Source organism: Agaribacter marinus (assembly GCF_030160655.1).
GTDB classification, from domain to species: Bacteria; Pseudomonadota; Gammaproteobacteria; order Enterobacterales; family Alteromonadaceae; genus Glaciecola; species Glaciecola marina.
The window spans coordinates 1-115,343 of sequence record NZ_BSOT01000012.1 but is presented as its reverse complement, the minus strand read 5'-3'; the positions used below and the strand labels follow the sequence as shown (position 1 = coordinate 115,343).

Below are 115,343 nucleotides of genomic sequence, written 5' to 3'. Positions count from 1 at the left end.
TCTTGATAATTCACATGCCAAATGATCTTGCCCGGACCAACAGGTTCTAAGAAATGTACATGTGTACCGACTAAGCCAGCAGGATGAGGCCCAGAAAACTCAGTGTTAACAACCTTTTCTCCAGTAGCATCTATTGACGCGCCCGACGCTTTGTTAACATAGATTTTGCCCTCAGTTAGCAAACTGATCGCTGTCAAACCATTGTTAAAATCATCTTTTCGCTCAGCGATGACAATTTCAGGGTCAACCGCCAATGGATTAGTATCCATCACCGATACAAAAATTGCTTTTGGCGCGCTATCAATTGCAGGCACCTTGCTGTAAGGCCTCGTGCGGATAGTCGTCCACAAGCCAGAATCAATCAACACATCAACAATCGCTTGACGATCTGCACTTTTGAGTTGCTCAGGACTAAACTTAGCAAATTCTACAAAGTCGTTACCCTTTATACCGATAACTACAGATTGCAAAACACGCTTAGCACCGCGGTTAACTTCAACCACTTCACCTGATGCGGGCGCAGTATATTTGACACCTGGATTTTTTTTATCCTCAAATATCATTTGCCCTTTTTTAACCACATCACCCACCTGCACATGCATGGTTGGGCGCATACCATTATATTCCTCACCTAGAATTGCCGCTTTAGAAACCGGGACACTGTCCTGAATTTTCTGCTCTGGCGCGCCTAGGATAGGAAGGTCTAAACCTTTCTTTATCTTTATCATACGCAATTGACTACTCTTAAAATAGAAACCAATTTAAACGTGCCTGTTCATTAATCAAGCAAGTTTAAATTAGTCCCTAATCCCTCAGGTATTATTCACAACACATAGATATAAATTCGTTGATCCTTAAATACTCATCAACAAATCCTTTAACGCTTTGTTTTTATTGTTATTTGTTCAGCAGAACGTCGTTTTTGTAAGCGATACCGCGTACATGATAGCGGCGTTCGACGTTTGACTGGCGCGATTTTAGCATTAACCATGCATAAAAGGCTATCGGAATTATACCAATAGCCCTTTTAGTCTTCGAAAGTTGTTAACTTAAAATTCCACCTAACTTATCGTTCCTAAAGGAATTAATAAGTATATATGCATTAACCGTGTAAAAACTTAGGTATCAAATTTAATCAAACTTACCAAGTGACCAATAGATCCACATCGGCCTCATAATCAACATCTTTAATTTCAAATCCAAATAGATTTAAAAATTCACGATTATATCCAGCATAGTCGCTTAACTGATGAAAATTCTCTTGTGTTACCTGGTCCCAAAGAGACTTAATTTTAGCTTGCGTTGCATCGTTAGTTTCAACACCATCCATGCGATAGCGATTTGCTTCATCTACAGGCGGATTTTCAGCAAATAACCTTTCAGCAAATAAACCTGCAATCTGTTCGATACACCCTTGATGAGTGCCTTCTTCTTTCATTACTTTGTATATCAACGAAATATAGAGTGGCATTACTGGTATCGCTGAACTCGCTTGCGTAACAAGTGCCTTGAGCGAACTCACGTGAGCAGAAACCGATTTATCGCTCAATGAAGATATGATAGTTGATGCCGCACGATCCAAGTCTTCTTTTGCTTTGCCGATCGTCGCCTGACCATAAATTGGCCAAGTCAATTCCTTTCCAATGTATGTGTAAGCGGTAGTTTTACAACCATCAGCCAATACATCTGCTTCAGATAACTGTAGCATCCAACGTTCCCAATCTTCACCGCCCATAACTTTCACGGTGTGCTCAATTTCTTCTTGGTTTGCTGGCTCTAGTGACACTTCATGTACTTTGTCTTTGTCTGTGTCATACGTTTTTGTAGTATATGCCTGCCCAACTGGCTTCAATGTTGACTTAAACGTTTCGCCGGTATCTGGGTCAGTTCTTCTGGGTGACGCAAGTGAATAAATAACAAGATCTATTTTTCCTAAATCTTGCTTAATTTTATCAATCGTTTGCGCCTTTATTTCGTCAGAAAAAGCATCGCCGTTAATTGTATCAGCATACAGGCCATCAGCTTTTGCAAAATTATGAAATGCAGCCGTATTGTAAAACCCTGCGGTTGCAGAACGCTTTTCAGTAGGTGGTTTTTCAAAACAAATACCTAAGGTTTTAGCACCGTAACCAAAAGCAGACGTAATTCGTGACGCCAAGCCGTACCCAGTTGAGCAACCTATCACCAAGACGTTTTTAGGACCCGATTCTCCGAAGCCTTGTCCTTGTATGTACTTTATTTGATTTTCAACACTTTTTGCACATCCAACTGGGTGAGCGTTGGTACAAATGAAGCCTCTAACTTTTGGTTTTATTACCATGGTATCTCCTATCGCCTTTGCACGATATTTTGTATTAATGTTGGTCCTTCTAATGCATACACCAATGCTGATTGATGCCCGTTTACACTAGTTAAACCTTAATTTTATTTTTGCAGCGCATTCTACTGATGGAAAAATAAAAAACAAATCTGTCCAGCAGCATTTGCTTTCCTTTACTCATTCATCTGTTCAAGTAATAGGCACGTTCAGATTTTGCATGGTACTGCCTAACACCTTGATAAAAGTCATCGTATTCAGCATATATTTTGTCAAAAGCGGCGTTCTCAGCCCTTTTTTCAGCAATAACCTCATTGGTCGCGGTTTTCAGCGCACTAATAACATCATCAGGTAAGGTCCGCAATTTAACACTATGTTCGTCTACTAATTGTGTCATTGCTTTATGGTTTTCTGATGTGTACTCATCAAGCATATCTTGATTGATCGCGCGGGTAGCGACCTCAACGATTTTTTGTAAATCTTTTGGCAAACCCTTAAGTGCCTTTTCATTGACAATGAACTCTAATAAAGTACCCGGCTCATGCCATCCACTTGTATAGTAATATTCTGCCACTTTATGTAATCCAAAGGTTTGGTCGTTATATGGACCAACCCATTCAGTGGCATCAATTGCACCTGTTTGTAACGATGTAAAAATTTCTCCTCCGGTAAGCGTAAGAGGAAGCCCACCGACCTTTTTTAACACTTCGCCGCCGAGCCCAGGTATTCTCATTTTTAGGCCTTGAAGGTCATTAAGTGTATTGATTTCCTTTTTAAACCAACCAGCCATTTGTACACCAGTGCTGCCTCCAGCAAACGGCACAACGCCAAACGGTTGATATAGCTCTTGCCACAACTTCATGCCGCCGCCATAATGCAACCAAGCATTCATTTCGGTGACATTCATACCAAATGGGATAGCTGAAAAAATAGGTGCTGCAGGTATTTTTCCCTTCCAGTAATAAGCCCCCGAATGTCCCATTTGCGCACTGCCACTGGAAACCGCATTAAAAACTTCAAACCCCGGCACCAACTCACCTGCGCCATAAACCGTTACCTGCAATCGACCGGCAGACATTTCGTTCACATAATCTGCGAACCTTTCAGGCGCACTACCAAGACCTGGAAAATTCTTGGGCCAAGAAGTAACGAGTTTCCACTTATGTACCTCCGTTGATTGCGCATTTGAAACGCCAGCATCACTGGTATTTTCATTTGCGCCGCCACAAGCGTTCAATAATACAAGGGAAAAGATTAGCCCAAATAATTTAAGAAATTTCATCATAATTTTCCATGTTGCCTTTTATATGCGTTACGGATAAACGAAACGCACGTTGCTAGGAGTTATCCATATACAATATTGGGTAGCCAAGTCACTATCGAAGGCACTATTGCAATAATAATTAATAATATTAACTGAATAATTATAAAGGGGATAACCCCTTTGTATATTTGTTCGGTCTTAACTATGTCACTTGCTACGCCACGCAAGTAGAATAGCGCGAAACCAAAGGGAGGTGTCAGAAAAGACGTTTGCAAGTTCACTGCTATCATAATACCCAGCCAGATTGGGTCAGCCCCCATAACAATTAAAATCGGTGCGACTATCGGTACAACAACAAAGGTTATTTCGATAAAATCGAGAATAAAACCGAGTAAAAATATCACAAACATGACTAGTAACATTGCTGTAAACAAGCCACCGGGTAATGACGTAAATATCGATTTCAATAAATCTTCCCCACCAAATCCTCTAAAAACTAAAGAGAATAGGCTCGCCCCGATTAAAATTAGAAACACCATAGACGTCACTTTCGTTGTTTCGGTAGTGACGTATTTAAAGGTTGATAAGGTGAGCGTTTTTTTGATCGCCGCTAAAATAAGCGCTCCAACCGCGCCGACACTCGCCGCTTCAGTGGGTGTTGCATATCCCAATAAAATAGAGCCAAGTACACATACAATTAACACTAAAGGTGGAATCAATGCGCCAAGCAAGGGCCAAATCGAAGTGTGTTCATTTGATTGACCTTCTTTGGGCACCTGATCGGGAGAAAACCGACTGACCGCCCACAAGTACAGTAAATACATTACAACCAATAACAAACCAGGCATTAACGCCCCGACAAACAAATCTCCCACAGAGACACTGTCTGGCGAAAAAATTCCCATATCTAATTGGGCTTTTTGATACGCACTACTAAGTACATCACCCAATAACACTAACGCAATAGACGGCGGAATTATCTGCCCTAATGTACCTGTTGCACAGATAGTACCAGCGGCTAACGAAGGAGAATATCCACGTTTCAACATGGTTGGTAGAGACATTAAGCCCATCGTCACTACGGTTGCACCCACAATACCAGTGCTTGCAGCAAGTAACATTCCGACAAGAATTACAGATACGCCAAGTCCAGTTCTATATCGTCCCAACACAGCAGACATAGACGTCAATAGATCTTCTGCTATTTTGGCTCGTTCAAGGATCACACCCATCAATACAAACAACGGTACAGCAATCAACGTAGTATTGCTGATAATACCAAATAGACGAGACGGGATTGTGAGTAAGTAACTTGTGTCAAATACACCGAACAACGCACCAATACCAGCAAACATTAGCGATACGCCTGCAAGTGTTAACGCGACAGGATAACCAAGCAACAAAGCACCGCAAACTGCAAAAAATAAGAGTAAAGACAACCATTCCATTATGACGAAACCAACTGCTTGTCAAAAATTTTGTTGCCTTGATTGAGTAGTTCAGTGATTGCTTGCAAGGCCATAGAACCGGCAAATATCAACAAAAATGATTTTAATATGTAAACAAAAGGCAAACCACCTGGCTCCCTGCTTCCTTCCAATAGTTGCCATGATTCAACAACATAACCATAACAAACAACAAATAAATAAATACTCACGGGTAACATGAAGAGTAATGCACCAAAGAAATCAACTATCGCGCGTTTTCTGACAGAAAAGCGCCGATAAAAAACATCTACTCGGACATGCCCATCATGTTGAAACGTAAAAGCTGCGCCAAGTAAAAATACAGCGGCATGTAAATAGGTTATCGATTCTTGTAAGCCTATCCAACCGAGATTAAAACCATAACGAAGCAATACAACTGAAAACATCAAAACGGCCATAATCATAGTGGCGTAACTGACAAACACGCCAAGTGTACGATTAATGTAAACGATAACATTCTTAAAAAGTAACATATAGAAAATAAAAACTAAAACTACGCTGGTACGCACATTGTGACACAAGTACATGTACAAGCAAATTATTGATTTACAAAAAATTAACGTCTAAGAATTTAAACGATTGGAAATACGATATAATAATTATTGGGCGCAGGAGTGGTGAACACCACTCCGAACTCACTACTTTGCTACGCAACGATGTCAAGCAACTCAACGTCAAACACTAGCGTGCTGAATGGGCCAATGGCCGCACCTGCACCTTGCTCTCCGTAAGCTAAATCATATGGTACGTGCAAACGCCACTTATCACCTACAGACATCAATTGTAATGCTTCAGTCCAACCTTTGATTACACCATTTACTGGGAATTCAGCTGGTTCACCACGGTCATAACTACTATCAAATACTGTTCCGTCTATCAACGTTCCATGGTAATGCGTTCTAACAGTAGATGCAGCACTCGGCTTATCACCGTCACCAGTATTCAGTACTTCATACTGTAAGCCAGTATCAGTTACTGTGATTTCGTCACGCTTGGCGTTTTCTTCAAGATAAGTTTTACCCTTTGCCATTACTTCTGCAAACTGCGTTTGTTTAGCTGCTTGCATACGCTGATGAATCTCATTGAATGCAGTTCTTAAGGCCTCATTACTTACTTCAGGTGCTTGACCAGAAAAACCTTGCTTCACTCCCTCAAGCACAATATTAATATCCAACCCGTCAAAAGGGTTTGATGTCAATTGCTGTCCCATTTGAAAACCAATACCATAACTGGCTTGTTCTTCTATACTTGTATATTTATCGCTCACAATATTTCCGCTAATATTAAAAAGCGCAAGGATACCATGGCCGAATCTTCAATCCTAATTGCGTTATTTTCGTATTTATAACCATCACAAGCATTTTCAGTATAAAAAAACATCAACATTTAATATCTCTTTAACAAGATTGATAATTGCATTATTTAATAGATGGGATCTATATAGACTCTGCCTAGACATAGTAGTGCTATCGAAGTATGGTTAAATCAGAATAGTAATATAGGAATCACTTTACGTATGAAGCAAGATCTGGTCACTCAGTTGAAAGACACTATTAAGTACCTAGGCGCTACCTTAGGCGAAACAATTGAAACGGAGTTAGGTTCTGAATGGTTGCATCGCATTGAACAGATCCGTCATGATGGCCGAGCGTCGGCAAATGGGGATGAAGCATCTACACAAAAATTAGCAGAAACACTCGCTTCACTTGATAACAAATCCTTATTGACCATTGGTAGAGCATTTGCGCAGTTCTTAAATCTCGCCAATATTGCTGAGCAAGAGTTTAATACCGCAGCAACCTCTGCTGATACCTTGTCTTTGCAACTAACTAATTTACTCGACAACTCTGGCAAAGAAGTAAGTGAAGACGACATCAAGAAGGCCATTGAAAACCTTAACGTCGATCTAGTTCTTACAGCTCACCCAACCGAGGTGACTCGCCGCACAAACATTCATAAGCACCGGGAATTAGCAAGCCAATTATTAACACTCCATTCAACAGAAATGAGTGAATCTGAACGCGCTAGGAGTAAAACACGTGTTGCTGACTTAATTGCGCAAGCATGGCACACAGAAGAAATACGTTCAATAAGACCCACGCCAGTGGATGAAGCCCGTTGGGGATATTCCGTCATCGAAAATTCATTATGGGAAGCAATTCCTGAGTTTATGCGTGAACTTGACGAATTCTTACAAACTCGCTTCTCGCAGCGCCTCCCATTGACCGCAAAACCAGTGCAATTTAGCTCATGGATGGGCGGTGATCGCGATGGTAACCCATTTGTTACCGCTTCAGTGACACAAGAAGTACTACACAGAGCTAGGCGGCGCGCGGCCAAGCTATTTTTAGAAGATTTACATCGTTTATACACTGAGTTGTCAATGAACAAATGTAACGATGAACTGCGCGAGAAAATCGGAGATAAAAAAGAACCTTATCGCGCGATTTTAAAACCACTTATTCAAAAGTTAGAACTGACTAGAGAAGGCAAAGTAGATAGCAAGCATTGGATTCAAAGCACAGATGAATTGTTAGCACCACTCAATACATGTTATGAATCATTGTGCGAGTGCAATATGCGTGTTATTGCCGATGGCGCCTTGTTAGATACACTGAGGCGCGCACATGCTTTTGGCGCGCAATTGTTGAAACTAGATATTAGGCAAGACTCTCAACGCCATGCAGATGTGTTTAGCGAAATCACCCAATATCTTGATATGGGCGACTATAACGAGTGGAGCGAAGAAGAGAAACAAGCGTTCTTACTTAAAGAACTATCCTCCAAACGCCCGCTTGTACCCAAAAACTGGTCGCCTTCTGACGACGTACAAGAAGTGTTAGATACGTGTGAGGTTATTGCCAATAACGATAAGGCGGGCTTTGGTATTTATATCATTTCAATGGCCCGTGAGCCGTCAGATGTATTGGCCGTTCAATTGCTATTGCAAGAAGCAGGTGTCAACTGGCCAATGCCAGTGGCGCCGCTGTTTGAAACGTTAGATGATTTAAATCACTCACCACAAGCAATGAAGGCCTTACTTGGCATTGAATGGTATCGACATTATATCAATGGCCGGCAGTACGTAATGATTGGCTACTCGGACTCTGCGAAGGATGCCGGCTCACTGGCGGCAGGTTGGGCACAATATGAATCTCAAGAAGCCCTTGTAAATTTAGCCAGTGAAAACAACATTCAGCTCACATTGTTCCACGGACGTGGCGGCACCATTGGGCGAGGTGGCTTGCCAGCTAAAGCTGCTATTCATTCGCAACCACCAGGTTCACTTGAAGGTGGCTTTAGAGTTACTGAACAAGGTGAAACCATCCGTTATAAGTTTGGTATGCCACAATTGGCAAAACGTAGCTTGTCCTTATACGCCTCAGCAGTAGTTGAAGCCGTTACATCTCCGCCACCCGCACCAAAAGCTGAATGGCGAAACATCATTACACAAATGGCCAACAAAGGCAGGGACAACTACCGGCAAACTGTGCGCCATGACAAAGATTTTGTTCCTTATTTCCGTGTTGCCACGCCTGAGCAAGAACTCGGCAAATTACCATTAGGTAGCCGCCCAGCTAAGCGAAAACCGCAAGGTGGGATCGAGAGCTTACGAGCAATACCTTGGATTTTTGCTTGGGCACAAACTCGTTTAGTATTACCCAGTTGGTTGGGGGTAATGCGTGCAATTGACAGCATAAATACGACAGAAAACAATCCACTTGTCCAAGAAATGATTGAACAATGGCCATTTTTCGCTTCACGTATTTCCATGCTTGATATGGTATTTAAGAAGGCCGATCCTAAAATCAGCGCCGCTTATGACAAGCGCTTAGTACCGAATGAGCTTTCTCACTTCGGCGAAGCTTTGCGTAAGGAATTGACTGACAGTATTGATTCATTGTTGTCAATTACGGGGCATGAACACATGATGGAAGATGACCCTCATGGCCGCACATCAATGAATATACGCGCCACTTATCTTCAACCGCTGCACTACTTGCAAATAGAGCTACTCGACAGAATCAGAAAAGCAGAGGCTTCTGAATTTAGTGATAACGATGTGGAAACACTTGAACGTGCAATGATGGTAGCAATTACTGGTATTGCTGTTGGTATGAGAAACACCGGCTAACTATGCCTTTTAGTATTGGCTTAGTAAATCCAAAAGCCGCTACCAATGTAGCGGCTATTTTGCGTTCGGCAGGATGTTTTGGCGCATCATCCATTTTTTATACGGGGCAACGGTTTGGTTATGCCAAAGACAACAATAAAGACTTTGCCCAAGACACTCAGAATTTTAGAAAACAAATACCTACGGTTGGCGTAGACGACTTACTCGCTTACAAACCCGATGGCGCCATTAGTGTAGTGATTGAGCTGGTAGAAAATGCGATTGCACTCCCAGAATTTAAACACCCAGAGAATGCATACTATATTTTTGGTCCAGAAGACGGGAGTGTATCTCAAACACTCGTAGATGAGGCTGATCATGTGGTGTTTATACCGTGCAGAAGCAACCTAAATCTTGCAGCAACAGCCAGTGTATTGTTTTATGACCGCTTGTGTAAACTTGGCTATGACAAGACGAACAACGCGGTACGTCAAGCAAGAGATAAGAATAATACCCTCGCAATAAACTCTCCCTAAAACGAGGTATTCAAAAATGCATATAAAAACAAAGATTAATAAAGTTAAAAGCAAAAATGTAAACGTTTACTTTTAATCATTTAGCCGTATGATAATAATATCAATTGATAAAAATTTTAATAATATGTACAAATTTAGTCACTTTAAATCAATTCACAGCAAATCAATATTTCTAATTTGCTTCTTAAGTCTTGTATTTGGCGCACAAGCAAAAGTCATCGACGTGTCTGCGCACGGGATATCGCCAGGAAAAGACATTACCTTTGAACTACAACAACTGATCAAATCGGTATCTAATGAAGAAAATGTCACACTTGTTTTTCCGAAAGGCCAATATGACTTCTACCCTGATAACGCCATAGAAAAATACCGTTATGTCGCAAATCATGACAACGGACTGAAGCGAATGGGCTTTGGTCTTTTCAATTCTCGAAAACTCACAATTGATGGCTCTGGTTCAACCTTCATGTTCCACGGCAGAATGGTACCGTTTACCGTAGAAAGTGGGCAGAATATCACGCTCAAAAATTTCACCATTGACTTTATACGCCCTTTTCATGCCGAATTGACCGTTGTCAAAAGCAACAAGGTAAATAAAACCTTTCAAGTGAAGGTGGATAAACAAAATGCACCTTATAAAATTCAAGACAATCGACTTTTCTTCGACCGATTCGGACAGCTTGACCCAACCGGTAGCAATATTGTTTTTAACCCTAAAACACGCTCGCCAATATTTAACACTTACGACTACGGATTACCTTGGTTAACGCTCCATGCAAAGTTGGTCGGTGATGATATCGTAGAATTAAGTAATATTGGCAATCGCCTCCCGCCGCCAAAAGACAGTGTGCTTATAGTATATGGCAATAACCCAACAAGCAGATTGGTGCCAGGCATTCATATAACAAATTCGAAAGACGTAAAAATAGACAATGTAAGCGTGCTTGCTGCAGGTGGCATGGCACTCATAGTAGAGCGCACCGAAAACATTCATGTAAATAAATTTACCGTTAGCTCTGCAGATGGACGGCTAGTTGCCACCCGAGCGGATGCCACGCACTTTATCGGTTGTAAAGGTGAGATTATTGTCGAAAACAGTTTAATGGAACATATGTTAGATGACGGTATTAATGTGCATGGCGCATACGTGAATATTGACGCTTACTTAGGCGACAACAAATTTATTGCGTCTATTAGTCACTTTCAACAAATGGGTCTAATATTTGGCGAAGTGGGCGATCGCATTGCAATTTTGTCGCGAGAAACCGTACTACCATTCTTTGAATCTAGTATTACGGCGATTGAAGTGTTAAATGACAAGCGGTTCGTAGTGACCTTAGCAGATACACCAGACAATTTGCCCAATGTCCCAATGTCGCTAGAAAATTTAACGTGGCAGCCCAACCTAACCTTTCGTAACAATATGGTGATGGAAAACCGCGCCCGTGGCGCATTGGTCACTACCAAAGGAAAAGTGCTCATCGAAAACAACTACTTTAATAATCAAATGCATGGCATTTTGATTGAAGGTGACAATAAGAGTTGGTACGAATCCGGCGCTGTAGAAGATGTAATAATTAGGAATAATACTTTTGTAAATACTGGGTTTAGTGGCAAACCGCATTACCCACTATTTGTATCCCCCATGCTAACATCTGAGCAACGAATTGGTGAAGGGTATTACCATAAAAACGTGCAATTCATTGATAACAACATTCGTTCATTTAACGGCTTGCTCGTACATAGCAAATCAGTAGACGGCCTTATTGTTTCAGGTAATACGCTAACATTTAGCGACGATTACCCAACGATAAAAGATTATCCATCCGTTGATATTAACTATTCTAACAACGTACAACTTATCGGAAACACTGCCAAGCGTTTTAACTGGACCTTAGCGACTAAAATGTCGAATGACTCTAAGGCCATACAAATAAAAGGCAATGATGGCTTTAAGCAATAAATCTGGCTTAAGCCTTAGCCTAATTATTTGAAAGCTTATTTACGCACTTCATGATCCATTGTTTTAGCTGAGATTCATTTAGTGCGCCCGACATTCGGTCAACTTCTGCACCTTTATGAAAGAAGATTAGGGTAGGAATTGATCGAATACCTGCTTCGGCAGCAATCTGCTGCGCTTCTTGTGTATCCACTTTAGCAAATAATAAACCGTCAGATTGCATGGCAACTGATTCAAATACTGGCGCCATTGCTTTACAAGGCCCACACCAAGACGCCCAAAAATCAACAATGATGGGGAGGTCGTTTTGCTCTACATAACGAAAAAAACTGTGATCTGTTAAGGCAACAGGTTTTCCTTCGTAAATAGCAGATTTACATTTGCCACAACCTGCGTTTGTATGACTTTTGCTTTCAGGCACTCTATTTATCGCGCCACACTTTGCACATACTACATGCATAAATACCTCGTATACATAAACACCTCAAGACCATTGTAATTGTTTTAAAGACCTAATACTGTGAGGTTTACTTTCATTTGATCATAACAAATAGTCTCGCGAGAGAATATGCATGAAAACGATAGATATGAAAACAATTGGTTTACTAGGCGGTATGAGTTGGGAATCGACCGCAAGCTACTACAAAGCACTCAATATTGGTGTCAAACAGGCGCTAGGTGGCTTGCACTCTGCCAAAGTGAGTCTTATCAGTGTTGATTTCCATGACATTGCCTTACTGCAGCAACAAGGCGATTGGCAATCAGCTAGCACCATACTCTCATCAGAAGCACAACGTGTCGAAGCGTCTGGTGCCGAGTGCTTACTTATTTGTACGAACACTATGCACAAAATAGCGGAAGACATTCAGGCAAATATCAACATACCACTATTACATATCGCCGACGCGACTGGCGCAAAACTCAAAAAAGACAAGATTAAAAAAGTAGGCTTACTCGGCACAAAATTTACGATGACGGAAGAATTCTATAAGGGGAGAATAAAAGAAAAATTTAACATACATGCCATTGTACCCAACGATGCTAATCAAACTATTGTGCATAACATTATTTACGATGAACTTTGCCAGGGCGTAATTAAAGCAGAATCAAAACAGGCATATTTGTCCATTATTGAGAAACTCGTTGAACATGGTGCGGAAGGCATTATATTGGGTTGCACAGAAATCGGCTTGTTAGTTCAGCAGACCGATACAGAAGCCCCACTTTATGATACGACGCAAATTCATGTAGATGCGGCTATTGATTGGGCGCTCAACACGAATGATATCACTCAATTTCGATAAAGCGTTTTAATCAGATGATACCCAAACTTCGTTTTTACCGGGCCGTGCACGGTAAGGATGTCCTTTTTAAATACGACGTCTTCAAAGGGTTTAACCATTTGACCTCGTCTAAATTCGCCTAAGTCACCGCCTTTTTTACCCGACGGGCATATGGAGTGGCGCTTCGCAAGCGTACCAAAATCTTTGCCTTTTTTGAGCTGTATGAGCAACTCTTTTGCTTGTTTCTCAGTTTTTACCAATATGTGTAACGCGCAGGCGGTCGCCATATGAAATCCTATTTACTTACGAATTTTTTTAAAAAAAAAGGCGCATAATGCGCCTTTCATGAAACATAAAAGCAAGGCTTAGCCGTTTACAAAATCAACGCCTAGCTTGATATCGCCACGTAAGCCTTCAAGCATATCTTCTTTGGCTTTTTGCTCAAATGCGCTCAATTCACCATATGGTAAGATTTCTTCAACACCATTTTTACCTAATTTTACTGGGTGAGCAAAAAATGCAGCGTCTTCAGAGCCGTCTACTTGAACGTAAGTATATTCAATAACATCACCACCTTGCATCGCTTTCACAAGTGACAAACAAAAACGTGCTGCTGCTTGCCCCATAGAAAGCGTCGCAGATCCGCCACCGGCCTTTGCTTCAACCACTTCAGTACCCGCGTTTTGGATGCGCGGCGTAAGCGCAGCTACTTCTTCGTCTGTAAAGCTAACGCCTTCAACTTGTGATAATAATGGTAGGATAGTAGTACCAGAGTGACCACCTATAACAGGTACATGAATCTCTGACGTACTCTTACCTTTTAACTCTGCAATAAATGTTTCTGAACGAATAACATCAAGCGTGGTAACACCAAACAATTTATTCTTATCGTACACACCTTTCGCTTTTAATGCTTCTGCAGCAATGGCTACAGTGGTATTCACCGGATTAGTAATAATACCGATACAAGCATTTGGGCAATTGTCAGCACAAGCATCTACTAAGTTTTTGACAATCCCAGCGTTAATGTTAAATAAATCTGAACGATCCATACCCGGTTTGCGAGGTACGCCAGCAGGAATTAACACGATGTCACAACCACTTAATGCATCAGCAAGATCGTCTTTTCCGAATCCTGCTACTGCAACATCAGTTGGTATGTGGCTCAAATCAACCGCAACTCCAGGAACAACTGGTGCAACGTCATATAAAGACAATTCTGAACCAGCGGGAAGTTGAGTTTTTAGCAATAATGATAATGCTTGACCGATACCACCGGCCGCGCCTAAAACGGCTACTTTCATGTTATTTCTCCTGATAAAAGGGCAAAAATTTCGAGCCAGAGAGTAATACAATTAGGCGTAGATCTCAATTATTCTATAGCTTCGAGCACTATATCCTTTAGATTCATTGTACATATAGAATAAGCCTAGCTAGTTAGCGAGCCGCATCACTCATATATAAATACCCAAATCACGTCCATGCTAATTGCCAAGTTCATATCTATAGTGCAAAATGTGGAATTGCTTCCAAATTGTAAATAACGCACTAAAATCTATGTCCGTATCAAAACAAGACGAACTCGTTAAGGCCTTTAAAGAACTGTTAAATTCCGAACGCTATGGCTCTCAGGGAGAGATAGTCAATGCGCTGAAAGGTTTAGGGTTTGGCAACATCAGTCAATCTAAAGTATCAAGGATGCTAAGCAAGTTTGGCGCAGTTCGCACGAGGGATGCTAGAGGCGACATGGTCTACTGCTTGCCACCAGAATTAGGCATGCCAACGGCCAAAAGTCCGTTAAAACAACTTGTGCTTGATGTCGTGCATAACAACGTTATGGTCATTATTAGAACCAGTCCCGGCGCAGCGCAACTTATCGCTAGGCTATTAGATTCACTCAGTCAGGCAGACGGTGTATTAGGGACCATTGCAGGAGACGATACTATTTTTATCGCCCCTGCCAATATCCAAGAAATTGAAGACTTACGTCAGCGCGTACAAAACTTATTTGATAATGTGTAATGCACTCGTCAGACAGGTTTGTTAAAACGTCAATTACAGCCCAATACTAAACTGATAAACCTCTTTTTTATTTAAAGAAAATTGCTCTGCTACCACTGCTGCCGCTTTCTTCGGCGGCAATAGCGGCAGTAACAACTTCAACAACCTTATCGCGTCGTTTGGCATTTCATTTGTCGCTTTCTGTTTCACCTTATATAACATCAATACAAATTCACCTTTCTGGCGTGCGCCGTCATCCATAAGCCAATGAATGGCATCGTTCGCATGCCCAGTCACATATGCCTCAAAGGCTTTTGTCAGCTCTTTAGCAATAACGACTTGTGCACTCGGATTTACCGTATCAATCATAGTCAGTGTGTCTAATATTCGCTTGGGAGACTCATAGAAAATATGCGTATGGCCACTGTCCAAAGCGTTTTGCAAGGCACTTTCCTTTGCTTGCTGCTTTACCGGTAAAAAACCAGAAAAAGTAAATTTATCCGTAGGAAGACCTGACGCGGATAGTGCTGTCGTCAATGCTGATGCACCAGGCAACGCAACAACAGTAATAGCGTGTTGACGACACAAGTTAACTAATTCATAGCCTGGGTCACTTATTAGAGGTGTCCCAGCATCTGAAATAAGTGCGATATTCACGCCATCTAGCAATTTGCTAACAATATACTCGCTACGTTGTCCTTCGTTATGCGCGTGCAGGCTTATGGCGTTGGTTGTAATATTAAAATGTTGTAATAACTTGCCAGAATGTCGAGTATCTTCAGCTGCGATTAGATCTACCGCTTCCAATACGTCGATTGCCCTAGGCGTCATATCAGACAAATTTCCTATGGGTGTTGGCACAATGTATAAACTTCCGGATGACATAAGCTTCCTGATTATATGGTCGTCGCTAAGCGATTATCTGCCGCTATTTTACACCGTCTTTAGGACAGTTTCTGTAGCACTAACTAGTATTTTTTTTGAGTAGCGGTAAACTAAGGCACATTCAGGGTCACAAAGGATATATTGTGAATTTACCAAAGGCATTGTTGTTAGCTTGTACATTAGTGGTCATTGCCGCGTGCGGCGGGACGCCAGTGAAAGAAACGTCACCAATCGTTAAAAAAGAAACGCCGGTAAGCCAAATCATTGAACAAGATCCTATCGACACAATTATTGCGGATTACCGCACAACCCAAAACGCCCAATTAACTGTCGATAACTTATTAGACTACGCACAAATGTTGCAGTCCGAAGGTAACTGCTCTGATAGTAACCTAATCGTTTATCATTTACTTAATACATCCCTCAATTCACAACAACGCGCGCATAGTGAATTGCTGCGCAGCGAGTGCAGTTTAAAAGCCATATTGGACAACGGTAAGCGCTCAGATACCGAACTAGCCCTGGCAAAAATTGATGTTTGGTTATCCAACGCCAGTGATCTCAGTATTCACGACAACAAGCAAAAAACGCGCATACAATTTGCTCTTGCAGTTTATCAGGTGCTGACCGAATCATATAAAGAAAGTATCGAAGCGCTTGCGCGTGCAGGCGTAACAAAAAACATGAGCATTGCGAACGAAGCTGCAGCGGCATCTATTCTTCACCCTTACCGAATTAACTTGCTATGGCAAGCTCTCAGCCAACAAACACACGAGTATCGACACAGTTTACTTAACGAAGTGTCTAGCCTTGCGCCTTTCGTTACACTGTTAGCAATTGTTGAAGACGAAACACTCTCCGATAAAAGCCGCCAACAGTCATTAAAAACGTGGTTAGACGATAATACTGAACTGGCACAACATGAGCAAATGCCACAAACAATTACTCACTTCTCTAGCATTCAACTTTCCGAAAGCAGTGACATTTTAGTACTCCTGCCTTTATCTGGGCGGTTGCAAACTCAAGGTAATGCAATAAAACAAGGGATACTAAGTGCATATTATGATCGCGCTAAACGTTTAAGAGAATTAAACCTCGAAGAAACCTATACGATTTCGTTTGTTGATAGCGGTTCAGATGAACAACTAAGCCAAGAGGCTCTTTCGCTGGACTATTCACAGCATGCGCTGTTGCTTGGCCCTTTATTGAAAGGACACATCCGTCAACTTTCAAATATACTGCCACCTAATTTAGCGCGTGTTCACTTAAATTCAAAGCCAAAAGGCGCAGTTGATTCGTTCGAAAATGCAGATATACAAACCACTTATTTTGCCTTGTCTCCTGAACAAGAAGCTGAAGAACTCGCAAGGCTTATGCTGTCAAAAGGTATAAAAAACCCCATTGTTATTTTTGAAGACAACAATGTTTCTGAGCGAATGAAAAATGCGTTTACACAACATTGGTATAGCGAGCTTTCGAGCAATGAGAATCCGGCATCAACTAAATTAAGTGAAGTTTCCTTTACCGATAATAAATCAATGCGAGTCGGTATAACCTCTGCGTTAGATGTGCTCCAAAGTGAAAAACGCATTAAACAGTTGTCTGGGCTTACCACAGGTGTTGTGCATAGCGTGACACGCAATCGACGAGACGTAGACGGCTTCGTCGTATTTGCAAAGCCACAAGACCTCGAGTTACTCAATCCAATTATTGAAAGTAGTATTAGTCTTTTTAGTGATAAAGCGGTACCAGTGTTTGCAACGTCCTATAGCTACAATCACAAGTACAATAAAAACAGCGTCCGAGACTTACGAAACTTAGTGTTTATTGACATGCCTTTTGTTCAACCTGAAGCGCGGCAGTCTGACTTAGCCCTAACGGTAGAAGCCTTATACAATCAGCCATCAAGTACATTTTTACGTCTATTCGCATTTGGTTATGACGCCCTGTCAATTGCGAACAATTCTTTGCAATTAAGGCTATTTGAACAAGTCACGCAACACGGGCTTAGTGGCGAACTATCTGTACTAAAAAATGGGCTGGTTAACCGCCGCCTTTCCGCATTGAGCATTGAAGATACACAAGCAAACAGCGCCAATTAATGGCGATTAAGCAATGGGTTGCGAGTGAAGTAGGTAAAGAAGCAGAACTTCGCGCAAAAACCTTTTTGGCATCTGAAGGGCTACAATTTGTAGAAGCGAATTTTAAGGTAAAGCCCGGCGAGATCGATCTAATTTTTACAGATAAGCAACTTTGGGTATTTGTTGAGGTCAAATATAGAAGTAGTGATTCTCATGGAAGCGCTGCAGAGTTTTTCACAGCATCGAAAAGACGTAAAGTAGTCAATGCAATAATGTGTTACTTTAAACAAAAACAACGTAATATTCATCATGAAGCAATTCGAATCGACTTAATAGCGATCGATGGAGACCAATTAGAGTGGATAAAAAACGTATAAAATCCATTTATCCAAAGGACAACTGAGCAAAGAAGTGCATGCTAGACAATATTAAGAAAAATTTTACAGAAAGTATTCAAACTAAAATTGCGGCGGCGGAGGCAATCCCAGAATCTATCGAAAAAGCGTCGAAGATGATGATTCAAGCACTCATTATGGGCAATAAAATACTCACCTGTGGTAATGGTGGTTCTGCTGGCGATGCTCAGCACTTTTCATCTGAGTTACTCAATAGATACGAGCGTGACAGACCGCCCTTACCTGCCATCGCATTAACGACCGATAGTTCAACGATTACATCGATTGCTAACGATTTTTCATATGATGAAGTGTTTTCCAAACAAGTCAAAGCCTTAGGGCAACAAGGCGATATTTTATTGGCAATATCGACTAGCGGCAACTCCGCAAACGTCATCAACGCGATGCAAGCAGCCCTTGCTCGTGATATGACCATCGTGGCATTAACAGGCAAAGATGGTGGCGAAATGGCCGGTTTTATCGGTGAAAACGATGTCGAAATAAGAGTGCCATCATCTCGTACCGCTAGAATTCAAGAAGTGCACTTATTGGCTATTCACTGCTTATGTGAATCAATAGATAACGCGCTATTCCCAATCGCGTCTGCGTAAACAGAAGAGAAGTTAGTATGTTTAAACGCAAATCTCATAAAAGCTTACGACTAAAGCATCTAGCTATTGCAGCTATATGTTCTCAGTTAATTTTATCAGGATGTGCCTCTGTCGTTGCTGTTGGCGCGGCCAGCACCGCCGCTAGCTCGGCCTCAGATAGGCGAACAGTCGGCACACAAATAGACGATAAAACGATGGAAGCTAGAGTCAGCTCTGCTATTGACACTATTCCTAACATCGACGACAACTCAGCGATTAGTATTCATGTATACAATGGCCAAGTGTTGCTTACAGGACAAGCAAATCAAGCATTTCTAATTGACGAAGCTGAAAGAAAAGCGACTAGCATCATGAATGTTAAACGTGTCCACAATCAAATACGCTTAGGTAGCCCAATTCCTGCGTCGTCGACAATGCACGATATATGGCTCGGTACTAAAATCCGTACACTGATGGGGACAAATGAACGCGTGCCACTGTTAAAACTCGACTTAATAGTGGAAGACAGTGAGGTATTTATCATGGGCAAACTAACGCGTAAGGAAGCGTTAGCGGCGGTAGATGTAGCCCGAAATGTTAAAGGCGTCACAAAGGTAGTGAGAGTATTGGAGCTAACTGACTAATGCGTAAATATAAGATTAATCAGTTAGTGAATTAATTTTACTCTCGAAAACCCTATTTAACCACGCGTAAAGTGGCCTTACTGCGAGGTTTATCGGCTTTTGGCTTATCAGCGCTTTGTGAAGGAACATCAGACAGGGCAGGCTTTTCGCTTTCATTAGCATCAGACGATGTTGACGTTGCGGGCAATTCTTGTGTAAACACGGTGCCTGCGCCGTTTTCTTTAGCATAAATAGCACCAACCGCTTCACAAGGAAACATTACATTTGTTGGTTGTCCACCAAACCTCGCCTGAAATGAAATAGCGTCAACATCCATCATAAAGTTAACGCAGGCATTCGGCGATATATTCAACACAATTTGCTCGTCTTTGACAAACTGCATTGGTACATCTACATCAGGCCACTGTGTGCTTACAACAACATATGGCGTCAAACCATTATCGACGATCCACTCGTAGAACGCTTTTAATAGATAGGGTTGATTTGATGTCATTCCTTGCTGCATAACACTGTCCGTCTATAGTGGATTATGAATTTCTCGTTCTTGGTCAGTTAACGATGCTTTAAATGAACCACGTTCAAAAATTCGCTTCATATAAGCGTTAACTTCACGACTACCTGTGCCGCTCAACGTAATATCTAATGCAGGTAATCTCCATAGTAATGGCGCAAGATAGCAATCAACTAAGCTAAACTCTTCACTCATGAAGTAAGGCGTTTCTGAGAATACAGGCGCTAAAGATAATATAGCTTCTCTTAGCTCATTACGCGCTTGCTCTGCACCGTCTTCGTTACGGAAAATTCTTGCAGCAAGGCTATACCAGTCTTGCTCAATACGGTGCATCATTAAACGGCTCTTACCGCGTGATACTGGGTATACAGGCATTAACGGCGGGTGAGGAAAGCGCTCATCCAAATACTCCATCACAATGTGTGACTTATAAAGCACTAATTCACGATCAACTAGGGTTGGAACAGTGCCGTAGGGATTTAGCTCTAACAATTCTTCATTCATTTGAGTTGGATCGGTAAAAATTATCTCAACGCCAACACCTTTTTCTGCAAGTACAATGCGCACTTGATGACTATAGATATCTATATTGTCAGAAAAAAGAGTCATAATTGAACGTTTGTTAGTGGCCACTGCCATTAAAACCTCCGCAAGCTGATGCTATGTATTGTTTTCGAATAAAGGTAAACCAATAAAAAAGGGCAATAAAGCCCCTTTTCAAAATGGTCGTGAATTGTAAACTATTACTTTACGTCTCGCCAGTATTCTTTCTTAAGAAGTAAGGCGAAAACAAAGAATATTACGATAAAAATCAGTGCGCCACGGCCGATGCTTTCAGATTCTAAGCGAGACGGTTCACCTGAGTATTCCAGATAATTTACTAGATCACGCATCGCATCATCATATTCTTCAGGAGACAAAGCACCGTTACCATCTGATTCAACAGTAAATACTTCAGACTTTGTCATCTTGCCATCTACCATGATTTCTTTATATACCTTGCGCGGGGTTCCTTGCAAAGGCTCCAACACATGCGGCATACCAACATCAGGGAAAACAAGGTTATTTACACCGAACTTTTTGTCTTCGTCAACATAAAAAGTACGTAAGTACGTATACAGCCATTCAGGACCGCGCACACGAGCAACAAGCGTTAAATCGGGTGGCGGGCCACCAAACCATTTTGCAGCATCTTCGCCAGGCATTGGTGTGGTGATATAGTCTGATACTTTTTCACCCGTAAACTGCAAATATTCTTCGCCTAACTCTTCAGGAATCCCCAAATCGTTAAAAGTACGTTGATAACGTTGATACTGCATTTGGTGACAACCAAGGCAGTAGTTCATGAATATCTTCGCGCCATTTTGCAATGAAGGCTTGTCTTTTAGGTCGATATCTACGCTATCGAGAGGATAATTAGAACCTGCTGCAAACGTTACGCTCGGAACAAATAGTAATAATGCTAACCACTTCTTCATTTCGAAATCCTCGCAGGTACTGGTTTAGTTCGCTCACTCTTAGAATACAAGAACAAGGCAACGAAGAATGCAAAATACATTATGGTTGCGATTTGTGATGAGATGATTTTCCAGTTCTCTTGAGGCGTTCCACCTAAGTAACCAAGGAAAACAAATACAATGGCAAACACAATCAAGTTCACTTTATGCAGGCCGCTTCTGTATCTCCACGAACGTACGTTACTACGATCAACCCAAGGCAGCGCAAATAACACGCCAATAGCGGCAAACATCGTTAATACACCGAATAGTTTATCTGGGACGGCTTTCAAAATCGCATAAAACGGCGTGAAATACCAAACAGGGAATATATGCTCAGGGGTTTTGAGCGGGTTAGCAATTTCAAAATTAGGGTGTTCAAGGAACTTACCGCCCATTTCCGGCGCAAAGAAAAGAATGTAACAAAACACAAAGAGGAAGATGCTAAACGCTACAAGATCTTTAAGCACAATATGAGGGAAGAAAGGCACGATATCATCGGCAATATCATACTTACTAGTATAGTATTCGTGGATTTCATACTTAGTCTTGTCTTCTTCTGCAAGGCTACCTTTTTTATGCTTAATGTTTACACCATCCGGGTTATTTGACCCCACTTCATGTAAAGCGATGATATGCAAGAATACTAAGATAACAATGACTAACGGCAAGGCAATAACGTGCAGTGCAAAAAATCTGTTTAAGGTAGCGCCCGAAATAACGTAATCACCTTGAATCCAAATAACTAAATCCGGGCCAATGACTGGAATCGCACCAAACAATGACACGATTACTTGCGCTCCCCAATACGACATTTGTCCCCATGGAAGAACATAGCCCATGAAGGCCTCTGCCATAAGGGCAAGATAAATCAGCATACCGAATATCCACAGTAACTCACGCGGCTTTTGGTAAGAACCGTAAATCATCCCTCTGAACATATGCATATAGACAACTACAAAAAACGCAGATGCGCCTGTGCTGTGCATGTAACGTATTAACCAACCATAATCAACTTCACGCATGATGTATTCTACTGAGGCAAATGCTCGCTCAGCGGATGGTTCAAAGTTCATCGTTAACCAAATGCCAGTCACAATTTGGTTAACTAGTACTATCGTCGCTAAAAAGCCAAATACGTACCAGAAGTTCATGTTCTTTGGCGCAGGATATTGAATAGCGTGCATGTTTGCGACACGCATCATGGGTATACGCGCTTCAATCCAATTCAGAAATGCGTTCATTATGCATTCTCCCCATCAGAACCAATCAACAAAGTATTGTCATCAATAAAGTTATATGGAGGCACTTGCAAGTTTAATCCTGCTGGTACGTTTTGAAAAACACGACCAGCCATATCAAATTTTGAACCATGACAAGGACAGAAGAAGCCATCTTGAACGCCTTCAGCATATTGAGAAAATGCACCATTAGATAAGTGTTGAGGAGAACACCCTAAATGCGTACATATACCAACTAAAACCAAATACTCTTCTTTAATAGAGCGATACTGATTTTTGGCGTATTCGGGTTGTTGAGGGTTTTCTGAGCTTGGATCCTTAAGTTGGTCTTCATGTTTACCAAGCGCTTCAAGCATCGCAGCAGGGCGACGAACAATCCATACTGGCTTGCTTCGCCACATTACGCGAATAAGCTGACCGACTTGGATACCACTTATGTCGACTTCAACATCAGCACCAGCCGCTTTTGCTCTGGCACTTGGGTTCCAAGACGCAATGAAAGGTACTGCAGCATAACCAGCTCCAACGGCGCCTACAACTGACGTTGCAACAGTCAAAAACTTACGTCTATTACTGTTTTCTGGCACAGAAGGATCTTGGGCTGACTTATTCGCATCTACTGATACTTCACTCATCAACTGTTCTCCGAGAGTTGGGAAGGTATTTCAACCTGTAAAAATTTGGTAGTCATTAGGCGTTATCGGCAATTATTCGTAAATTCGAACTTTTAGCTGATCGGAACCAAAATCTACTAAATAAAAATTGTCGTGTATGGTAAAAGAAAACACCCAGTGAACACAAGGTTTTACTGTCAAAAACACAAGCTAGTTGTTGTTTTAAGTCAAGAAATCTGCACAGTGCGGATTTTTTATTCTTTATTTGAGCTTCTCACTCAAAAAATTTACGCAAATCAACCTCATTTTAGCCTGCGCATCTTTTCGAACAGCGATGGCTCCCATGGTCGCATCGCCAATAGCATACCGGTATGTTGCCTCTGTGCTAAAGGAAGTGATTGATCGTCGATGTTTAGCTGTGCGGCTTCTTTTGTCACCCGATTCAACTTGCGTTGGATAATCTCGATAGAATTTTGCGAATATCGCCCACGCAGGTAAAACCTAAATATCCAAGGTTCATTTTGTCGAGGAGCCATAAACTTTACCATGACTTCTTGTTCCATAAAGCGCTCTAGCCTGCCGCCTGGAATCCAACGAAAGTCCTGCGCAATTAAGGACCGATATCTGTTGTTGGGGAGTAAATCGATAATTCGCAGTTTATCGAGTTTAGCCATCAAGCGGATACACGCAAATTCATCAATATCGTAGTAATCAATAATTTCTTCAAACTTCCAACCATCCCGCACACATACCGCAACGAGCAGTAATTTGGGATTGTCGAGTAACTCTTGCTCTTGTGCGTCGGTCAGTTGACTCAGCTTTTCGAGACGCTCTTGCGCCATGATAAATAAATCGGATATTGCAATGTTTAAGTGCTCGCATATTGCTTCAAGCCTTGTCAGTGCGAAGTTTTGTGAAGCAAACATACGCTTTACATTGGCTTCGCTCATATCAAGCGCGTTGGCAAGCATTTTATAGGTAATACCTTCCGATTTAAGTAGTTGCTTTAAGGTAGTGATCAGGTTGTTGATTTGGCTCATGGGAGTATACAACGCTACAAAGTATATTATATATATACTTTAAAGCTAATATATTAATACATAATTTGCAATGGTTTACCTATTAAGTACTCAAGGATATTGTAGATCTCGAATACAAACCTAAGGAATCTACAATGAAATCATTCAAATCCATTGTTTTAGTAAGCAGCCTAGTATGTTCGATGAATACATTTGCTGATAGCGCAGCCTCTGAGCACAGTGTATTGGCAAGTAAACACTCAGCGCTTGCGAGTTCTCACGCTACTGCATCAACCCTAAAGGTTGCTAGTGCTGCCGTCGCGGTGCCACTAGTAATAGCAGGCTCAGCAAGTATTGCGGTTGGCAGTGCGATTAATGCGTCGGGAGACAAAGTATCAAAAACAATTGAAACCTTCGATAAACCGTTGGTCGTCACGCATACAGTGATAACAGCAGGGCCTCCACCCAATCAAGCGGTTAAGCATAAAAAATCGGTAGAAATCGTGACCAAAAAAACCGTGATTGAAAGCACGCAATAGCCTTTTAAACATACCGAGGATATAACCATGCAACCACGTATTCTACAATGCTTTGTCATTTGTATATTGCTTGCTAAGTTAGTTGTTATGCCTGTTTACGCGGGCAGCCAACAAACGTCTCAAAGCAGTTTTAGTGTAGAAGAAATAAAAACGCTCGCAAAAGGTAGCGAGCAATATGCCGCCATGCACGGCGCAAGAGCGTTTATTATTGCCAGAACAGGTCGCCCGGTCAAAGACTTACCCAAAGGGATTAAATTTACACATACGGCTATCGCTATTTACTCTGAAATAATAACAGATGACGGCAGCCGCGAATTTGGTTACGCCATTCACAACCTGTACCAAGAACCCAAAAATAAAACCCGTAGCTTTTTATTTGTTGACTACCCTATTGATTTTTTTTGGGGAGCCAAAGCGCTGCAAGCGGGGATTATCATTCCTAGTGACGAGATCCAGAGAGGATTAATAGCGATGGTTAGTCAAAACGAACATCTTCAGCTCCACAACCCACAGTATTCGGTGATTGCTAACCCGTACAATAACGTGTTTCAAAATTGCACAGAGTTTACGTTAAACATGCTAAACGCAGCGATTTACAACACGCTAGACATGCAGCAAATTAAGACAAATACACGTGCATATTTTGCGGCGCAAAAAGTAAATGTTAGCCCACTTAAACTCATGCTTGGGAGTATGTTTGCTGAGGATGTAAGCCGAAAAGATCATAGCGTCAGACCCAAAACAGCGACATTCATGAGCATATCAAACTACCTTGAACGTTTTGGCTTAATCAAGCACGCCGTCATTTTAGATAAACACCTAACTCCAAACAGTTTGCATTAATTAGCACGCAGACAAAACCTAACTTTTATTGAAAGGAAACCAGCATGACAACAAACAATAATATTCCAGCACCAACATTAGCGTTTAAATTATCATCTATCATTGCTTTGCTCGCAGGTACAGTTGCATATTGTATAGGGTTGTATAATGCAGAAATGGCGTTAAATGAAAAGGGTTACTACTTTGCTATTTTGTTTTACGGCTTGTTTGCCGCGGTGTCGGTTCAAAAGTCTGTAAGAGACAAGCAAGACAACATCGAAATATCACAGGTCTACTATTTAATTTCATGGATAAGTGTTGCCATTGCGCTCTCGCTACTCATCATCGGCTTGTACAATGCTGACTTACTATTAAGTGAAAAGGGATTTTACGGTATGGCATATACACTAAGCCTGTTTAGCAGCATCACTATTCAGAAAAATATTCGAGATAGCCAACTTGTCCAAAAAGATCTGTCAGAACTCAATAGTACGGACAATGAAGCCACAACTCTAGAATCATAATATGTAGTTGAATGCACACCGAGTTAACTATTCTCTCGTAATATTTAGTAACATTTATACCGCTGTTTTCATTGCAATAATTGGAAGTGTGTCAAAATGTGCATGTGTATTTGGTGGTCAATTTAGCTGATGTTTAATCTCAACTAAAACTGGACAAAAAAATGACAAATACACTGATAAAAAACACTAACTGGTATTACATGGGTTTAGCTTGCTGGTATTTAATAGGCGGCACTTATGGGCATGGTGTTCTTGGGCAAGATTTATTCACCGATGAAATATTGAATAATTCGCAGATAAACGTATTTATATCAAACTTTTCTGTGTGGCATATGCATACACTGCAAAATGCATTTTTCGGATTCTACTTTATTTATGCTGCACGCACGTCTAAGCTATTATTCACAATACATGCAGTTTGGTTAGCTGCTGGAATATCAGTCACTCGCCCGCTTGCCATTATTATTGGTATTCTTATCTACGCTCCACAAGATCTAATTTACGTGTCAGCACCGCTTGTTGCGAATGTTTTAACCTTAGTATTAATGTGGTTTGGCGTGCGTAAAGTAAAAAAAGATTTAGCCGCTAACTAAATCTCAATTGCAAATACCCAATGGTTTTTAGCATGTCCCTGTATTGTCCAATATAGTCAAGGATGATCAGGAGTCGAAATAAAAAAGCATAAAAAAACCCAGCAAATGCTGGGTTTTTGACATATAACTTGTAACGAACGTGAGTGCTTAACGTTTTGAGAACTGAGGACGCTTACGTGCTTTATGTAGACCAACTTTCTTACGTTCAACGCGACGTGCATCACGTGTAACAAAGCCTGCTTTACGAAGTGCAGGACGAAGACCTTCATCATATTCCATTAACGCTCTAGTGATACCGTGACGGATAGCACCAGCTTGACCAGAAATACCACCACCTTTAACAGTGACGTATAGGTCAAATTTTTCTAACATTTCAACAAGCTCTAGTGGCTGCTTCACGATCATTCGTGCAGTTTCGCGACCAAAAAACTCATCCAATGGACGTTTGTTTACAACAATGTTACCACTACCTGGACGTAAGAATACGCGAGCAGTAGAACTTTTGCGACGACCTGTGCCGTAATACTGAGATTCTGCCATGTTACTCGCTCCTTATATATCCAATACTTGTGGTTGTTGCGCTTGATGCGTGTGCTCTGGACCAGCAAAAACTTTCATTTTGCGGAACATTTCACGACCTAAAGGACCTTTAGGCAGCATACCTTTAACCGCTTTTTCAAGTACCATTTCTGGCTTCTTCTCGATAAGCTTTTCAAACGTTGCTTCTTTCAAGCCACCTGGGTAACCAGAGTGAGCGTAATAAATTTTACCTTTCGCTTTATTACCCGTTACTTGAATTTTTTCAGCATTAACAACAACAATGTAATCCCCAGTATCAACATGAGGAGTGTACTCTGGCTTATGCTTTCCACGTAGTCTGCTTGCAATTTCTGCAGCCAAACGACCTAAAGTTTTGTTCGCAGCGTCAACTACGTACCAGTCGCGTTCTACGCTTTCTGGTTTTGCAACAAAAGTTTTCATTAAATAATCACCCGAAAATTAAAATTTCACCAATAATATCAACAACCTAGCCCCTTCGAGCCTGTTGATAAACCACCGTTCCCAACGATGGTCGTAACTGGGCAGGTCGCGAATTATACAGAAAACCTCGGAAAATCAAAGTTTTTTGTGATTTAGTTTTGTACAAATACGCATATCACTCTAGCAAATAACACTATTCGTCAAAGCTTTTTGCTTGCTCCCAAAATGCATCTAGTGCTGCAAGGTTCTCGGTCGCTAATTTTACACCTTCAATTGCTGCTGTTTTACACACGTATTCAAAACGCTTTTCAAACTTTTTGTTGGTTAAGGCTAATGCTTGTTCTGGGTCTATATTTAAATGCCTTGCAATATTAAGTATGGCAAAAAATAAATCACCGAATTCTTGCTTAGAATGCATTTTGTCACCAGAGGCAAGTGCTTCTTTTAGCTCATCTAATTCTTCGGTTACTTTTTCAAAGACTGGCGTTACATCAGGCCAGTCGAAGCCCAATTGCGCAGCCTTGGATTGTTGCGTTAATGCGCGAGATATTTCAGTTGATTTATTCATGCTTACTTACTTTAATCAGTTCTTCAATATATTAGCGTTAAAACTGATTGATGCATATTGTGATTTTTTTATTAACTGGTTAATTGTGGCGAAAGTAAGCTGTATGAAAACGAGCAGCATCTAAGCAATATCGCCCGCGCGCTATCAGCGTTTATTTTCTAAGCTACCTGTACGGCAGTGAACATATGAGAAGATTTATCTCTCTTCTTGTGACATTTCTAAGCTGCCTGTACGGCAGTGAACACCACGGTTTGACCGCCCGATGCGGTGCTAGCTTTCTAAGCTGCCTGTACGGCAGTGAACCCTTCAATGTTAGCACTGGTGAGCAGTATAGATTTCTAAGCTGCCTGTACGGCAGTGAACGGCGGCGCACACATCCGTTTTTTACAGTTAACTTTCTAAGCTGCCTGTACGGCAGTGAACCCTCGAAGGTTCCGCGTTCGGTAAATCCATTCTTTCTAAGCTGCCTGTACGGCAGTGAACCTGTTAGTGATTTTAGTTTGGCGACTTCAACATTTCTAAGCTGCCTTTACGGCAGTGAACAAGTCTCGCATTGCTGACCACAAAGCTGAAGATTTCTAAGCTGCCTTTACGGCAGTGAACAACCACGGCCACCCGAGCCGCCGCCTCCTGTCTTTCTAAGCTGCCTTTACGGCAGTGAACAACGTAGCGAGAGGCATGGCGGACATAGTGACTTTCTAAGCTGCCTTTACGGCAGTGAACTATTTATTTACTTTAAAAATCAAAAGCCTGAATTTCTAAGCTGCCTTTACGGCAGTGAACTGGAAGTCTCCAAGCAGTTGACGCTACATGGTTTTCTAAGCTGCCTTTACGGCAGTGAACAACTTGGCAGTATTGGTTTTATGATTATAGCTTTTCTAAGCTGCCTTTACGGCAGTGAACCGCCCAACAATGTTCCAAGTGCGTCAGCGATATTTCTAAGCTGCCTTTACGGCAGTGAACAGGTTCACTTATCACCCTATGGGTCAACGATATTTCTAAGCTGCCTTTACGGCAGTGAACGAGTGGATTGACTTCACTATATCAAACTGGAATTTCTAAGCTGCCTTTACGGCAGTGAACAAACCCTGACTATTCAAAAGTATTTATACAAATTTCTAAGCTGCCTTTACGGCAGTGAACCGATATAGTGCAGATATTAGCGAGAGTGGCGCTTTCTAAGCTGCCTTTACGGCAGTGAACAGCGCTGGGTTTAGATATATTTTACAACTCAGTTTCTAAGCTGCCTTTACGGCAGTGAACTAGAGAGCTTGCAAATGTTTATAAATTCCTAGGTTTCTAAGCTGCCTTTACGGCAGTGAACGTATTCTGCACATGCAAGTTAAGTTCGCCTTCTTTCTAAGCTGCCTTTACGGCAGTGAACGATACGCTGTTAGAGTATCCGTTTTCTGGCAATTTCTAAGCTGCCTTTACGGCAGTGAACATCGCGTTTTTCATACTCCAGATTGTACTGAATTTCTAAGCTGCCTTTACGGCAGTGAACTTTATCCAGTAGCCATATTACTTGCATATGTATTTCTAAGCTGCCTTTACGGCAGTGAACTCATATGCGCACTGCGCCAGCGGCAAGTTACATTTCTAAGCTGCCTTTACGGCAGTGAACAGGACGACCTAGACACGCTGTTTCACTTGAACTTTCTAAGCTGCCTTTACGGCAGTGAACAATAGAATATTATCAAAAAAATAAGCTACAACAACCCTTTAAGACAAATTATTGGATTTTACCCAAATTTTTAGACGCTTCGTAAGTTGTTGTATTTAAATATATATTTTTAAAGAGCAAATTTTGGGTATTTACTATAAGGTTCGCGCAAATAGCAGTTTAGCCATATCTAAATCAAAACTATTATATAAATAACAAAGTACAGTTTTTGTCTGATGGACTTGATATTAATAGGTAGCTACGTAGCAAAACTACCAATATATAAAACAACACCACTATTACGCACTTAAATAAAGAACCAAATTAAATCTTAACTCGACTCTTTTTACCTAAGACGAAGTTTAAAACCAAGGGATGGTAGCTGTTTTACTTAAACCAAAACTATCAAATATACCTTGTGTCGGTTTAGTCAGAATTTCAGAAAACTCAATAAAAATTCTTCTGTTTTGCTGAGTTGAGCCACTAAACATATCAAGATAAGGATTATCAAAACCTTGACTTAACATTTTTATCTTGTAATTTTTAATACCTGCTTCATCAATGTTTCCCCTAGCAATCAAACGCTTTAGCTTAGCGTTACTCATATTGCTGCGCTTTTGGCTTACGATTCGGTAATTTACTTTTTCAGGTATTTTTAAGATTTCACTCATCTTGCAGTATTCGGATAAACCGCCTAGCCAAGCTTGTCCTTGCAAATCGTTTAATAAACTTTGTTCGCCATGAATACGAAAGAGATTACCGAGCTTGAGATTAACCAAAGGAAAACTGATCCCGATTTGATTGGTATTTAAATTAACCAAGGCTTTGTGAAATTTGGTGAATACTTTACTGCTAAGTTCCGCCTCACGCATTTCAGCATCAGGTTTTAAAATGAGATCAATGTAATAGTCCATTTACCCTCCTACACTCTAATTTTAGAAACGTAAGCTAAACCTTTTTTACCTAGGTAAAAGCTTGAAACACCAGCGCAATCAATTAAATGGGCAATCTCGTTGGCCTTTTCTCTATCAACGTTAATCTCGATTTCCAACACCCCACTGGCCTTTGTCATTAGATGTTTTGTTTTACCTTCACCTTTCACAAATTCTTCAAAAATATAAGGGTTACCCCATATTTTCTTCTTTTCACCTGTTGTAAAGCGTCCCATAAAATCTTTTTTTGTAAAACCGTTATTAGATATGCCACTGATTCCACCCGCTTTTGTTTTGGCCGATGCAATATCATATTTGCTACTCAATCTGTCCAACTGTAAATATAAAGCAGAGCAATAGAGGCTACTTTGCAACAGTAAGCCTTTAGCGTTTAAGCCCTTATATTTTTCAAATTTTTGAGACAAATGCTGGTATACCTTATTAGCTTCACCAGCGTTTTCAATCGGTTTTAGCTTGTTAATTTCCTCTAACCTGTCAGAAATTAACAATGGTTCCCACTTTGCAGTAGGAAACTCCACTTTTTTCCTTAGAACAAATGAAAACAAACTGGGTAAATCTAACCCCAAAACTCCCCAAAACTCTTGCGTATAATCCGAGCTAAAAATCGCGTCATTAGTTTTTATGGCGCCTGTATAAGAGTTTTGATCGGTACTACCAGAAACATTTCTTATATATGTCATTTCATGATTAATTGCTTTTGGCTTGTCATTAAAAGAAACGACCTGCTCTATCTCTCGAAAGTAATATTCTTCCTCTAGTCTTGATTGATATAACTTACGTTGATCACCTATTAGTCGATTCAAAACCCCCATTACCGTATTAAGTGTTATTTCTCTTTTGATAAAGTTTTCTGGCTTACCCAGACTTCTCATTGAGCCAATAAATTTTCTACCACCTTTGGGCAGTTGTTCATTATTAGTACCATCCATAAACGAGTTTCGCCACGATGCTTCGTATTCAATTTCGATACGCATAGCGCCTCCTTATTTAGCGTAAAAATAAGCTGCAAATTCAGATTGTGGTTCTTCAGAAATTTCACTCTCGTCTCGCTTAATACGCATCATTTTTGAGCTGTCGTTAAAGTCAACGATAACTTCATCAACATACATATAGGATTTAGCTTGACGAATAGTTAACTCTTTAATTAGGTTTAAGGCATGTTCGACAAGGATCGCCATTGCATCGTTATTTAACAAAATGCCGTTTTCACCTTCCTCAAAAATTGTTCCTTTACGCACATAATTTGAATGGAAAACCGCTTGTGGGTTTAAGTTAGGGTTTAAAGATTTGATATAGTTTTGGATTGATAGGGCTACCTGTTCACCTTCTCCTTCCGTAATCTCCATCGCTTGACGGTCAAATTTTTTGTCTAGTGATATAAATTGTAATTGTTCAATACTGATCGAGCCGTAAGAGATATATTGAGTATCACCAAAAGTAGTTTTAGAGAAAAATGAAGAACTATCACGTTCGCCCGCCTGACCAAATTGTTCAAAATTGCCATTACCAAGTTGGTCAACAAAATCTTCCAAAAGCAAAGGGCTAGTACGTTTATTTTGGCTAGATGGCACTACATATCCGCGAATTAGCCCTGTTTCAGAAGCCAGAACTTGTCCAACATTTGTTTTCTTGGCGTAGTGCAAATCAAATGCTTGAGCACGAAATAGGTGATGTCGAATGCAATTTTGACTGATATAAAGTGGGTTCTCTTTAAAATTGATATCTGTAGGTTCCTTACGATATTTATATCCCGATCCCTCCTTAACTCTGCCTGTCAGGTTTGTATACCCACGTAATTTAGGCAACGTATGGTTATCAACAGTAGTACCCGTCTCTTGTGCTAAATTGGTTGGCCCATTCCAATTCACTACGCCATGCCCTAACGCCGTGATTTTAAAATCTACACTTTTAATTCCCGTTACTTTTTCCATGATTCATTCCTCATCTTCTGCCGTTGTATTAATTTGTTTTAGCGACATTGCGCCTATGGGTTGTTTATCACACACCATGTAATAAATGGCATGAGAATGTCTCGCTGACTCGCCGCCTACGGTGACTAAGTCTGGGGAGGTATAACTTAAATAAATAGGTAATTCAGGATCACGAGCTTGGTTTAGAAGTAAATTATCGTTGTATGGTTTAACGCCGCCCATTACGTTGTGATGTTTCTTAAACATATGGTTCAGTAGATTTTGGTCGCTCTTACCATAACCAGTTACTGCTGAAACCGATAAGGTTAGGTTATCAACGTCGGTACTATCGTCCAACGGCATAGTGTAAGCGTATTGGTCGATAAATTCTGGTTGGTTTACAGCTGTTAAATCACAAACCGCGAGTTGCACAAAGCGATTATCACCACGTAATGAATTTTTGCTCACTTTAGCGCGGGTTTTATCGGCTGCTTTAATGCGGGGTATTACAATAGGGTCTAATACTTTGGCATTGATGGTTTGCACGCTTTGGTTAAGCGCAGCCAACAAATCACTCTCAATTAATTTTTTGTAGGTGTCATTTCTTTGAAATTGCTTCTCATATAACTCATAAATTTCAGGCAAGGTAAATTCATTATCACCCATATGTTCAATTAAGCATTGATACCAAGCTCGGGTTGAACTTAACGAATACATTTTAGATAAAAAGCGAGATGCTGGGCTGCTTCCCTTAGGCTTAGAAATCATTTCAGGAATTGCTAAGCAGTAAATATTAGTTTGAGTGTTTTTGCCAAAACGGTCTAAGCGCCCTAACCTCTGTAAAGTATTTTCTGCACTGCTGATTTCAGCCACCATATAATTGCAACTGATGTTCAATGATGCCTGAACAATCGGGCCACTGCGCAGCACGTCATACTTGTTTGTACCGTGTTGTCTAAAGCTCTCAAAAACCTCATCAAAGTATTTTTGTTTGTCGCTTTTAATAAATTTAGAGTGAAGCAATACTGAATTTTCTTGCTGATTATTGATAAAACTATTTTGCGCAGTCAATGCCATATTGCTGATGACAAAGGTATTGCCTTTTTGTGTCGCAAATAGTGGGTTTTCTGCTGTCAAAACCGACTCATCAAAAAGTTTAAATTCAAACTGATATTTGCTTGGGTTAAATGACGACATCGCAATAATGTCTTCTCTGTCGATATCCAGAAGTTGTTGGCAATATACGTAATGCGGGGTGGCGGAGACTAACAATATATTGGAGTTTAGCTCTTGTAGTTTTTTACATTCCACCAATTCGGCAAACAACAAGTTGAATGCTGGCATATTGATGTATTCGTGAAACTCATCAAACACCACATGAGCATTTAAATAATCAATTAGTGTATTTGCTTTGGTGTGGCTAATCACTGCGCCAAGTAGTTGATCGATAGTGGTAATAACAATATCGCCAGAAAAATATTGCTCTTCAGTGATGGCACTGCCCCATTGATCGTGAAATTTAAATTCACCCGTGTTTATTTCAATGGTTGAATTAGGCAAATATTGCTCTGAGGTTAATTCGGTAAATATTCCTTGGCACACCTGCACTCTAGGACACACCCAAATAATTTGTTTAGCTTCTTTGATTAACGCCCACTCAAGCGCGATTTTGGTTTTACCGCAACCAGCAGCACCAGCTAATACAGCAACATTAGGTGTTTTTGATAGTTTATTGGCGATTTCAGATTGTTTAGTTGTACGATCACTTGGAGGAAAATTTTTAACATTTTTAAGGCATTGAGTGATTTCGCTAACCAGAGCTGAATCAACTTGAAGGACGTCCTCAACCACTTGGTTGAGTGTTTTATCCACTATTGCTTGATGCAATTCGTTGGCTGACATTCCCGAAACTAAACGATCAGCTGTGATCACGCACGAGCGCGTGATGTTGTTGAACGCATTGATAGCAATAGCTTTTCTGTAGCCTTCAATCTGATTTTCTGTTTCATAAAATTTATAGTCTGGTAATTTCGGCGCATCAGGTAATTTATCTGCATTCTGCTCAATCTCACCATCCAAATAGCTTTGTGAAATAACCGATTTATCAATTTCGCGATATTTATAATCAATTCCTATTACTTGCTTAAGTAACTTTTGAGCTTGCAATGCCAATTCGTCTAAGCTTTCTGCTTTAATATTTGCCGTTAGCTTTTTAGCGATTAAATGGTAGGTGTCAAAATCGCTCTGTTTTTTGCGATAGGGCTTAGCATGGTGCCAATAGATTGCATGGCGAATTGTTCGTTTATTGTATTCATTTACAAATTTTAACGACGGTGAATCTAGTAAATAGTAAAGCAGTAAAGAAACCTCGTTATGCCGAGGGTGCTTATCAAAACTAAATTTATTATTAATATGTTGCCCGTCATCCGCTTGGTAATTTTGTTGTTTAGGGTTGGTTACCCATTTCTGAAATTCCGGTTCTAACTTACCAAGGTCGTGCATAACGCCAGCAACGAATTGAACGGCGCCAAAATTTGCTTCTTTGTTAGGAAACAAAGCTTTATATAGTGCTTCTGCGACATACCCTACCGCGAATAAATGCTCAGACAATAGCTGTAAATGCGTATTTGCGTATAAAACATCTTTTTTCGGTTTACCAGTTGTTACATCCATAATGACCTCGTTATTTGTATAATTCACCGCCACAACCCCTTCACTATTGAACTTCCGTTTATTCCCCACCACCCACAAAAACTGACTTCTGCTACGAGAACGAATCCAATGGCAACTCACTGCAGTGCTTTTACTCGCGGTTTGCCTAAGCATCTTTTTTACGGTGATCAAACCGTCTTCAGTAATAAGGGTTTGCCATGTGTTGTCACCAATACGATTAGCAAATGCATCAAGTACTCTGCGGGTTTTCTTGAGGGCATTTTTTTCGCATTGAGATACAAAGGTCACCATCATAGTGAACGGCCTTCTAATGCAATTTTCTTCACGTGCTCAAACATAAAATCCAACGACTTGTGATCAGTAAAGGCTTGTAATATTTGTTGCCTAAACTCTTGTTCCGTTGCATTTTCTTTTGCACAAACAAATGCCCATGGGAGTACCACTGCATCTTTTATGAGATCTGCAACGTCAAATACTAGTGCGCCGCGCCGAGTTTTCCCGTGCATCACGGCAAAGCCATGAGGAATACCCAGTACCCATAAGGTACAGGCAGCTAAGCCATAGGCTAAGTAATTGCCATGATTTAAAAAATCATTTGCTTTGTCGTCTACTTGTTTTGTCGAACCTTGATGTTGGCGTTTAAAATCATCTGTGCCGGTATTATTTGCAGCAAACTTATACAAGGTCTTGGTGAGTTGAGCTTCAGTCAGTAACAAATCAGATGGCTTTTTAGCAGCTTCAGTGCGCGCATTAAACCGTGTTAAGGCAGTCTGAATCGCCTTATCTTCAACAATGAACCCCTCGCCTTTAAGGTTTTTATCTTTACTCCAAACCGACGTTAAGTATTCGATCCGCGCTTTTTGGAACCTTTTGCCTGCTGCTAGTCTTTTGTCATCATCAAACCAAAACTGCATCCACCCATGTAAATATTCAGTAGGGCGGTATTCACTTTGCGGTGAAAACCATTCTATTGCGTGTTCAACGTCATTTGCCATATACAGAGGCGTACCGCCACCGCCGCAAAAACCCACCAGTACACCTGCTTGGCTTAACATCCGCATAGCCGCTTGTGTAATTGAGGTGCCGTTACCTAAAAGTATCACTGTGGTATTTGCAATGGGGATGTTGTAGTAGAGGTTCTCCTTATCAGCATCAGACAAGTACAATACTCTGCCGTCCTTTTGCATAACGCGGCAATATTCAAGATAAAACATATTCGCTCGTTTTGAGTGAAGTATCGATTTAAGATCTGATGGTGAAAAGTCTTTCAAGGCACTCACTTCCTTTTGCCAATTACTAAATTGTTATGGTTACAATATGTATAATTTTTGAGCTTGCCTATACCTGAAATTTAACCAGTAAACTTTATTTACTGGTTTGCTTGCCCAGCGCTGTTTACGTATTGAATAACCAATGTTGTACGTCCTTTTTGTTGGCTAGCACGAGTTGTTGCGCCTCAGGAAATGCATCATGAAATTTGATATTGACTTGCATTTCCTGCAATACATACTGTGCTAAAGCGGCTCGACTAGTTACTCGCAATTTTCCGTCATTCATTTGATATTCACGTTCGATAACTGCTTTTTGCTGCTTGCTTAGTCTACTGTCAGCTTGCAATATCAAATCAATATCAGTGTTCCACGCGCGATCTTGATCTATGCTATATGTTGCGCTTGTTAATAATTCGGGAACACCAACAAACCTGCTTAAAACAAAATCTCTAAATGATTTGTTTTTCTCGTCATAAGCGCGTAGATGCCATCGCAAGTCGGTTCGAACAAAAATAAAAGGCTGAATAACTCTTCCCTCATTATTGGGGTTTGCTAGCGATATATAGTCGACTTCTACTCGTAGTTTGCGTCTAATCGCTTGTACCAATGCTCTTATAACATCAGGCGAAACCCACCTTTCAGGAATGTTTAATCCAGTATGGGTCATTGAGGAATTCTTTTTACTGGTTGAGAGAGTGTATTCTATGTCTAACCAAGACAGATACTCACTCACTTCTGCGCTTATGTAATTGGCGGTGAAGTGAGTGGATGTTCGATAAGCTTTCGCGCTTTTGTCATATATTAAACAATCAGGATGTAATGCTTGATAGTTGCTAAGGTACTTTTTTGCCTGCGTTCGACTTATATTGAAATAATCGGCAACATGAGAGCTGTTTACTTCTCCCTGCCAATAAGCGAGCATCTCAATGAAAAAAAAACGTCTATCCATAACGCATTAATCTAATTCTATACTTTAGTTTATAGTTACACGTTTTATTGATTAAAACTAGACAATTCCCTTATATTCAACTTATCGATGTACTTAATCTATCTTAACAACAATCCGTCTTTATCCTTAATTCTAAGATATAATATGCAGCTCTCGCCGCAGCGTTAAGTGTATCTCGTCGAGTGATAACTTTTAGAGTAATTAAATGCAATACCAAATTAACGACTATTTGTTCAATGACGAAACCTTAATGCTTTTTAAGGATGGCGACGTTCTTCGCTTTCGCGCAAATGAAGCCAAACTATTGGTTTTTTTCTTAAAAAACTCCGACAAGGTTGTCAGTAAAGAAGTCATATTAGATGAGGTTTGGGCTGGCAAAGTAGTCTCTGAACAAGTCGTATTTCAAAACATTAGTCATTTACGGTCACTGTTTGGCAACTCAGCAATTAAAACATACTCTAAAAAGGGCTATCAGTGGCAGTTAGCATTTAAAGAAACCTTGGACGCTGCGCCAACTCCTCCACCTGTAAATAGCCCAAACGAAACTGGACAACGCCCCTCATACGCAAAACGAAACAAGATTAAATTAGGACTTAGTCGGTGGTTGTTTGGTGGATTAGTACTAGGGACAGTGTTAGTTGTTTCCAGCATCTTATTTTTCAATAAAGCGCAAGATACAGGGCATCAAGCCGCTCCAAGTGTTTCGGTGTTACCAATCTCAATAGCGACAGAAAGCAAAAATGGGAATAAAAACCAGCTTAGCAAAAAAGCACATAGTGCTATTTGGCAGCAGCTCATAGACCAAGGTAATTATCACGCTGTCAGTCTCCCAGCAGACAATGGATACGCTGATATATTTTCGGTTCCGCGAAAGTATTACCAAGACATTACCGAAGCAGAACAAAGTGATTATTTACTAGCGATGTCGGTAGGCAATCGCGGCAGCATATATTTCGTGCGCTATATGCTTATTGGCAAACAGTCTTTTTGGCATGAAGAGTTAGAAGCCGTATCGACAGAAAGGCTCAATGAAAAGCTGATAAGTCACCTAAATCAAGTTGTTCAGTCGAAGATACTCGACATTGAGGTTAGCGATCACATAAAAATCACCGAAAAACTCACAGCACTCTATAAGAAATCCCCTGATGATCTTATTGTTTTATATCGACTTATCCGCAATCACAGTGAAAACGGTGAACCAAACAAGGCCCTACTGTTAGCTGAGGAGCTACTCAGCAAGTCGCTAAACATTAACAACAAAACATCTGAAGCTATCGCTTATCTTCAACAGGCGTTGTCATATATTCAACTAAAACAAACCTCAAAAGCACAAACTCTGCTAGAAAAAGCGAAGTTAATCTTTATCGACCAAGGCAATTACCACAGTTTAGTTGCCGTTGATCACGCATATGTAGGCATTGCTTTTACAAACAACTTTGATTACCAAGAGATAAAGGCCGCATATTTGTCTGCTATTGAAAACTCACGAAAAGCACAAAATCCCATTCAGGAGTTTAAAGACACAATTCTCTTATCTCATATTGCTGGCAATTTGCACTATAAAGACGACCAACAACTTTACTTACGCCAAGCTAAGCATGTACTTATTCAATCTCAAATGCCTAGAGAATACTCCGCAGTCTACTTCCTTTATGCAGGAAAGCATGCCGACGACTCCGTGTTAGCCGAGCAACATTTCCGTCGCACCTTGGACATACTGCCAGAAGGGCATGCATGGCCTGAACGCGAAGAAGCGCGAGAAGCACTTGTTAAGCTATTTATCACACAACAACGCTTTCCTGACGCCGTTGTTCTATTTGAGCACATATCCGGTAAAACGCCAGCGCAAGAGCTGAGCTTGGCCTCCATTTATGCAGCAAGTCAATATTGGTTCAAAGCAGAAGAACAAGGTTTGCTAGCGTTCAAAGCATCTTCACTAAATAACCAATATCGAATAGCGCTTAACAGTGCTCTTCTCTTAGCCGAAATCTATCATCAGCAAAACAAACTTGAGAATAAGTTCTACTATATTGAATTTATCAAGAACAACCATAAATCGGAGCCTTTCTGGGTAAATTATAACGCAGAAAGACTAAGCAAATTAGGCATTGAGTTGGAAAGACAAAATGAACTGTAAACAAAGCTAGCAAAAATACAACGAAAGCTCAGTGTTTTATGTGTTGTTAAATAGGACTAATTTTATAAAGCACATGCTCTTTTAAGTGCGCTAACTCCACTTTGGGATGTATAAAGTTTTTCATTGTGTTCGTCATGCCTATCCGCTCCATTACTTTAATAGACTTAATATTAGTCTTTACTGCAAACGAAACAATTTCGTTAAGAGCTAGCTGTTTAAATCCATAAGCCAGACAACCTTTTGCAGCTTCGCTTGCGTAGCCTTGCCCCCAATAATCCTTTTTAAAGCGCCACCCAATTTCTACGCTGGGCGCAAACGGTAATTCACTGTCGATCTTGTTTAAGCCGGCTAATCCAATAAACTTTTTACTTTGTTTTTCTTCACATGACCAAAAGCAAAAACCGTTTTTTTCGTTGAGGCTTTTTATCCGTTGAATTACCCTGTCGCACTCAATTGTTGATAGCGTACTTGGGAAGAATTTCATAACATCCGCGTCAGCAGACAGCTGATAAAAATCAAGTTTATCTTTGTCTAGCCATTCCCTAACAACTAATCTATCTGTTTCAAAAATTACCATGCTAATCCTGTGTAGCAACTTAAAATATAATCTGGGCATACAAGCTATTTAGAACGACGCGTACAAGATTACAAGTCCAATAAAGCACGATGAGCTTCTTTGTAAGCTTGCCTTTTACGTAAACGCTCAACATACGCTATCACTTTAGCAGAAGCATCGAGTGTTCCAAACCTTACTAATGAATCCAATAATCCACCAAATACAATATCAGCGGCAGAGAACCTCTCACCCAATGCCCAAGCGGCTTCTGGGGTCATTGATTCTATCGTTGAAATTACGCGAGAAGTATCACCCCACCCAGCGGTAGCTGGATTTGGGTGTTCAAATCCCGACACAGCTAACGTTAGTGCTGGCTCAAGTGTATTTCCGGTAACAAACATATAGCGATAGTAGATTCCTCTAACGCTAGATTGCATGTCAGGGGCAAGTTTTTTTTCTGGGTATTTGTCTGCAAGGTATGCACAAATAGCAGCAACTTCAGTAATAACATTTGTATCATCCACTAGTGCAGGTACTTTCCCCATCGGATTAATTTCCCGTAGCGCTATTAGTTCGGGGGTGACGCGCGTTAAATCTATAGAAATTTGCTCATATTTGATATCGAGTTCTTTCAACATCCAATCTGTTAGTGCGGCTCTGCTCATAGGGTTGTAATAGTGCTTCATGACTTATTGCTCCTTGTTTTCATGTAAAAATTTAAATTGTGCAATTGCGGTTTAATCGCATCAATGAACCTCGAAGGCAGAAGTGTATGGATAATCATGCCAAGTAATGGCATATTAAAATTATGCTAAAAACAAACTATAAAGATCGCACTGAACGGCGAAATCGCCTTATTGGATTACTCCGCTCTGAAGGGCATTGGAAAACGTCCGACTTACGGGAGCATTTGGGTATTAGTCAAAGGACATTAATGCGAGAGCTTGCTGAATTAAAAGATGCGGGGTATCCAATTGAGTCTGACAGAGGTCGCGGAGGGGGTATCCGTTTAGATGGAAGATGGGGAATTGAGCGTTTGGCGCTAAACCACAAGGAAGTCATAGAATTAATACTTTCGCTCGCAATAATGGAGTCGCTAAAGCTACCGATGTTGAGCAGCAACCTTACATCCATTAGGCAAAAGCTATTTCAAGCATTCCCATTTAACCAGCGTAATCATGTAAGCAACATTCGCAAGCGTATTCTGATAAACAAGCAGGCGCAGAATACTGGCATGTATTGCTCAAATAACCGCGTGCAAAACATCTCCGAAAGTTTTGCAGAGTCTTTTTTTCGCCAGCGTTGTTTGAACATTACATATCGCTCTGACTCTGGTAACGTTACTAAACGAAAAATAGAAGCACACTTTTTAATGCTCAGTTGGCCGATATGGTACATTGTCGCCTGGGATCATCTAAAAGCATCACCCAGAATATTCCGCATGGACAGAATCGAAAGCGCTTTCGTCAACGACGCTCACTTTACGCTGCGCCCAGAGCTACTCGCCAACGACCGTTATGCGTCTTTTTTTGCAACTATTTAAATAGTGTTACTGTAAACTGTTTAAGAGCTCGCCGTATTTATAAGCTTACTTAGTTTTGAACCCCGAAATTAATCGACAAAGTTCGTCTACTAATTCCAGTAATTTATCACTTGCTTCAGCCGATTTTGTTGCCTCGCTACCCGCTTTTTCGGAAGATTCCTCGATAACCGCTACATTTTGATTAATGGCCTTGGTAGCACTTGCTTGCTGTTGAACGGCATTGGCAACCTGGCCGTTCGTTGCGTTTATATCATTGATGACTGCTAAGATTGAATCGAGTACTTCACCTGTTGCGACTGATTTACTGACCGTTTCCTCTGCTTCTGAGCCACTTTCCTCCATTACCAAAACAGCCTGTTTTGTGCCGGATTGAAGTGCACTGATCATTTCATTAATTTCATTTGTAGATTCTTGCGTTCTTTGAGCTAAGCCCCGCACTTCATCAGCTACCACGGCAAACCCTCTACCTTGATCTCCTGCTCTAGCGGCTTCTATTGCTGCATTTAACGCCAATAGATTAGTTTGCTCAGAGATATTTTTTATCACCTCGACAACCGATCCTATCTCTTGACTGTTCTTCTCAAGAGACTTAATCACGTCGACTGAATTACTGACTCTTTTAGCTAAGCTTTCGATAGAAGCAAGCGTACTATCTACAGTGGTTTTACCTTGTAGTACTTGATTTTGAGCTTCACTAGCAGCCCTTGCTGATTCATTAGACATGTTGACAACTTCATTGATACTTTGCGACATGTCATTCACGGCAATAACAACTAACCCCGTACACTTACGTTGTTCATCGATCGCCTGATTAGTCAATTTAGCAACTTCAGCAGAGTGATGGGCATTTTCAGTAAGCCTAGAAGATGTTTCGACTACGCCGCCTATTAATCGCCTTAAAGATTGAGTCATCTCTATGACGTATTTATAGATACCTGTCGCACTTTCAGCATGCTTAAAATTAGCGGTTAAATCTCCTTTCGCGATACCTTTTACTACATTTGCAATTTCATAAGACTCGCCACCAATAGGCCTACGAATCGTTTTAGGTAAAGAATAAACCGCCGCAACACCAAGCAACACACAAAACGCAACGGCCATTTTTAACCAATCCACTGAGTCCTGAGAGGACTTCTCAGCTTTTGGTCCCAAGTCATCTTGCTCACGCTTAACAGAGAGTTTGGTATTTTCAAGTAACGTAGCGATATTAGCACCATTTGTGTCTAGCACGTTTTTAATGATGTTATTCCGCTTGTTAATGGTGGAGTAGACTGAGTTCAATGCTTGAATGTATGTAGAGTACTGCTGTTTAAATTGTTTGAACAAATTGGAACTTTGCTCAGTATTTAAAAATTCCTCTAAACTTAGCAAGTCATCGGCAATTTCTATTTCAAGTTCCTTTTTTGCCCGTTGATAATCGTCATCACTATTTGTCACCAAGAACTTAATTACGTAGAGACGCCCCAATAGCAAGGCCTCTTGCGCTTTGGAAGCGCTATATAACGCATCAGTTCTGTTTGTACTTTTCAACATCTCGATAATTTGAGTCATTCTTTGCCGCATTGCTAGTCCAGAAGGATTCAGCTCATCATTGACCGTTGAATGACGTTGCTCTATCAATGATACGACTTCGTCAAAACCTTTTTCATACTTCTCAATGCCTTGCATTGAAGATGCAATATCTTTGGCACGTATAGGATCGGTTATTTGCTTATTAGCTTCTTGAAACAATTCTTTTAGATTGTCAAAACGCGTCTGATAGTGTTCGAGGTGCAAAGGAGAATCATTTTGAATATATTTTATTGCATTTAGTCGAACCATAAGTAGGTTCGCTTGCAATCTACCAGCTAAATTGGTGTCTCGCGCCAAAGAGCGATATTTTACAAAATTTACATGACCTCTATCCAATCCTAGATAACTTATCCCGGCGACAACCAACATTAGGCACATAATTGAAGCAATCGAAATGGAGATTTGAGTACTAAGGTTTAATTTTGAAAACATGACAAACTAGCTCGTAAATTTAGGTTTGTAAAACCAACAAAAAGACGACTTAATAGATTTGCTGATGAATTGTACTGCCTGACCACTGATAGTCTCGGCCAATTGATAGAATCGACCAATTAACAGTATCGACCAATCAGCGGGATAGTTAAGATTCTGATCGTCTACAACCCAAATAGGATGTCAACCTTTCTTGCCTCTAATAAAGTCCCGACCACACTTAAAACTAATGGGCGTATCTCAATTCCTCAATAGCTAGTTTACAGATTTGCAATCACCCCTTTTATCATTCGGTTTTGCATTTTTGATAGTTAAATACGTATCTGTTCTAAAAACACCCAAGCAAATATCTTTGTCCATAAGCTGACTATAAATGGCAGTTTGCGATTTTTAACTTAAGAGTTAATACGTTTTAACAACAGTGTGTGTAACCGGCTATTTATGTCCGTTGTGCATTACTTTACTACGATATTTGAAGGATAAATAATGAATAACATGCGTCAAATAATAGGCAAACAATTCCTTTTTAAGACTACACTACTTGCGCTTGGTGTCAGCTTTCTAACAGCCTGTGGTGGGGGCAGCAATGATGGTTCTGAACCCGATCCAATAGTGCCTCCACCCAATACGGAAGAAAATACCGCGCCGAGTATATCTTCTTCGCCAAGCTTAACAGCAATAGAAGATATGGCCTACACCTATCAGGTAGACGCTAGTGACGTTCAAAGTGCGACGAATGAGCTAGTGTTTAGTATCGAAAACGCCCCAAACAGCATGACAATGGATGCAAGCGGTCTGATAACGTGGACGCCGATTGAAGGAGAATTAAGCTCGGGGGAAATTACAGTAGTCGTTGCTGAAAACAATAGTACGGATGCCTTAACAACAAGGCAAAGCTTTACCGTTGCTGTCACGCCGGTCAACGACCAATTAACCGTGAGTGAAATAGCAGAACGCTTCACAATCGACAACAACAGTGCATTTAGTCAACAATTAGTGGTCAGTGACGTTGATGATGAAAACAATGGCACAGATTTTAGCTTTACTATCAATAATGGCCCCACCGGTATGACAATATCGTCTACGGGTTTAATACAATGGGTGCCTGAACTTGAGCAATCCACTGAGTATGACGTCACCATTAATGTGGCTGACGGCGGAGAAGATGACACAAATCCTGTCGCGGTAAGCTTTGTAATAGACGCATTGGTATACAGAGAAATATCCGGAACCATTGCAAATTACTTCACCGGCGAACTTTTACCCGATGTTGAAGTAGCGCTAAGCAACGGTTCTGACACCACACAGTCAGTGCTTAGTGATGAACAAGGAGCATACGAGGTGAGTGTAGTAGACCGTTTTCTCTCAAGCAGAATGACCCTTACAGCAAGATTGAACACCTTTGCTAGCTATTCGCTTGTATTTGACGATGAAGCCACCTTAGAAAATCGCTTCATTGCACTAGTCCCGAGCAATGTGACTTCCCGCTTTGATCCTAACCAAGACGCGGTGGTTAGTTTTGATGGCATGGATTTACTCAGTTTTAACGCGAATACCCTAAGCAGGGAAGATGGCGGCGATATAGTAGGAGAGGTTATTGCTCAAGTTACTGTTATCGATCCAAGCAGTGACATTAGTATTATGCCCGGTGAGATGATTGCTCTTGAGGGTGACAACATTGTACCAATCGAGTCTTTTGGCGCAATTGACGTGATTTTAATAGATGAATCAGGGGCAGCAGTTAATCTGCAAGCAGGACAGACAAGCGATATTAGGATCCCCTTAAGTTCAAACGCAAACTTAGCCCCGAGCATTATTCCGTTGTATTACTTCGATACTATGCAGGGTGTTTGGATAGAATCGGGCGAAGCCGTATTGAATACTGAAAATGGTGAGTCATTTTATGCAGGTACTGTTGCGCAGTTCGCGACTTGGAATGCCGACCAGCGCTACACTACGGTATTTATTGAGGGCTGTGTAGTCGACACTAATGGTGAGCCTCTTAGCAATGCAACTGTGCGTTCAATTGGAAGCTCTTACAATGGCTCCTCATCCGCTCGTACTAATGTCGATGGCATATTTAGCATTCCAGTGCGCCAAAACAGCACCGTATTGCTATCCAGTGAGAATGGCAATCAAAGTAGAACGTTGACAGTTGAAGCGGGTAACGAAAACTTATCTCTTACGGATTGTTTAGAACTATCTGCAGCCACCGCCTCAATCACACTTATATGGGGACAAAACCCACGCGATCTTGATTCACATTTTTATGGACCGACAAATGCAGAGGGCAGCTCAGAATTCCATGTTTATTACGCAAACAGACAAGTAATAGTTGATGATACAACTGTGTTTTTAGACGTAGATAACGTGTCTAGCTTTGGACCTGAAGTAATAACGGTGCCTAACTTCCCATTTGCAGGACGATATCAATACCTTGTTTATCAATTTAGTGGCAGTGAAAACATTTTAGCCTCACCAACACGCGTTAGACTAAGAGTAAACAATCAAACTCGCATATTTGCGCCAGAAGAAGGTGACGTGACTCGCTATTGGCATGTGTTTGACTTTGTTGTAGACAGCGCAGGAAATGTAGCCATCGAAGAAGTTAATCAGTGGATAAATGGCTTCGACGACCGCAGCGCTAACGCTCAAAATGACGGGCAACAGATACTGCGACACGCAAATAGTATTAAGCAAAATGCGATTGACCAAAAATATTACATTAAATATAAAAACTAATGGATAGAACCGACTCTGTGACACTGTTAACACCAATGCCGCAGAGTCGGTCAAGATACACAAACATCACTAGCCTCTGCTGACTGACGTAATATCTGGTACTGATAACAGGCGCTGCATGGCTTGCTTGAGCTTGTCGGTATTGGGTACTTCAACGGTAATATTAATTAAGGCCGTGCCTTTTTTGGTATCACTGTGGCTACTAACACCTAAAATATTGACCTTTAAGTTAGCGAGCTCGGTAGTTAAATCTCGCAACAAACCATCCCGGTCTGTACTAAAGACTTTAATGTTAGTTTGAAAACTGCCTTCGTCTTCTGACTCCCAGTTGACTTCTATTTCGCGCTCTGGGTGTTGCTTAAGCATATTATCCAATTGTGTACAGACAGCCTTATGTACACTAATCCCTTTCCCAATGGTGATAAAACCGACGATGGGGTCTCCTGCCACCGGCTGACAGCACTTAGCTACATTACTCAATAAGTTGCCCACACCTTCAGCAACAATCCCATGCCCTTTGGTTTTTCTGCGTGGCTTAATGAGTTTTTCAGGTATTTCAGTTTCGTTTTCGACCGGCTCGTGCAATTGGCTGAGATAATGGACAACAGTCATCACTCGAATATCGCCCGCCCCAATGGCAGCATGTAGGTCGTCGAGCGACTTCATGTTGTATTTATCAATCGTGCCCTCAGGTATTTTAAGCGGTACATGTACTTTTGTTAATTCGCGTTCAAGTAACTCTTTACCTGCTTCACGATTTTTATCTTTATCCTGCCTTTTAAAATAAGAGTGTATTGTTGCTCGCGCTCTAGCGGTATGCGCATAACCCAGGCCTGGGTGCATCCAGTCTCTCGATGGCGTACCACTTTTGCTTGTAAGCACACTGACTTGATCACCCGTCTGCAAACGATAAGTGAAAGGGACTATTCTTTCATTCACCTTAGCCCCCGTACATCGATGCCCCACATTGCTATGAATATAGTACGCAAAATCGAGCGGTGTTGCGCCCGCAGGCATATCTATCACATCGCCCTTAGGCGTGAAAACATATACCCGGTCATCAAATACCTGATTTTTAAATTCTTCCAGTAAATTGCCCGATTCGGCCATTTCTTCTTGCCACTGAAGAATTTTACGCAGCCACATAACGCGCTCATCCATATCCGCACTTTTACCGGCACTGCCCTCTTTATATCGCCAATGAGCAGCAACGCCTAATTCTGCGTCTTGATGCATTTGTTCAGTACGTATTTGGATTTCTATCGACTTACCCGCAGGTCCAACGACTACGGTATGGATACTCTGATAACCATTGGGTTTTGGTGTCGCGATGTAATCATCAAACTCAGACGGCAAATGCCGAAAGTGCGCATGCACAGTACCAAGAGCGGCATAGCAATCTTGCAGTCTATTTGCAATGATTCGCAACGCCCTGATATCAAATAATTGCTCAAAGCTGAGTTGCTTCTTATGCATTTTTTTATAAATGCTATAAATATGTTTTGGTCGGCCAATGACCTCGGCTTGTATATTTTCTTTATCCAGCAACAACTGCAAATCTTCAACAAAGTCAGTAATATACTGTTCTCGGTCTTTGCGCTTTTCTTTTAGTTGCTTGGCAATTTTCTTGTAAATATCGGGGTGTAAGTAACGAAAAGAAAGATCTTCCAACTCCCACTTTAATTGACCAATCCCTAAACGATTTGCCAGTGGTGCATATATATTGGCACATTCTCGCGCAACCAATACTCGGGTTTCCTCTTCTTCATCCTTGATCCGGTGCAACGTACAGATGCGCTCAGCCATTTTAATGACGACAGCACGCACGTCTTCAGCCATTGCCAGCATCATATTGCGAAGTTTTTCGACTTGTTCGTTGTTTTGCTCTAAGGTTGACTGAATGGTCTTTATTGCATCCATCTTGCGCACTTTAAGCACCAGACCCGCAATGTTTTCGCCAAAACTATCAATAATATCGTTAGGGCTTAAGGCATGAATTTGGCAGTAGGGAAATATGAGTGCTGCTTGAAGTGTTTCGTCATCCATGTGTAATTCGTGCAGAATTTCCACCATTTCCTGACCGATGAGCAGAATATCAGGCGATTCTGCAATGCTGCGAAGTTTCTCTTTTGTACTTGCAGACAGGGGTAACTGTGCCAGCAAATCAGAAAACTGGGGCCTGTCGTCTTGGTGCACTCGCCTAATGGATACCATTGGCTGACTTCCTTTTTATCTTTTCAGCAAGCTACTTTTAGCTGCGTTACAAGCTTCACGGTATGAGTTGTGAGCGGAATAATTACTCTCGTCTCACCAGCAAAGCCATTACTTCGATATGCTCTGTAAATGGAAACATATCTAGAGTACAAATTTTTTCAATTCGAAAAGTACTTTCCATCAAACCAACATCACGAATGAAGGTATTTGGATTGCAGGATACATATAATATCCTGTTAGCTTTTGATTTTGCTAACTTTTCCACCAATTTTTTAGCGCCACTACGCGCAGGGTCAAGCACAATGACAGCCTCATCGCTAAGCTCAATGTCATTTAGAGCTTGTTCTGCATCCAAGTTAGCTTTCGTAGCGACAACATTGCTAATTTTATTTATTCGTGCGTTGTGATTACATCGAAGTACCATATTGTCAGAGACTTCGTAAGCAAATACTTTGTTTGCCCTTGTGGCCATCGCTAACGAAAAATTACCGGCACCTGAAAAAAAATCAAATACAGTCTCTGACGGCTTTGGTGCTAGCCATTCAAGGGCTCGACTTAACATTTGCTGGTTAACGTTATCGTTAACTTGAACAAAATCAGTCATGGTGACATCCAGATTTTGCTGCAAATTTTGTTCCTGATACCCGCTCACGCGAAGAGTATGTTGGTATTCGTCGTCAATACCTTTGTCTTTCAAGGCAATAAAAAGCGTAGTATTTAGTTTTGTTGCGATTGATTGCAATACTTTTGCATCATTTTCGCGCAGGGCCTTCATACAATGCACCGATAATGAAACTTCGTCATTGCTCTCAAAAAACACCAAATGTCCGATGTTACGAACGCTCTTCAGTGATCTAAGCGTCGGCAGTATACCAAACACTGCGACGTGCAACTTGTCGCTTAAAATTGGACACTCAGTAATATCTACAATCTTCTTACTGCTAGATTCGCGATACCCAATGCGAATATCATTTAGGTTTCTGGCATCAATGGACAAACGCACTTTTCGGCGATACTTTGCCAAAGATTCAATACTCTCTACCCATGTCTCTTCACCAAGGTTTGCGTGATGACGTAAACTGGTTTGCAATGCCTTAGTTTTTTCGCGCAGCCCTTGCGCTTGATCAAGGTGCTGTAAACTGCAACCACCACAGCGCGCATAATGGCAACAAAACGGTGCAGCCCGATTGTCACTTTTATTGACAACCTTCAAGAGCTTTGCCGTGTTTACTTTAGCATTGGTGTCCATGACAGATACTTGGACGGTTTCATTCGCTAGTGCACCTGGAATCTTAGTAATGGGTTTTGTCGATAAACATAAACCAACGCCGTGATAGTCGAGTTTATCCACGAATAATTGCTGCGGTTTATTGTTATTCACCCGAGTATCTTTTTTCCGCGGTGTTGCCTTAAATATCTTTACCATGTTGAGACCAAGTTAGTCCTAGGCTGAAGTAAGTTTCGTTAAATTGGCTACCAAGCGCGCTTCCTGCATTAACGCTCGCATGTCAGCCACCGCTTTTTCCAAACCATCAAATGTTGCTCTCGCAATAATTGCATGGCCAATGTTCAACTCAATTAACTGCGGGATAGCAGCAATTGGTTTTACATTGTGGTAATGCAAGCCATGCCCTGCATTCACTTTTAAGCCCAAACGGTCAGCATATTCTATGCCCTGTATTAGCTTCGCTAATTCTTGCGCGGCAATGTCTTCATTTTTCGCTTCTGCATATTGGCCAGTGTGAATTTCAATATACGGCGCACCAGCATCTACCGATGCTTCAATTTGTTTTTCGTCAGCGTCGATAAACAATGAAGCCATGGTGCCTTGTTCACGTAGCTGAGTGCAGGCTTGTTTAATACGGTCAAAATTTCCGACGACATCTAAACCGCCTTCAGTCGTCAATTCTTCTCGCTTTTCAGGCACTAAACAACAGAACTCTGGCAGCACGCTCGCAGCAATGCCTAGCATTTCATCTGTCACCGCCATTTCAAGGTTCAAGCGGGTATTAATAGTTTCTTTTAATAGATACACATCCGCGTCTTTTATATGTCTGCGGTCTTCACGCAAATGAACGGTAATACCATCGGCACCAGCACGCTCAGCAATATCGGCGGCATGCGTCGGATTTGGGTAATTCGTGCCACGCGCGTTTCGCAAGGTGGCAATGTGATCAATATTTACGCCAAGAAGAATGTCATGCATGTATAGTCTCGTTGTTCGCTTTAAAATCAAATGTGCTTTATAGCAAATAAATCGCTACGTTTTTATGGCGTAAAGTCTAGCAGAAGCCAGATAAAATTGCGGTAGGAATTGCGACAAGAATCACCAAATATGTGATTGAGATCAGTAAACAAAGTTACAGCGTCTTAAACAATTCTCTGCTTTTGAGTGCTTTGTCACCTATTACTAATGGTAGCGTTTTTCTGACAATGAATTTGGCGGCGTTTAATGCATCTTTTGACAGTCGTCCATTTGCTAAATCAAGCAATAATTTCCCACTTATGGCTAACTTTCTTTTCGCATCGCATAACATAAAGCCCGACTCTACTTCATAGTGATAAAATGCAGATGCGTCTATTTCAGCGCCATCTGAACAATCATAGCCAAAGTCGGGCAAATATCCCAATGCTGCTAACAACGAAAACTCAAACTCTCTAAGAATTGGCTCAACAGCCTGATTTGTGGTCTCCGTCATATCAGACAAAGACTGTAAACTCGCTTGATACTTCTCAAATAGCGGCGCTATTGCTTCACCCTCAGGTAAAGCGCGCTGTAAAATTTCATTGATATAAAAGACACAATAAAGTGCTTTGCCTTGCGGATTTAAGGCGTTTGACTTCTGCTCAACTCTTCCCAAATTTTTAAGGTTTGTGCGACCTGCGCATTCAAATTCGAGGTATTGTAAGGCTTGCAATAGGCTCTTTCGGTCTGACTTGGTATTGCCTCTTGCACCCTTAGCCACGACGGTAATCTTGCCATATTCCCGTGTAAAAAAATCGACCAACAAGCTGGTTTCCCTGTATGGGCGACGATGAATAACATAACCACTTGCCACTAGTTTTTGCATATACACCGACGTCTCATATTATTCATGTGCCCATGCGTTACCTATGATGCGACAACCAAATCATTAATTAATAATTGCACATTCACTCTATTTTTAAACTCGTTCAAATCAAGTTGATAAGCAATGTGCACGCGACTTGCCGATTCATTGGGCCACTGCTCTACATCCACATTAAATGCAATACCATCAAATACTTGCCTATCTTTTGACAACACGAGTTTTAAGTGTTTTTGACCAACAAGACGCTGCTGTACTACATTAAAAACGCCATCGAACACCGGCGCTTCGAAGCCTTGCCCCCATGGCAGATGGCATTTGAGTATTTGCGCATTGTCTAAACTCATTTCAATGGCCGAAAGCTCACCATCGGACAACATTTGTTGATGCTCGGGTAAGCCTTTCATTGCGTCATGTACTGATTCTGCAAACATAGACGAAAATTCAGCGTAGGCGTCAATTGGTAATGACAAACCTGCCGCCATGGCATGGCCACCAAACTTAGTAATTAACGACGGGTTGCGAGAATGAATAGACTCCAATACATCTCTTATATGCACGCCCGCAATGCTGCGCGCAGAGCCCTTTAAGGTAGTTTCGTTCTCTTTCGCAAACACGATGGTTGGTCGATAGTACTGTTCTTTAAGTTTACCCGCGACAATACCAACAACGCCAGCATGAAAACTCTCATCATACACACACAAACCTGCTGGTAATGTTTGACCAGACAACGCTAGCGAAGACAACGCTTTTTCAGCTTCAATTTGCATGTCTTGCTGTATTTCTTGACGCGAGCGGTTTAGACCATCTAATTCACTGGCCAGCTTTCGTGCTTTAAACTGATCTTCAGTAAGCAAACACTCAATCCCCACCGACATATCTTCTAAGCGCCCAGCTGCGTTTAATCGAGGGCCTAAGGCAAAACCCAAGTCTGCAGAAGCCAAGCGAGTTGCATTTCTTCCCGCAACATCTAGCAGTGCTTGAATGCCATGGCGCGTGCGTCCAGACCGAATCCGTTGTAGACCTTGATGTACTAAAATTCGATTGTTTTTATCAAGCGGCACTACATCGGCAACCGTTCCTAGTGCAACAATATCTAAGTAACTAGCGATATTTGGCGGCGGCATCGATTTTTCTTCAAAATAGCCAGATTGTATTAGCTTTGCTCGGACCGACAACATTAAATAGAAGGCGACACCAACACCGGCTAAATTTTTAGAAGGGAATTCACACCCAGGTTGATTTGGATTAACAATGGCGTCAGCTATGGGTAAGTTTTCTGGTGCTAAGTGATGGTCTGTAACAATGACTTTAATACCAAGCGATTTAGCATATTTAACCCCCTCAATACTCGATATGCCATTGTCAACGGTCACGAGTAAATCAGTTTTCATCTCATGCGCAATATCCACTACGGGAGGAGACAAGCCATAACCATAGTCAAAACGATTCGGCACAATATACGTAGTTTTATGATGACCAAAATCTCTTAAACACAACATACAAAGTGCAGTACTTGTCGCGCCATCGGCATCAAAGTCTCCCACAATTGTAATCAGTGACTGCTGTTTAATTGCCTCAACCATAAGGCTAGAGGCAATATCAATGTCTTTCAACAACTTATAATGCAAAAGAGATTTTGTCTGCATATCAATCTCGTCGATAGACTGAATACCACGATGGCGCAATACCCTATCTAAAATATTGGGTAGTGAAGCATCAAGGGGTGTCGAAATAAGCGCTTGTCGTTTAACTATTTGCACAAAAAATCAAATATGTTCTATTTATGGTTTAGCTAAATGGTAACGTGACTCGGATATAAAGGCTACGGCTTAATTTTTTAACTGCAAACATTTAGCCCGAAGGAAACGCCAACATAGCGCCCATTCCTAATGTATATAGCCAAACGCCATACAAAATGTGCTCCACAGACACAATCCAGAACGACCGCGTTTGTTGATAAGTATAGGCAAAAATAAGCCCGCCACAAAACGTAAGTATCAACACAAGCTGATTAAAGAACATTACATGCGCCAGACAAAAGATAATAGCGTTTACTAATATAAACGCCATTTTGTTGGGTATTAAGCATTGGTACCGCTTAAAGAAAAAACTACGATACAAAAACTCCTGCGGAAGTACCGAAAATACACTGTAAAAAATAGAAATTGCCAGCCACAGCAATGTGTTATTGAGCATGACATGAAAAAACTCATTTGGCATTGTTAGGTAAACAAAAATACTCGTACTGAGCATAAAAACGCCAATCATTGCGGCAATACGCAATAATGCATGCAAGCGTTTTTCTTTTATTCGCCCTTGTTCGGCACGGTTATTCGCCACCGCTGCTAAGTCTCGTTTGAACAAGCGTCTTAATGTTGTTAGTACTTTCTTGCGAAAAAATACCCGCCACGACCCATCACCCCAAAGATGTTTGCTCACCACTAAAACGTATATAAGCGCGGCTAACGCCAGTAATAAACTAAGAGGGATTATTGGATTAAAAGCCAATATAAGTGGCAAAGCAACAAAGAGTAAAACCAGCTCTGTCGCCCGATACATCGTATTATTTAAGGTTGTTTCCATACTGCGAGTGCTTACGTCCGAATAATAAGAAGACAAGCATGTTCAATATAAAATTTCGAAACTTTTAATTTATTTTTCATTTTTTGTCCCTTTTTGAAACACTCACTCGTTATCCTATTACATCGAGTGATGTGAAATACTGTCCGAAAATGAATAAAGCAATCTAATTTCATCGCAGGGCTAAACGAATAACATTAAAACAAGGAAAAAATAAGATGCAAGATTACATGTTAATTTATCAAGGTGGAGACCCTGAATGGCACTTGAACACTTCCCCTGAAGAGATGCAAGCAATAATGGGAGAATGGGACAAATGGATGGCCGCACTTAGCGAAAAAGGGAAGCTTGTTTCTGGCGGTAATCCGCTGCATTATTCAGGTAAACGTATTGATGGTAAAAGAGCAGTAACAGATATTGCGGCAGCCGAATACAAAGAACTGGTCAGCGGATATTCAATTATAAAAGCAAGTTCGATAGACGAAGCAACAGAGCTTGCCATGTCATGCCCAGTATTATTTAGTCCAGACTGCAGCGTTGAAGTGCGCGAAATAATGAATATGGAATAACCCCGTATTCTGTGACATTACGCAGGTTGCGCTGCGTTAATCTGGCGGATAAGGCAAGCGTAGTCCCTATCCGCTAGGCCTTCTTTTTTAGCCAGCGCTGCAAATTTGTTTGCCAGAATTACCTTGCCGGTTAGCATATACAAATACGCTTTTGTTGCGAGTATCCTCTGCGTAATATGCGTATTCTTTTTATTGTCGATGGCCTCTAATAGGGTAAACGCTTGTGTATACTTTTTTGTATGCCCAACTGAAATCACATGATTAAGCCGAACGAGTGGCGACGGGTTTATCTCAGACAACAACGCATAGTGCTGCTCGATAACAGACCAATCGGTTTTTTCAAAGCTTGATGCTCTTGAATGTTCAAACGAAATTAGCGCTTCTAATAAGTATTCACTTGCCTTATCTCTATTCATATTCAATGCACGCCCCAAGCAAAAAGCCCCATGCTTAACTTCTCGAATGTCCCATAAATGGCGATCCTGTAGGTTAAGCTCAATTGCTAAGCCATTTTCATCAAAGCGCGCGGGCAATCTTGCTAAATGCAAATGCATTAACGCCAATAACGCATAAGTGTCAGCATTAAAAAGAGACGGTGTTTTTCTCTTTGCTACGTCCTCTTTTGGTAAATCGCAATGATAAGACGCGCCAAAATACGTCGATGACGTAAGTGTTAATTGTAAAAAACGCATAGCACTCAAACAAATGTCTCGCCGATTCTGATGATTTGGATGATGTGCACTTAGTCCTTCATTAAACATTAAGTACAAACATTGATGCACCTTAGATATAGCTGCATGAAGTGCGTTGTTCGCTGGAATTTCATATGCCGCAGTCGACAAGAGTGTTTTGCTCCGAGAAAGGCGCTTTTTAATTGTTTCGGGATTTACGAGCAATGCCCTAGCAATGGCTTCAACCGACATCCCCCCCAACGATTTCAGTACTAAAGGCAAGCGGATATTGTCAGGTAAATCTGTACTACTTACCCAAAATAACAACCGTAGCTGGTCATCTTCAATAGCTTCCTCTGAAAACACTTGTTCCACTGCATAGACTCTGCTCCACTCACTTTGTAAATTAGGCGCTAGCGAATATTCGGTAATTCGTTGTCGAGTGTTTGATTGTCGCAAATAGTCAATAGCGGCTCTTTTTGCAGTTAACATTAACCAAGCTTCAGGTTTGCTAGGTAAACCTGAAGCTTGCCAATGTGTCATTGCTCTTTGAAAAGTATCTTGCGTTAAATCTTCTGCCAACGCTGTATTTGCTGTCCCGACTAGTCTTATTAACGTCGCAAGGATCTTAGGCGAATTTTCAATATACAATGTTGAAAATGTGTTTGAATTCAAATTCATATTCATCGATGGCGCAGGACAATGTCTATGCACTTAATCTTACACTATGGTTTTATATAACTCACTAACACCTAATGTTTATTTTTTATACTTATTATTTCTTTGAATTCTAGTTAAACAAGCTTATAACTTAGTAGTAAGTAATTTGGGATTGGCACCATGGGTAAAGATTTAAGATTTTCGAGAGACGAACTGTTAGATAGTGCTGACGAAGTACATTATTCAGGAAAACACAGCAAAGATAACGCTAATTTAAGTGAATCTAAGCGCAAGAAGGAAAAACGTTTGGCGCACTCACTTCAAAACAAAAGGCAGCATCGACACGACGCCCAATGACGCCAAGGGATAATTGACTTTACATAATAGTCATAAAATTTATATATAAATTTTACTTTCAACAGTATAATCCAGCCTGATAAAAAACTAACATTACAGGTAATGGAAAGGTATATGTTGAAGAAAATATTGTTATGGAAAATGTTATCTCGACAACAGCTATTGTGGAAAATAACATCGCCAAAAAACGCCTTGCGGGTAGTTGTCAGTGTGATTACTTTATTAGTAGTCAGCAGTTGTTCCTCTACGCAACTTAACAATAGTTCTGCGGTAGCAAACAAACATCAGGCGTACCAAAGTAAAGATTGGGAATCACCAGAAGTTATTTCAAGAAATCGCTTACCTACCCGCAGCGTGCCATACTCTTATGTCAATATTGATGACGCACTTAGCTTAGACAGAGAGCGCAGCCAATACATCAACCTAAATGGCGACTGGGCATTTAAATTTCAGTATGACGATGAGGATATTGATCAAGGTTTTGTTACTGAAACGTTTGATCATTCGAGTTGGCAAACCTTACCAGTGCCTTCTAATGTTGAATTACATGGTTTCGATATCCCTTTTTATACAAATACTGACCTCCCGTTTTATTCCAATAAAACAGGTAACCCGCTGCCCGACACATCGCCGTTGATCAGCCGGGCAAACCCCGTAAGTAAATACATTCACGACTTCGAATTGCCCAAAGGTTGGCAGGAGCAAGAAATAATATTGCATTTCGGCGGAATTTCGTCGGCATATTATGTATGGGTTAATGGCCACAAAGTCGGTTATAGCCAAGGCAGTATGCTACCAGCAGAATTTGACGTAACAGCCTATGTTAAGCCGGGTAAAAATAAAATTGCGTTGCAAGTAATGCGTTGGAGCGACGGTAGTTATCTTGAAGGTCAAGATATGTGGAAGCTAAGTGGAATCCACAGAGAAGTACTCTTGTTAGCACGCCCTAAGGTGGCAATTAAAGACTTTTTTGCTCGCCCAACATTATCTGAAGACTACACAAAAGGGCACCTTCGAATTCGTCCCTTTTTAACTAGCTCTAACAACGACATGCTAAAAGGCTGGCGTGTTGAAAGTCAGCTATATCTGAATGATAAAGCGGTACTCGCTAATTCGCAGTCGGTGCCTGCTGATGCCATCATGCAGCAATATCCTCAACGTGAAAATATTCAATTCGACATTTTTAGTTTAGAGGTAGATAAGCCATTGCTGTGGAGTGCTGAACAACCCAATTTATACACATTAGTCATGTCACTCTATGATGATCAAAACAACTTAATTGAAGCTAAAAGCGCACGTGTTGGGTTTAGAGACGTAAAATTAAACAAAGACACTGGGCAATTACTCATTAATGGTAAAAGCATTAAGTTGATTGGTGTTAATCGTCATGACCACCATGCAGTCCGCGGAAAAGCGCTGACAAGAGAAGACCTTGAACGCGACCTACGCATGATGAAGCAAAACAACTTTAATGCTGTGCGCACAGCGCATTATCCTAACGACGCCTATTTACTCGAACTTGCCGACCAATATGGCTTATACGTCATGGATGAAGCCAATGTTGAAAGTCATATGTTTGGCGGACAGTTTTCAAATGATCCGATGTGGGTACCCGCAATCATGGATAGAATCACTCGTATGGTTCACCGTGATAAAAATCACCCGTCTATCATTTCTTGGTCTTTAGGGAATGAGTCAGGCATGGGACCGGCGCATGCCGCCGCGGCAAGCTGGATAAAAGACTATGACCCAAGTCGTTTTGTGCATTATGAAGGTGCGCAGAGTTTACAAGAGCACCCTGAATTTATAGAGCCACCGAAGACATGGTACTGGGTACCAGAGACACTTGAAAAACTTGGTCGTCATACCCCTCTAGCAAACCCGACGGATCCGCCATATGTAGACGTAATTAGTCGTATGTACCCTAGTTTAGACTACTTGAAAGGCTTGTCTGATAGCCCGTATATAAAACGTCCTATTGTGATGTGTGAATACTCTCATGCCATGGGGAATTCATTGGGTAACTTGGACGAGTTTTGGGTGCTTATTTGGGAGCGCGACAATCTGATTGGTGGGTTTATCTGGGATTGGATGGATCAAGGCTTAGAACATACTAACGAAGACGGTGTTAAATTTCTTGCATATGGTGGCGATTTTGGCGATGTACCAAATAGCAATGCGTTTAACCAAAATGGTATTGTTGATTCATATGGCAATCCAACACCGGAGTTACACCATGCAAAATATGTATTTCAACCGTTTTGGTTTACCGCTGACGACATTGCTAGTGGAAAAATTACGATAAAAAATCGTCAGTTCCATTCTGACGCGTCAGATTACACTTTTAATTGGCAGCTGATGGCAGATGACACCGCTCTAACAGGCGGCAGTATAGAGGTAGAAGACTTTGCTCCTCAAAGTACTAAAACTGTTAACGTTGATTTACCGTCTACACAAGCCGTTGCTGGAGTTCGCTATTGGCTGCGCATCTCTGCCCATGTAAAAAATACTACTCAATGGAGTGACGCTGGCGCAGAGATGGCAAAAGAAAAATTTGAGCTGCCATGGTTTATCGCGAAAGATAAAAACCAAGAAAATGTAAGTGATACAATCATTGTAGAGAACACAAATAGCGCGTTGCGCCTTGGCAATACTGAGTTTTCAGCGGTATTTGATAAAAAGACGGGTTGGCTATCTTCGTTAACCTACAAGGGTGAAAATGTATTGGTTGCCCCATTAAAAGCGAATTTTTGGCGCCCTCAAACAGACAATGATGCACGTGCTTGGAAATCCCATAATACCCTAGCATTTTGGAAAACAGCGCAGCGTCAATTAAGCTTGTCTAATTTTGAATACAAACGTGATAACGACACTCACCTTGTTTCGATAACACATACCATTGATGACAAAGTCACCTTTTCTCACGAATACAAGTTATTCGGCAATGGGCATATTGAGGTTAACGTTGATTTTGTTGGTGCGCCAAACTTGCCTTCGTTAAAACGCATCGGTATGCAAACAGGCGTCAATGCTTCATTAGACAATGTTCGTTATTACGGCAGAGGCCCTTACGAAAACTATATTGACAGAAATAGCAGTGCCGAAATCAATATCTATGACGATAAAGCTTCAAATATGTTTTACCACTATATGGTGCCGCAAGAGAATGGCAATAGGACCGACATCGATTGGTGGAAAATGAGCAACTCAAAAGGCTCTGCGTTATTCATTGACGGTAAAACGGCCTTGAGCATGTCGGTGTGGCCTTATTCCCAGGTAAATATAGACAGTGCTGATCATCCATATGATCTAGAAGCACAAGGATTTAATACGCTAAATATCGACTTCATACAATCTGGTGTTGGTGGCACAGACTCATGGACGGCACTTGGTGCGCCATTAGAGAAGTATCAAGTAAGATCTGGGAAGTATAAATACTCGTTTAGTTTATCGCCTAAACCATAGTATAGGTATAGAAAGTATAGATCGCAGTTATCGTATTTTCAGGTAACTGTGCACAGCCTGGAAGTATATAAAAAAGGTCTCAATTTACATTGAGACCTTTTAAACCGTTTTTGCTTTCAATTAACAGCGTATGAATAAACGCTTATTTGACGTGCTTTGAGCGACCATAAACAAATAGGCCAAAGACGGTCATCAACAAAAAGGTCGCAGGCGCATTGACCGGCTGCGTAGGATCGATACCACCAACAGTTGCGGTTGTCGCACCTAAATTCCCAACAAATAAACCACTATCAAATATTGTATCTGAGGTATCAGCAATAGCGATTTTTAAGGTGTGAGTTGTTCTTGTTTCATCAACCAAACCAACAACACTAAGTACATCAGACAAGCCGTTATACTCCACATCAAATGGTACAGCTGTACCAAATGCGTTGTTATTAAAATTTGCCGGATTTCCATTATTGTTAACTAATGAACCATCGGCAAAAAACGCAAAATTAACACCATCTACAAACACACCCAAGATGTCAGTCACTGACTGCGTCGGGAACTCTTCAGTGCCGAATAGGAAATCTAACGTGATTGCATTCAACCCGGCAGAAAGCGTAAAGTCGAAAGAGAAAAAGTTCACGTTACTAATATTTGAATTTAATCCGTTAGCTGTCGCTAACGCTTCTAAATCTGCGTCGCCACTCGCACCAAGGTTGACTGAAACATTATTCGCAGTGTTTGTTGTTCCAACCGAAGCGGCTGAGCCCGTGGTAAGCAAAAATCCTTCATTCAGTTGTAGACTCGTCGTGCCATCGGTAATATCTACACCCGAAAAAATAGCAGACTGCGCGCCAATGTCAGTGCCTTGCGCGCCAGAAAACACCTCAGAGCCAGATACAACCATTATGTCCGTTGAGTTAAAAACACTGCTAATATCTGCAACAGCGTCATCGCCCGTCTCAATTAGGTCCAATCCAAGTATTGCTGCTTGCGACATTGTTGTAGCAAACAGGCAAGATGTAAGTAGACCTGTCCTTATTAGTTTTTTCATAAGTTCCTCTTTTTAATTGTTAGTCTATAGAAGGTATTCCTAACCTCCGAGGCCAGACATGCAATTAAGAAACCAATTGTAACTATATGATAAATATATGAAATAATAATCACCCGACAAAAAATGTAAAATATACTGACAGTACTTCATGCGCTGAAAATGAATACTAAGTGTACAATCGATAATTGCTCAATACACATTGGTACTTTGAACTGTTAGTACACCAAACTTTAGATGAACTCGTGTTTTGCGCTGAAGTCTAATCAAGCGATAACGTATTTTTTGATACGTAAATGAATAAGTGCCACAGTTCAAGGAAATTGTTAATAGAGGAAATAACATGAGCAACGAAATAAATAGAGGCAACACAAACGAGAGTAAACGTACTTTTATCAAGAAAGCATCACTTGCTGCTGGCCTTGCCACGCTAGCTTCAGCTACTGCAGTTGACGCTAGCAGCTCATCAAACATTGTGACAACACTGGATGTCGACAATCTAGATGATGTTTATGATATAGCTGCAAGTATCGGAAATCAAATTAGAGTTATCGATGTAAATGCCACTTTTCGGGTAAGAGACGGAGCTGTTACCGCACAAGAAGGCGACATAGAGTTAGCCAATGGCAACGTCGCAGAGTTAGTACCATATTTAGGGAATGTTTGGCGAGTAGAGTGGTTTGGTGCTGTTGGGGATAATAGCACAGACAACACAAATGCCTTCCATTATGCACTCTCAAGAGCGGGTGAACGTTCTCAAGTCTTAGTTGGAAGAGGTGTGTTTATTGTTTCAGACACAATAGAACTGAGAGAATTAAACCAGGCGCTAATTGGAATAGGTAGAAACGCAAGTATTATTAAAACGGTAGAACAAAACAACGTGCATGATTTGATTCGTGTCACCACTAGTTACACTAGAATAGAAGACTTGGGTTTAGTAGGAGCAAATAACCTAGCTCAAAATAACTCAGGTATTTATTACTCTGGTGCACAACCAAATAACACCGCTGCCCGGCTTTCAATTCAGAAATTTCGATATGGCTTAAGAACGAACAACGCGGTATTTAGCTTACATTTTGATTCAATATTTTGTGCCGCGAATGATGTCAATTATTATTTAGAAAATTTACTAAGTGCAACTTTCAATAATTGTTACGATTCGCAAGCAGTAACCTCCGGCGTTAGAATGAAGGCTGCCAGGCAGTGTACCTTCAATGCATTTAATTCTGGCAGCATAGGGGTTCGTAACGTCAACATTGATCTCAATAGTTATGGGATTGTTTTCAACGGTGGAAATTTCGAACTCGATAAGAACGCTTATAAGAACGGCGAACGGGTTATAAGGGTTGTGTCAAGTTCAACCGTTATTTTAAATTGCGTTCAATTTAGTGCTCCAAAAGCAATAGAATCTGGTACGGCATATCTATTGGAAGTTGGCGGAAATTCATTTGTTAAAGTCGTAAGCCCTAAGATAAATAACGGAAACAACAATATGATTCACTATCGGACTTTAGGTAATGGAAAATTGTTTTTTGACGACAAAGGTGATTTTACCAGCAAATTAGAACAGTCTAGCGTAAGCACGTATGATAGTTATGAAGTGGCTCAGGCATTTGATCCGAATACTCGTCGTGTAGCCTATAGAAGTAACGCCAATATTCTTTTAAATAGAGTTAATATGGTTACCAGCGGTACTTGTACTTTACCTGCCGCCAGCTCAGTGATGGCAAACGAATTTGTTCTTGTGGAAAAGCCACAACAATACAAGAACAATAATGTCACGATCGGTACGACTGGCTCTGATCGAATAAGAACTCAAGCAGATTTGAAGGCAACGATAAATATCCCATCTGGAAGCACAAAAATATTTCGCTTTATATCGGATGGTGTGGGTCAATGGAAAATTTAAGATAAAACTCTGTCACGTTGTCTTATTACGTAAAACAGAATGCCATTAATGTACCCTCGTTAGCGATCAAGAATGTTTTCAATGGCTACTATTAATTGACAGCCAAGCAGTTGCGGGCGGCAGGATATAATGTGTTTTCGTAACGCCATTGAGAACATCCAAGCGCAATATAACGCCCTAATAAGTAGAACTTATCGGGGCTCTTTTATATATTTCTATTCCTCTAGTTATTATTCAGGCTCCATCGCGTCGAACATGGCCTTTAGTGGGTCAGGCTTTCCGGTACGCTTATCTTTAAGCACCCATAGCAATCCATGCATCCAACCTTCAACGGCTACACTGCCGTGGCGGCCTTCTTCTACAGAGTGTGAGACAAACCGGAAATTGATAGTATTTCTAAGTTGAACGATCTTTCTTAAACATTCGGAATTTTATGATTCATGGCTGGGAAGGTGTGCACTTTAATGACACTCCCCTTACAAGCAAGGCCTAAACCGTCACGAGCACTGACATCTTTCCGTAACCTTTCTGCCATGTAGCCGTCACAAAGCCTCTTTATAGTCGCGAACAAATCTAGATTCATTCATCATTTAGGGTCGTGTTCGTGATTAAAAAAATTAAATGCTCAACTATGTTCAGTGCCATTGCCGCGGCAACGGCGATGGCTTTTTCCTCGTCGGTTATAGCTGCCAACAATGTAAATGGCCAAATTGTTGATGCAAAAAAAGGGATCGCGTTAAGTGGTGCGTTAATTCAAATACCCGAACTCAATGTCAAAATCAGCACCGGCAAAGATGGCCGTTTTCGTTTTGATAACTTACCTGCAGGTACATACAATATTCAGGTAAGTTATTTGGGCGCTGCGCCACAAGTCGAGCAAATAAGCATTAGCAACGACCGCTCTATCACGCAAGACTTTGCTATGTTACCTAATCAATCCTCTGTCGATGAGGTCCTTGTTATTGGTCAAAGAGCAAGTCAAGCAAACGCCCTAAACAGACAGAAAAATTCAAATCGCATTACCTCTATTGTCTCTGCAGATGCCATTGGCCAATATCCTGACCAAAACGCCGCTGAAGCACTGCAACGTTTACCCGGTATGTTCATCCAACGTGACCAAGGTGAAGGACGTTTTGTCGGAATTCGCGGTATTGACCCCAGCCTGAATAACTTAACCATTAATGGCCTAAATGTCCCCTCTCCCGAAGCAGGCATTCGAAGTGTGGCTATGGATGTTATCCCAAGTGAACTTATTTCATCACTAGAAGTAAGTAAAACAGTTACCCCCGACATGGACGCCGATGCCATCGGCGGTTCAATCGAAGTAAAAAGCATCACGGCGTTCGAACGCTCAGATAAAGCATTTTCGATAGCTGGGCAGCTTGGATACAATGAACAACAAGAAGAGAATAGCCCTAAGTTATCTGCATCGTATAGCAGAATTTTTCCGCTTAACAACGACAACAAACTAGGTGTTGCTGGCGCTGTCAGTTGGGCTGAAAGAAAATTCGGCTCTGAAAATATAGAAACCGATGGTGGTTGGGGTGATATTGAACTAGAGAATATCAATACTGGCGCAGACGAGGAGTTCTTCGGTGCCGCTGAAATTGAACAACGCGCCTATAAAATTACCCGAGAACGCACGGGTGTTGCAGTCAATATTGATCTACAAACGACTAGCGCAGACTATTACATACGCTCGCTTTACAGCAAATTTTCTGATGACGAATACCGTTTACGTAACGAATACAAATTTGAAGACGGTGATTTACAAGCATTTACATCGAACAGCCTCAGCACAGTAGATGCAGAAATGGATAGAGATACTAAAGACCGCTACGAAGAACAAACTATTTTTTCAACGGTATTTGGTGCAGAACACCAACTGCGCAAATGGACACTTGAATACAGTGTCGGGTATTCAAAATCAGAGGAAGCCGAACCAGATAGATTAGATGTTGATTTTAAAGGCGAAGGCTTCGATTTGGGCTACACCAGCACAGGGCCATTTGTTGAATTCACGCAATCAAACGATGCACATAATCTTAGTAATTTTGAGCTTGATGAATTTGTCTTTGAGAATAATTTTACCGAAGATGAAGAAACCAGTTTTAAGCTAGATTTAAGCCGCCAGTTGAACTTTGAAAATGCATCTGCCGACTTCAAGTTTGGTGGTAAAATACGCCAAAGAGAAAAATTCAACAATGCAAGTGTACAAATCTTTGACGACGGCTTTGATGACGTCACTGCTGCGCAATTTGAGGCAGCAAACCCACAATGGGACTTGGGCAATTTTGGCCCCAGCATCAGTCGCGCAGGCATTCGTAGCTTCTTTAAGCAAAATCGAAATCAACTTGAACTGAACACCCTTGATTCAAATTTAGAGTCGCAAGGCGCAAGCTTTGAAAGTGCAGAAGACATCACAGCACTATATGCAATGACCGACGTTTCATTTGATAAGTGGCAAATCATTGCAGGGCTTCGATACGAGAGTACCGACTTTGAGACCTTAGGCAATCGCGTCGAGCTTGTAGAAGATGAGGTAAACGACATTGAAGACGTATTGATAAGCGAGTGGGCCGTAAAAAATGATTACGACCATTTACTACCAAACCTTAGTCTGCGTTATGATCACAGTGACAAACTACTCTTTCGTTTTGCCTACACCAATACAATTGCGAGACCCGCGTTTGGTGACTCAGCCGCATTTCAAATCATAGAAAGTAAAACGGAAGAGGATGACGGTGAGATAGTCGTAGAAAGGCAAGCAGAAGTCGGAAACCCGTCTCTTGAAACCTACGAATCAATGAATTTGGACTTTTCTATAGAATACTACCCTGGCCAAATCGGGGTAATGTCAGCAGGCCTTTTCTATAAAGATATAGATAATTTTGTCGAGTTTGCTGAAGTGCAAGACAACGGTATGTGGGACGGTTTCGATGAAGTGATTCAAGCAATCAATGGCGGTAGTGCCGAGTTATCTGGACTAGAGTTGGCGTACACGACGACTTTTGACGTAGGTTTGCTACTTGTCGCAAATGCCACCTTTACGGACTCTGACGTTAATTTACCAAACCAAGCAGATACGGTCGCAAACTTCGCCATAGGTTATGAATCAAACACGATTAGTACAAGACTAACCTTTGCCCATAGAAGTGAGTCATACCAATTTTTAGATCAAGGACGCACAGTCTATGAAGACAGCCACAATCAAATTGACTTCAACCTCAAATACTTTATTAATGACCAAGTAAATGTCTACTTTAACGCAGTAAACCTAAACGATGAGCCCTTGTATTTGTATCATGAAGATGAGCGACTGAACTACCAGTATGAAACCTACGGACGTACCTTTGAACTTGGTTTCAGTTGGAATGCATTTTAAGCCTGTGCATTACGAACGTTCTATGTACTTTGACTATTTACAACGCTACCGCCAGACTTGGACACCGACATGAAATTAGCCACATACGCTATATTGTTTATTATATTAGGCAGTTTAAGCCCTTTCCTACAAGCAATAGAGCACGTGACACCGCTGCCCAACGGACATTGGCTTACTAGTTCAAAAACCACTGGGCTCAGTATTGTGGATGAGACGCTTTCGCCCATACATACCTTTGATGGACATTTTGTACATGCTAATGTCCTTACAGTGAGTGACGCGCTTTCGTATGTATTGGCGGTTGGAAAGGCCGGGCATTCCTTGCACTTGCTCAAATTGGTCGATAGTCAGTTGACGCAATTGTCGACATATACTCAAACGCCGTACAGTGTTGTCGGGGCTTGTCTTTATTTACCGGGCACATTTCCTGATGACATGCATGACGACACACCAAACAATGGCTCTGCTAAAAATATTCTTCCCAAAAAACTGGCTTTTAAAAAACAAAATATCTTGCAAGCGGTCATATTAACGGAAGGTAAACAAGCCGAGCAGCATGCACTCTATAATATAGATACGGGCGAAGTATTTGATAAAAGCATTCGACATCTACCACTCGCGGGGGAACTAAGCCACTGCGTCGTAGACAATACTCATCAACAAATATACATAGCAGAAGAAGATGTAGGGCTTTGGCAACTAAACGCTAAGGTCGAGGAAGATATAAACAAACGCGCAATTCACCTACGTAAACCTAGCGGTAAAATTGAATCGTCTTTTGAGCAATTTTCATTAACGGATCCAGACACTATTTTGCTCTCTGGCGGTAAGGGACAACTTATCGTCTTTAGTCCACATGATGCATCGAATGACCTTGCGTATTTGCCCATCAAACAAGACGCAGCGTTTATTGCAGCCTACCGAAAAGATGAAAACACAATAGTCGCTTTAACGGAGAATAATGGTAAGCCTCTACTGACAGAGATACCGCATACGCAGTCGCTAAAAAGGGGGATAGGCACGGCAACAAACCTCAGCAATAATTTTGCCACAGTAACACCCTTTGCCGAAACCACGCCTGTCAGTCATTTTGGCGATGCAGCAGATGATCCCGCTATCTGGGTGAATGCTCAAGCACCTCATGAAAGCCTAATTATCGGCACAGATAAATCCAGTGGCTTAGGTGTGTACACTCTCTCTGGTGAGCTTAAGCAGTTTTTACCCACCGGCAGAATGAACAATGTAGATATTGCACAAGGCCTTGGCGAGCAGAAAACTGATAGCTTGCTTGTCGCCAGCAACCGTGATCTCAATAGCATCAGCCTTTATCGCAAACAAGGTAACGCAGATTTAGTGCATTTGGGCGAAGTAAAAACAAACTTGGTGAATACTTATGGTATTTGTATGCATCGCATTAACCAAGCAGCAGCCTATGTGTTTATTAACGACAAAAATGGCAAATATTTACAGTATCAAATTTCCTTAGATGCACATTCGTTTACCTCAACACTTATTGGTGAATTTTTGTTACCTGACCAACCTGAAGGCTGCGTTGTTGACCCAAACACTCAGACCTTATATGTAGGCGTTGAAGATTTAGGTGTATGGAAGACGAGCTTTAACGCAAAAGGTAACTATTCCTTAAAACAAATCATTGCTGTAGGTGGATCACTGCAAGACGATGTCGAGGGCTTGGCTGTCTACAACACGAACGAACATTCGCTGCTCGTGGTATCAAGTCAAGGCAACAATAGCTATGCGTTTTACACACTCAATAAAAATTACGACTATGTCGGCTCAGTAAACGTTATTGCTGACTATAATGCCGGTATTGACGGCGCATCAGAAACTGACGGACTAGCTGTATCATCCGCCGATTTTGGTAAACATTTACCTAAGGGAGTTTTAGTTGTTCAAGATGGTAGAAACGCACTGCCAACAGCTCCTCAGAACTTTAAACTTGTAGACTTTAATGACATTATTCAGGCCTTAAACCTTTGATGTTTGATGTCTAATAACAAGCACATTGGCTGGCGCGGGACGCACTTTTATTAAAGTAGTCCGAAAAAACGGTGCTAAAACTGCAGTAGCACAATCACGCCACTGTGATCAGGCAGGTTGTCTATCTCAATACTGCCTTGGTGAAACTCAGCAATAATTTTAGCAATAAACAATCCTAAACCAAGGTGAGAGGACTCACTAGTGGTGCTAGCCCTAACCGATACCATTGAGTTCAACAATTGGTTTTTCATGTTATCAGGCAGTAAGGTACCGGCATTTGTTACAGAAATAGCAACCCCTTGGCGTTTTTTAAATGCTCTTATTTTTATAGGGTCTCCCACCTTAGAAAACTCCACTGCATTCGTGACGACTTTATCTAGCATTTGTGCGAACAAGTCAGGTTCGCCCAACATGACATGCTTGTCGACATCAATATCGAGCTGAAATTTATGCTCATCGTGCGTCATTCGGTAACCTTCAATGCAACTGGTAAGTAATGCGCCTAGATCAAACTCTTCTTTATCGCTGCGTTTTATCGCTTCCTCTAAACGAGTTGCTTCGCTCATGTTATTCAAAATTTTACTTAATCGTGAAATACCCTCTTTTGCTCGTTGGGTATATGTTTCTTGATTTTCTGGATCGAGCAAAATATTGTCTAGCGATGAATTTACAACCGCGACTGGCGTGCGTAATTCGTGAGACAGACGCGATGCCATGTTTTCTAAGTAAGCGTTGTATTGCGCAAGTTTATCCAGAACTTGATGAAACGTTCGACTTAAATCACCAATTTCATCGGCGCTTTTAGACGGCCTAATGTTGCCGATGATTTTACCTGTATGATCAATAGCTGACTCGGTTGCGTTGCGCAAATCTCGGATGCGATTGGAAATCCTAGAAGCGAGCAAAAATAGCGATAGTATACCTAGTACAATAACCGCGAGAATAAAGTTAAATTGTTTTTCTAAGGCCTGATTGCGAAGTGTGCGAATGCCATGAGTGGTTTGTTCCACGACCACTGCCCCCATTACGTCACCATCGTGATAAATAGGATGCGCGGCTGACAGGATTATCGCTTTATTGTCCGAGGTTAAACGCCATAGCGTATCCGATTGCCCAGAGAGCGCATTGCTAATGTCTGTCCCTTCCAACGCATACGCGTTAGCCAAATCATCAATAAACTCGTTTGCTGGCTTTGTTAGCAATTTTTGATAAAGCGGTTTTAAGTAGTCCAGTTCAAAGCGCTGCCAAGCATTAGGGTTTGCAGGCCGACCTTCAGCAACCGTAAAACCACCCGCCGTTAAGATATCACCCGACTTAGCCAATACACGGCGTTGGTTATCTACCACCCAGATTCTCGCATTGGAATACTTTAAGCCGCTGATAATGCGTTCAATCTCGGGAGATGGCGAAAGCACATTGCCTAGATCATCCACATTCGTTGGGTTTGCGGTTCCAATTAAGTAGTTAAATTGTCGTGACACTTCATCGTCTACGTCACCGATGGCAAACGCGATATTGCTAGACAACATACTAACAGGAAAGCGTAACTCAATATTGTAACCCTGAGAGGTAATACGCCATTGGCCTTGAATTTTGGTTTCAAGTGAGACAGGGGTCAATGTATCAGTGTTTTGATCTAATAAGTATGCATTCACCCAACCCGGCTCATAAGGCGCAATGAGATAACGTTTAAATAAACCATCACTTGTTACCATGGCAATTTGCAAAAAATCGTTACGATCAACACGCAAACTGTTTTGTGGTCGAAAAACGAGGTTGTCATCGGTGACGTCAAATATGGCATATAAAAATTGCTCGTATTTGCCCACCATATGTTTGAATTGTAAGGACGCGGGTCGATAGACCTGACTTTGCTCAATAAGTGAGCTAGCGCCGTAGTCTAACATCTTATGCTGATATTCTTGCCAGTCATCCAACCGCCCATCTAACTGCACGGGGTATTGAATATCATGGGCAATGAGATCTTTTCCCGGACTTACGTCGGCCAAAAATTCCGACTGGTTATCAAACAGTGCAGGTCGTTCATGCAGCGCGGTAGCGACGGCGCTTGCAGTCCCCACTAAGGTTTGTTCTTGCCCAATGCGCAAATATGACTCTAACTCCCACACATATTGATACCCTAAGTATGGGATAGCCAATAAAAAAGAGGAAAGTAAGAGCATCTTAGCTCGCAGGCGTAACCCAAACTTCATCATCCTTCAGCCTTCCAGCGATAGCCCATGCCATATACAGTCTCAATTGCGTCAAAGCCGTCTTCTAACTGCATGAATTTTTTTCGGATCCGTTTTATATGAGAAGTAATTGTGGTGTCGTCGACCACCATTTTAGAATCGTCCATTAGCTGTTGCCGGCTTTTAACATGCCCCGGGTGCTTAGCAATGCCATGCAGCATCCAAAACTCAGTGACCGTCAGTTCAAGGGCTTGTCCATCATATGATACCAACATTCTATTCATATCCATCGCAAGCTTACCCGTGGTAATCACTTCACTTTGCTGTTGTGGTAGTTGCATAAGCTCGGTGCGACGAAATAATGCAGATATTCTCGCCAATAAATGTGGCAGACTGATATCTTTGGTTAAATAGTCATCAGCCCCCATTCGCAAACCACAAATGGTATCAAAGTCATTGTCTCGTGCAGTAAAAAATATGATAGGCAGTGTTTTTGACATGCTTCTAGCCAGTTGACAAACGGCAAAGCCGCCGTCTATTTCGTCTCCTAAACCAATATCAATAATAGCTAAATCAGGCAACTTATGAGTAAACGCGCATTCGGCTTCACCGCGAGATGAGTACGCACTCACTCGATACCCTTGTTGCGTTAACGCGGCTATATAGTTTTCTCGTAAGGCAATATCGTCTTCTACTAAAGCAATGTGTTTCTGCATGTATAAACTACTTCTTCTTTTTAAATTCTTTAATAATGCTCTTCTAACTAGGTGTTCATTATCAGTGTTATAAGCTGCTTATTTAACACCGCTAACACTATAGCGAATTCTCTACCAATAAAAGCAAATCAACGTAATTTCCATATTTCTGCCACATTTGAACATCACATTGCCATTTTGTTTCCCCGAGTTTGTCAGTTTGTGAAGGTTTAATAGCAAACGTAAACCAAACATAACCCAAGGAAACAAAAATGAAAAAAACACTGATAGCTACTTCACTTATTCTTTCTCTCAATGCATTTTCAGTCGCAAACGTACACGCCGCAGAAAAAACCAAAGAAGAATCTAAAAAAGAACTCATTGGTTTTGGCTCAGGTGCACTTGCTGGCGGCGCCATCGGTGGGCCAATTGGCGCAGTGCTAGGTGGAATATTCGGCATATTAATTGCCGATGACGTCAACGATGAAGATAAAAAGTTAGCACAGCTAGAAGCCCTGAATGCGGCTGAATATGCGCTTTCACAACGCGACAATGAAATTATTGCATTGCAAGGCGATATAGAAAAGTTACACCATGCCAAAAAGCAGCAGTATGCAAAATTAAAAGCCGCCCAGTCTGCGGAAGTACTGGAAGCTATCCCAAACATCGAAACAAATATCCAATTTAGAACAGCCTCATTCGTTATTGAAAACGAATATGAAAGTCAATTAAATACGCTAGCTAGCCTGTTAAAGCAATACCCCGACTTACGGGTATCTGTGAATGGCTTTGCCGATCAACGTGGTGACTCGAAATACAACAAAGTACTTTCTGAGCAACGTGCCAATGCCATCGCCGATTACCTCAATGCAAAAGGCGTCGAAACTTCGCAGATTGACTATAGTGGCTTTGGAGAGACCCAAACGCAACTAAGTGCAAGCGCTACACCGTCAGCAGAAGAGTACTTCTTTGACCGCAGAGCCACACTAAAAATAATACCTTCTCAACAAAATATGACAGCAGCCAAATAATGGCTGCTCTTCCCTTCCGCTAACTTCATAGTCTGCTAAGGACATCGAATGAATACTCTAACAAAACTTGCCATTATTGTGGCTACTATTGGCGCATTAAGTTTAATTAAGGGCTTGACGGAATATCAGGTTAAGGCCAGTGCGACTCAACAAACAGCGTCTAGCATTGTGAGTAATGGTTTAGTTAATACAAACAACGTTGATAACAAGCAACACATCCAACAAGTAAACCTGCACTACCCTACAAATCAACCGGATGTAAACACAGCTGACGACAGCAAATTTGTCACAAATATCTATCAAACAACGGAAGGGAACTTCTACTTTCAGGCAGCTAACCTAAAATCTCTAGACGATACCGAATCGGCTGGTTCAACGCCTTCAACTGTAACCCCCCTCTATTTCAAAGCACAAAAACGTGATAGCCAGTTTGACGTAAACATCACCGGGCCAATTGTACGCACTAACGTTACTCAGAAATTTAAGAATACCAGCAATCACTGGCTAAACGGTGTGTATGTTTTTCCGTTACCAGAAGATGCTGCCGTAGACAGCCTCAAAATGGTCATAGGTGATCGCATAATCGAAGGCGTAATCAAACAAAAAGAAGAAGCAAAACGACTTTTTGAAAAAGCCAAAGCAAGCGGAAAACGCGCCAGTTTAGTCAGTCAACTTCGTCCCAACATATTCAAAAACGAAGTAAGTAATATACCGCCTTTAACAGAAATAACCGTATATATCGAATATCAACAGCTATTGTTACCGACTCAATCAGGTTATGAACTTCGATTGCCAACAAGCATTAACCCAAGATACATATCCCAACCGGACTTACCCCTTATGAATACTGAATCCAACGCTAATGGTGAAGATATGTTGGATACGCATGATCCACACTTAACCCACACAAGTAATACGCTAATTCGCGTAAATTTAGACATGGGTTTACCACTTAAAAACATTACATCTTTGCACCATAAAATAATAATGGATGAACTTACTAGTACTCACTATCGCATTCAAAATAAAGAAGAGCATGTGGCTAATGACGCATTTGTACTGCGTTGGCAAACGGCATCGCAGGCGCATACGCAAGTGAGTCACTTCCAAGCAAATACGCCCGACGGAACCTATGGTTTAATTAGTATGCTCGCCCCCACGCAAGCACCATTGCAAATAAAACGGGACGTCACGTTTATCTTAGATACCTCTGGTTCAATGGTGGGAGAAGCAATGGAACAAGCAAAACAAGCGTTAAATTATGCTATTGAAGATTTATCCGCAGTAGATAACTTTAATATTGTCGAATTTGACAGTGACGCTAACGCCTTATGGGGCACTTCCTATAAAGCATCTGATGCTAATAAGCTGCAAGCAACACGTTTTGTTAATAAATTGCAAGCCGACGGCGGAACAGAAATGTTATCAGCACTGTCCCTTGCCTTTGAGTTGCAAAGTTATGCACCAAATGACGACACACGTTTAACACAATTTATATTCATCACTGACGGTAGTATTGGTAACGAAGCTGCCTTACTTGAAAAAATTCATGCATCTCTTGGCAATACTCGATTATTCACCGTCGGCATAGGCCCCGCTCCCAACGAATATTTTATGCAAGAAGCGGCCACTGTTGGGAAAGGTACTTATACGTATATAGGTGATACTGCGCGTGTAAATTCAGAAATGAAAAAAATTCTGAATAAAATAAAACAACCCGCGCTAACCGATTTACATGCTTCAACCGTGAATAACAATGATCATCTTGCTGACATCGAAATATTTCCTGAAATAATACCCGATTTATACGTGGGAGAGCCGTTACATGTTTTCTATCGCGTACCAAACGCAAACTCGCAAACTGAGGCTTCACTTCCAATTCAAATTACAGGGAAACAAGGAAGTGTTTCTGCCATTGGAAATTTTGAATTCATACCATGGACACGAGTACTGCAAAAAGAAACGCTCGATGCTCAATTAAACAAGCGTACTTCTGGTATACGTAATGTGAGTAAAAATGGTATTGATAAACAATGGGCCTACGAAAAAATACGACAACTGACACGTCGTTTACACACTTCGCCGAAATCAGGTAAGGACTATGAAAACGTAAAAAAATATACTCGGGACAAAGTTACTGCTTTGGCGCTTAAACACAGTTTAGTGAGTGATTACACAAGCCTTATTGCCATCGACAAAACGCCAGCCGATATGCAAGCGACGAATAACCTAAGAAACCAGGCAAAGGCATTGTCAAAACTGGTTAAAACAGCATCGCCAAGTCGCATGTTGAATTGGTGGGGTGCATTTTTATCTTTGGTTGGCGCACTAGGTATCGCATTTTTAGCTAACCCTAATTTGCTACAAACTAAGTTGACGGCGGTGAAAGCCTAATGCAGCAAAAAAAGTACATACTCAGCGTATTCTGTTTATTGGCTTTGATTGGCATATCTTTACTTATCAAAGCCAACTATCTATCGTTAAAAGCAACACTTGCGCAAGTACTTATTCAACATGCCTGGCAACAAAGCATTGTGCGCAATTCGGCTGTAAAACCGTGGCCATGGGCTGACACAAGCATCGCGGGTAAATTAAGTATTGGTGATAACGATTTAATGGTATTGGAGGGCGCAAACCTGCGTAACCTAGCTTTTGGCCCAGCAAGATTGTCATCCAGCGTAGATATCTTCGAAACAGGGAACTTAGTCATTTTTGGCCATAGAGATACGCATTTCGCCCCGCTACAATATTTACGTATTGGCGACAAAATCACGTTTGAACATCATGATTTAAAAATTTACGAAATATCTGAAATTGCGATAGTCGCAGATGATCAAGTGGCAGTGACGTCGCCTACAATGGATGATGTGATTACACTGATCACATGTTATCCATTTGAAGGCTTAAGTAGCGACGCAGAACAACGTTATGTTGTTCGCGCGCACGCAGTAACAAAGTAAGGTAACTATGCCAACGTATAGCTCAAGTTGGCCTATCCAGCCATTTGAGCTAAAGCTTCAGCTAATGTTTTTGCTGGCTGATAACCTGGAACAACAGAACCATCAGGGAACACAATATTTGGCGTTCCATTGACACCAATTTGCTTACCAAAATTATATTGCTCTGCGACCTGATTCTCGCATTTCGCAGAGGCTACAGTCTCACCCGCTTTTGCACGAGTAATTGCGTCTTGAGGGTCTTTAGAACACCAAATAGACACCGCATCGTTGTATACAGAGCTACCAACGCCGGCTCTAGGAAATGCCAAGTAACGCACGGTAATACCCAAATCGTTTAGTTGGTCCATTTCATTGTGAAGTTTACGACAGTAACCACAAGTCGCATCGGTAAACACATTGATAACGTGCTTTTCATTTTTTGCTTTAAACACAATTGCACTGTCTTCAAACTTCCCCATACCAGACATTCGCATATCTTTAAGCGCATTTTCGGTGACATCCACAATACTGTTCTCAACATTGTAAACGCGTGCTTGTAAAAAATGTTTACCGTCATCACTTGCATAGAATAAACCACGATCAGTGTAAAGTTGCACTAATCCAGGAATAGGTGAATCAGCGACGGCGTCTATTCTTAACTTAAGCTTTTGACCAAGAGAATTTGTAAACTCTTTACTCTTAACATCCACTTGAGCTGACACAAGCGACGCAAATCCAATTGCAACTATTGCGACTAATGCTCGCAAAATTATTTGTTTAACCATTAATTACTTCCAACAAGTTGATTTACCATCAAGTTAATTCTGTCTTAACTATATCGACCCAAACAGACCGATTATCAAGTACAAATATTTCAGTCGTTCGTTTATACGTAAATTTATCAGTTTTCGATGACACTCGTCTACGAAAAACAAATCTATGACTACCTATGTTACTCTACCCTCTAGGATGATGCTCTTCTACCAACTTTTGAAGTCTGTGTGTCGCTACATGGGTATAAATTTGCGTTGTAGATAAGTCGGAATGCCCCAACAACATTTGAACAACGCGTAAGTCAGCACCATGATTTAATAGGTGAGTTGCAAAGGCATGACGAAGCGTATGCGGTGACAGATGCGTTTGAATACCTGCCACTTTTGCGTAGTATTTTATTCGATGCCAGAATGTTTGCCGTGTCATGGTCGTTCCCCTTTTACTTGGAAACACAGTGTTACTCGGGCGATTCAATAATTCTGGCCGAAAATACTTAATGTAGTGACTAACAAGGTCTTGCGCGTTTTCACCCATCGGCACTAAACGTTCTTTTCCACCTTTACCTGTCACTCGAATAACGCCCTGTACTAGGCCTAATTCATGCATTTGTAAGTTGACCAATTCGCTCACTCTCATACCCGTCGCATACAAAAGCTCTAGCATCGCTTTGTCTCGCATTTGTATGGGATCGTTGTCGTCTGGCGCAGTAAGTAAATCATTCACTTGCTGCTCTGACAAAGTACTGGGTAAATAAGATGGTAATTTAGGGTTTTGAATATTTTCGAGAGGGCTTTTATTTACTTTATGACTTGCTATTAGGTATTTAAATAACGCACGGCAAGTACTCAAAAACCGAGAAGTAGAGCGCTGAGAAATATTTCTGCTCACTCGATACTCTAAATACGTATCGATATGTGTGCCACTTAATTCAAGTAGCGTTACATCCCCACAAAATTGCTTAAGAAAGCGACAAAATGTTGTTAAATCAGTTTTATACGACGAAGCAGTATTTTCACTCAAACCCTTTTCAATCCAGAGCATGCTGATAAAATCGTCGATAATCTCCTGATTTGTGGCCGATATATTCAAATATCGCTCCTAGATTGTCTGATTAACGCATAAGCAGCTTGAATGTCTTGCGTTTTTTCTTTTGCTAAGTCCAAGGCTTGCTGAGGCACCCCTTTTGCTAACAGTTTGTCAGGATGATGCTGAGACATTAGCTTTTTATACGCTTTTTTCACGTCTTTACCTGACATTGATTTCGACACGCCGATAATTTGATATGCATCGTCTAAACTATTCGCATTCGCTTGACTTGAATAGCTGCTATTGCCCTGTGAGCGATTCGAATGTGATTGTTGAGATTGACTGTTAGTGCGGCGACGCTGTTGACCGCTTGCTCGTCTAAAACGCTGGCCCGCTTCATAGGTCGTAATTAAAAATTGTAAATCCGCCTGACTAAAGCCTAAACCTTTCGCCACCGCTTTAAGAATATTAAGTTCTTCTGCACTTAAACGCCCGTCCGAACACGCGGCAGCAATAAGTATTTCCAAAAATACTTGCAGCATATCTCGACGATTATGGCAGTGCTGTTTAAAAACTTTGAGCATATCCGCAAGAGGAAAAGATTTAGATTTTCCCTCTCGGAACGCTTGCTGCGCCTCTATTCTGACGTCGCCACTAAGCTGCATATCATCCATTAGTCGCGAGGCTACTTGTATTTCTTCAGGCGTGACTCTGCCATCGGCTTTTGCTAAATGACCTAACGATGAAAATAAGGCATGAAAAAAAACGGCATCATTTTTTATCTTCTCCGGCGACGAAAAAAACCGAGCGAAACCACCTTTTGCCGAAAAATCCCTTGCGTAATTAATATCGAAAAGATGGCCTACAATCAGGCCCAAAATTGCACCAGGTAACTTAAAGATAGCAATACCAATAAGTACACCAATTACCTTTCCCCAATAACCCATAATTATTATTCTATGTAACATTTGCCATTAATCTCGCACAATTGTAATGACAATTGGGCCATATTTCAGAAAAAAACGCTTTTATTTAACATAAAGGTTGGTAATTCATCCCATAGAATATAAACTTCGCGGTTGTTTTGATTACTCTACTGCGCCGACGTACACCCAAAATAATGAAACACTGCTCGCTAATCTTATCTACTTTTGTATCAGTTGCTGCTTTTTCAGCAAGTGCTCAAGAAGCGTGTCAGGTAGACGTTCACTCATTTATGCCTAAAAATGTGGCAGAAGGGCAAATTCAAGTCAACTCAGAAGCTGCGCAAATCATTCGCAATAAAGTCGCCACATTTGAGGGCAGCGTCACAATCGCGACTTCAGAAAGCACGATTAAAACTGAGTCAGCAACGGTTGAAGAGAATGGCAAAATCATTCGTGCGGATGGTGACGTTTTGTATACCGACGCGCTTTTGCAGGTGGATAGCGTCGGTGTCGAAGTCAATGCACCACTAAAACTCCTGCAAATGGCGTCGACAGAATACAAGCTTAGCACCACAAAAGGTCGCGGCGGAGCGGAGTTGTTGTCCATTTCCCAAGAAAAAGGCGTATTGCTAGAAGATGTCAGTTTTACTACCTGTCCTGTCGGTGGTGAAGACTGGAAAATTCAAGCAAGCGAAATGTCTATAAAAAAAGGACGCCCGTTTGGTGAAGCAAAACACACTGTGTTTTATGTTGGCGGCATTCCTATATTTTATTTGCCATATTTTGCATTTCCGATTACGACTGAAAGACAAAGCGGCTTTTTGTTCCCTGATATTGGCAGCTCGAGTAGCACCGGTGTTGAATACGAGCAACCTTTTTATTGGAATATAGCACCCAATTTAGATACAACATTTAGCACACGTTTTATGACAAACCGTGGAGTGCAGTTTAAAAATGAATTTCGCTACCTGTTTGCACAACACGCAGGTGAACTCCATGTAGAGTATTTACCCAGCGATTTAGACCGCGATCAAGACAAGAGCCGCTATTTTTACCGTTTTACTCACCGCGGAAAACTCTCTGATAACTGGTCTGTGGTAGCAGACATAAGTGACTTAAGTGACGATAACTATATCGTTGATCTCGGTTCAGATTTTTACAATCAAGCGGATACACATTTATATCGGCAGCTTGGAGTGAGTTATTTTTCTCAGGATCTTGATTTTTCGATGTCGATCAGAGACTTTGCAACACTTGGTCAGGTCGATTCTAATTATAGAGCGCTGCCTGAGGCTAAACTGAACTATTCAACCTCACTCACGAATAACCTAAACTTTGATGTTAAATCAGAGCTGGCCTATTTTGAAAACTCAAACTCAAGCCTCGCTAACGCAGTTCGTTTTCATATTGAACCATCACTGACCTTGCCATATCAAAAATCATGGGGTGAGTTTTTAGCGCAAATTAGTGTATTGCACACCTATTACGAACAAGACGTTCCCAATGGAAACAATGAATTAGCAGAAACGGTAGATAGAACACTGGGACAAGCTCGGTTGTATGGCTCCCTCATTTTTGAACGGCCAAATGTGGGTATAAAGAAAGACTACACAATGACTTTCGAGCCAAGGATGCAGTACCTCTACACTAGCTTTGAGGAGCAATCTAGCATTGGTTTATATGACACCACTGAATTGCTGACGACATTTAGCAATTTATTTCGCGGACAAGAATTTACTGGGCTAGACCGAATTAACGACAACAATCAATTTACGCTTGGTGCCACGACTCGATTTATAGATAGTAACAACCGAGAGGTTTTAGTTGCTAGCGTGGGTCAAATCATCTATCTTGAAAATTCAAAATTGCAAGACAGTATTCGCAGTGACAATCGCTCAGCGATTGCCGCTGAACTTGATTGGGAAGTGAACCAAAACTGGTTTTTACACTCTGATATTCAGGTTAGCGACGCGACGGATAAAGTAGAACGCAGCAGTTTTTCAACAGAATATCGATGGAGCGACGAAAAATTAGTACAATTAAACCATCGGTATATTCGATCGCTCTCAAATGAACAAATTGATCAATTTGGTATTTCGGCAAGTTGGCCCATTAACAAAAAATGGCATTGGGTTGGACGATGGTACAGAGACATTGAACGGTCTCGAACCTCGGAAAGTTTTTTTGGGATTGAATATGAAAGTTGCTGCTGGGCGCTACGTTTAACTGCACAAAGAAGACTTGCGACTCGTTTTAACAACGATGGTGTAAGAGACTTAAATGAATTTGACTCTAGCATTGGCTTACAGTTTGTTTTCAAAGGGCTAGGCAACAATAATAGACGTCGTAATAAAATTGGAATGTTGGAACAAGGGTTATTTGGTTATCGCCAGCCGTTTGTTCTAAATTAAAATAGTTTTGAGTGGATATGAATAAAACAATTCGAGTATTAGGTTTAAGTATTTGTTTACTGGTGTCGGCACATACGTCACTTGCGAAAGAGTTACTTGATAAAGTCGCGGTAGTCGTGGATCAAGGGGTTATTTTGGAAAGTGAAATAACCGACTTAGTGGAATCAGTAAAGGCAAATGCGCTTGCACAAGGGCAAACATTACCCTCTGAGCGCGCACTTCGCACTCAAGCTACTGAAAGACTAATTCTAGAAAGCTTGCAAGCACAAATGGCTGAGAGAATGGGTATTCAAGTAAGCGATCCTCAGCTCGATCAAACCATTGAGAGAATTGCTCAAGGCGAAGGCGCAACCACCGCTCAACTTCGACAAGAGCTATCTACACAAGGTATTCCTTATGAAGTCTATAGAGAACAGATTAGGAAAGAACTTATCACCGGCGAAGTCAGGCGCGCGAATGTGCGTCGTCGAGTTTATGTGAGTCCTCGTGAAATTGAAACACTGGTAGAAATGATTGAACAACAAGGAAATGCACAGGCGGAATATCGCTTAGGGCACATTTTGGTTGGTATAGCCGGTGATGCAGGCGAAGATGAGGTCAACGCAGCAAGAGCGCGCGCGGATAAAATAATAGAGCTGCTAAACACTGGTTCAGACTTTGCTAAAATGGCCATTGGCTCATCGTCAGGTGCAGAAGCATTAGATGGTGGCGATATGGGCTGGAAAAATATTAACTCAATGCCGACCTTATTTGCCGAAGCCGTGCAAAGTAAGAAAAAAGATGAGCTTGTCGGACCGATTAGATCTGGTGCTGGTTTCCATATACTGAAAGTAATAGACGCTCGCGGCGTCGAGGTAGTAGAAGTTGAAGAAGTAAATGCACGTCATATATTGGTAGCGCCATCTATCATTTTAAGCGACGCAAAAGCGGAACAGATGTTGATTGATTTCAGAACACAGTTAATAGACGGCACAGCTGATTTTGCTGAGCTTGCCAAAGAACACTCTGAAGACCCAGGTTCTGCCTTGCGCGGCGGCGAATTAGGCTGGTCTGATCCGAATGTTTTTGACCCAACGTTTAAAGACGCACTTATGGCACTGGATACCGGCGAATACAGCCAACCAGTAAAAAGCCAATTCGGTTGGCACTTAATTCAACTCATCGACAAACGCGTTGAAGATGCCACAGAAAAGCGCAAAGAAGAGCGCGCGTATCAACTAATATTTAATAGGAAGTTTCAAGAAGAAACAGATACATGGCTACGAGAAATGCGTAACCAAGCCTATATTGAAGTGCTAGACTCTTAGGAAAAACAATGACAACTCCAATACGTTTAGCCGTGACACCAGGGGAACCTGCAGGCATTGGTCCAGATTTAGCGATTCAACTTGCGAGTCAAGAATGGGATGCACAATTGGTTGTATTTGCAGATGCGCAAATGATGGCTGAACGCGCAGAATCATTGGGCGTAGCACTTGAAATAATTCCTTTTGAGCCAAACTTAACGTACGTTCAACAACCCGGGCAAATGATCGTCCATCATATTCCCGTATCGGCACATGTTGAGATAGGCAAATTAAATGCTGAAAACGGACATTATGTTGTAGAAACGTTGCGTCAAGCGTGCGAGCAAAATATCAATGGAGACTTTGATGCTGTCGTGACTGGTCCCGTTCATAAAGGAATTATTAATAAAGCTGGCGTATCGTTTAGCGGACATACGGAGTACTTTGCCCAACAATCAAATACTGCAGATGTCGTTATGATGTTGGCGACAGATGGCTTGCGTGTTTGTCTTGCCACGACGCATATTCCACTGGCCTATGTATCAAAAGCGATAACACCGGAGCGTATTGAAAAAGTGATTCGTATTATGAATACGGATTTAAAACTTAAATTTGGCATACCAGATCCTACTATCTACGTATGTGGTTTAAACCCACATGCCGGAGAAGATGGTCACTTAGGGAATGAAGAAATCCTGGTCATCACCCCCACCCTAGACAAATTAAGAGAGCAAGGGCTGAACCTTGTTGGTCCGTTGCCTGCGGATACTATATTTCAAACAAAATATTTGGACAAAGCTGATGCAGTGCTTGCCATGTACCATGATCAGGGATTACCTGTATTGAAATTTAAAGGCTTTGGCAATTCTGTCAATATTACCTTGGGCCTCCCCTTTATTCGAACATCAGTCGACCATGGCACAGCCACTGACTTAGCAGGTACCGGTAATGTTGACGCTGGCAGTATGGCCAAAGCATTAAACAAAGCCATTAAATTAGCGAAGAAAAAAGCTTGAACAAGACACATCTAGGACATACGGCAAGAAAGCGCTTCGGGCAAAATTTCTTGCATGATGATTATATTATTGACCAAATAGTATCCTCTATAAACCCACAAGACGGCGAACACCTTATTGAAATTGGTCCAGGATTGGGCGCGTTAACTGAACCTGTTGCAGAGGCCGTGACGCATTTAACCGTGGTTGAATTGGACAGAGACTTAGCGACTCGACTTCGACAACACCCGTTTATCAAAGAAAAACTCACAATCATCGAAGCTGACGCGTTAAAAGTCGACTTTTCGTCCTTAGCGACACCAAATATGCCGATGAGAATATTTGGTAACCTGCCGTACAACATTTCAACGCCTTTGATGTTCCATTTATTTGACCATTGCCAGCATATTCAGGACATGCACTTTATGTTGCAATACGAAGTGGTGAAACGTCTTTGCGCCGGGCCCGGAGATAAACTTTATGGCAGGTTATCGGTGATGGCACAGTATTATTGTGAGGCAGTACCAGTACTTATGGTCCCGCCTACAGCCTTCAAACCACCACCCAAGGTTGACTCAGCAATCGTTCGCTTAATACCGCACAAAGAAGCTCCGGCAACGGTTCAGTGTATACGAACCTTACAGCGAGTGGTTGCCGCTGCATTTAACCAACGCCGCAAGACACTCAAAAATAGCTTGAGAGAATTGATTGATGATGCTGAAATGATTGATATCGGCATAAAACCTGATGCAAGAGCACAGGAACTTTCTTTAAAAGAGTTTTGTGCCATCACAAATAAAATATGTGAAAACTAAAATGGAAAGAATATCAGTCGCCGTAAAGAGTAAATTCATTGGTAAACAAGACCAAGGAAACAAAGAACAAGTCTTCGTATTTAGTTATACGGTGTCTATCACTAATAACTCCGAACAAGACATGACCCTTAAAAGTCGATACTGGCTAATTACGAATGGCGACGGTGAAAAAGTTGAAGTACAAGGTGAAGGTGTCGTTGGTGAACAGCCGACCATTAAGCCTAAAGATACTTTCTCATATTCAAGCGCTTCGATGTTAAAAACTAAAGTCGGCACAATGGAAGGCTTCTACGATTTTTCTCTGCCTGACAATAGTGAATACAGAGCAACGATTCCTGTGTTTAGTTTAGCTGTGCCTAACAGCTTACATTAAGATTCATTGGTTACGATCGTATGAACTATGTTATCGGCGATATCCAAGGCTGCTACGCCGGTCTTCGAGGCATTTTAAAAAAAGTCGATTTTAACCCAACCCAAGATAAACTTTGGGCAGTAGGCGATTTAATTGCAAGGGGGCCAGATTCCCTCAAAACCTTAGAGTATTGTAGAGACTTAGGAAGTGCCTTTGCAACGGTACTGGGTAATCACGATTTGCACCTACTCGCCGTAGCTTATGGTATTCGTAACCCTAAGCCTCAAGACAAGCTTGAAAAATTACTTAAAAGTAAAGCTTTCCCAAATTTGGTTGAATGGCTAAAAACCTGCCCACTAGCAATAAAACCTAGCCGTAAAACACTGATTACCCATGCTGGTTTATACCCTTTATGGTCGCCGAAGGACGCATTGCAATATTCTAAACAAGTATCTACACACTTAAATAAAAGTGATCCTAGTGAGTTTTTAAAAAACATGTACGGCAATACGCCTGATCTCTGGAATAACGAATTAAGCCCTGAAGGCAAACTCCGTTTCATTGTTAATGCCATGACGCGGATGCGATATCTTAATAATGACCTAAGTTTAGAATTCACAAATAAAAGCCACCCCCTTCAATCACCTAAACCCCTTATCCCTTGGTACTCAATCAACAACAAATCTCTAAAACCAAATCACCGGCTTATTTTCGGTCATTGGGCGTCTCTTAATGGCGAAGCCACCTTAGCAAAAACTCAACGGTACAAGGTTTTTGCGCTAGATACTGGTTATGTATGGGGGAATAAAATGTCTCTTCTGTGCTTAGAGAATAATCAACTCATAGAATATTCCGCTTAAGATCTCATCCTCCCTGACGATAAAGCATCAAGGACTAAATTTATCTACGGTACGAGATGTCACGGGAGTAAGTATGAATATAACGGTAGCTATGAGAGTTATTGGCGGTTTTTCTGTCATTAGCGTTCTTCTGCTTATTTTAGGCTATGTTTCAATTAGCGGCCTGAATAAGGTAGGAAATGCTTCTGAAGAAGTAAGTCAATTAGCGCTGCCGACAGTGTCAGGGAGTTCAACGCTTAAAGCGGCATTTCTTAACATGGGTCGGTTATCCTTTGAGGGTTTTGTTACCTCGAATAGAGATGATGTCGTAAAAAAACAAGAATCATTTGCTCAAAGTAAAGAAAATTTTGACGCTGCGCTCACAAAACTTAGAGAAGTCGTAAAAAATGACGAAGGTTTGCGAAGCTCTGTTAATAGCTTAGATAAACTCTATGAAGAATATGTCACTACAAATACCAAAATGTTCAACGCGCACTTGAATGCGATTGATGACCATTCGAAACTAGAAGATATTATAAGCAACTTGGAGGAGTATGCTGATGATGCTTCTACCTTATTACTCGACTTTACCGACTTAGATGAAATAGAAGACTCAAACGCCCTTTCCAAAGCGGCAGAAATTGCAAATACAGTAGAAGCTAACATGCTTTCTGTGATTACTGCATCGTCTGACTACGCAAAAACAGAAATGATACAACGCGCAGAGCTACGCAGTAAAGATGTCACCGTTGTGCTAGACCAAATACAGCAACGCTTCGCTGAAATGGAAGCTGCGGCGAATGGTGAAGATGACTCAGGTACAATTGAAGAAGTCAGCGACTTGTTACAACAACTTACTCAAAGCATCACGTCAAATGATGGCTTACTCGCCATTAAAATGAATGAGTTAAGCAACATTCAAGCGTCTGAGCAAGCGCTTGAGAATGCAGACGTAAAGATAACAGAGGCAATTTCAGAACTGGATGCTTTGAACACAATGGCGGATGACAAAGCGTCTAACATCAAACAAAGCGTAAGTATGCAAATTTCGAGCAGTACTACCACCACTATCGTCGTCGTTATTATTTCATTTGCTCTCGCTGGCGGGATTGGTTATTTAAGCGTAATGGCGATTACAAAGCCTTTGGCTCGTGTAAATGAACTACTAAAAATTGCCTCCTCTGGCGATCTCACACACAGACTAGATGATTCGTCCAAGGATGAATTTGGTGAACTATCGAGAAACTGTAACCAACTTATCGATAATCTAAAAGATTTGATCAATGTAATTAACCAGCGAGCAGACCAGTTGGCCTCTGCATCAGGTCAAACCTCGACAATTACCTTAGAGACAACAAAATCAATAGAAGACCAAAAATCACAAATATCGCAAATAGCGGCTGCTACAACAGAAATGCATACGACCTCAGAGTTGGTTACTAAGAATGCTGATGACACCTTAGTCGAAATCAAAGCAGCAGATTCAGAAGCAGAGAAAGTAAAAGCTATATCTTCCGATAATAAAACAACGATTCAAGCACTTGCGAATGACGTAGAGCAAGCCGCAGACGTCATCAACAAATTACATCAAGATAGCGCAAGTATAGGTGGTATTTTAGATGTGATTCGCGGTGTTGCCGACCAGACTAACTTGTTAGCGCTGAATGCTGCGATAGAAGCAGCTAGGGCTGGCGAACAAGGGCGCGGATTCGCCGTAGTTGCTGACGAAGTAAGAACACTTGCTAGTCGCACCCAAGAGTCTACCCAAGAAATTAATGCCATGATTGAAGTATTGCAGGCTGGCGCAGAAAAAGCCGTTACCGCCATGAATCAAGGTAAAGAACAGACTACTGCCTGTGTTGAACAAACTGAAAAAGCCGGCGAAGCGCTAAATCAAATCACTGATGCGGTGCATAGAGCATATGAAGTAAGTACTCGCATTGAAGAAGCAGCAAAAGAACAACATTCTGTATCTGCGCAGATTAGTGAGCGCTTAGAGAGTATTGTAGGCATTGCAGAGCATACATCTGTTGGCGCCAAACAAACGGCTGACTCAAGCGCGGAAGTTGCTAAGCTTGCTGAAGAACTGCAAGAGTCCATCAGTCAGTTTAGAGTGTAACTTCTATATTTAGCCATACAGTAAATTTATAACCTTACCTACCATGTAAAGAAGGCGTAGTTCTCAATCGAACTACGCCTTTTTATTTTGCTTTTAAGCTAAGCATAGCGTTAAACAACGCGTTTTACTCTTCAAATAGCGTCTTATGTAAAACCTTTACGATGTCACCACTTGCTTTTTCAGACACAACAAACGATAAATTATGCACATTTGCGCCAAAACATATCATACGAAGATTAAAATCAGAAATAGCCGCAAAAACCTTTGACGAAACACCCGCAGCACTGTGCATATTGTTTCCAACGACGGTAACAACATCTAAGTGGCGCTCAACACTCACTTCACATATTGTACTCAACTCAGTGAGTGTTTCTTTGTTTATTCTTTCAGAAATAGAATTAGCAGGATTGTCTAAGGTAAAGGATACGGCGATTTCTGATGTAGTAACCAAATCAACACTTAGTTTGTGCTTTGCTATGATTTTAAATACACGCTCTAAAAAACCTTGTGCGTACATCATTTTTGGCGTTTTTACGGTAACCAGTACTTGCTCACGACGACGTGTTATTGCTCTGAATGACGGTTCATAGTCACAATTGCGCCGAATCCAAGTGCCGCCTTTTTCTGGCTCCTTACTTGAGCCAACAAACACGTTAATATTCTGTCTGAGAGCTGGTTCCATTGTCGCGGGATGCAATACTTTTGCGCCAAACGTAGCCATTTCAGCGGCCTCTTCAAAGCTCAATTCAGGTAAAGGCCTGGCGTTATCAGTTATGCGAGGATCCGTGGTGTATACGCCAATTACGTCTGTCCAAATTTCACAAGTACTCGCATTTAAGGCTTCAGCAAGTAAAGCAGCAGTAAAGTCAGAGCCACCACGACCAAGTGTTGTAGTACGTCCATCGTCATCAGCGCCGACAAACCCTTGAGTAACGACTACTGAATCTTTTATTTCTGGTGCAAGTAATTGTTCCGATAAATCGCGAATCGCTCGGACATTAGGGACTGCTTCCGTAAATGTGCTATCTGTGCGCATTACTTTGCGCGCATCAAAGTTAATCGCGGCACAGCCCATTTCTCGCAAAATGGCCGCAACAAGCAATGATGACATCCTTTCACCCATTGACATTAAGTCATCTTTTAGATCATCTCTAAAATTCAACTCTTCATGCCTGGCCAGTGCGTCTAGCTCATCTAATAAGGCAAAAAGTTTATCATCAACTTCATTTGGTTGTTTCAATTCGTTTAGGATTTTAAACTCTATAATTCGAATTTTTTCAACCACTTCTGTGATTTGCTCTGATGTAAGCGCTGTATTTGCCAGAGACACCAAATGATTTGTTATGCCTGCCGCAGCACTCACTACCACAACCTTCGTGTTTTGGTTGTTGATGACGATTGATGCACAATTTTTAATCACATCATAGTTGGCAACACTAGTGCCACCAAATTTGGCAACATTAATTGCTTGTTGCATATTGTTTTTCCTCAAATTGGAATTAGATAATTACTTAACGCTTAGAGGTAGAGTGACCATATCGCCGACTTTAATTCCTTTATTGGCAAACCACCCTTGGTTCATTTCCAACGCATACAAGATTGGCATCGATGACTTAATAGATGTTAAATCTTCCGGCTCCATCGCCTTAATATCAATGATCTTGCCAAAGACATTTATATACGCAACATCTAGGGGGATATAAGTATTTTTCATCCACATACTGGCATAACGGATAGTATCAAACTTAAATAGCATGCCGCAGTTGGCGCACATTTCTCTGCGGTGCATTAATCCCAGTTGACGCTCATGTGCTTCATCCGCGTATTCAACATTAATTGTTGTATCGTTAATTGATAATTGTACTAAATCCGTGCGACTGTCCGCATCATCTTCGTTTGAGGCGCTTTCACCATCGTTAGCAACAGCAAAAAATGTCGTAAGGCCAATTAACAAAACAAAAGTAAACCGCGTGATCAGCGATGTATTTCGAAATAGCGCACCTACCGTTTTATCTTTCATTCTTCTTCCTTAGGTATGTTTATATTCGCCGGAATTTGTGTTTTTTATTCTGAACACACAAAAAAGCCAGACGCTCGCTTATCAGCTTTTTTCGCCCGGCTACCGTTTTTTTAAAACTCGTATCTATTGTTTTATGGTGTAAAAATGCGTTAACTACAGATTATTATACCCGTACACAAGCTAAAAATGAACGGCCTTAGCCCTCGTGCAGTTCGTATAAATAAATATCGCCTTCGCATTGATTAATTTCAGTCGTTGCAAGAATGTCTCCCCATATGTCGAAGTGCATAATCCTCTTTTGAGATGTATAAAACGGTGATCGTGTCTCGTCTAAAAGATCAAAACGCCAAATCGTACTAATATGCTCAGCGCTCTGTTGGACATAGTACAACTTGCTGCCTGACAGCCGCCAACTTTCAATTGCTAATGAGGCAGTCGCGGGTAACTGTTCAGGTAACTGCTTCACTGAATTCAACGTACTTATATGCCACATCCCACTATTTCTAGGGCGATCAAAATAAATACGATTAGACACAGTATCTACTCGAATCTTTCTGCCACCTAAATCCGTCAGTTTATAAGATTCCCCCGTAGACAAATTATGCCGCCAAATTGCCCAACCTTGCGCATGAGGGCTCGAATAATAAATTAAATTATTGTTTACTCCCCAAATTGGACTAAAGCTACCACGCTGCTGAATGTTCTCAAGTGGATAAAAGTGATTACTCGCAAACTCATAAACATAGGCTGTTGCTTTACCTTGCGCGACAACCTCAAGCAATAGACGAGTTCCATCTCGCGCCCAATCAATATGATTTACATGCGAGTCCCAAAGTTTGGCTGTACGTGCTTTATGTGAACCATCGATTTTCGATACCCATATTTCTGTTTGTTTCCCAAACGCTTTTGTATACACAAGCGACTTTCCATCGTGAGATATTGCAGAAATTTTCTCTGACTGAGCGTCATCGGATTTTTGTATTATTGAACTGTTGCCAGATGGCAGTATATTGCGAACACTGAAATTCCAATCAGTTCTCAACTCAGAAAGTACTAATTTTTTATGCACATCATGATAATCCACATTGGCAACTGAATGGCCGCCAACACCATACCAACGCTGTTGCTTTGTATTGATATCAAGTTGCCAAGTTTCCGGTCTGCCTGTTTTGTTTGACACATAAATTAAACTATTGTTGTCCATCCAGTCGATACTACTCACTTCACCAAAATAGCCCGCAACGCGCTCAATATTTCGCGACACAAGATCAATGATGTAAATGTCGTCTTCACCCGTTACTTGCATTCGCGTATACACTATTCGCCGCCCATCGGGTGACACTGTCTGATTGAAATCACCAATCGAATCTTCAGTTGGTGTCGTTAGTTGAATTGTATTGCCCGAAGACAACTCATGCAGAAAAAGCCCAGTATATCGTTGATTTTCTAGGTATTGAGAAATGACAAGAGAGTTACTATTTTTTAGCCAATCCAATGCCGTTCGTGCAGAATAAACATGCGCGAGTGAACAAGGCGTCACTAACTGCGCTGGACCGCCAAGGCTATTAATCACGCCAACCATACAACCGCGAGCGCCATAACTTAAAAAAGCAATCTGGCTATCATCAGATGACCATACTGGGCTCGCGTAAAAACCAACATCTTCAATTAAAATAATTTCTTCATCGGTCAATAAATTCCGCGAAACTATTTGGCTAAATTGCCCATCTTCAATGGCTCTAGCGAACACGACATTTTTACCATCGTTGGAAAGTTTTGGGAACATTTCCAAAGACCGACTGATTGCAATGGGCGTAACGACAAGCTTATTGTTAACTTGAGCGCTATCTTTACTCTGTGAATATCCAAAAAAACTATAAATAAAGGTAAAAAGTAAGATGGTTGCAAAAGAAACGCTAGGCAAAACAAGTCTATTTTTTATCAATAGTGGGACTGAACGCACGCCTTTTTTTGTGCCATCATTAAGCGTTTTTACATCTGCTAATAGTTGATATCCGCGCTTAGGTAATGTACCAATATAGCGCTCAGTTGAATCGTCTGACACAAGGATCTTTCTAAGTTTTGCGATGGTACTGTTTAAGGTATCGTCAGTCGCGGCTGTCTCAGGCCAAACTGCCTGAATGAGTTCGTCCCGCGAAACTACCTCACCTTGCTTGTTTATAAGATACAAAAGTAAATCAAGTGTTTTGGGTTGAAGTTTGGCAGAAACGCCTTCTTTTTCCAGTGTCATAGTGGGGGAGTGTAAGACCCAACTACCTAACTGAAATTTACTCACATGCATAAACTTTTCCTTTACGCCATTGCCAATGCTCATCACTTGCATTAGCTATATGACCGCATCAAAAATATTTTTATTTCCACACTAGGGCGTGTTGATCTTTGTTGCACAAGTTTTGTTCAACACGGCCTAATATATTGCCACAACTAAAATTCTGCAGCGGGGTAAAACTAGAGATATTAGCAAATTCTTACAAAATTCATTGTTCCATAGATCTACTCCATGATTAAAAGCAAGCACATATTCAATATCCACACCTAAAAAATACAAACGCAAGCTACTGTTTTTATTAATGAAAGATTTTATTTAGAAATTATTTGGAGATTATTCATTAAGAATTTGAAAAAACAGAATATAAAAGTAAGCAACTAACGGCAGACCTACACTACGGATTAACAAAAGAGTACCTGATGCAAAAGGCGACATCGATAAAGTTAGTTGTACTTACGTTAACGACAATAATAACAACAGCAAGTATAGCGAAGTTGTCTGACAAACAAATTAACTCGGAAAATAGCGGCCGCAGTCACCTTGTTTCAGACAATTATAAGGTAAGCGTAAGAAAGCAGATAAACGCGCCAGCAGAGAATGTCTGGGCTATCGTAGGTGCACTAGATGGCATGGAAAAATTTATGGCTGCGTACGTTAAACATTCTCAGATTGATGGCTTGCACGTCGGTGCACAAAGGATAATGGTAGGACACAATGGTAAAACGCAGTATGAAAAGATTGAGACATATAGGCCAGAGGCCAGAACATATAGTTATTCAGTGGAAGACAAAGCCAACTATCCACTCAAAAATTTACGCAATCATGTTCGCGTAGAAGTATTGTCAGACAATATGTCTATGCTCGTATGGACATCTACTTACGATGAGAAAGCGTCGCACCCACACCCTGCGATACTGCAAATCAGAATGAACGAGATGCTCGATACAATGGTAACAGGCGTAAAAAAAATTGTTGAGTCTGGGTCTCCCCCCTAGAACTCAACTGACAGTTAAGCCGCGGGCGGTGCCTTTTATTGGTTTGCGTGCCGTTCGCTGGCTTTCCCTTCCTTTTGGATAGCAGAGTTAGCGTGTTTGTTTCCCTTCTATTTATGCGACGTTAGCTCATACAATGACGCGCCTGCGCCATCACCTAACACAAATATCCTCCCATTTTGGGTACTTAAGATGTCTCTTAACCTTGTTTGCGGTAGGCTAAACAATGTATTTTGATAGCGCATGAAATCATGATCGACAAGATAAATATTTTTGAATTTCAATGAGGTCACCAAGTACTTACTTCTTAATGATGGAAACCTGTCGTTCTCATAAAATAGCATACTGGAGGGTGCAATCGATGGAGTCCAGTCGACATTTGGCAAGCGCATCCCTGGATACTCTTTAAAAGGTGATATGCTTGCACCAATGTAATCTTGTCCATTTGTTACTACCGGCCAACCGTAATTAACGCCTGATGCGATTACGTTAATTTCGTCGCCACCTGCCGGGCCATGTTCGTTCAAGACAATGAGACCATTGTTTAATACAATGAGTCCCTGAGGGTTGCGATGACCAAGTGTAAATACATAATTTTCAGGCGTAGCCGACGACCGCGTATCATCATAAGAAAAGAAAGGATTGCTTTTTATAGGCATTCCCACTTCACTCATTCGTAAGACTTTGCCCAAATGACTTTGTTTAACTTGTGCCTGCTCACGGTAATCGAAGCCATCGCCCGTGGTTAATAGCAAGTTACCCGTTTTATCAAATACCATTTTGCCACCAAAGTGCACGGGAGTATCCTTGCCTTGAGCAACACGAAATATAGACTGAACGTCTACCACTTGGGTATCTTGTAAGCGAAATCGTATCACACTTAAGAAGTTATTTTTTTGTGAGCCTGCGGCATAACTCAAATATAGCCAACCATTCTTCTCATACTTGGGGTGAGGAATAAGGTGAATCAGCCCCCCTTGTCTCGATACAAACAAGTCTTTAGGCGTTAAGGCAATATCTTTGGTTTGGCGGTTTTCAGCTAATATTTTTAAGCCGCCTTCTCTAAGAACAATAATTATCTCATTTGATGGAAGCATGGTAATTGACGACGAAAGCGGCAAGTTCTCAATCAAGGGCACTAAAGAAAATTCATCCGCCGCCACTAGCCTCGGAACAAATAACAGAAGCAATACTCCACTATAAAATAGCGATGCATATCCATGCAGATATTGCGCAACGCCCTTGTCTAAATCTAACGTCATAAAAAGTTGTCCGTTGAGCCTAATGAAACACACTGATGTTCCGTGTTTGAACAAACAATACTATACGGCGAAGCATCTCAACTGGAAAGTGTTGCATTAGCGGCAACGAATAATTAATGTTGTCAGTATAAATCCTCAGCCATTGGCCATATGTGTTAAACAAAGTATTTAGATTTTCGATTGCCAGTATGGTCGGTTTTACGTTTGCGAGTATATTCCATACCCAAGTCATCTTGTATGAGCTGTCGTTATTGGACATCAACATCACATTGACGAGTCGGCTAAGTACCACCTATTCAGACGCCATAGGATTGTTGCCTAAGTATGGTAGCGTACTAACGGTGGTATTCTTCATCGCTTTTGTTATAGCAGGCGTAGTTAAAAAGCGCTTTAAGCTAGCGTCTTACCCCATCTATACAATCGCTGGTGCTATTGCTATGCTGTCAGTCGTCATATCGATGCAACAACTGTTGGGCTTAACATTTTTGGCTAGCACTAGAGAGTTGTATGGTGTTTTGTTGCAAACTCTTGCAGGCGCAATTGCAGGCGCCAGTTTTAGCTATTTATCAGGTAAATTTGATCAACACTGATGCAATCCATTTACGTTTTCGCCGATTTTACATTTCAAGTGATTGGTCCTGTTATCTTGTTACTCGGATTTGGTTATTTTCTCTTCCAAAAACGGTATGTGACTGATGACTTCGTTCAACAAGCGTCTCGGTTAATATTCAATTTTGCGTTACCAGCCCTTTTATATGTGAACATTAGCCAAGCCGACTTACATGTATTGCTAAACCTAAAATCCATAAGTGTCGCAATCAGTGCTACCTTAATGGTCTTTATTTTATCCATTGTATTTGTATCCTATAAGGTAATAGATAGAAACGACAAGGGAGTTATAGTACAGGCTATATTTCGCGCAAACATGGGGATAATCGGCTTAGCCTATTGTGCTAACGCCTATGGACAAGCAGGTTTGGCTTTCGCGGCGATATACATGGGCTTCCTGACAATTTTATACAATGTTTTGAGTGTTTCAGTGCTGAACATATTCCAGAATCAGCAAACAGATATCATAAAAATACTAAAAGGCATAATTACCAACCCGATCATTATAGCGATTGTATTGGGAATGATTAGTGCCGGTTTCAACATCAAGCCTATTAGCATTGTTTCCACCAGTTTAGCGTACATTGCGCAACTAACCTTGCCACTAGCACTTATTTGCACCGGTGCATCGCTTACATTTACCACTCTTGGCAAGTATTGGAAATTAGTTACCATTGCTACCGTCGGAAAATGCGTTATCTATCCATCACTACTCATCGCAATGGCTCTGTTATTTCACATTGATGGCATGGTGCTGGGGGTTATGTATTTAATGGCAATGAGTCCAACCGCTGCCGCTAGCTATGTGATGGTGCGAAAGATTGGTGGAAATCACCTCCTCGCAGCACAAATAGTAGCAACGAGTACCATTATTTCGTTACCGATTACCTTAATTGGTTATGCAATACTTACGCAATTTGTCGATTTAGCATTTATTATTTAGTGGCAACATTTGTCGTCCGAAGACTAAGTAGCTATCTTCGTACAATTTTATTCAATTAATTACAAATTTTTACATCAAACCAGCTTAGGTTATCTCACTTCTTTCCGATAAGTTTCTCGAACAGCACTTAACAATGATGTAAAGCAAATAATAAAATGACTTTTTTGCAAAAACGGAAATTTACATACTACGGTCTAATCTTTACGATAATTGCTATCACAACGACGTTAGCCATAAGCTTCTTACGCTTTTATGAAGAGACGCATTTATCATACTCTAACGACATACAGCACCTGCATCAGATTGAACAAAATGCTGTCAATGCGCAGTATTATTTTAAACGCCAAGTACAAGAGTGGAAAAATATTCTGTTGAGAGGTAAATCACCAGCAGATTTCAATAAATACAAAGCGTTATTTGCTCAGGAGTTTGAAAACACCCAAAACGCAATGGATGCATTGCATAACAGTATAGATAGCCAAAGCGAGGTCAAATCCTTGTCAGCTACTTTTTTGCAAACACACAGAGCAATCTTAAGTGAATATTCACAAGCCTTAGAAATATTCAAACAAAGTGGCTACGATCCAACTGCTGGTGATGCCGCAGTAAGAGGAATTGATAGACGACCCACTCAATTACTCGACCAAATATCACAATTACTTGAAAAAGAAGTAGACGTTGAGAAATCACTGCTTCAGAAGAAGTTAGATGCATACATTTTTGCCTTTGGTTCTGCTTTCATCTTCATTCAAGCGTTTTTTTGCTGGATTTTAGTAAGGCTAACAAGCAAGCTCTTGCGTGCAAATCTCAAGGACAAAGTGACCTCTTTAGGCAATCGTGAGCTATTCATTAATACGATTAAGGATCTCATTCGTCAGCAAAAAAAAGCAACGATCATCGTATTTGATATCAATAATTTTAAACTGATGAATGAAGCATTTGGCAACAAAGGGGGCGACCTTTATTTACGCCTGTTGAGCCAAACGTTAAACATGACATTAGCCACAAAAGAAACTATTTGTCGTGTTGGTAGTGATATGTTTGGATTAATTCTATTTACTACGACGTCTGAAAACATGATTAGTCGAGTAAATGATCTGCGTAACTTAATCCGTAGTTTCGAGTACAAAGAAAAAGACATTAGCCTAAGTTTGACAGCTAATGCGGGCATATATTGTATGAAAGTCGAGGACGAAAATTGCGTAGAGCAATTGCTCAATAAACTTTATGCCAGCTTACAAGAATCTAAATCTATCGGTCCAGGGGCATACACTGTTTATTCTCCACATGACAATCGTATTTTGAGCAGACAAGCAGAAATGCAAAACGTTTCTCTCATCACAAAAGCACTCATGCAAAAACGCATATTGCTGTACCGGCAAGAAATTCGAGATATAAATAACGAGAATGATAAAAGCTACTACGAAATACTCCTCAGAATGCAAGGAGAAGATGGCGAGATATTACCACCCGGTTTGTTTTTGCAAGCGGCCGAACGTTTTCATCTGATGGTAGATATTGACAAATACATGGTGAAATCACTTATCGAATATTTGAGCGACACACCTAACGACGCGGCGCAATATTCGGTAAACCTGTCTGGTGCAACACTTTCTGACGCTGGGTTCATACAGTTTATCGAAGACGTATTTGAACAACCAAATCTCACACATAAACAAATTGGCTTTGAAATTACTGAATCAGATATCATTAGAAACTTTGACATAGCCACTGGTATTGTCAACAAATTAAAAAGTTATGGCTGTCAAATTTCCTTGGATGACTTTGGTACAGGCATGTCATCCTATGGTTATATATCTAAACTTCCCATTGATACCTTAAAAATCGATGGTATGTTCATTAATGACTTAAACAAACAATCGTACAATCGCGCCATTATCCGTTCAATTACGCAGCTGGCAAAAGACCTTTCAATTAAGACAGTCGCTGAATTTGTTGAAACGGAAGAAGAGCTAAGCGCACTGAAAGAACTCAATATTGATTTTGGTCAAGGTTATTTGATCCATAAACCGGAATTTGTTTATCAGCCTTTAGCAGCTTAAACCGCAATCCAAAGACTAAATTGACTTGCGTAAATCATCCAATATCTGCCAATGCTTTGAGACTGATTTTCGACCATGCTCCGTTAGTGAGAGATAGGTAATAGGTCGTTTCCCTAAATAGGTTTTTTCAACAACAATCAGTCCACCTGATTCTAACTTACTTAAATGACTAGATAGATTACCTTTCGTCATTCCCACTAAATTGAGTAGAAATTGAAAATCCGCCTGTTGACACCCCATTAAAGCGGTTAATATTGCTAAGCGAGAAGGTTCATGAATAAGCTTTTCTAACTTACCAATTTTTTTAAATGTGTCTAATTTATCCATGTTAAACTACTAATTGTTCTCGCGTTTTTCTGATTAAGCCTACTAACATTTTATGAGCAATCAATCCTTCAAATACCCATAAACATGACATTGAAAAAGCAAACAAAGGCGAAAGCGAGTACTTACCTGAATCGTACACGAAGTCCAACTGTGGAAGCAACAACGCGCAAAACAACATAATGCCTGAAAAAACAAAAAGTGTTCTTCTCATTATTGGCGCTGTTCGTGCTCGAAACAGAAAGCACACGCTTATCATCAGAAATGCCAAATTCAGCGGAACCGATGTAGTCTCATCAATGACAACTAAACACCCAAAAACGCTTATTAAACCAAGTATCGCGAATGCAGTTTTTCCGTCGGCTTTAGTATAGACTTTATTACGCCCAGCTTTCACTACCGTGCCGAATCGCTTTGGATAATAATATTTTTTAAAATATAAACCGCCAACTAAGCCCAACAAAACCAATGACCATGAAAATAGTTCAATCCAACCGCTTAGTGGAACCCCTGCGTAGCCATCAGCGCCATAGATGCCCATTTTGAAAATACTACTTTGCCATTGCATACCATTAAGTTGTTGTACTGAAATACCAACGGGTATCAGACCAAATGACGCAGAAACATATCCTTGTAAACCAAAAAAATTTTTTGATATGTAGTTGATTGACGAAACATCTATATCTTGATTCATATCCCACCCCAAAAATGCAAACCAGTTTGTACTGCAAACCTTATAACAAAAATTTTTATTTTACAATATTAAGTTTGCCACACAAACTCACACCTAGTACGTATCCCGGATCAATGATTTGCTTCGTAATTTACACATGCATACCTTGCTGGTATATATATTAAAGCTCGTTTTTGTTAATTTTATGTGCAATTATTGTAAATTACTGCACCATGTTGATGCAGTGGACACTTTTAAACAACAGAACGAATAACACAACATGAAAAAAATCGAAGCTATTATTAAACCTCACAAATTAGAGGATGTTCGACTCGCACTTAGCGAGGCAGGTTTTTTCGGCCTCACGGTTACTGAAGTCAAAGGATATGGAAGGCAAAAAGGTCATTCAGAAACATATCGTGGTGCTGAATATAAAATTGATTTTTTACCAAAAACAAAACTCGACATTGCCATTCAGGAACAACATGTCGAACGGTGTATAGAGGTTATCTTAGGTGCTGCCTCTACAGGTAAAATTGGTGATGGCAAAATCTTTGTCACAAATTTAGAGCGCGCAATACGTATTCGAACAGGCGAAGAAGATAATGATGCAATCTAATAGACGCCACATATACACGCCAATCTCTATGGATTATTTATACACCAATCGTTAATTACATTATTTGAGAATTACTATGGAAAACGTCAATAGCGCAATAGAAACACTTGTGCAAAGTTCTAACACCTATTTTTTACTGATAGGTGCAGTTATGGTCTTCGCTATGCATGCCGGCTTTGCTTTTTTAGAGGTAGGTACCGTAAGGCATAAAAACCAAGTAAATGCACTGGTAAAGATAATCACCGACTTCGCAGTGTCATGCATAGCGTATTTCTTTATAGGTTACTGGATAGCCTACGACACCACATTTTTTGCATCCGCAAGCGAGTTATCCGCCAATAACGGCTATGACCTCGTTAAGTTTTTCTTTTTGATGACATTTGCCGCCGCAATACCCGCCATCATATCTGGCGGCATAGCCGAGCGCGCAAAATTTTACCCATTCTTATTAGCCTCTGCGTTAATAGTCGCATTCGTTTATCCTTTTTTTGAAGGCATTGTTTGGAATGGAAACTACGGCATTCAAACATGGCTTGAAAAAAGCACAGGTGCGCAATTCCATGATTTCGCTGGGTCTGTTGTAGTACACGGTGTCGGTGGCTGGCTTGCATTAGTCGGTGTATACTTGCTGGGGCTGCGCACTGGCCGCATGAAAGACAACAAACTGATTGCATTCGCGCCATCTAATATTCCCTTTTTGGCCTTAGGTACTTGGGTGCTTTGTATCGGCTGGTTTGGTTTTAACGTAATGTCGGCTCAATCTATGGATGGTATCAGCGGCTTAGTGGCAATGAACTCATTGATGGCAATGGTAGGTGGAATTATTGCGGCCTTACTATTTGGAAAGAACGATCCTGGGTTTATCCACAATGGCCCGCTAGCAGGGCTAGTCGCCGTATGTGCCGGTTCAGATGTTATGCATCCAATTGGCTCTCTATTCGTTGGCATAGTGGCTGGTTGGATTTTTGTGAGCTTATTTACCCGTATTCAGCGAAGTTCTAAAATAGATGACGTGCTGGGTGTATGGCCACTTCACGGTGTTTGTGGCGCTTGGGGCGGTATAGCTGCTGGAATATTTGGATTGGAGTCCCTTGGTGGCCTTGGTGGCGTGTCAGTAATAGCACAAGTTGTTGGCACCGTTGCAGGCATCATTGTGGCGATTATTGGTGGTCTTTTAGTTTATACTTTAGTGAAGTCCTTCTCTACAATCCGCTTAAGCGAGGAAGAAGAACATAAAGGTGCCGACTTAAGCATTCACCGCATAGGCTCTGTAGGCAATGACTAATTGCCAGTCTTTATTTGTAAAGGATGACGTGAACCGATATGTGCAGATGAAAGAGCATCGTTAGAACGCGCAACACCTTATATGCTTACAGCGGTTGTTTGCACCTAAAAATGTAAATTTCCGCTGTAGTTGTTTTACCAACGTTTAAACCTTTTGAGATAAATAGAGGGTAAATTCATTTAGCAGAGAGTCTGTATTTTGACCATAAGACTCTTGAAGCGCTTCGCTAAAATCAACGCCTGATAGTAACAAGGTGATCAGTCTATCGAAAGCTTTGGGATTCAAGTCATGCATGAAATGCACAAATAGACCGCCAACCCTATAGAGCAACCAGTTGACCGTGCCGCCTGCTGATAACGCATCCGTTGCGTTCTGGGTAAAAAACCAAAAATTCAATTTACCGGACAAATAGGCGTCTCTTTCCTTGTCGCTCATTTGTCCGAACACGTCTTTATCGATTGTGTAATCTGCCCCTCCATTAGCAACAAACTCGGCGACCCCTTCTCTAAACCATAAAGGTACTCCTTGGATATGTGCTTTTTCGCCAAGATGCGTATAAAAAAGATAATGCGTTAACTCATGTATAGTTAACTTTTTAACCGAACCTCTACTAAACGCACCTGGCGATAAAAATAACTTCCCCCAATACACTGCCCCTCTAACGTTTTTGGATAAAAACACATATTCATTAAAAGATTCTTGTGAAGCGCATACGTAAATCGCCACAGGTTTGTTGAAATTGGCGTTAAGTGCACGCATTACAGCGTCTTGGCTATCGCTCAATATACCGCTCAAAATAATTGCATTTTGCTCTGCAGACACTTCATATCTAATACGATCATCAGTTTGAAGCACTAAAAAATGATCAGTAGATTTGTACTTGGCCAAGATGGCTTTGATTAGAATAGGTTGCGTGACCGCTAGAGCGACAATACAAACAAAAGCGATACAGGTCATCCAAATTATAGGTTTCTTGAACTTCATCTGCTTATACTCAGTATGTTACCCAAATTTACGCCATAATTTATTTTGCTCTTTCAAATCTCGCTCATCTGGTAATGGATGATAAAAATCTTTTTGCTTACTACGGTTTTTCACTAAACCTAAACAGATTGATAGCGTAGTAGTTTTCCGTTTATACCTAACATCTACACAAACAGCCCAAAAGAACCTATCGAACATTAATAGGCGATGGGCTCGCTCTCTTTGCAGAACCGTCTATATTGATTTGTTATTCGCCATTACGCTTATCTCAATTCGCTAAAAACTTCAGGATGTTGTTCGGCTATCCTCAATAACGCAACGGCTGGCCCTTGAGGATTTCTGCGCCCTTGCTCCCAATCCTGCAAAGTTCTGGTGCTGACACCAAGCAAACCTGCAAACATAACCTGAGACATGTTCAATTTAGCACGGATCACCTGTGGAGCAGATGGCTCAGTTAATTCGTTATTACGTAAAGAAACCTTTCCTTTTTTATATTCCTTAATCTCATTTATACCTGCAAGAATTTCAGCACCTATATCTCTTTTACTCATTATCGATTGCCTCCGCTATTTGTTTCAAGACATGACCTGCGATAGTGGCTCGTTCCGATTTACTATACATGGTGAGCATCCATATCTCATGTTCAGCCTTCTTCCAATAATAAATAGCGCGTACACCACCACTTTTACCCTTTCCTGAAGAAGCCCACCTTACCTTTCTGACACCACCAGAACCTTTTACAATATCGCCTACATCTGGTTTTTGTAGAAGATAAGCTTGTAAGCTACGATATTCATCATCTGATAAATAGTCCGGTAGCAGCTTTGTAAAAAAACTAGTTTCTATAAAAATCATGAATTGATAATACGGCAATGCCGTACCTTGTCAAGCAATACTTATATACGGAAAATAACGTCAGTATATACAGCTGATTTGAAATTCGGCAAACAACAACCCGGCAAGATACCGTCTTATAGATTCTGCTCTAACATCATATTTCACTCTTCAAATATGACGCTAGAGCTTTCTGAATATTTTCATCGCTCAGAGAAATATCTCTCCGTGGGTTCATTCCCCATTGAGACGCGCGCACTAAGAGGTTTCTCGACTCTGAGGTTGCCATGTACGAAAAGCGAACGATCGTACCGATAATCTTTTTATCTCTTCGCCTATACAAATCTTGCCATATTTCAGAATAATTCCGAATAAAGGAATCCATCTTTCGATCTATAGAAGTGATTAACTCTGAGTCAGTATTGGACACATAGACATTGTCGTCTGGATAGAATATCTTTGTTACATCCAATGCAACGATTCCACGATGCCCTGAGCCTTTTTGTCTTCTTATTACAGTCTCCAATTGGCTAGAAGCTTTTTTTACATTTGCTTCTATTTTTCCAGCAGTAGACACCCTCTTACACTCTACCCATAGTTTCTTTTTACCGATTTTTATTCCGGTATCTGAGGTAGCATTCAATATTGTTTCGACACCTATTTGGGGGTGATGGAATTTAGCAGCAACAGTCGCCTCGAACAAAAAGTTTCTAGCAACAGTTGAGTTTGGCTTTTCATTGGAAGCATTTATCGGGCCGTAAATACCTTTTTGTAGCTTGTCGACAAGTTGAGTTAACTCGGAATATGGAGCATCACGAAATGCGTTGTAGATGTCAATGAAGTCATGTACTTCGAACATCGAACTAACAAAATCAGCAAAACCCACTTTGCCTCGCTCTCCTGAAACTAGTGTGTATTCATCCTTCCAGCGTCTAACCACTTTCTCATAATGATTTGTTCTTCCTGAACTAAATTTAACCCCGATTTTTTTCATCCACTCCAACGCGTCAGAGTAATCCTGATAGATCTTCTCATACGATTCAGTGGGTATTCTCATAAAAACCTAACATCTTACTATATAGACCAAACATTAACGCTTATCTAGGCCTACTGCCTAGCCCAATATTTCTTTTAGAAATATTCTGAGGTTACATTATGTATTGAGTGTTCTTGCATTTAAATCTCTGTTTATTGCTGAGGCGCCTCAGCAATTACATAGTCGTTTAGGTTGAAGGTAGCTAGGTACAAGCCTATGTAATGACTTGTACCTGCAGTATTAGATGCCTCGTTTACTCCGTCGTTTCAGGTAGCAAAATGGCGGTTATACTGTCTTCAAAATCAAGGACGTATTGCGCTGTTTCTTGCACCAATTCTGGCGACATTTCTTGTAAAAGAACATCATACTCTTCAATGCTTTGAGGAATATTACCCGGTTCAACTAACCAGGTCAGATGATTCAACCAAAACCCGTTTCGCTTTTTTGCGACTTCGCGAGATTTTAGTTGTTGCGATACGTAATTTTCGACATATTTTGCGGCGACAGGCGAGGCCTTAATTTCGTCAAATACCTGCTTGATTTCAGCTATAAGCTCATCCACTCGTGCTGGGTCGCAACTAAAAGAAATACTCAACGAGTACTTATCGTCCTCTCTAGATAGTCCCCCGCCAACACCGACGCCGTAAACACCACTTTTCTCTTCACGGATACGCTCTCTTAATATGGTCTTAAGTACACCTTCAAGCGATTTAAACTTAGCCGCTTCTCGATGCGACCATGTTTTTTCACCAAACAACTTCATCACCACATTGGCTTTTGGTTCTAAGCCTTTTTTAACAGTAAGCGATAATTCGCCTTTTTTTCGTCTATCAGGCCTTTTAACCCATGTTTCACGTTCATCTTCGCTAGGTAAACTTGCCACATATTGTGCTAACAACTGTTCCATTTGCACAAAATCAATATTTCCCACAAAAATGAAGTTGAAATTTGACGCATTTGAAAAGCGTTCGTCGAAGAACGCTAGGGATTTTTCAAAATCCATCCCTTTCACAACCTCACCGGTCATTTGAAACGACCTCGGTTCATCTCCATATGATGCTTTTCGCATTGCTTCGTTAAACACACTTTGAGGACTAATTAACAAATTGTCATAGTACGGTGCAGCTCTTGCAATTAATGTATCAAAAGCCTCTTGATCTTTACGCGGTGTTTGAAAGCTTAAATGCAATACCTGCATAAAGTATTCGAGGTCTTTTACGGCGCTCTCACCTTTTAGCTCTTGATGCCTACCCGCAATGTTCGCATTTAACCTAAATGATTTCCCTTGCATGAACTTGCCAAAATCAATCACACTAAAATCACCGACGCCCATAACGTTGGCAACGGTACTAGCCATAAATGTTTGTTTGGCTTCATCATCTTCCAACAGTGAAGTACCACCTTGAGACCTAGCTGAAAATACAATCGAATCTTCTTTAAAATCTGTTTGTTTAAGCACTACTTTTGCACCGTTGCTTAGCGTCCAAATGTGCGAATCTATTGATTCAATATATTCTTTCGATACAACCTTGCCAGGTATTGGCAACTCTTCCATTAGGCTATCTGCAATCTCGACTTCTTCATATGCAGTAAGTGTTTTCGCATCAACAGCTCGCCAAATAGCAAAAACATCACTTTCGTTGGGCAAACTTGCTTGCTGAGAATCTGGCGCAGAAATAGATATAAGCCGATTTTTTTGGGTTAACCACTTTTTCCCCATTTGATTCACTTCGTCTAAAGTAATCGTTGGCAAGAAATGTTGGGTTATTTCATCTTCATGCACAATGCCAGGTATTACCTCATCGCGTGTAAAGTGCCTAACGTACTCATTTGTAAAGCGCGCCGACTCTATTTTTGCAGCCTCTTTAGCGGCTTGCGAATATCTGTTTTGAATGCCTGCCTTTTGACGTAAAAACTCTGATTCACTAAAACCAAATTCAACGCTTCTATTTATTTCAGTTAGCAGCACCGCTAAGGATTCTTTGACTTGCCCCGGCTTGGCCGCCGCGCCCACAGAAAACATACTCTTATCACCAAAAGAACGGTTGAAGTTTGCCCCTCCACCAATCATTGGAGATTCTGGCTTTAATACTAATTCTGCGTAACGATTGTTAAGCATCCCAATAAACAATTGATGCACTAGTGCTTGACGTTGTTCTGCATATGTAGCAGGTTCAAATGCAGGGTGCTTGGTGCTAACAGAAACGATAGTGCGCACTAACTCAGGGTCGGTTTCTATGCTGACCAAAGGCTCAACGTTGTCAGTAATACCGTATTCTATTCTTGGCTTAGGATTTGTAGGACCTTGAATTTTTGAGAAGTATTTATCAAATAACACTTCCACTTCGTCTACATTAAAATCGCCCACTGCCACCAAAGACATTAAGTCAGGTCTATACCAATCTTTGTAAAAGCGAATGAGATCTTCATGTTTACCGTTTGCCAGAATGTCTTGTGTGCCGATAGGCAATCTTTTCGCATATTGTGAATCTGGATACAACACCGGGAGTTGCTTGTGCATGATGCGATTGTTGGCGCCTTGTCTAGTGCGCATTTCTTCAATAACCACACCCCGCTCTTTGTCAATTTCACCTGCGTCAAACGTAATTTTATGCGCCCAGTTTTCTAAAATATGAATGCCTGTTTCTAGTGTTTTTGGATCATCTGTGGGCAGTTGTAGTTGATATACAGTCTCGTCAAAGGAAGTATAGGCATTTAAATGCGCGCCAAATCGCATACCTATAGATTCAACGTATTCAACAATCTCTTGTTTCTTGAAGTCTTCCGTGCCATTGAACGCCATATGCTCAGCAAAATGTGCAAAACCCAATTGGGACTCGTCTTCCAATATTGACCCAGCATTTATGACAAGCCTTATCTCTGCTCGCTTCTCAGGCTTAGCATTTTGACGAATAATGTACTTTATACCATTGGACAATTCGCCTTTTACAATTTCTGGCGCCAATGGAATACGGCCAACAAACGGCGCAGTATTTGCGCTTTCAGAGGACGCATCTACCTCATCAGGTATTGTCTTTACGTGGCTAGATGTGCAGGAAAGTAAGGCAATACTCACAGGTAAAAAAACCATAGAACGTAGCAAGGTTTTTCTCATATAACTATCCTTGGTAGTGCTTCCATCTAAGAAGCTTTGATTAGAAACCCCAATACACTATGGTGTGAATGGGGCAATGCAATGTAATGTAATGTGATATATAGCGTTAATGACTATTCGCGTTAAAGATGGCAAACCATTAATCATGCGCGAGGTTAATACTGTAGCCAGAGGCATTTCTTACATTAAATACGCGGTCACCGTCAAACATCAAATACTGACCTTTAATGCCTAGCAAGGTTCCTTGTATTTCTTCAACTTTGTCAAGGTTAACAGATTTAATTTTAATAGGGTGTTGCTGTACCGGAAACCCAATTTCAACTGGTTCACTACTCAACTCTGTTAGACTATCGGCGCCAAAGGCGTTAACTATAGAGTCAATCTCTAAGCTAACAAGCGGCTTTAGTGACTGCCAAGTGTCTTTCAAATTGATTGATGCGTAGTCACCTTTTAGCATAGTACGCCAATTCGTTTTATCAGAAATATGTTTAGCAATCGCCGTTTCGACTAAGCCGCTCATTTTGCGATTTTTAACACGATAAATGGCCATCGCTTGGGTTGCTCCTTGGTCAATCCACCGAGAAGACACTCCCTCTGATACATGTCGCGTAATCCCAACCTTTACTGCACCAGTATTGGCGAGATATACAAAATGGTCTTGCAAACAATTATCTTCACCCCACTGCGGTTCACGACATGTCCCTTCTTCATAATGACATTTTTCAGGTTTTATGATGCATGTATCACATTGAGCCAAGCTACGCATACACGGAAAACAGTAGCCTTGACTAAAACTCTTGTTGGTTTTTCGGCCACAATGAACGCAATGGATTTGTTTTAACGACCTAATCGTTATCACTTTGCCTAACAATGCGTTTAAGCCCACACGATGCTCACCAATTGGCAGAATATATTCCACATCGCCTTCATCGTTTGCAGCAACGTGCATCTTTCGCACGCCCCCTTCAAAATTGGGCATTCCCACTCCTAACTACAGTCGCCTCAAATTGTGCCATGATTATAATGCAGGAAACAATGCGAGCAAGCTAAGTATCACAAATAGCTTTTTATGCCGTGTGTTCAAGCGTCAACAATGTTTGAAAATCCACCAAATATCATACGTTTTCCATCAAATGGCATATCTTTGCTGGATAAGGCTTCATCTGACATAATTTTTTCCCAACCTTTATCTCGAATATCTTTTGATGTCCATTCGATCGAACCGACGACCACTGCTTCATCATCTTCTTTTTTTACGGCCATAGGAATAGACGTTAATTCGCCATCGGGTACATCATCTTCCCACGCTTCTTTGACTGACAAGGCACCATGCTGCTTAATAATATCCGCAGCAAACAGGGCAAACTCAATATACTTTTCTTTGTTCTCACGTTTTACCGGTACAACATAAATATCCAAATACATACTCACCCCTTTCGCTTATCCTGAGTTTACGTTATTTAGTATTCAAGCCCTTAAAAAGAGGCAATACATTCTTCATTGCACGTTCACCAAACAAGAAGCCAAGTACCAATAGGTTAATTACCCAAAATGCCGACTCAATATTAGACCCTACGACATTATTACCAATCGTTTTCGACATTTCATGCAATTCCCATTTACCGCTGAAAACCATGAAATCAATCCACAACACGCTATACCCCCAAATTGGGCGCTGAGCACCACGCAGAAAAATGATAATCCGACCCAACCACCCAAATTGAGCAAGGTCTTTTGCAGTACCCTCCATTTCGATGATACGCTGATTAAATTCTTCTTCTTGCTCTTTGGCAAACTGCAAAAGCTTCATTTCATGTTCACGCGAAGCATCAATGATTGCTGCCTGGATTTGTGCTTTTTCAGCGTCAGAAAGACGATCAGGGAATTGTTTTAATACCTTGTCGACAATTTTACTGCCGAATCCACCCGTTAAGAACTCAGTTACTTTATTAAAAAAACTCATGGCGCGCTCCTTTGTCAGCTCATGTAGATAAAGTATAAAAACTAAATTCACGACGACTACTGCATGAGGCACGCTCAAAATCAGAATTAGTTGTTGGTATTTACATTATATTAACCACAAAGCTTATTAAAGCTTAATTTATTGATGATGGTTGTCTTTAAGTAATGCAAACGTATAAACACTCGCAATAGATACGGAGTTTAATGTGTACCATCGTCCACAAGAGACCATACCGCCCATTCATTATTGTTTGGATCAGAAAAATGGAACCGTCTTCCACCAGGAAAACTAAAAATGGGGACGATGACTTTACCGCCATTGCTCTCAACGGCCTGCTGAGAAGCTTCAAGATCGTCACTTAAGATGACGACCAACGCCCCACCATTCTTAGCATCATTATGCTTATCACTCTTGAAAAAGCCCCCTTCAATACCTGAGCCTTTGAACGCGAGATAATCTGGCCCATATTCCGTAAACGACCATGAAAAGACCGCCTCAAAGAACTTACGGTTGGCGGCGATATCTCGGGTATGAAATTCGACATAGTTGATATGATGATGTTGATGCATAGTGATCTCCTTATAGCCGTCAATGGCATGTTAACAATTCTTATAAGCATACTCTGACAGTAACTTAATTTCACTTTTATACGCTTGACGGTCAAAATTGACTGATAGTTCGTTCATAAACCCGTGGTAATATTGTGTTTGCCGCAATACAAGGTTTGGCGATTGCGAAAGCCTCTCGATTACCTCATTGATAGAGAAGTGTTTTTCCATTGTAGGAAAAATCAATTCCATAGGAAACACGGGCTCAATCGCGGCATTCCGTCGGATTTGAGACCCATAGTAGCAACTCGCCATTTTTATACTGTCGAACTCATCATAAGCTGAAAGATTCCAAATAGCAGAAGCACCAACACTAAAACCAATTAAATGGATAGGATCAACTTGAGCCGCTATAAACGCCTTTAACTGTTCCGTATATAACCCTAAACCCACTTGCTCAGTAAAAAACGCGTAGGCGACTTTTTCTGTTTTGAAGTCCATCAGTTTGCTATCATAAGGGTCAAAAATGACGACATTTTTTTGAATCTGATAAGAAAGGCGTTCAAGTGCAGGCGTTTTACCAAAAATATCAGAAACAACAATAGTTAACAAAACGCTCCCCCTTCTCCGCATTCATATAAAAATACTTTTATTCATATATAAACTCAAAAGTTATAACCTACTCCATCTTAATGTTATCATCTTTGTTTTACATCCGTTAACATATAGTTAATTGTAAACAATGTAAGTAGGCTCGGTAATCGGCTATTCAAATAGGTAGATAAATTTGAAGTTGAAAAGTCTATAACTATCAGGGATATATTATAAATGAATAAACGTTTGCTAAAAAAACATCTTTATTCTTATGCCTCACTATCTTTCTTGGCGATAGCTGGCTGCAACAATACAAGCATTTCAAACAGTCATACTGACACAAGCAATACGATAACTGCCGCTCAAACGTTGATTAGCAATCCTGTACTCATTAACAGTCAACAAAGTCACACTATGGATTTTGTCGTAAGTGGTTCGATATTAAAAAAATTGATCATCAACCTTAATGTTGATAAACACTACGGTAGCTTAAGCCTATACGCTAATGAGCAACTATTGGTGAATAATATCGATATTCCAAGTGCCGGGGAGCATACGCTGAATGTATTGGTGCCCTTTGAAGCAATTGGCAAATACACCTTGCGCTTCTCTGGTCGCAGCAACAATATCACGATTAATAGTGCAAAATTTGAAGACATCAGTGGCTTATCGTTGCCTCAATTTAACGATATATCAAAAGATATTGGCTTTGAGACGGAAGAAACATATAAATATGGCGGACCTGCTATTGCCGACTATGATCAAGATGGCGATTATGACTTTGCCCTAAACAACCATAATCACGTGCCTACACAGATAGTCACGAATAATAATGGTAAGGTTTCCATTAAACGTATGTTTCCAAGCCCAAGAGACTTGCATGGTTCAAGCTTTGGTGACTACGACCGTGACGGCGATTTAGACTTATTGGTCGGACTGGGTGGCGGAAGTGGCACTAACCCGACCTCATACGAGTTATTTCGCAATGACAATGGCGAGTTTACTAACGTGTCAAAAGACGCTGGCATTACAGTACCGGCAAGAGGCAGAAGTCCTCGCTGGGTTGACATCGACTTAGATGGTGATTTAGACATCGCGCTGTTCAATGCACAAAGACCAAAATACGATGGCCCAATCCAAATATTCTATGAAAACGTAGGCAATGGTAAATTCAAAAATAGGCACATTGACGGTCTTGAAGACGCATACGCTGAGCGCACATTGGTCACAGACATTAATCACGACGGTAAAGATGATTTTTTGATTTTCTCTCCTGCTGCGATATGGATAAATAAAGGGAATTGGAAATTTGAAGATGTATCAGAGCAGTGGTTACCTGAACATATTAAAGGGCAAACCAGTATTATTAATGCGGCTAACCTTGACGTTAACAACGATGGGCTTGTTGATTTTTACTTTGCTCGAGGTAAAACGCATTATCAACTCTCCCGCAAATCCATTGATTTTAATCCAATAAATCAAAAACTGGATGTGCGAGACGATGGTGAAACTGGAAAAACACTTATCAATTTTTCAGCTGACGGCGAAATCGAGTTGTCTGATATGGAATTGGTCTACCGCTTGTATGATGGAGGTTGGGCAATTTTCTTAGGTGAAAACAAAGATAGAAAAGTGGTAAATGCTAAAGGTTTCCAGCCTCGTCAACGTCCAGAAGAAATGAAAAAAGCAGACAGATTCTTAAAAATTGCACCTAATGATGCCAAAGGGTGGCCAGAAAAACGTGAAACCAATGGTATGTATATTGGGTATTTGGGTGATGGGAAATGGAAAGCTGAATGGGTACGAAATCAGAATGTATTTTGGGGCATTTCTTTTTCGTTAACTGGCCTAAAAAGCGTCGACTATGATTGGAAACCTAACTACCGCAATGAAAAAGATGTTTTGTTACTTAATAAAGGCGATCACCTTGTAGACGTCTCAGATGATTGGAATATCCCACCGGGAGGAGACCATTGGGGTGTAACGCATGGCGACCTAAACAATGATGGTCATGAAGATCTTTTCTTGTATCGCTATGGATTTCTGAAGCAACGTATTGCAGATTTGGTGCTTATTAATACTGGCGAGAACAGCTTTGAAATGACAACGCAACATGGTGCATATTATGCAAATGATCCCGGACATGGTGATATGGGGCAAGCCTTTGATTTTGATCTAGATGGCAAACTAGACCTGCTGAATGGCAGCGAAGAAGAAGGGCATTGGTACCTTTATAAGAACACAACTGAAAACGAAAATAACTACGTTTTGGTTGATGTGGATTATAGCCCCAAAGCCCAAATAGACGCCTACTCGGCGGTTGTCAAAGTGGTCACAGCTACTGGCAAGGCATATCAAAAACGTGTCGGTTCAGCGGGAGAGTCGTTCTCACAAAGTATGCTAAGTAAAGTACATTTTGGTTTAGGTAAGGAAACGTCTATCAAACGAATAGAAGTAAAATGGCGCAATGGTGAAAAACTTGTGTTAAATGACTTAAGCGCAAATAATATTTACTCAACAAGCAACTAAGTATACACGCGAGAATTAGCTTGAAGGCAGCCTCGTGTGGCTGCCTTTTTTATCGCGTACTATCTATTTCAGAAGCTTCGTCTTGTACATTTAACTGATCGAAAATGATTTCACGAGGATTTAAATTGTATGTTTCACGCGCTGGGTTGAGATACTTACTGTAGCTTTTGAGGATTTTTTTTGACCATATTGGATTCGCCAAAAAACGACCAATTTGTTCCACATTGCCTTTGTTCAAAATACTCATTTGAGTTTTTATAACTGGACCAGTCTCGTCCAAAAAATCTTTATTGTTAAGGTAGTCATAATACAGCAGGATAGCCCAACCTGCCTCCATGAAATGGCCGCCTAAATTCACCGCCATTTTACCTTCTTTGATCAGATTTACACTCGCCGGAGACCAATCCATGCTGCCAACAACAGTATTCTCTGGCAAGGTAATATCAAGCTCTTTAAGTTTTTCATAAATACCATAAGCCATGATGTCACTTGCGACCCAAAACGCATCTAAGTCTTTGTGCCGATGTAGAATGGTTTCTGTCATATCTTTAACAACGTCCCCATCCCACTTACCATAAACTAAGTTAAGTAATTTACTTTTGGCATCTTTTTTTATAGCTTCACGTAAGCCTTTGGCACGCTGCTCACTTACGGCCGAATATCGAAGACCAGTGATCCCAAAAATATTAACTTGGCAATTTAGCTGAGGACATTTTTGCAAACGTGACTCATGTAAAACGGCTTCTCCTAATTGTTGTCCTGCTAAGGTGTCGTTGGGTGACAAATGCGCTAGCCAGTGCGGGTAATTCTCGCGAGGGTAACCAAGTTTGTTAAATTGTTTTGGCGTAATATCAGAGTTAATTGTGATAGCGTGAATTTTTTGTTCTTCTAAAAAATCGAGTACTAGCTCCTCTGAACCGACCCAGAATGAACTAATAACTAATGCGGGTTTATTTTCGTTGTCTTCAACAATATCTTTTATAAAAATGTCGGCAGCAAAACGGTTGCGATATTGCCTAGGAGAATATACTACCTCAAGTTCAAACCCCAATACGTCACATAATGCTTGAGCAAAATCCACCTGAGAATCCCAAAACGGAAACCCCTTCTCAGCTGGATATATGAATAGAACCTTTGGGCGGTCTTCTAAACTTTCAAACGTTTCGGCTGCAACAGCTACCGATAACGAATTAAACGAGCAAGTTATCAATAGCATAAGCAACAATAATAGTTGTCGTAGCATCGTGTTAATCACGAATACCAATCCTAAACATCGATTAACCATTAAACATTACTCTCGGGATAGGAATATTTTTGTTCATTGTAAATGTAAAACCTTATTGTTGTTATCGGGTCACAAAGGGTTTGCCTTAAACCTAATTTCTTCTAAATGATTAAAGAAATGCATTGCATGCGCTTGCTCATATTCTGTTTTTGAAAGACCCCCGAAAGCAAAATGTTCATACAAAAGACCACGGTGGGATGAGAAGTCTCTCAAAGATCGCCCGAAGCGATCATAGGCGGCGTTTAAATCGGATTTAGACGCTAGCAAAGGTGCACCAGGAATTTCATCAGCCAAATCATGTCGCATTTTATTTTTTGCAACAAATGCCGAGAATGCCAAACTACCTAATGTCTTTTTAAATAAATCAGATTTATGTTTTGGAAACCCGAACATTGAATATTCAACACTTTGCGCACAATGATTCAATATCTTCGATAAACTCCATTCACCTACGGTAGTCAGTTGCTTTACCCGCATATTGTCTAATTGTCCAAGTACAGCAGATATCGTCAACGGCGATTTGCCAACGTCGACGGACACCCAGCCAACACCTGCAGTTGTGGCGACACAAGTACTCGCAACAGCACCAACAACAAATTTACGTCTATTCATTTCAGCCCTATAGCTAAAAGACCGATGGGCCAACAAGCATACTCGCTAATCATCAATTTTTCTGCTTACTCTTGCTGGATTACCAAAGGCAATATGGTGAGCGGGGACATCCTTAGTTACCACGCTGCCAGCACCTATTACCGCGCCGTTACCTATATTAACGCCAGGTAAAATAATGACACCTCCTCCAATCCAAACATCGTCACCTATCGTCACAGGTTTAGCATAGGTACGAAAATAAGGTGATTCATCCCCTTGCTTCCAATTCTCGACTAAGCGTTCGTTCGCTGATACCGGATGCGTTGCAGTATAAATTTGCACATTTGACGCAATGAGCACGTTACTCCCAATAGCAATTTTATTGCAGTCAACAAAAGTACAATTGATATTAATAATGACGTTACTGCCTAAAGAAATATGTTTACCATAGTCACAATAAAAAGGCGTATCGATACTCACATTCTCACCAATACTACCAAATAGCGACGCTAAGATAGCTTGTTTTGAATCAATATCTTTGCTACTTAATGCATTGTATTCACGCGTGAGTGCCCTAGCATTATGGATCATATCCATTATTTCAGGATCTGATGTATTAAAGAGCCTTCCATTTAAACAGTTTTTTAGCGCTTCATTCATAGTAATTTATGTCTATTAAAGTTTTTTGCAAACTACTTCGCAATTGAATAACTATTCGTGCAGTTGTAGACAGTAATTTATAGCACAAGTTCTTCAACTTATATTAACCATTACTGTATCATTTTCAATTACCAGTGTAAGGTTGGCCAATCTAAGTAAAGTAGGTCATTCGCAAGTATTTTTAGCTTTGCTATGCTGTGACAAAAACCCGTTGGTAAACAGAATCTATGAAAACAATACTTTGTTATGGTGACTCAAATACCTGGGGCGCGGTTCCCGGCAAAGATCAACGTTACCCCACAGAGATGCGCTGGACAGGCATCTTAGCGGACAACTTAAATAATCAATACGAAGTCATAGTAGAGGGGCAGTCAGGCCGCACAACCATTCATGATGACCCATTCGAAAAATATAAAAATGGCTTAACTTATCTTCACCCATGCCTTGAATCTCATCAACCAGACTTATTAATACTCACGCTAGGAACGAATGATCTTAAAGCAAGGTTTGCGTTAAATGCATACGACATTGCGTATGGTGTTAGAGTGTTAGCGGAAGAAGCACTTAACTTTCGCGGTTGTGGCGGTAAAAAAACGAAGGTTTTAATTGTTACACCACCAAAGATAATTGAAACCGGGTATTACGCGAATATGTTAAAAGGCGGTAGTGCTAAATCTGCAGACTTTCCGAAGTTCTATAAGCAAAATGCAAAAGAACTGTCATGCGAATATTTTAACGCAGCAGCATTTATAGGATCATCATCGATAGACGGTATTCATTGGGATGTTGACGCGCATGATAAGTTAGGCAATGAGCTTACAAATAAGATTATTAAAATATTTTCGGCGTAGTTTTCATGTAGTTTATTCGAAAAAATAAAAAAGCCAGCAAACGCTGGCTTTTTCGAATCTTTTAAATACTAGAGATTAGTCTAGGA

The 115,343-nt window shown here is 41.0% G+C and carries 100 protein-coding genes and 1 CRISPR repeat array (1 of these 101 running past the window's edge); of the genes, 40 read left to right on the top strand and 60 right to left on the bottom strand.

Features of this window, described 5'->3' with window-relative positions; translation table 11 throughout:
• The 6 genes from QQK00_RS18530 to bamJ all read right to left on the bottom strand — a co-directional run.
• Nucleotides 1-728, bottom strand: partial view of a Na(+)-translocating NADH-quinone reductase subunit A gene (locus QQK00_RS18530; protein WP_284219182.1) — the 5' portion only. 613 nt of this gene lie to the left of the window's left edge; the window shows 728 of its 1,341 coding nt (coding positions 1-728); the start codon lies at nt 726-728; its stop codon lies off the left edge, out of view.
• A 413-nt stretch (nt 729-1,141) separates the two neighbouring features.
• Nucleotides 1,142-2,320: an enoyl-ACP reductase FabV gene (gene fabV, locus QQK00_RS18525; protein WP_284219181.1), complete on the bottom strand. Its 1,179-nt coding sequence runs from the start codon at nt 2,318-2,320 to the stop codon at nt 1,142-1,144.
• Between the two features lie 181 nt (nt 2,321-2,501).
• Nucleotides 2,502-3,599, bottom strand: coding sequence for a TRAP transporter substrate-binding protein (locus QQK00_RS18520; protein WP_284219191.1), 1,098 nt, complete (start codon nt 3,597-3,599; stop codon nt 2,502-2,504).
• Nucleotides 3,600-3,661: 62 nt separating this feature from the next.
• Complete coding sequence (locus QQK00_RS18515; RefSeq protein WP_284219180.1) at nt 3,662-5,029, bottom strand: TRAP transporter large permease; 1,368 nt, start codon at nt 5,027-5,029, stop codon at nt 3,662-3,664.
• Nucleotides 5,029-5,454: a TRAP transporter small permease subunit gene (locus QQK00_RS18510; RefSeq protein ID WP_284219179.1), complete on the bottom strand. Its 426-nt coding sequence runs from the start codon at nt 5,452-5,454 to the stop codon at nt 5,029-5,031. Before QQK00_RS18510 ends, QQK00_RS18515 begins: the two co-directional genes overlap by 1 nt.
• A gap of 260 nt (nt 5,455-5,714) precedes the next feature.
• Nucleotides 5,715-6,335, bottom strand: coding sequence for a BamJ family beta-barrel-assembly machinery protein (gene bamJ, locus QQK00_RS18505; RefSeq protein WP_284219178.1), 621 nt, complete (start codon nt 6,333-6,335; stop codon nt 5,715-5,717).
• 249 nt (nt 6,336-6,584) lie between these two features.
• Between bamJ and ppc the strand changes: the two genes are divergently transcribed.
• From ppc to QQK00_RS18490, 3 genes are all read left to right on the top strand, one after another.
• Nucleotides 6,585-9,203 (top strand): phosphoenolpyruvate carboxylase, encoded by a 2,619-nt coding sequence (gene ppc, locus QQK00_RS18500; RefSeq protein WP_284219177.1) that lies wholly within the window; start codon nt 6,585-6,587, stop codon nt 9,201-9,203.
• A 2-nt stretch (nt 9,204-9,205) separates the two neighbouring features.
• On the top strand, nt 9,206-9,718 hold the full coding sequence (locus QQK00_RS18495; RefSeq protein ID WP_284219176.1) for an RNA methyltransferase: 513 nt from the start codon (nt 9,206-9,208) through the stop codon (nt 9,716-9,718).
• 223 nt (nt 9,719-9,941) lie between these two features.
• The gene (locus QQK00_RS18490) at nt 9,942-11,681 is read left to right on the top strand and encodes an alpha-1,3-galactosidase-related protein (RefSeq protein WP_284219175.1); all 1,740 of its coding nucleotides are present in this window, start codon (nt 9,942-9,944) and stop codon (nt 11,679-11,681) included.
• Between the two features lie 19 nt (nt 11,682-11,700).
• Here the strand turns inward: QQK00_RS18490 and trxC are convergent, their stop codons facing one another.
• Nucleotides 11,701-12,138: a thioredoxin TrxC gene (gene trxC / locus QQK00_RS18485; protein ID WP_284219174.1), complete on the bottom strand. Its 438-nt coding sequence runs from the start codon at nt 12,136-12,138 to the stop codon at nt 11,701-11,703.
• A gap of 127 nt (nt 12,139-12,265) precedes the next feature.
• On the opposite strand from trxC, the gene QQK00_RS18480 reads away from it, so the two are divergent.
• Nucleotides 12,266-12,982, top strand: coding sequence for an aspartate/glutamate racemase family protein (locus QQK00_RS18480; protein WP_284219190.1), 717 nt, complete (start codon nt 12,266-12,268; stop codon nt 12,980-12,982).
• Here the strand turns inward: QQK00_RS18480 and ppiC are convergent.
• Nucleotides 12,970-13,248: a peptidylprolyl isomerase PpiC gene (gene ppiC / locus QQK00_RS18475; protein WP_284219173.1), complete on the bottom strand. Its 279-nt coding sequence runs from the start codon at nt 13,246-13,248 to the stop codon at nt 12,970-12,972. The genes QQK00_RS18480 and ppiC overlap by 13 nt on opposite strands.
• A 78-nt stretch (nt 13,249-13,326) precedes the next feature.
• Complete coding sequence (gene mdh, locus QQK00_RS18470; RefSeq protein ID WP_284219172.1) at nt 13,327-14,265, bottom strand: malate dehydrogenase; 939 nt, start codon at nt 14,263-14,265, stop codon at nt 13,327-13,329.
• A 253-nt stretch (nt 14,266-14,518) separates the two neighbouring features.
• Here mdh and argR point away from each other — a divergent pair, with 253 nt between their 5' ends.
• Complete coding sequence (gene argR / locus QQK00_RS18465) at nt 14,519-14,983, top strand: transcriptional regulator ArgR (protein ID WP_284219171.1); 465 nt, start codon at nt 14,519-14,521, stop codon at nt 14,981-14,983.
• Nucleotides 14,984-15,016: 33 nt separating this feature from the next.
• Here the strand turns inward: argR and rsmI are convergent, their stop codons facing one another.
• Nucleotides 15,017-15,847, bottom strand: coding sequence for a 16S rRNA (cytidine(1402)-2'-O)-methyltransferase (gene rsmI / locus QQK00_RS18460; RefSeq protein WP_284219170.1), 831 nt, complete (start codon nt 15,845-15,847; stop codon nt 15,017-15,019).
• Nucleotides 15,848-15,990: 143 nt separating this feature from the next.
• Between rsmI and QQK00_RS18455 the strand changes: the two genes are divergently transcribed.
• Genes QQK00_RS18455 through QQK00_RS18440 form a run of 4 tightly spaced genes read left to right on the top strand, consistent with a single transcriptional unit; the run spans nt 15,991 to nt 19,557 of the window.
• Nucleotides 15,991-17,949, top strand: coding sequence for a penicillin-binding protein activator (locus tag QQK00_RS18455; RefSeq protein WP_284219169.1), 1,959 nt, complete (start codon nt 15,991-15,993; stop codon nt 17,947-17,949).
• Nucleotides 17,949-18,305, top strand: coding sequence for a YraN family protein (locus QQK00_RS18450; protein WP_284219168.1), 357 nt, complete (start codon nt 17,949-17,951; stop codon nt 18,303-18,305). Before QQK00_RS18455 ends, QQK00_RS18450 begins: the two co-directional genes overlap by 1 nt.
• A gap of 38 nt (nt 18,306-18,343) precedes the next feature.
• Entirely contained in the window at nt 18,344-18,934 is a 591-nt protein-coding gene (locus tag QQK00_RS18445) for a phosphoheptose isomerase (protein WP_284219167.1), read from the top strand.
• A gap of 17 nt (nt 18,935-18,951) precedes the next feature.
• Complete coding sequence (locus QQK00_RS18440; RefSeq protein WP_284219166.1) at nt 18,952-19,557, top strand: BON domain-containing protein; 606 nt, start codon at nt 18,952-18,954, stop codon at nt 19,555-19,557.
• 52 nt (nt 19,558-19,609) lie between these two features.
• Here QQK00_RS18440 and QQK00_RS18435 read toward each other — a convergent pair whose 3' ends face one another.
• The 6 genes from QQK00_RS18435 to QQK00_RS18410 form a co-directional block, all read right to left on the bottom strand.
• The gene (locus tag QQK00_RS18435) at nt 19,610-20,062 is read right to left on the bottom strand and encodes a ClpXP protease specificity-enhancing factor (protein ID WP_284219164.1); all 453 of its coding nucleotides are present in this window, start codon (nt 20,060-20,062) and stop codon (nt 19,610-19,612) included.
• 12 nt (nt 20,063-20,074) lie between these two features.
• On the bottom strand, nt 20,075-20,707 hold the full coding sequence (gene sspA / locus QQK00_RS18430; RefSeq protein WP_284219163.1) for a stringent starvation protein SspA: 633 nt from the start codon (nt 20,705-20,707) through the stop codon (nt 20,075-20,077).
• 104 nt (nt 20,708-20,811) lie between these two features.
• Nucleotides 20,812-21,546, bottom strand: a complete 735-nt coding sequence (locus QQK00_RS18425) for a cytochrome c1 (RefSeq protein ID WP_284219162.1) — start codon at nt 21,544-21,546, stop codon at nt 20,812-20,814.
• The gene (locus tag QQK00_RS18420) at nt 21,543-22,808 is read right to left on the bottom strand and encodes a cytochrome b (protein WP_284219161.1); all 1,266 of its coding nucleotides are present in this window, start codon (nt 22,806-22,808) and stop codon (nt 21,543-21,545) included. The genes QQK00_RS18425 and QQK00_RS18420 overlap by 4 nt, the downstream gene beginning before the upstream one ends.
• On the bottom strand, nt 22,808-23,440 hold the full coding sequence (gene petA, locus QQK00_RS18415; RefSeq protein ID WP_284219160.1) for a ubiquinol-cytochrome c reductase iron-sulfur subunit: 633 nt from the start codon (nt 23,438-23,440) through the stop codon (nt 22,808-22,810). The genes QQK00_RS18420 and petA overlap by 1 nt, the downstream gene beginning before the upstream one ends.
• Nucleotides 23,441-23,721: 281 nt before the next feature.
• A complete protein-coding gene (locus QQK00_RS18410) occupies nt 23,722-24,459 on the bottom strand; it encodes a helix-turn-helix domain-containing protein (RefSeq protein WP_284219159.1) in 738 nt (245 codons plus the stop codon).
• 134 nt (nt 24,460-24,593) lie between these two features.
• On the opposite strand from QQK00_RS18410, the gene QQK00_RS18405 reads away from it, so the two are divergent.
• The 4 genes from QQK00_RS18405 to QQK00_RS18390 all read left to right on the top strand — a co-directional run bounded on the left by QQK00_RS18405 (nt 24,594) and on the right by QQK00_RS18390 (nt 26,916).
• On the top strand, nt 24,594-24,977 hold the full coding sequence (locus QQK00_RS18405; RefSeq protein WP_284219158.1) for a hypothetical protein: 384 nt from the start codon (nt 24,594-24,596) through the stop codon (nt 24,975-24,977).
• Between the two features lie 27 nt (nt 24,978-25,004).
• Nucleotides 25,005-25,820, top strand: a complete 816-nt coding sequence (locus QQK00_RS18400; RefSeq protein WP_284219157.1) for a DUF2145 domain-containing protein — start codon at nt 25,005-25,007, stop codon at nt 25,818-25,820.
• A 44-nt stretch (nt 25,821-25,864) separates the two neighbouring features.
• On the top strand, nt 25,865-26,323 hold the full coding sequence (gene yiaA / locus QQK00_RS18395) for an inner membrane protein YiaA (RefSeq protein ID WP_284219156.1): 459 nt from the start codon (nt 25,865-25,867) through the stop codon (nt 26,321-26,323).
• A 161-nt stretch (nt 26,324-26,484) separates the two neighbouring features.
• The gene (locus tag QQK00_RS18390; RefSeq protein WP_284219155.1) at nt 26,485-26,916 is read left to right on the top strand and encodes a hypothetical protein; all 432 of its coding nucleotides are present in this window, start codon (nt 26,485-26,487) and stop codon (nt 26,914-26,916) included.
• A 147-nt stretch (nt 26,917-27,063) separates the two neighbouring features.
• Here the strand turns inward: QQK00_RS18390 and rpsI are convergent, their stop codons facing one another.
• From rpsI to QQK00_RS18345, 9 genes are all read right to left on the bottom strand, one after another.
• Nucleotides 27,064-27,456: a 30S ribosomal protein S9 gene (rpsI, locus tag QQK00_RS18385; RefSeq protein WP_284219154.1), complete on the bottom strand. Its 393-nt coding sequence runs from the start codon at nt 27,454-27,456 to the stop codon at nt 27,064-27,066.
• Between the two features lie 12 nt (nt 27,457-27,468).
• The gene (gene rplM / locus QQK00_RS18380) at nt 27,469-27,897 is read right to left on the bottom strand and encodes a 50S ribosomal protein L13 (protein ID WP_284219153.1); all 429 of its coding nucleotides are present in this window, start codon (nt 27,895-27,897) and stop codon (nt 27,469-27,471) included.
• A 193-nt stretch (nt 27,898-28,090) separates the two neighbouring features.
• Nucleotides 28,091-28,465, bottom strand: a complete 375-nt coding sequence (locus QQK00_RS18375) for a MazG nucleotide pyrophosphohydrolase domain-containing protein (protein ID WP_284219152.1) — start codon at nt 28,463-28,465, stop codon at nt 28,091-28,093.
• Between the two features lie 155 nt (nt 28,466-28,620).
• A CRISPR array of direct repeats spans nt 28,621-30,149; the repeat unit is 28 nt; unit sequence TTTCTAAGCTGCCTTTACGGCAGTGAAC.
• Between the two features lie 341 nt (nt 30,150-30,490).
• Entirely contained in the window at nt 30,491-31,042 is a 552-nt protein-coding gene (cas6f, locus tag QQK00_RS18370) for a type I-F CRISPR-associated endoribonuclease Cas6/Csy4 (RefSeq protein ID WP_284219151.1), read from the bottom strand.
• Between the two features lie 8 nt (nt 31,043-31,050).
• Nucleotides 31,051-32,055 carry a type I-Fv CRISPR-associated protein Cas5fv gene (cas5fv, locus tag QQK00_RS18365; protein ID WP_284219150.1) on the bottom strand — a complete coding sequence of 335 codons (1,005 nt, stop codon included), beginning with the start codon at nt 32,053-32,055 and terminating at the stop codon, nt 31,051-31,053.
• Nucleotides 32,056-32,064: 9 nt separating this feature from the next.
• Entirely contained in the window at nt 32,065-33,012 is a 948-nt protein-coding gene (gene cas7fv / locus QQK00_RS18360) for a type I-Fv CRISPR-associated protein Cas7fv (RefSeq protein WP_284219149.1), read from the bottom strand.
• A 3-nt stretch (nt 33,013-33,015) separates the two neighbouring features.
• Complete coding sequence (locus QQK00_RS18355; protein ID WP_284219148.1) at nt 33,016-35,958, bottom strand: CRISPR-associated endonuclease Cas3''; 2,943 nt, start codon at nt 35,956-35,958, stop codon at nt 33,016-33,018.
• Nucleotides 35,955-36,935, bottom strand: coding sequence for a type I-F CRISPR-associated endonuclease Cas1f (gene cas1f / locus QQK00_RS18350; protein WP_284219147.1), 981 nt, complete (start codon nt 36,933-36,935; stop codon nt 35,955-35,957). The genes QQK00_RS18355 and cas1f overlap by 4 nt, the downstream gene beginning before the upstream one ends.
• A gap of 124 nt (nt 36,936-37,059) precedes the next feature.
• The gene (locus tag QQK00_RS18345) at nt 37,060-37,884 is read right to left on the bottom strand and encodes a BrxR family helix-turn-helix transcriptional regulator (RefSeq protein WP_284219146.1); all 825 of its coding nucleotides are present in this window, start codon (nt 37,882-37,884) and stop codon (nt 37,060-37,062) included.
• Nucleotides 37,885-38,089: 205 nt separating this feature from the next.
• Between QQK00_RS18345 and QQK00_RS18340 the strand changes: the two genes are divergently transcribed.
• The gene (locus QQK00_RS18340) at nt 38,090-40,021 is read left to right on the top strand and encodes a winged helix-turn-helix domain-containing protein (protein WP_284219145.1); all 1,932 of its coding nucleotides are present in this window, start codon (nt 38,090-38,092) and stop codon (nt 40,019-40,021) included.
• A gap of 46 nt (nt 40,022-40,067) precedes the next feature.
• On the opposite strand, the gene QQK00_RS18335 is transcribed toward QQK00_RS18340, so the two are convergent.
• Nucleotides 40,068-40,598, bottom strand: a complete 531-nt coding sequence (locus tag QQK00_RS18335) for a GNAT family N-acetyltransferase (protein WP_284219144.1) — start codon at nt 40,596-40,598, stop codon at nt 40,068-40,070.
• A 68-nt stretch (nt 40,599-40,666) separates the two neighbouring features.
• Complete coding sequence (locus QQK00_RS18330) at nt 40,667-41,263, bottom strand: glutathione S-transferase family protein (protein ID WP_284219143.1); 597 nt, start codon at nt 41,261-41,263, stop codon at nt 40,667-40,669.
• Between the two features lie 122 nt (nt 41,264-41,385).
• Between QQK00_RS18330 and QQK00_RS18325 the strand changes: the two genes are divergently transcribed.
• The gene (locus QQK00_RS18325) at nt 41,386-42,120 is read left to right on the top strand and encodes a helix-turn-helix transcriptional regulator (RefSeq protein WP_284219142.1); all 735 of its coding nucleotides are present in this window, start codon (nt 41,386-41,388) and stop codon (nt 42,118-42,120) included.
• A 45-nt stretch (nt 42,121-42,165) separates the two neighbouring features.
• On the opposite strand, the gene QQK00_RS18320 is transcribed toward QQK00_RS18325, so the two are convergent.
• Nucleotides 42,166-44,124 (bottom strand): methyl-accepting chemotaxis protein, encoded by a 1,959-nt coding sequence (locus tag QQK00_RS18320; protein WP_284219141.1) that lies wholly within the window; start codon nt 44,122-44,124, stop codon nt 42,166-42,168.
• Nucleotides 44,125-44,610: 486 nt separating this feature from the next.
• Between QQK00_RS18320 and QQK00_RS18315 the strand changes: the two genes are divergently transcribed.
• The gene (locus tag QQK00_RS18315) at nt 44,611-46,866 is read left to right on the top strand and encodes a putative Ig domain-containing protein (RefSeq protein ID WP_284219140.1); all 2,256 of its coding nucleotides are present in this window, start codon (nt 44,611-44,613) and stop codon (nt 46,864-46,866) included.
• 69 nt (nt 46,867-46,935) lie between these two features.
• Here QQK00_RS18315 and relA read toward each other — a convergent pair whose 3' ends face one another.
• The 6 genes from relA to QQK00_RS18285 form a co-directional block, all read right to left on the bottom strand.
• Nucleotides 46,936-49,080: a GTP diphosphokinase gene (relA, locus tag QQK00_RS18310; protein ID WP_284219139.1), complete on the bottom strand. Its 2,145-nt coding sequence runs from the start codon at nt 49,078-49,080 to the stop codon at nt 46,936-46,938.
• A gap of 82 nt (nt 49,081-49,162) precedes the next feature.
• Nucleotides 49,163-50,506 (bottom strand): 23S rRNA (uracil(1939)-C(5))-methyltransferase RlmD, encoded by a 1,344-nt coding sequence (rlmD, locus tag QQK00_RS18305; RefSeq protein ID WP_284219138.1) that lies wholly within the window; start codon nt 50,504-50,506, stop codon nt 49,163-49,165.
• 18 nt (nt 50,507-50,524) lie between these two features.
• Nucleotides 50,525-51,286: a pyridoxine 5'-phosphate synthase gene (gene pdxJ, locus QQK00_RS18300; protein ID WP_284219137.1), complete on the bottom strand. Its 762-nt coding sequence runs from the start codon at nt 51,284-51,286 to the stop codon at nt 50,525-50,527.
• A gap of 154 nt (nt 51,287-51,440) precedes the next feature.
• Entirely contained in the window at nt 51,441-52,151 is a 711-nt protein-coding gene (gene recO, locus QQK00_RS18295; RefSeq protein WP_284219136.1) for a DNA repair protein RecO, read from the bottom strand.
• Nucleotides 52,152-52,192: 41 nt separating this feature from the next.
• Complete coding sequence (gene recJ, locus QQK00_RS18290) at nt 52,193-53,911, bottom strand: single-stranded-DNA-specific exonuclease RecJ (protein ID WP_284219135.1); 1,719 nt, start codon at nt 53,909-53,911, stop codon at nt 52,193-52,195.
• Nucleotides 53,912-54,002: 91 nt separating this feature from the next.
• Nucleotides 54,003-54,734, bottom strand: a complete 732-nt coding sequence (locus QQK00_RS18285) for a CPBP family intramembrane glutamic endopeptidase (protein WP_284219134.1) — start codon at nt 54,732-54,734, stop codon at nt 54,003-54,005.
• A 215-nt stretch (nt 54,735-54,949) separates the two neighbouring features.
• On the opposite strand from QQK00_RS18285, the gene QQK00_RS18280 reads away from it, so the two are divergent.
• Nucleotides 54,950-55,300, top strand: a complete 351-nt coding sequence (locus QQK00_RS18280; protein WP_284219133.1) for a YciI family protein — start codon at nt 54,950-54,952, stop codon at nt 55,298-55,300.
• Nucleotides 55,301-55,317: 17 nt separating this feature from the next.
• Here QQK00_RS18280 and QQK00_RS18275 read toward each other — a convergent pair whose 3' ends face one another.
• Nucleotides 55,318-56,646 carry an RNA polymerase sigma factor gene (locus tag QQK00_RS18275; RefSeq protein ID WP_284219132.1) on the bottom strand — a complete coding sequence of 443 codons (1,329 nt, stop codon included), beginning with the start codon at nt 56,644-56,646 and terminating at the stop codon, nt 55,318-55,320.
• Between the two features lie 165 nt (nt 56,647-56,811).
• Here QQK00_RS18275 and QQK00_RS18270 point away from each other — a divergent pair, with 165 nt between their 5' ends.
• Nucleotides 56,812-56,988 (top strand): hypothetical protein, encoded by a 177-nt coding sequence (locus tag QQK00_RS18270; RefSeq protein WP_284219131.1) that lies wholly within the window; start codon nt 56,812-56,814, stop codon nt 56,986-56,988.
• Nucleotides 56,989-57,102: 114 nt separating this feature from the next.
• On the top strand, nt 57,103-60,453 hold the full coding sequence (locus tag QQK00_RS18265) for a glycoside hydrolase family 2 TIM barrel-domain containing protein (RefSeq protein WP_284219130.1): 3,351 nt from the start codon (nt 57,103-57,105) through the stop codon (nt 60,451-60,453).
• 142 nt (nt 60,454-60,595) lie between these two features.
• On the opposite strand, the gene QQK00_RS18260 is transcribed toward QQK00_RS18265, so the two are convergent.
• On the bottom strand, nt 60,596-61,495 hold the full coding sequence (locus QQK00_RS18260) for a choice-of-anchor L domain-containing protein (RefSeq protein WP_284219129.1): 900 nt from the start codon (nt 61,493-61,495) through the stop codon (nt 60,596-60,598).
• 340 nt (nt 61,496-61,835) lie between these two features.
• Here QQK00_RS18260 and QQK00_RS18255 point away from each other — a divergent pair, with 340 nt between their 5' ends.
• The 3 genes from QQK00_RS18255 (at nt 61,836) to QQK00_RS18245 (ending at nt 68,787) form a co-directional block, all read left to right on the top strand.
• The gene (locus QQK00_RS18255; protein WP_284219128.1) at nt 61,836-63,401 is read left to right on the top strand and encodes a glycosyl hydrolase family 28-related protein; all 1,566 of its coding nucleotides are present in this window, start codon (nt 61,836-61,838) and stop codon (nt 63,399-63,401) included.
• Between the two features lie 631 nt (nt 63,402-64,032).
• Nucleotides 64,033-66,786, top strand: a complete 2,754-nt coding sequence (locus tag QQK00_RS18250) for a TonB-dependent receptor (protein WP_431307762.1) — start codon at nt 64,033-64,035, stop codon at nt 66,784-66,786.
• A 69-nt stretch (nt 66,787-66,855) separates the two neighbouring features.
• On the top strand, nt 66,856-68,787 hold the full coding sequence (locus QQK00_RS18245) for a phytase (RefSeq protein WP_284219125.1): 1,932 nt from the start codon (nt 66,856-66,858) through the stop codon (nt 68,785-68,787).
• Nucleotides 68,788-68,861: 74 nt separating this feature from the next.
• Here the strand turns inward: QQK00_RS18245 and pdsS are convergent, their stop codons facing one another.
• Nucleotides 68,862-71,000, bottom strand: coding sequence for a proteobacterial dedicated sortase system histidine kinase (gene pdsS, locus QQK00_RS18240; RefSeq protein WP_348521165.1), 2,139 nt, complete (start codon nt 70,998-71,000; stop codon nt 68,862-68,864).
• Nucleotides 71,000-71,695, bottom strand: a complete 696-nt coding sequence (pdsR, locus tag QQK00_RS18235; protein WP_284219123.1) for a proteobacterial dedicated sortase system response regulator — start codon at nt 71,693-71,695, stop codon at nt 71,000-71,002. Before pdsR ends, pdsS begins: the two co-directional genes overlap by 1 nt.
• Before the next feature lie 251 nt (nt 71,696-71,946).
• On the opposite strand from pdsR, the gene pdsO reads away from it, so the two are divergent.
• From pdsO to QQK00_RS18220, 3 genes are read left to right on the top strand one after another with little or no spacing between them, the layout of a single operon-like run.
• Nucleotides 71,947-72,705: a sortase-associated OmpA-like protein PdsO gene (gene pdsO, locus QQK00_RS18230; RefSeq protein WP_284219122.1), complete on the top strand. Its 759-nt coding sequence runs from the start codon at nt 71,947-71,949 to the stop codon at nt 72,703-72,705.
• 48 nt (nt 72,706-72,753) lie between these two features.
• On the top strand, nt 72,754-75,099 hold the full coding sequence (locus QQK00_RS18225) for a marine proteobacterial sortase target protein (RefSeq protein ID WP_284219121.1): 2,346 nt from the start codon (nt 72,754-72,756) through the stop codon (nt 75,097-75,099).
• On the top strand, nt 75,099-75,665 hold the full coding sequence (locus tag QQK00_RS18220) for a class GN sortase (RefSeq protein WP_284219120.1): 567 nt from the start codon (nt 75,099-75,101) through the stop codon (nt 75,663-75,665). Before QQK00_RS18225 ends, QQK00_RS18220 begins: the two co-directional genes overlap by 1 nt.
• A gap of 32 nt (nt 75,666-75,697) precedes the next feature.
• On the opposite strand, the gene dsbC is transcribed toward QQK00_RS18220, so the two are convergent.
• The 3 genes from dsbC to djlA form a co-directional block, all read right to left on the bottom strand.
• The gene (gene dsbC, locus QQK00_RS18215) at nt 75,698-76,429 is read right to left on the bottom strand and encodes a bifunctional protein-disulfide isomerase/oxidoreductase DsbC (RefSeq protein WP_284219119.1); all 732 of its coding nucleotides are present in this window, start codon (nt 76,427-76,429) and stop codon (nt 75,698-75,700) included.
• Between the two features lie 172 nt (nt 76,430-76,601).
• Nucleotides 76,602-77,507, bottom strand: coding sequence for a site-specific tyrosine recombinase XerD (xerD, locus tag QQK00_RS18210; protein WP_284219118.1), 906 nt, complete (start codon nt 77,505-77,507; stop codon nt 76,602-76,604).
• Nucleotides 77,504-78,391: a co-chaperone DjlA gene (gene djlA / locus QQK00_RS18205; RefSeq protein WP_284219117.1), complete on the bottom strand. Its 888-nt coding sequence runs from the start codon at nt 78,389-78,391 to the stop codon at nt 77,504-77,506. Before djlA ends, xerD begins: the two co-directional genes overlap by 4 nt.
• A gap of 173 nt (nt 78,392-78,564) precedes the next feature.
• On the opposite strand from djlA, the gene QQK00_RS18200 reads away from it, so the two are divergent.
• From QQK00_RS18200 to QQK00_RS18170, 7 genes are all read left to right on the top strand, one after another.
• Nucleotides 78,565-80,781, top strand: coding sequence for an LPS-assembly protein LptD (locus QQK00_RS18200; RefSeq protein ID WP_431307761.1), 2,217 nt, complete (start codon nt 78,565-78,567; stop codon nt 80,779-80,781).
• Between the two features lie 17 nt (nt 80,782-80,798).
• The gene (gene surA / locus QQK00_RS18195) at nt 80,799-82,088 is read left to right on the top strand and encodes a peptidylprolyl isomerase SurA (RefSeq protein ID WP_284219115.1); all 1,290 of its coding nucleotides are present in this window, start codon (nt 80,799-80,801) and stop codon (nt 82,086-82,088) included.
• A gap of 8 nt (nt 82,089-82,096) precedes the next feature.
• On the top strand, nt 82,097-83,083 hold the full coding sequence (gene pdxA / locus QQK00_RS18190) for a 4-hydroxythreonine-4-phosphate dehydrogenase PdxA (protein WP_284219114.1): 987 nt from the start codon (nt 82,097-82,099) through the stop codon (nt 83,081-83,083).
• Nucleotides 83,080-83,877, top strand: a complete 798-nt coding sequence (rsmA, locus tag QQK00_RS18185; protein WP_284219113.1) for a 16S rRNA (adenine(1518)-N(6)/adenine(1519)-N(6))-dimethyltransferase RsmA — start codon at nt 83,080-83,082, stop codon at nt 83,875-83,877. The genes pdxA and rsmA overlap by 4 nt, the downstream gene beginning before the upstream one ends.
• Before the next feature lies 1 nt (nt 83,878).
• On the top strand, nt 83,879-84,250 hold the full coding sequence (gene apaG / locus QQK00_RS18180; RefSeq protein ID WP_284219111.1) for a Co2+/Mg2+ efflux protein ApaG: 372 nt from the start codon (nt 83,879-83,881) through the stop codon (nt 84,248-84,250).
• 20 nt (nt 84,251-84,270) lie between these two features.
• The gene (locus tag QQK00_RS18175) at nt 84,271-85,089 is read left to right on the top strand and encodes a symmetrical bis(5'-nucleosyl)-tetraphosphatase (RefSeq protein ID WP_284219110.1); all 819 of its coding nucleotides are present in this window, start codon (nt 84,271-84,273) and stop codon (nt 85,087-85,089) included.
• Between the two features lie 73 nt (nt 85,090-85,162).
• Nucleotides 85,163-87,187, top strand: coding sequence for a HAMP domain-containing methyl-accepting chemotaxis protein (locus QQK00_RS18170; protein WP_284219109.1), 2,025 nt, complete (start codon nt 85,163-85,165; stop codon nt 87,185-87,187).
• 124 nt (nt 87,188-87,311) lie between these two features.
• Here QQK00_RS18170 and lysC read toward each other — a convergent pair whose 3' ends face one another.
• The 3 genes from lysC to QQK00_RS18155 all read right to left on the bottom strand — a co-directional run bounded on the left by lysC (nt 87,312) and on the right by QQK00_RS18155 (nt 91,509).
• On the bottom strand, nt 87,312-88,664 hold the full coding sequence (gene lysC, locus QQK00_RS18165) for a lysine-sensitive aspartokinase 3 (RefSeq protein ID WP_284219108.1): 1,353 nt from the start codon (nt 88,662-88,664) through the stop codon (nt 87,312-87,314).
• Nucleotides 88,665-88,694: 30 nt separating this feature from the next.
• Entirely contained in the window at nt 88,695-89,207 is a 513-nt protein-coding gene (locus QQK00_RS18160) for a DUF192 domain-containing protein (protein WP_284219107.1), read from the bottom strand.
• A gap of 196 nt (nt 89,208-89,403) precedes the next feature.
• Entirely contained in the window at nt 89,404-91,509 is a 2,106-nt protein-coding gene (locus QQK00_RS18155) for a winged helix-turn-helix domain-containing protein (protein WP_284219106.1), read from the bottom strand.
• A 407-nt stretch (nt 91,510-91,916) separates the two neighbouring features.
• Between QQK00_RS18155 and QQK00_RS18150 the strand changes: the two genes are divergently transcribed.
• On the top strand, nt 91,917-92,492 hold the full coding sequence (locus QQK00_RS18150) for an SRPBCC family protein (protein WP_284219105.1): 576 nt from the start codon (nt 91,917-91,919) through the stop codon (nt 92,490-92,492).
• A gap of 107 nt (nt 92,493-92,599) precedes the next feature.
• On the opposite strand, the gene QQK00_RS18145 is transcribed toward QQK00_RS18150, so the two are convergent.
• Nucleotides 92,600-93,751, bottom strand: coding sequence for a PQQ-dependent sugar dehydrogenase (locus QQK00_RS18145; protein ID WP_284219104.1), 1,152 nt, complete (start codon nt 93,749-93,751; stop codon nt 92,600-92,602).
• A 152-nt stretch (nt 93,752-93,903) separates the two neighbouring features.
• Between QQK00_RS18145 and QQK00_RS18140 the strand changes: the two genes are divergently transcribed.
• The 3 genes from QQK00_RS18140 (at nt 93,904) to QQK00_RS18130 (ending at nt 97,366) form a co-directional block, all read left to right on the top strand.
• Complete coding sequence (locus QQK00_RS18140; protein ID WP_284219103.1) at nt 93,904-94,341, top strand: hypothetical protein; 438 nt, start codon at nt 93,904-93,906, stop codon at nt 94,339-94,341.
• A complete protein-coding gene (locus QQK00_RS18135) occupies nt 94,341-95,303 on the top strand; it encodes an AEC family transporter (protein ID WP_284219102.1) in 963 nt (320 codons plus the stop codon). The genes QQK00_RS18140 and QQK00_RS18135 overlap by 1 nt, the downstream gene beginning before the upstream one ends.
• 155 nt (nt 95,304-95,458) lie before the next feature.
• Complete coding sequence (locus tag QQK00_RS18130) at nt 95,459-97,366, top strand: EAL domain-containing protein (RefSeq protein WP_284219101.1); 1,908 nt, start codon at nt 95,459-95,461, stop codon at nt 97,364-97,366.
• A 15-nt stretch (nt 97,367-97,381) separates the two neighbouring features.
• On the opposite strand, the gene QQK00_RS18125 is transcribed toward QQK00_RS18130, so the two are convergent.
• Both QQK00_RS18125 and QQK00_RS18120 read right to left on the bottom strand, forming a co-directional pair.
• Entirely contained in the window at nt 97,382-97,693 is a 312-nt protein-coding gene (locus tag QQK00_RS18125) for a transcriptional regulator (RefSeq protein WP_284219100.1), read from the bottom strand.
• Nucleotide 97,694: 1 nt separating this feature from the next.
• Nucleotides 97,695-98,384 (bottom strand): hypothetical protein, encoded by a 690-nt coding sequence (locus tag QQK00_RS18120; RefSeq protein ID WP_284219099.1) that lies wholly within the window; start codon nt 98,382-98,384, stop codon nt 97,695-97,697.
• Nucleotides 98,385-98,643: 259 nt separating this feature from the next.
• Here QQK00_RS18120 and QQK00_RS18115 point away from each other — a divergent pair, with 259 nt between their 5' ends.
• Nucleotides 98,644-98,982 (top strand): P-II family nitrogen regulator, encoded by a 339-nt coding sequence (locus tag QQK00_RS18115; protein ID WP_284219098.1) that lies wholly within the window; start codon nt 98,644-98,646, stop codon nt 98,980-98,982.
• Nucleotides 98,983-99,058: 76 nt separating this feature from the next.
• The gene (locus tag QQK00_RS18110; RefSeq protein WP_284219097.1) at nt 99,059-100,267 is read left to right on the top strand and encodes an ammonium transporter; all 1,209 of its coding nucleotides are present in this window, start codon (nt 99,059-99,061) and stop codon (nt 100,265-100,267) included.
• A gap of 144 nt (nt 100,268-100,411) precedes the next feature.
• On the opposite strand, the gene QQK00_RS18105 is transcribed toward QQK00_RS18110, so the two are convergent.
• The 10 genes from QQK00_RS18105 to QQK00_RS18060 form a co-directional block, all read right to left on the bottom strand.
• Nucleotides 100,412-101,251 (bottom strand): hypothetical protein, encoded by an 840-nt coding sequence (locus tag QQK00_RS18105; RefSeq protein ID WP_284219096.1) that lies wholly within the window; start codon nt 101,249-101,251, stop codon nt 100,412-100,414.
• 263 nt (nt 101,252-101,514) lie between these two features.
• A complete protein-coding gene (locus tag QQK00_RS18100; RefSeq protein WP_284219095.1) occupies nt 101,515-101,802 on the bottom strand; it encodes a helix-turn-helix domain-containing protein in 288 nt (95 codons plus the stop codon).
• The gene (locus tag QQK00_RS18095) at nt 101,795-102,124 is read right to left on the bottom strand and encodes a type II toxin-antitoxin system RelE/ParE family toxin (protein WP_284219094.1); all 330 of its coding nucleotides are present in this window, start codon (nt 102,122-102,124) and stop codon (nt 101,795-101,797) included. The genes QQK00_RS18100 and QQK00_RS18095 overlap by 8 nt, the downstream gene beginning before the upstream one ends.
• 118 nt (nt 102,125-102,242) lie before the next feature.
• Nucleotides 102,243-103,142: a hypothetical protein gene (locus QQK00_RS18090; protein WP_284219093.1), complete on the bottom strand. Its 900-nt coding sequence runs from the start codon at nt 103,140-103,142 to the stop codon at nt 102,243-102,245.
• A 232-nt stretch (nt 103,143-103,374) separates the two neighbouring features.
• Nucleotides 103,375-106,236 (bottom strand): M16 family metallopeptidase, encoded by a 2,862-nt coding sequence (locus QQK00_RS18085; RefSeq protein WP_284219092.1) that lies wholly within the window; start codon nt 106,234-106,236, stop codon nt 103,375-103,377.
• A gap of 139 nt (nt 106,237-106,375) precedes the next feature.
• A complete protein-coding gene (locus tag QQK00_RS18080) occupies nt 106,376-107,215 on the bottom strand; it encodes a DUF2797 domain-containing protein (protein ID WP_284219091.1) in 840 nt (279 codons plus the stop codon).
• 101 nt (nt 107,216-107,316) lie between these two features.
• On the bottom strand, nt 107,317-107,661 hold the full coding sequence (locus tag QQK00_RS18075; RefSeq protein WP_284219090.1) for a DUF1428 domain-containing protein: 345 nt from the start codon (nt 107,659-107,661) through the stop codon (nt 107,317-107,319).
• A gap of 31 nt (nt 107,662-107,692) precedes the next feature.
• Nucleotides 107,693-108,199, bottom strand: a complete 507-nt coding sequence (locus QQK00_RS18070; protein WP_284219089.1) for a hypothetical protein — start codon at nt 108,197-108,199, stop codon at nt 107,693-107,695.
• A 200-nt stretch (nt 108,200-108,399) separates the two neighbouring features.
• A complete protein-coding gene (locus QQK00_RS18065; RefSeq protein ID WP_284219088.1) occupies nt 108,400-108,768 on the bottom strand; it encodes a VOC family protein in 369 nt (122 codons plus the stop codon).
• A gap of 30 nt (nt 108,769-108,798) precedes the next feature.
• Nucleotides 108,799-109,359 carry a hypothetical protein gene (locus tag QQK00_RS18060; protein WP_284219087.1) on the bottom strand — a complete coding sequence of 187 codons (561 nt, stop codon included), beginning with the start codon at nt 109,357-109,359 and terminating at the stop codon, nt 108,799-108,801.
• A 216-nt stretch (nt 109,360-109,575) separates the two neighbouring features.
• Here QQK00_RS18060 and QQK00_RS18055 point away from each other — a divergent pair, with 216 nt between their 5' ends.
• Nucleotides 109,576-111,870, top strand: a complete 2,295-nt coding sequence (locus QQK00_RS18055) for a CRTAC1 family protein (protein ID WP_284219086.1) — start codon at nt 109,576-109,578, stop codon at nt 111,868-111,870.
• Nucleotides 111,871-111,919: 49 nt separating this feature from the next.
• Here the strand turns inward: QQK00_RS18055 and QQK00_RS18050 are convergent, their stop codons facing one another.
• From QQK00_RS18050 to QQK00_RS18040, 3 genes are all read right to left on the bottom strand, one after another.
• On the bottom strand, nt 111,920-113,125 hold the full coding sequence (locus tag QQK00_RS18050; protein ID WP_284219085.1) for an ABC transporter substrate-binding protein: 1,206 nt from the start codon (nt 113,123-113,125) through the stop codon (nt 111,920-111,922).
• Between the two features lie 99 nt (nt 113,126-113,224).
• Nucleotides 113,225-113,767, bottom strand: coding sequence for a DUF1569 domain-containing protein (locus QQK00_RS18045; RefSeq protein WP_284219084.1), 543 nt, complete (start codon nt 113,765-113,767; stop codon nt 113,225-113,227).
• Nucleotides 113,768-113,812: 45 nt separating this feature from the next.
• Complete coding sequence (locus tag QQK00_RS18040) at nt 113,813-114,406, bottom strand: sugar O-acetyltransferase (protein WP_284219083.1); 594 nt, start codon at nt 114,404-114,406, stop codon at nt 113,813-113,815.
• A 227-nt stretch (nt 114,407-114,633) separates the two neighbouring features.
• On the opposite strand from QQK00_RS18040, the gene QQK00_RS18035 reads away from it, so the two are divergent.
• Nucleotides 114,634-115,257: an SGNH/GDSL hydrolase family protein gene (locus QQK00_RS18035; RefSeq protein WP_284219082.1), complete on the top strand. Its 624-nt coding sequence runs from the start codon at nt 114,634-114,636 to the stop codon at nt 115,255-115,257.
• Nucleotides 115,258-115,343 lie beyond the last annotated feature (86 nt).

Excerpts from the sequence above, each read along its gene's own strand:
- fabV (WP_284219181.1), bottom strand. The coding sequence starts at position 2,320 with ATGGTAATAAAACCAAAAGTTAGAGGCTTCATTTGTACCAACGCTCAC.
- QQK00_RS18520 (WP_284219191.1), bottom strand. The coding sequence starts at position 3,599 with ATGAAATTTCTTAAATTATTTGGGCTAATCTTTTCCCTTGTATTATTG.
- QQK00_RS18515 (WP_284219180.1), bottom strand. The coding sequence starts at position 5,029 with ATGGAATGGTTGTCTTTACTCTTATTTTTTGCAGTTTGCGGTGCTTTG.
- QQK00_RS18510 (WP_284219179.1), bottom strand. The coding sequence starts at position 5,454 with ATGTTTTCAGTTGTATTGCTTCGTTATGGTTTTAATCTCGGTTGGATA.
- ppc (WP_284219177.1), top strand. The coding sequence starts at position 6,585 with ATGAAGCAAGATCTGGTCACTCAGTTGAAAGACACTATTAAGTACCTA.
- QQK00_RS18495 (WP_284219176.1), top strand. The coding sequence starts at position 9,206 with ATGCCTTTTAGTATTGGCTTAGTAAATCCAAAAGCCGCTACCAATGTA.
- trxC (WP_284219174.1), bottom strand. The coding sequence starts at position 12,138 with ATGCATGTAGTATGTGCAAAGTGTGGCGCGATAAATAGAGTGCCTGAA.
- QQK00_RS18480 (WP_284219190.1), top strand. The coding sequence starts at position 12,266 with ATGAAAACAATTGGTTTACTAGGCGGTATGAGTTGGGAATCGACCGCA.
- ppiC (WP_284219173.1), bottom strand. The coding sequence starts at position 13,248 with ATGGCGACCGCCTGCGCGTTACACATATTGGTAAAAACTGAGAAACAA.
- mdh (WP_284219172.1), bottom strand. The coding sequence starts at position 14,265 with ATGAAAGTAGCCGTTTTAGGCGCGGCCGGTGGTATCGGTCAAGCATTA.
- argR (WP_284219171.1), top strand. The coding sequence starts at position 14,519 with ATGTCCGTATCAAAACAAGACGAACTCGTTAAGGCCTTTAAAGAACTG.
- rsmI (WP_284219170.1), bottom strand. The coding sequence starts at position 15,847 with ATGTCATCCGGAAGTTTATACATTGTGCCAACACCCATAGGAAATTTG.
- QQK00_RS18450 (WP_284219168.1), top strand. The coding sequence starts at position 17,949 with ATGGCGATTAAGCAATGGGTTGCGAGTGAAGTAGGTAAAGAAGCAGAA.
- QQK00_RS18445 (WP_284219167.1), top strand. The coding sequence starts at position 18,344 with ATGCTAGACAATATTAAGAAAAATTTTACAGAAAGTATTCAAACTAAA.
- QQK00_RS18440 (WP_284219166.1), top strand. The coding sequence starts at position 18,952 with ATGTTTAAACGCAAATCTCATAAAAGCTTACGACTAAAGCATCTAGCT.
- QQK00_RS18435 (WP_284219164.1), bottom strand. The coding sequence starts at position 20,062 with ATGCAGCAAGGAATGACATCAAATCAACCCTATCTATTAAAAGCGTTC.
- sspA (WP_284219163.1), bottom strand. The coding sequence starts at position 20,707 with ATGGCAGTGGCCACTAACAAACGTTCAATTATGACTCTTTTTTCTGAC.
- QQK00_RS18425 (WP_284219162.1), bottom strand. The coding sequence starts at position 21,546 with ATGAAGAAGTGGTTAGCATTATTACTATTTGTTCCGAGCGTAACGTTT.
- QQK00_RS18420 (WP_284219161.1), bottom strand. The coding sequence starts at position 22,808 with ATGAACGCATTTCTGAATTGGATTGAAGCGCGTATACCCATGATGCGT.
- petA (WP_284219160.1), bottom strand. The coding sequence starts at position 23,440 with ATGAGTGAAGTATCAGTAGATGCGAATAAGTCAGCCCAAGATCCTTCT.
- QQK00_RS18410 (WP_284219159.1), bottom strand. The coding sequence starts at position 24,459 with ATGAGCCAAATCAACAACCTGATCACTACCTTAAAGCAACTACTTAAA.
- QQK00_RS18405 (WP_284219158.1), top strand. The coding sequence starts at position 24,594 with ATGAAATCATTCAAATCCATTGTTTTAGTAAGCAGCCTAGTATGTTCG.
- QQK00_RS18400 (WP_284219157.1), top strand. The coding sequence starts at position 25,005 with ATGCAACCACGTATTCTACAATGCTTTGTCATTTGTATATTGCTTGCT.
- yiaA (WP_284219156.1), top strand. The coding sequence starts at position 25,865 with ATGACAACAAACAATAATATTCCAGCACCAACATTAGCGTTTAAATTA.
- QQK00_RS18390 (WP_284219155.1), top strand. The coding sequence starts at position 26,485 with ATGACAAATACACTGATAAAAAACACTAACTGGTATTACATGGGTTTA.
- rpsI (WP_284219154.1), bottom strand. The coding sequence starts at position 27,456 with ATGGCAGAATCTCAGTATTACGGCACAGGTCGTCGCAAAAGTTCTACT.
- rplM (WP_284219153.1), bottom strand. The coding sequence starts at position 27,897 with ATGAAAACTTTTGTTGCAAAACCAGAAAGCGTAGAACGCGACTGGTAC.
- QQK00_RS18375 (WP_284219152.1), bottom strand. The coding sequence starts at position 28,465 with ATGAATAAATCAACTGAAATATCTCGCGCATTAACGCAACAATCCAAG.
- cas6f (WP_284219151.1), bottom strand. The coding sequence starts at position 31,042 with ATGGACTATTACATTGATCTCATTTTAAAACCTGATGCTGAAATGCGT.
- cas5fv (WP_284219150.1), bottom strand. The coding sequence starts at position 32,055 with ATGCGTATCGAAATTGAATACGAAGCATCGTGGCGAAACTCGTTTATG.
- cas7fv (WP_284219149.1), bottom strand. The coding sequence starts at position 33,012 with ATGGAAAAAGTAACGGGAATTAAAAGTGTAGATTTTAAAATCACGGCG.
- QQK00_RS18355 (WP_284219148.1), bottom strand. The coding sequence starts at position 35,958 with ATGATGGTGACCTTTGTATCTCAATGCGAAAAAAATGCCCTCAAGAAA.
- QQK00_RS18345 (WP_284219146.1), bottom strand. The coding sequence starts at position 37,884 with ATGGATAGACGTTTTTTTTTCATTGAGATGCTCGCTTATTGGCAGGGA.
- QQK00_RS18340 (WP_284219145.1), top strand. The coding sequence starts at position 38,090 with ATGCAATACCAAATTAACGACTATTTGTTCAATGACGAAACCTTAATG.
- QQK00_RS18335 (WP_284219144.1), bottom strand. The coding sequence starts at position 40,598 with ATGGTAATTTTTGAAACAGATAGATTAGTTGTTAGGGAATGGCTAGAC.
- QQK00_RS18330 (WP_284219143.1), bottom strand. The coding sequence starts at position 41,263 with ATGAAGCACTATTACAACCCTATGAGCAGAGCCGCACTAACAGATTGG.
- QQK00_RS18325 (WP_284219142.1), top strand. The coding sequence starts at position 41,386 with ATGCTAAAAACAAACTATAAAGATCGCACTGAACGGCGAAATCGCCTT.
- QQK00_RS18320 (WP_284219141.1), bottom strand. The coding sequence starts at position 44,124 with ATGTTTTCAAAATTAAACCTTAGTACTCAAATCTCCATTTCGATTGCT.
- QQK00_RS18315 (WP_284219140.1), top strand. The coding sequence starts at position 44,611 with ATGAATAACATGCGTCAAATAATAGGCAAACAATTCCTTTTTAAGACT.
- relA (WP_284219139.1), bottom strand. The coding sequence starts at position 49,080 with ATGGTATCCATTAGGCGAGTGCACCAAGACGACAGGCCCCAGTTTTCT.
- rlmD (WP_284219138.1), bottom strand. The coding sequence starts at position 50,506 with ATGGTAAAGATATTTAAGGCAACACCGCGGAAAAAAGATACTCGGGTG.
- pdxJ (WP_284219137.1), bottom strand. The coding sequence starts at position 51,286 with ATGCATGACATTCTTCTTGGCGTAAATATTGATCACATTGCCACCTTG.
- recO (WP_284219136.1), bottom strand. The coding sequence starts at position 52,151 with ATGCAAAAACTAGTGGCAAGTGGTTATGTTATTCATCGTCGCCCATAC.
- QQK00_RS18285 (WP_284219134.1), bottom strand. The coding sequence starts at position 54,734 with ATGGAAACAACCTTAAATAATACGATGTATCGGGCGACAGAGCTGGTT.
- QQK00_RS18280 (WP_284219133.1), top strand. The coding sequence starts at position 54,950 with ATGCAAGATTACATGTTAATTTATCAAGGTGGAGACCCTGAATGGCAC.
- QQK00_RS18270 (WP_284219131.1), top strand. The coding sequence starts at position 56,812 with ATGGGTAAAGATTTAAGATTTTCGAGAGACGAACTGTTAGATAGTGCT.
- QQK00_RS18265 (WP_284219130.1), top strand. The coding sequence starts at position 57,103 with ATGTTGAAGAAAATATTGTTATGGAAAATGTTATCTCGACAACAGCTA.
- QQK00_RS18260 (WP_284219129.1), bottom strand. The coding sequence starts at position 61,495 with ATGAAAAAACTAATAAGGACAGGTCTACTTACATCTTGCCTGTTTGCT.
- QQK00_RS18255 (WP_284219128.1), top strand. The coding sequence starts at position 61,836 with ATGAGCAACGAAATAAATAGAGGCAACACAAACGAGAGTAAACGTACT.
- QQK00_RS18250 (WP_431307762.1), top strand. The coding sequence starts at position 64,033 with ATGTTCAGTGCCATTGCCGCGGCAACGGCGATGGCTTTTTCCTCGTCG.
- QQK00_RS18245 (WP_284219125.1), top strand. The coding sequence starts at position 66,856 with ATGAAATTAGCCACATACGCTATATTGTTTATTATATTAGGCAGTTTA.
- pdsS (WP_348521165.1), bottom strand. The coding sequence starts at position 71,000 with ATGAAGTTTGGGTTACGCCTGCGAGCTAAGATGCTCTTACTTTCCTCT.
- pdsR (WP_284219123.1), bottom strand. The coding sequence starts at position 71,695 with ATGCAGAAACACATTGCTTTAGTAGAAGACGATATTGCCTTACGAGAA.
- pdsO (WP_284219122.1), top strand. The coding sequence starts at position 71,947 with ATGAAAAAAACACTGATAGCTACTTCACTTATTCTTTCTCTCAATGCA.
- QQK00_RS18225 (WP_284219121.1), top strand. The coding sequence starts at position 72,754 with ATGAATACTCTAACAAAACTTGCCATTATTGTGGCTACTATTGGCGCA.
- QQK00_RS18220 (WP_284219120.1), top strand. The coding sequence starts at position 75,099 with ATGCAGCAAAAAAAGTACATACTCAGCGTATTCTGTTTATTGGCTTTG.
- dsbC (WP_284219119.1), bottom strand. The coding sequence starts at position 76,429 with ATGGTTAAACAAATAATTTTGCGAGCATTAGTCGCAATAGTTGCAATT.
- djlA (WP_284219117.1), bottom strand. The coding sequence starts at position 78,391 with ATGGGTTATTGGGGAAAGGTAATTGGTGTACTTATTGGTATTGCTATC.
- QQK00_RS18200 (WP_431307761.1), top strand. The coding sequence starts at position 78,565 with ATGAAACACTGCTCGCTAATCTTATCTACTTTTGTATCAGTTGCTGCT.
- surA (WP_284219115.1), top strand. The coding sequence starts at position 80,799 with ATGAATAAAACAATTCGAGTATTAGGTTTAAGTATTTGTTTACTGGTG.
- pdxA (WP_284219114.1), top strand. The coding sequence starts at position 82,097 with ATGACAACTCCAATACGTTTAGCCGTGACACCAGGGGAACCTGCAGGC.
- apaG (WP_284219111.1), top strand. The coding sequence starts at position 83,879 with ATGGAAAGAATATCAGTCGCCGTAAAGAGTAAATTCATTGGTAAACAA.
- QQK00_RS18175 (WP_284219110.1), top strand. The coding sequence starts at position 84,271 with ATGAACTATGTTATCGGCGATATCCAAGGCTGCTACGCCGGTCTTCGA.
- QQK00_RS18170 (WP_284219109.1), top strand. The coding sequence starts at position 85,163 with ATGAATATAACGGTAGCTATGAGAGTTATTGGCGGTTTTTCTGTCATT.
- lysC (WP_284219108.1), bottom strand. The coding sequence starts at position 88,664 with ATGCAACAAGCAATTAATGTTGCCAAATTTGGTGGCACTAGTGTTGCC.
- QQK00_RS18160 (WP_284219107.1), bottom strand. The coding sequence starts at position 89,207 with ATGAAAGATAAAACGGTAGGTGCGCTATTTCGAAATACATCGCTGATC.
- QQK00_RS18155 (WP_284219106.1), bottom strand. The coding sequence starts at position 91,509 with ATGCATGTGAGTAAATTTCAGTTAGGTAGTTGGGTCTTACACTCCCCC.
- QQK00_RS18150 (WP_284219105.1), top strand. The coding sequence starts at position 91,917 with ATGCAAAAGGCGACATCGATAAAGTTAGTTGTACTTACGTTAACGACA.
- QQK00_RS18145 (WP_284219104.1), bottom strand. The coding sequence starts at position 93,751 with ATGACGTTAGATTTAGACAAGGGCGTTGCGCAATATCTGCATGGATAT.
- QQK00_RS18135 (WP_284219102.1), top strand. The coding sequence starts at position 94,341 with ATGCAATCCATTTACGTTTTCGCCGATTTTACATTTCAAGTGATTGGT.
- QQK00_RS18130 (WP_284219101.1), top strand. The coding sequence starts at position 95,459 with ATGACTTTTTTGCAAAAACGGAAATTTACATACTACGGTCTAATCTTT.
- QQK00_RS18125 (WP_284219100.1), bottom strand. The coding sequence starts at position 97,693 with ATGGATAAATTAGACACATTTAAAAAAATTGGTAAGTTAGAAAAGCTT.
- QQK00_RS18120 (WP_284219099.1), bottom strand. The coding sequence starts at position 98,384 with ATGAATCAAGATATAGATGTTTCGTCAATCAACTACATATCAAAAAAT.
- QQK00_RS18115 (WP_284219098.1), top strand. The coding sequence starts at position 98,644 with ATGAAAAAAATCGAAGCTATTATTAAACCTCACAAATTAGAGGATGTT.
- QQK00_RS18110 (WP_284219097.1), top strand. The coding sequence starts at position 99,059 with ATGGAAAACGTCAATAGCGCAATAGAAACACTTGTGCAAAGTTCTAAC.
- QQK00_RS18105 (WP_284219096.1), bottom strand. The coding sequence starts at position 101,251 with ATGAAGTTCAAGAAACCTATAATTTGGATGACCTGTATCGCTTTTGTT.
- QQK00_RS18100 (WP_284219095.1), bottom strand. The coding sequence starts at position 101,802 with ATGAGTAAAAGAGATATAGGTGCTGAAATTCTTGCAGGTATAAATGAG.
- QQK00_RS18090 (WP_284219093.1), bottom strand. The coding sequence starts at position 103,142 with ATGAGAATACCCACTGAATCGTATGAGAAGATCTATCAGGATTACTCT.
- QQK00_RS18085 (WP_284219092.1), bottom strand. The coding sequence starts at position 106,236 with ATGAGAAAAACCTTGCTACGTTCTATGGTTTTTTTACCTGTGAGTATT.
- QQK00_RS18080 (WP_284219091.1), bottom strand. The coding sequence starts at position 107,215 with ATGCCCAATTTTGAAGGGGGCGTGCGAAAGATGCACGTTGCTGCAAAC.
- QQK00_RS18075 (WP_284219090.1), bottom strand. The coding sequence starts at position 107,661 with ATGTATTTGGATATTTATGTTGTACCGGTAAAACGTGAGAACAAAGAA.
- QQK00_RS18070 (WP_284219089.1), bottom strand. The coding sequence starts at position 108,199 with ATGAGTTTTTTTAATAAAGTAACTGAGTTCTTAACGGGTGGATTCGGC.
- QQK00_RS18065 (WP_284219088.1), bottom strand. The coding sequence starts at position 108,768 with ATGCATCAACATCATCATATCAACTATGTCGAATTTCATACCCGAGAT.
- QQK00_RS18055 (WP_284219086.1), top strand. The coding sequence starts at position 109,576 with ATGAATAAACGTTTGCTAAAAAAACATCTTTATTCTTATGCCTCACTA.
- QQK00_RS18045 (WP_284219084.1), bottom strand. The coding sequence starts at position 113,767 with ATGAATAGACGTAAATTTGTTGTTGGTGCTGTTGCGAGTACTTGTGTC.
- QQK00_RS18040 (WP_284219083.1), bottom strand. The coding sequence starts at position 114,406 with ATGAATGAAGCGCTAAAAAACTGTTTAAATGGAAGGCTCTTTAATACA.
- QQK00_RS18035 (WP_284219082.1), top strand. The coding sequence starts at position 114,634 with ATGAAAACAATACTTTGTTATGGTGACTCAAATACCTGGGGCGCGGTT.